The sequence below is a fragment of the Paenibacillus agaridevorans genome (assembly GCF_018604145.1).
GTDB classification, from domain to species: domain Bacteria; phylum Bacillota; class Bacilli; order Paenibacillales; family Paenibacillaceae; genus Pristimantibacillus; species Pristimantibacillus agaridevorans.
Map to the genome: position 1 here is coordinate 3148917 of NZ_CP075889.1, position 115343 is coordinate 3264259.

Here is a 115343-nt window from a genome sequence, read left to right on the forward strand (position 1 = left end):
GTAAATTTTGCGTTTGGCCAAATCGCCGGTTGCCCCGAACAATACGAATGTAGTTGGTTCCATGTTCCTACTCCTCCTAATAAAGGATGATCTATGTTTAGCTTAGCTTTACTATAATACGAAGTTAAGCCATACAAGTAATTAATATATTTCAGAGTAGCTATAAACACAGTGTATACCCGGAGTCACTATCGTTTTGCCAACGTTTTCACCCGGGTAACCTACATTAGTTCCGATAGGCAATTTTAAATCAGATATTCCAGAAAAGCCGTCGCTATACCAAAGTAAATAAGGAGGGACAATATGTCGTTAAGCGTTGTAATGAGCGGACCCGATGCAACGGCCGGATCCACCTTAAGCCTGTACAGAAGGATTGGAATTACCGTTCCGGCAAGCGTGCCGATAACGAGCGTCACGACAAGCGAGCTTCCCACCACCAGTCCCAAGACCGGACTTCCTTGCCAAATGTAGGCGATAACGGAAATGAGCGTGCCGCAAATGCCTCCAATCATCAATCCCACCAGTAATTCTCGCCAAATGAGCCGTTTAATGACGCCGCTAGTCGCTTCCCTGGTGGTCAGCCCCCGTACAACGACCGCCAGGGATTGCGTACCCGTATTGCCGGTCATGCCGGCAATCATGGGCATAAAAAATGCCAAAGCCACTACTTTGTCCAACGTTTCCTCGAATCGGCTAATAATCGTTCCGGATATAATGCCAATCAGCAGCAGCAAGATTAACCATGGCAAGCGCCGCCAAGCGGCAACGATCGCCTTCGTATCGAAGTCGATCGACTTGCCCGACGCGGACAGCTTTGCGATATCCTCGGAAGCCTCGCGAATGACGACGTCGATGATATCGTCGACAGTGACGATTCCGACCAATATTCCGCCATCCTCCACGACGGGTACAGCAATAAAATCATATCTTTCGATCATGCGCGCTACATCCTCTTGGTCCATGTCGGAAGGTACAGAAATAACCCTCTCGTACATAATGTCGGCAATCCGCTCTTCCGCATCCGCCAAAATAAGATCGCGATACGACACGACGCCGAGCAGCCTTTTCACGTCGTCAACAACATACAAATAACTGATCGACTCGGCGATTTCAGCGAATTCCTTCAGTTTCTCCACGGCATTGCGCACCGTAAAATGCAAAGGAATCCAGACATACCGGTTCGTCATGATCCGCCCCGCCGTTTCGGGCGCATAGGTCATGAGATGCCGAACGGCCTGAGACTCCTCTTCCTTCATATAATCCAGAAAGGACTGCTTCCTCTCCTCGGACAACCCGCCTAGCAGCCCAGCCAAATCGTCCTTGTCCATTCGGTCCATAAGTTGAGCCGTCCGCTCTACGCCGAGCAGCTCGAACACCTCGATTTGCGGTTCCCGCTCCATCTCTCCGACCATGGCGGTCAGAAGCTCCATGGTGAGATAGATAACGAATCCGGCACGTTGTTTGCCTGGCAACCGATCGTATACGCCTGCCAGATCATACGGTTGGAGCTCCTCGGCCAGAGCAAGAAACTGTACTTTATCCCCTGCCTCGAGCGCGCGAAGTATATTCATATCAATTTCCGTTACGTTCATGTGCATGACCATCAACCCCTTCCCCGGAGGAACGTTGCCCCTGTTATTTATACCCAAACCTATCAGCGAATAAAACGGGCGGTGAGGAACCGCTTTAGGTATGCAGCGAACATTCGAATTTCCATAGCAATAGAAAAAACGCCGAAATAATCGACGTTTTTTTAATGATCGCGGCAACCTCGGTTCTGGTCATATTTTGCCTAGGAGCAAGCAATGGTCGACCGTCACGTCTTGCGCATATACGCGCGCACCGTCAGAGGAGCGAACACGATCACGATGACTGCGGCTCCTGCCAATGAAATGAATAAATGCTGGCCGACGGTGCCGGCTTGGGTTAGTTCCCTCACGGCAGAGATGAGATGGGATACGGGATTCGCGTTAACGAACCACTGCAGCCACTTCGGCATGGTCTCGACCGGAACAAAGGCGTTAGATAAAAACGTCAAGGGGAATAACGCCAGCATGGAGATGCCTTGCACGCTGGAAGCCGTTCTTGCGATGACGCCGAAGAAGGCGAAGATCCAACTGATCGCCCATGCGCAAAAGATGACCAGCACGCTGGCGAGCGCAACCGTCCCAAACCCCGCTTCGGGACGATATCCCATGATATAACCCATGGCGAAGGTCAAAGTCGTAGCGATGGTATAACGCACCGTGTCGGCCAAGAGCGCCCCTGCAAGCGGAGCAATACGGGCGATCGGGAGCGACTTGAACCGGTCGAACACCCCTTTGTCCATATCCTCCCGGAGCTGGACGCCCGTCACGAGAGAGGTCGTAATGACCGTCTGCACGAGAATGCCGGGAATAATGACCGGCAAGTAGCTCTGCACGTCGCCGGAGATGGCGCCGCCGAAGATGTAAGTAAACATCAAGGTAAAAATGATGGGCTGGAGCGTGACGTCGAAGAGCTGCTCCGGCGTCCGTTTGATTTTGAGCAGCCCCCTGTAAGCCATCGTAAGAGAGTTTCGTATCGTCTGGCCGAGACCGGTGTAATTGCGCAGCTTCCCGTTGACAGAGGTTCCCGTTGTCGAATGGTTCATCCTATTGCCACCTCTTTCTTAGTCGCTCCGGCTCCCTCGGATGTTTTCACGCTGACTTTATCCTGCCCCGTAATCGTCAGGAACACCTCGTCGAGCGTCGGCTTCTGGACGCTGAACTCCGACAGCGGAATCCCGGCCCCCCGAAGGGCAAGGAGAAGATCCGTCACAGCATCCGCATTCGCCATTGGCGCCGTAATCGTACCTGCCTCCGCCGTGTTGCCGGCCTTCGTCCCCAATACCTCTTCGATGATACGCTTGGCTTGCGCCAGATTTCCCGGATCCTCGATGTTTAAGTGCAGCGATGAAGTGCCTACCGACGCCTTGAGCTCGTTGACCGTACCTTCGGCTACGACGCGTCCGTGATCGATTACGGCTACCCGATCCGCCAGCTGATCGGCTTCGTCCAAGTATTGCGTTGTCAGCAAAACCGTAGAACCCGTTTTTACAAGTCGTCTGATCGTATCCCACATCTGGGATCTCGTTCGCGGGTCCAGTCCTGTCGTCGGCTCATCGAGAAAGATGAGCGGAGGCTGCGAGATCAGGCTGGCCGCCAGGTCCAGGCGGCGCCTCATGCCTCCCGAGAACTCCTTGAGCGGCCGCTTCGCCGCCTCCGACAATCCGAATTCCTCCAACAAGTCCACTGCCTTGCGCTTCGCTTCGCCTCTTCCCAAACCTAGCAGCCTAGAGAATATAACAAGATTCTCCGTCGCGCTGAGCGATTCGTCGACCGAGGCGTACTGTCCCGTAACGCCGATCAATTGGCGAACGATCTGAGCTTCCTTGGCTACGTCATGGCCGAAGATCTGTGCAGAACCCGAGTCGGGACGAAGCAGCGTTGCCAGCATCCGGATCGTCGTCGTTTTGCCTGCTCCGTTCGGGCCCAGCACCCCATAGATGCTTCCCGCCTTAACTTGGAGATCCACTCCGTCCACGGCCCGGTTATTTCCGAAGGTCTTGACGAGTCCCTTCGCTTCGACCGCCCACTCCTGCGCCATGCCCTTTGTAGTTTTCGAAAGTATGACCATCGTATTTCCTCCTATCCTGTACTCTGTTGATTGCTTCCATAAGGGCATCATATCGCGGGAATTTAAACGGAATTTAAACGGCCTCCGACTAAAATATGAAACTCTTTCTTCCTATCGACTTATAAAATTCGCCAATTAGCGGAATGGTAATGAGGTGAATTTATATTAGCAAATAACGCCCATGGGGGATTATTGGAATGGAAATGAATCTGGAAAAAATGCGGGAGCTCGCGCACAGGCTTGCTCTGGAGCATGATCCCAGCGGCAAAAGGATTTCTTCGGCAGCGCTGTGGAACCGAATGGAGGAGGATATTCGGGAGCTTCGCGCGTATATTGCCGAATTAAACAACGGAAGCACGGTCTGCGGGCAACCTGCCGATGAGTGGCTGCTCGACCATTCCGAGTTTCTCGAAGCCGAGCTGGGGGAAATTCGCGAAGCGCTGGCGGATTTTCCGGCCAAGCGGCTGCCAACGCTGGAAACCGGCGCCCGAACTCGGGCTGCTTCTCTTTGCGAATCCTACCTGGCCTATGGCGACGGGGTGCTGGACGAAAATATATTCGCCGAATTCCTCGATGCCTATCAGGAGGTGGCCGTTCTTACAGCGGCGGAAGCCTGGTCGCTGCCGCTCTTCCTCAAGATGGAGCTCGTCCGCAAGCTGGCTTCAGTCGTGGAGCCTCTGCAGGAGCGGCGAAACGTCTGCGACCAGGTGGAAAAAATGCTCGCGGGCATACCCGCTTCCGAGCTGACGCCAGAGACGTTCAAGGCCGCCCTTGATGCGGAACGTGTGGAGCTTCCTCTCTCCGGCGCTATGATCGTTCATTTGATCAAACATTTGCGGGATCATGCCGAGGACACCGCCCATGTCGGGGAATGGCTTGTCTGCAAGCTGGAGAACCCGCCGGAAGATCTGGACTCCATCCTCTCATATGAATACCGATTGCAAGCCGAATACCAAGTCAGCGCCGGCAATGTCATAAGCAGCTTAAGGAAGCTCTCCCGCTGGGACTTTAGCGAGCTTTTCGAGCGCATCAGCATCATAGAACGCACGCTTCGGACGGAACAAGCCGGGGATTATGCCCGACTGGACAGCGGGAGCCGCCATACGTTGCGCCATCGCGTAGAGCTTCTCGCCCGCCGAATGGCCGTGCCGGAAAATCTGGTTGCGACCGAAGCCGTAAGACTGGCCGACGAGGCTTATTCGATGCAAGCATTGGGGTCATCCGACGATACCGGGTCGATGCAGCTGCCATCCAGACCTTGCTTTGCCGCATTCTATTTGTTGGATGCGCGCGGCATGCGGCTGCTGCAGGCCGCTCTCAAGCTATGCGGCAAAACCGGGGCTCTGCCGCAGGCCGGCTTCAAACGCCGTGCCTCGGGCTTATATATGCAGCTGCTCGCGTTAGGCACATTAACCGTTCTGGCCGTTTCCCTGACGGTCACCGTCGGCGGCTTACAGGCGCCTGCTTCTGCAGGCAGTCTGGCGCTGGCATTCGCGCTGCTGCTGATTCCCGCCAGCGAATGGGCGGTTACAGCCGTACATTGGCTGATCGAACGCGTCACCAGACCCGATCGTCTGCTTCGCTACGACTTCTCCAAAGGCGTGCCGGAAGATGCGGCCACGATAGTCGTCATTCCCGTCATTTGGAGTCGGGGGGACCATGTTGCCGCAACGCTGGACAGACTGGAGCTGCATTATCTCGCCAATCGGGATCCTCATATCCGCTTCGGCATATTAAGCGATTTCCAGGACGCCGCGGAAGAGAAGCTGCCAGAGGATGAAGAGCTGCTTCGCATCGCCCGATCGGGCATCGATCGGCTCAACCGGAAATATCCGGATACCTCCTTCCATCTCTTCCATCGCAAGCGTCAATGGAATCCCTCCGAACGGACATGGATGGGCTGGGAGCGCAAGCGGGGCAAGCTGGAGGAATTCGTCAAGCTGCTGCAAGGCGATCGCCATACCAGCTTCGATACCGTAATCGGCGACGAATCCCGGCTCGGCGAGATCCGATATGTCATTACTCTCGACGGGGATACGAGACTTCCGCTGGAGAGCGCTCGCCGCATGATCGGCGCGATCCACTTGCCTTACAACCGCGCGCGCCTCGATGAGAGCGGGCGGAAGGTCGTTGAAGGTTACGGCGTGCTCCAGCCGCGCATCGGCATGACATACGAGAGCGCGCACAAGTCGAGACTGACGGCGCTGTTTGCATCCGAGCCCGGACTAGATCCTTACGCCTTTGCGGTATCGGACCCTTACCAGGACGCCATCGGGCAAGGCATATTCACCGGCAAAGGCATCTTGGACGTGGATGTCTTTCACCGCGTGCTGGGCGGACGAATTCCGGAAAACGCCGTGCTCAGCCACGATTTGCTGGAAGGCGGCTTCCTTCGGGCGGGTCTGCTGTCGGATATCGAGCTGATCGACGATCACCCGCCAACCTTTCTGGCGCAGCAGAAAAGGTTGCATCGATGGACGCGCGGCGACTGGCAGCTGCTGCCATGGCTAGCCAACTCGGCGCGCAACGCCCGCGGCGAACGTATTCCGACCGCCTTGTCGCTCATGACGCGCTGGCAGATTGCCGACAATATGCGCCGCAGCTTGCTGCAGCCCGCGCTGATGGCTTTGCTGCTGCTGGCGGGACCGCTGCCCGGCTTTGCCATGGCATGGTATGGCATCGTGCTGCTGACACTGCTGCTTCCGGTGTTCCGCGCGCTGTTGTCCGTCTCGCACTGGATTCGCCGTCCATCCGCTTTGTTGCGATCAGCCGCCCATGCCTGCCTCACTCTTTTGACGCTCCCTTTCCAAAGCGCCATGCTGCTCGACGGAATAATACGAACGCTGTATCGGCTGCTGCTGACCAGACGGCGGCTGCTGGAATGGACGAGCCAAGCCGAAGTCGAGCGGATAGCCGACAGCAAAGGCGCGCCGCCTCTGTCGGCAATGGCTGGCGGTTACGCGCTGACCGCACTTATGGCCGCAAGCGTGCTGATGGCGCCGGGGATATCGTCCGCTGCAACGACGATCGGTCTCGTCTTGGCGCTGTTGTGGTGCACCGCTCCGCTCGTCGTGAAATGGCTCGACGGCTCTCCCGAACGCGCGGAGTCCGGTTTCTCGGAAAAACAACACCAAGAGCTTTTTAAGCTGGCCAGCGATATTTGGTCCTTTTACGAGGATTACGTGACGGAGGGAGACAACTGGCTCCCGCCGGACAATGTCCAGATCGAACCGGACCGAGGCATCGCTCACCGGACCTCCCCTACCAATATCGGGATGTACGCGTTATGCGCGGTCGCGGCCAGAGACTTCGGCTTTATCGATACGGAAGGTCTTATCGTGCGCCTGGAGCGGACGATCGGGACGATGGAACGCATGGAGAAGTGGGACGGCCATCTCTACAACTGGTATGATACGGAGTCCCTTGCTCCTCTGCAGCCCGTGTATGTCTCGACGGTGGATTCCGGTAATCTGGTCGCCTCGCTTATAGCGGTTAAGGAAGGTCTGCTGGAATGGATGCAGGCGGACTGGGGCAGTAACGCCGAGGGGACTCGTCAGCAAGAGTCCGGCCGTTACGGGGGCGGCCGCTTCGAGGTCGCTTTCGCCGGCGAGCTAGGCTCGCGGGGAGGCTCCGAGCTGATGAGCCGCGGCAGTCGTTTGCTTGCGCGAATCGACGCTCTGGCGCGGGATACGGACTTCCGTGCGCTTTACGATCCGCGAAGCAACCTGTTCTCGCTCGGCTACCATGTCACCAGACGCGAGCGCGACGAGGTTTTGTATGACCTGCTGGCTTCGGAAGCGCGGCAGGCAAGCTTCGTCGCAATCGCCATGGGACAGGTTCCCGTCTCGCATTGGAACGCGCTTGGCAGGACGATGACCAAGGTTTCCGGGAAACCTGCATTGCTCTCGTGGTCCGGCACGATGTTCGAATATATGATGCCATGGCTGCTTATGCGCACCTATCGGAATACCGTCTGGGACAGCACCTACAAGGCCGTTGTCAACCGCCAGATCCAATACGCCAAGGAGCGCCGCGTGCCATTTGGCATATCCGAGTCGGGCTACTTCGCCTTCGATCATCAATTGAATTATCAGTACCGTGCATTCGGCGTGCCGGGACTGGGCTTCAAGCGCGGTCTGGAGCAGGATCTCGTCTTGGCGCCATATGCCACGATTATGGCCCTTCCTTACGCTCCCGCCGAAGGGATGCTTGCGCTGGGCCAAATGGATAAGCTCGGGGGACGAGGCCAGTACGGTTATTATGAAGCGCTGGACTTTACTCCACGCCGGCTCAAGCAGGACGGCAAACACGCCGTCATTTTGAGCTTTATGGCGCATCATCAAGGCATGAGCATGCTCACCTTGTCGAACCTGCTGCTGCCGCAATCCATGATCGACCGCTTTCATCGCAACAAGGAGGTTCGCGCCGCCGAGCTGCTGCTGCAGGAACGGATACCGAGCCGTACCAAGCTGATCCGCCATCCCTCCCTGCATCGGCTGCAGGAAGAGCGCGAGACGAAGGAAACGGCGAACGAGCCTGTTCGCGAATTCAAATCGCCGCATACGGCCGCTCCTGAAGCATGCGTATTATCCAACGGACGCTTTAGCACCGTCGTTACGGCAAGCGGCAGCGGATACAGCAGTTATGAAGGCTTGCTCGTATCGCGCTGGAGAGAAGATCCCGTGCGTGATTCATGGGGCACCTTCATCTACATTCGGGATGTCTCGTCAGGGAGCGTGTGGTCCCCCTCCTTTCAGCCTTGCCGTACGGATATGCAGGATCTTCGCGTCCGGTTCGAGCCGGACAAAGCAACGTTCGAGCAAAGCTTCGACGAGGTTTCCGCCCGGATGGAAATATGCGTATCGCCCGAGAGCGACGCCGAGGTCCGGCGCATTACGCTGACGAACAACGGCAGCGAGCCCAAGCTGCTGGAAGTAACCACCTTCGTGGAGCTCGCCCTGGCGAACCCCATCGCGGACGAGGCCCACACCGCATTCAGCAAGCTGTTCATTCGTACCGCCTATGAGGAGAGCAGCGGCTGTCTCGTTGCCAGCCGCCGCAAAAGGGAGGCGAAGGAACAAGCGTTATGGGCCGCCCACTCCCTCAGCGCGGAAGGAACGACGGTCGGCGGGTTGGAGTTCGAAACCGACCGCATGGCGTTTATCGGTCGAGGTTATCAGCTCGAGGAGCCCCAAAGCATTCGGACTCGTCTTAAGGGGAAGACGGGCTCCGTCGCCGATCCAGCCTTCGTTATGCGCAGGCGCGTCGGGATCGAGCCGGGGCGACAAGTCGTTCTTTACGCGGTGACCTCCGTGGCTGCGACTAGAGAAGCCGCCTTGGACGGGGCCTCGAGTCTGACGAAGTCTCACACGGCGGAGCGTGCCTTCCAGCTTGCCTGGACTCGCAGCCGCATCGAGCTGCGCAGTCTCGGCCTGGAGCTTGCGGACGCCTTTGTCTTCCAGCGGCTGGCCGCCCAAGTGCTTTATACGCCGCCCCTCAGCGGCGAGCGGGCCCAGCGGATCGAGGCTAATGTTAAAGGGCAGCCAGGCCTCTGGGCATTCGGCATCTCTGGCGACAGACCTCTCGTCGCCGCGGAGATCGACAGTCGGAGCCGGATGCCCTTTATAATGAAGCTGCTGGCGGGACACGAATATTTGCGCAGACTCGGCATCCGTTTCGATCTCGCTCTCCTCAACGGATCGGAGGAGGGATACGAACAGGAACTGCAGGACGCGCTTAGCCGGGCGGTTGAGCATGGCGTAGACCGATTCGGAGCCGGTCATGGCAGCATAGTCGTACTCCCGGCCAAGCAGCTGTCGGCGGACAATCTGACGCTCATACTTGCCGTTGCACGATTGACCCTGAAGGCGAACGGACCATCCTTGGCCGTGCAGTTAAAGCTGCTTCGCCGCAGCGGCGAGGCCGGCGAAGGCTCCCGAGGCTTAAAGCGAGCCGCGGAACGCGGCCCTGGCAGGAAAGCTCGCGCCGGCGCAATAGCTGCCGAAGATTCCGAATCTGCGATGCTCCAGACTCGCGAAGACTTTTCGCAGAATCCCGAGGAGTCATCCGTCAGCGTCTCCCTCGACCCCAGGGATGTCTTGTTCTACAACGGCTGGGGCGGATTCGCGGCGGACGGCAAGCAATACAAGCTTTTGATCAAAGGCGGCAATCATCTTCCCGCGCCATGGATCAATGTTCTGTCCAATCCCGGGTTCGGAGCCATCGTATCGGAACTTGGCACGGGTTATACATTCTGGCGCAACAGTCGGGAATGCAAGCTGACTCCGTGGTCCAATGACCCTGTTCTCGACACGCCCGGCGAGCTCGGTTTCCTGCGGGACGAAGAGTCGAGTCTGGTTTGGACGCTTACGCCGTCAGCGGGTGCGAACGCAGCGTCGTACCTCGTCACGCACGGCCTTGGAAGCACGTCTTTCGAGCATAAACGCGGGGGTATTCGCCATGAGCTCTCGTTATTCGTGCCGATGGAGGATCCCGTCAAAATTATGCGGCTCAAGCTGCGCAACGACTCCGAAACGCCCAGGAAGCTGTCGGTTACGTATTATGCGGAATGGGTGATCGGCGTGCAGCGGCAGAGCAACGCCTCCTTCATCTCCAGCGAATGGGACGAGGATGCCAAAATCTTGACCGCGCAAAACCGTTATCAGGAAATATTCCGGGAAGCGACGCCTTTCCTCGGCATCTTCCCGGAACGGGCGGAAGGCGAAGATCAGGAAGTATCCTGGACATCCGATCAGCTCGGCTTCATCGGCCGCAACGGCAGCGTGCTCCAGCCAGCCGCACTGTCGCGCGCCAGACTGGACAAGCAAACCGGCGTTCATTACGCCAGCTGCGGAGCCGTTCAGCGCAAGCTGACCCTGCAGCCTGGCGAGGAAACGGAAGTGATCCTGCTGCTTGGATGCGGCACCTCCCGCAAACACGCCGCCGAGCTCGCGGAGCGTTACGCCAGCGCCAGCCGTTGCGACGAAGCCTGGCAGGAAACTTCGAGTTACTGGGCGGAGACGCTGGGCCAAATCGTCGTCGACACGCCTTCGCAGGAGACGAACATTCTGCTCAACGGCTGGCTGCTGTATCAATCGCTGGCTTGCCGGATGTGGGCCCGAACGGCCTTCTATCAAGCGGGCGGCGCATTCGGCTTCCGCGACCAACTGCAGGATTCTCTCGCTATCCTCCATACCAGACCGGAGCTGACGAGAAAACAAATTTTACTTAGCGCCTCCCATCAGTACGAGGAAGGAGACGTACAACACTGGTGGCACGAAGAGACAAGCCGCGGCATCCGCACCTTGTTTTCGGACGATCTGCTCTGGCTTCCGTACACCGTCAGCCGGTACATCGAGCATACGGGGGACGCCACAATTCTGGATGAGCTTGTCCCTTACATTACAAGCGACACGCTGCGGGAAGGCGAACATGAACGGTACGAGGAGACGATCCGTTCGTCTCATAGCGGAACGGTCTACGAGCATTGCGTCAGAGCCGTCGATAAGGCACGATCGCGAATCGGCGAGCATGGCTTGCCGCACATTGGCGTCGGCGACTGGAACGACGGCATGAATCTCGTCGGTGACGAAGGCCGCGGCGAAAGCGTCTGGCTGGGCTGGTTCCTATGCGAAGTACTGCGCAGGCTTGAGCCGTTATGCGTGTCGCGCGGAGAGCGGGATCGGGGCGAGAAGTACCTCCTCGAGCGGGACAAGCTGGCGGACGCGATACATGAGCATGGATGGGATGGTCAATGGTACCGAAGAGCCTTTACGGACGGGGGCACCTGGCTCGGCTCGCTTTACAATGAGGAATGCCGAATCGACGCCATCGCGCAGTCCTGGTCCGTCATCTCCGGCGCCGCGCCGGAGGATCGGGCGCTGCAAGCGATGCAATCGTTCGATCGCGAGCTCGTCGACCGCGAGATGTCGGTCGTGCGCCTGCTGACGCCGCCTTTCGATCGGACCGAGCCGAGCCCCGGCTATATCCAGGGGTATCCGCCGGGCATCCGCGAGAACGGCGCACAGTACACGCACGGCGTCATCTGGAGCATCGTCGCCTGGAGCAAGCTGGGCCGCGGCGACAAGGCGTTCGAGCTGTTCCGCATGCTCAATCCCATCAACCATACGCGGACCGACCGCGAGGTTCGGACCTATTACGGCGAACCTTACGTTATGGCGGCGGATGTGTATACGGCCGAGCCGCATCAGGGCCATGCGGGCTGGACCTGGTATACCGGCGCCTCCAGTTGGATGTACCAAAGCGGCATCGAATGGATTCTCGGCATTCGCAAGTTAGGCGACAAGCTTTACTTAAATCCTTGCGTGCCGTCCGATTGGCCGGGCTTTAAGGTCGCCTACCGATTCGGCGAGACCCGTTATCTGCTGGATTTCAAGCGGGAGCATAACGAAGGCGCCTCGTTCGATCTGGAGGCGGGACCCGAAGCCTATATAGAACTGGAAGATCGGGGCGGTGAACATGCCGTTTCGATTAAGCTGACATAGCGACTGCAACATGAAACAAAGAGCGACTGCAACATGAAACAAAGAGAAACGGCCACACCGTCCTCTGGCGTTTCCATAAAGCTGACATAGCGACTGCAACATGAAACAAGGCGAAACGGTTGCGCCGTCCTCTGACGTTTCCATAAAGCTGACATAAGTGTCTGCAGCATGTAACAAGCGGCTGCACCGTCCTCTGGCAGAGCTGTCCTCCGGCAGCGCAGGTCGTTCCATTCCGGTCATTCCAAGCCCCAATAAGCTGCAAACTTATAAATGGCTAGCGTTTAACAACCGGCGGTATCAGGATTTGGCAATTGCCACCCTGTGCCGCTTTTTTTCGTCAGCGCGTTGCTCAAACTTCCCGTCCCAATGAAATTGTGCAAAGATGAAATTGCGGGCAAGTGTCCGGTAAAAAATGAACGGGAGCAACTGTAACGGAACTGAAAGGCGTTATTTCGGCAAAAAGCAGCACTTCGCAAATCTAAAGGAACTGACAGCTCTTATGATGGGCAAAAGTCCGCAGTTTGCCTGGATTTCTCACGAATAACGTCGCAGAGTTCCGTTTAGATTTAAATATCACGCCAAACGATCCATATAAGGGCCCCCATTTCCGTTAACAGGCGGGCCATGATTGATTGCAGCTTCATTTCCAGTTTTGCACACAATGAATCGACGGCCTCTCATAGGACGTTATTCGCAACTTTCTGCACATTTGTACATTTCTCCCCAATTTCTTTGAACAAATGGGGCCCTGTACAGCAAATTGTACGAAAATACACAAATTCTCGCTTCCTATCGACCTTCGGAAACTCGTTGAATCTTTATTTGTGTATATATGTACAAATGTACGAAAAAATGGCTCTGACTTCATCTTAAATGTGTATTTTCGCTCAATTGTTGTATCGTTTGTTAAAATAGCCAAAGGCGTATGCTTGCACTAGCTCTCCAACACCGGTACTCCAGCGTTCCAGCTCTCCAGCACTCAAAAACTCCTGCAAACCGTGCCCCTTATCCCCAAAAGGATCGGCAACCGACTCGTCGAATAACCATAATACGATCAATGATCAAAAGGGGATGGTCTCGTGGAACACATACTGGATAACGTGATGCAGGAAAAGAACGTCGATCGCTGGAGCAACGCTCCGGGTCACCGATTAGCGATTGGCTTAATCGATAAGGCAGGGACTCGCTACTGGCGCAATGGACAATGGCTGACTGAGCCGGATGCTGATCACGCGGAATCGTTATACGAAGTCGGCTCCATAACCAAAACAATGACCGGCTTCCTGCTCGCCATAGGCGAGCAGGAAGGCATTTGGAGCGTCGACAACAAACTCTCCGATCTCGCGCCTGAATTGACGGGCAGTCCTTTCGCCTCCGCAACGACCTTGCGTCAGCTAGCGACCCATACGGCGGGCCTGCCGAGAATGCCCGGCAACTTCAGGGCCACGATAACGGATAAACAGAATCCATATGCGAGTTACTCGGATCAGCATATAACGGAGGCCGTATTAGCGGAACCTTTGAAATCCGGCAATCGGCATGCCTATTCCAACTATGGCTTCGGCCTTCTGGGCTGGATTCTGGCCAAGCGGTTAAATATGAGCTTGTCTCATGCCTTCAACGAACGATTGTTTCAACCGCTAGGCATGATGCATACGCTGCTCCGTTCCGGCGCGCCTGCCCCGGCTGCGGGAGGACTTGTTCCGGTATACAATGCCAAAGGAATCTCCGTTCCGCATTGGGACTTCCAGGACACGATGGCAGGCGCAGGCGCCGTATGCTCCACCGTGCCGGATATGCTTCATTACCTGAAAACCAACCTGCATCCCGAGAACACACCGTTCCCCGAAGCTATCGCCGAATGCCAAAGGGAACATTATTCGATTTTTGCCAGCAGAGGAATTGGAGTCGGATACAGCTGGATGTTCTACAAAGAGCAGGACGGGTCGACGACGCATTGGCATAACGGAGGCACATATGGCTCCAGCAGCTTCGCGGCCTTTAACCGCGACAAAGGCAAAGGGCTCGTCGTCTTGTCTAATCGGGGCTCCGACGTTTGGAGTCAGATTCCTTTCATTGGCAAGCGCAAACTGAGCGTCGACAAGCTCGCGCGCATGCTACTGGACGGCTTCTACCGAATGTCGGACTGAGTTGGTCCTCATGAACAAAGCGATGCTACAGGAAACGTATTCCTTCCATTGCTTCAAATGTGTGCTACAGCAAAGCGTCACGCTAGCCTCTCCCCGGCTAACAACAAAACTGCCCCAAGATCATATTTGACCTCGGGGCAGCCTCGTCATACGTTAGTTTGCTACTGTCGGCATAAAACTTTTGGAATTTCGCTTATTGAGGTTGTCAGTTTAACTTATAGAGCGTCTATCTTATCAAGCATGCTCTCCTAACGTTGCTCATCCGTCACCTGTTTCTCTCCACCAAATTAATGCCGATGCCCATAAACAGCACGGTGACTAAAAGCAGCTTCGCAATTGGCAAATACAGCTCGGTCCAGCCGAAGTCGTGCATGGAGATGCCAATCATGACATCCATGGCATGCGACAGCGGGAATAGTTGCGCAAAGGCTTGAAGGATCGCGTTATCGAATACGCCCGGCGGCATGTATGCTCCGCTGATAAGGGGAATAACCGGAATGATCGATGGATAGATCATGTTGAATTTCTCCGGCGTGCGCGTAATTCCCGTGAACAGCATGGCCATAGCCACGACCGAAACGACGTAGAGGAGCGATACGGCCAGCAGCTCTCCATAGCGGTCGCCGATGGCGAATCCGAATCCGAAACGAAGGATCGCAAGCACAAGAACGACCTGTATGAAGCCAATAATCGTGCTGTATGACAGATGGCCCATGTACATGGCTGTTTTGCTCAGAGGCGAAAGCACCATCCGATCCCATATGCCCGATGTCTTCTCGGCGTTGATCGCGTTGATCTTGAAGCCGATCGTGAACATGACGACGAACAAGGCGAACGCAAAGGTCAACTGGAGACCCATATTATAGGATTCAACGCTCCCCCCATCGGGGGAGGCGAGCTCCATAGTCAGCGGAGGATTCTCCAGGTAGCGCAAGACGTCTTCGCGAAAACCGCTCGGACTGCCGGCAGCTTCCATGGCGGAGCGAATCTGCAGTTCCTCCTTGTAGACGCTCGCTACTTGGCTCTCCAGAAGCTGGACGTTGTAATCGTTCACGGAAGCCAGGATGCGAAAGTCTTCGGCCATTAAGCGTACGGCTGCCGCCGATCGCCCTTCCTGCACATTCTTTCTGACTTCTTCTTCTTCCAACATGCGGAACACGAACGCTTCGCTTTCGTTCAATCGGGCAACAAGCAGAGAGGCTTGCTCTTCCGGCATTCCGGCATCGGAGAATACGTCGACCTTCAAGCTGCCTCCGTTGCTCGAGCCGAAGAGGAGGACGGCCAAAACGCTAAGCACGATAAATAACATGAGAACGTAGGGCGAGCGTCTTTCCTTCATCCATTGCGATAACATGACGGCCGACATCAGATCCGCCCCTTTCTCGGAAACATGGCGATTCCGATGATGATAGCCGCTACGGAAAAGATCAGCAGCAATGCCGTAGATTTATATAGATCAGGCACGATACCTTGTTGGATCCAGTCCGTGTATGCCGCCAGCGCCATCCCGTTCGGCGTCCATTCGCCGATCCCGCGCATCCAGTCCGGAAGCACGTACACCGGCACGAATCCGCCGCCCAGCGTACCGAACACCATGACGACGATCATCATCAAACCGCTGGCCGAATCCTCTTTCAACCGGAACGTAATCGATGTAAAGATGGTAGCTAAACCCGCCATTCCGATGCAATAAACCGTCAAAAGCGCCGAAACGCCAAGCCAGAATGACAGCGATTCGCCAGGGAATAGGTTCAATACAAAGTGGCAAACAAGAAACGCGATAACAGCCTGCAGCATCGTCATACAGAAGGTAGACATCGCCTTCCCCGCAACATACTGAACGGGCCGTGCTCCTGACAGCAAGATACGCTGGAAAACATGTTCCCTCTTCTCCGTCATCGCCTTGGTCGCCGTCGTCATGGCCATAAACATGGAGAACAGGACGCTCATGGACAACGTAAAATATTGACTGGACGTAATGATGCGGAAACCTTCTACCTGTTCGATTCCGCCTATTGGCGCAAGGGCTGCGTCGACTCCTCCCGTTGGCACGAAACCGGAAGCCTTCATAACGGTATCGATAGCCATGGAGAAATTGAGCGAGCGGTAATAATCACCGAGCACATCGCGAAGAACGTCCAGCTCCATGGAGGTTTCCTCGGCTGTTATCCGAAGCGGCACGGTCTCCTCTTGCCCTAGCAGCATGCCGCCAAGACCCGATTGCGTGTATCCAGCCGGTATCGTCACGATGGCTGTCCATTTTCCGTTCTCAAGCTGACCGAGCGCCGCTGCCGCATCTGTCTCCACGACCTCTGCGATGCCCCGGAACTCCTCGCTGTCCAACAATCCTCTCAGAAGCAAAACCGGATTCAAGTCATCCGCCGCCGCCGCGAGAGCAGCGATCTCCCCTTCCGTCCTGCCTGATCCGCCCAGCGATTCCTTAAACGCCGCAATTCCGCTCGCTGCATCATCCTCTACCACAAAACCGATCTTCATATGAATGGAAGGCGTCTCGTTGCCGAACCAGTTCGGTAACGCAAAGCTCATCACGAAGATGAGAACAAGCGGCATAAGGATGGCGATCAGTAATTCCTTTCGATCTCGCCAGTAGGTCAGAAAATCTTTCCGAAAAAAAATATCCATATCTCTTCCCCCTCAATCCCGGAGCTTCCGGCCCGTGAGGTGGAGGAAAACATCCTCCAAGCTCGGAGAGTGGACATGCAAGTTAAGAATCTGCACCTTATGCCGATCCGCCGTTCCCACTACCTCGGACAAAATATTGGTTTGTTTGGCCACGATCAGCTTTACCCCATCTCCGGTCTCTTCCGCTTGTCTCACCGATTCAAGACTTGTAAGCTCATGGACGAAACCCGGGCTCGGAGCGCTCATCTTTACATAAAGAGTATCCTCACCGGACAGGATGCGTCCCAGTTCATTATGCGTACCGGATGCGATAATCCGTCCATGGTCCATAATGTAGACGCGGCTGCACAGCTGTTCGACCTCTTCCATATAATGGCTCGTATACAGGACGGTCGTTCCTTTCTCGCGGTTCAAGAGGCGTACCGTATCCAAAATATGATTGCGGGACTGCGGGTCGATGCCCACTGTCGGCTCATCCATAATAACGAGCTTGGGATCGTGCAGCAGCGCCGCCGCAATATTAATGCGCCGTTTCATCCCGCCCGAGAACGTCCGGATCAGTTCCTTTTGGCGCTCGCGGAGGCCTACCATCTCCAGCACCTCCTGCATCTTCGTCTCCAGCAGCTTTCCCTTGAGACCGTAGATTCGGCCAAAAAACTTCAAGTTCTCATAGGCGCTTAACTCCGCGTACAATGCGATCTCCTGAGGCACGACGCCAAGCGTCCGGCGGATCATGGCGGGATTTTTCAGCACGCTTTGCCCGTTCAGACGAACATCGCCGAAGGTCGGCTTCAACAAGGAAGCGATCATCGAGATCATCGTCGATTTGCCCGCTCCGTTCGGCCCGAGCAGCCCGACGGCCTCTCCTTCCTCCAGATAAATGCTGGCGCCGTCCACCGCCGTTTTTCCTTTAAACGTTTTGCCAAGCTCCACTGTTTCCAGCATGGGTTGCCCTCCATTTCGATCCACTAAGACTTTCTGTATCGCCTTGGTCTAATTGTAATAGAAAAAAGACAGTACGATCACTGTCTTCAGTCACTCATTGGGAAGGCAACCATGACTTCCGTCATTTTATTTGCAGCGACGCTTACACAATGCCATGACGAATCGCATAGATGGCAAGCTGCGTCCGGTCGCGGAGATCCAGCTTGTCCATGATGCCGCTGATATGGTTCTTGACCGTCCCGACGGATAGTCCGAGCTCCTCGGCAATTTCCTTATTGCTCCTTCCTTCGCCAACCAGCCTAGTGATGGCAAGCTCTCTGGGCGTAATCGACGAATCGACCGAAGGCTCCTTCGCGTCGCCGAGCAGCCTTGGGATCAGCTTCGCCGCCACATTTTCTTGCAGCGACAAACCGCCGGACAAGCAGCTGCGGATAGAGCGAACCAACGCCTCCGGCTCCGCATCCTTCAGCATGTAGCCGTGCGCTCCGCACTTCATCGCCTCAAGCGCGTATTCGTCGTCGTTAAAGGTCGTCAGCATCAGCACCTTGCAGCGAGGCCAGCGGGAACGAATGCTTCGGAGCGCCTCGAGTCCCGACATCTCCGGCATCTGGATATCGAGCACGGCCACATCGAAAACCTGCTTCTCGCACAGGGCTATCGCTTCCTTCCCGTTTCCCGCCTCCCCTGTTACGATCATCTCGGGATCCGTTTCCATCATCATTTTCAGACCTTGACGCACCATCGCTTGATCCTCGGCTATTAAAATACGTATCACTTTATCTCAACCTCCTTATCGACCAAAGTATAGGTGCCTCTAACAATAAACACTTCCGCGAATGAGGAAACCTCGAGCTGCCCGCCGGTCTCCTTGATACGTTCACGCATGCCGCGCAGCCCGAAGCCTTCGAAGAAGGCACCGCCCTGCTTCACGGGATTCGTCACCTCGAAGCGGAATACGCTCCCTCCGCCCGGCGCTTCGAAGCTGATCTTCGCTTCCCTGCCGACCCCATGCCGCATGGCGTTGGTGAGCGCCTCCTGAAGCGCCCGGTAGATCGCGATGGATTGGACCGGAACAAGCGGAGCCGTCAAAGCGCCGTCCTTGACCGTAAATTCGATGCGCATCAGGCTTTCGGCCTCCAATTTGCGCAGCAATCGAAGAATCGCGGCCAAACCTCCGCCCTCCTCTTTATTTAATGTTTTTACAGCGCTTCTCGTCTCCTCCAAACTTTCTTTGGCCAGCACCTTAAGTTCTGCCAGCATCTCCTTCGATTCCGCTTCCGCGGATAACCGGTGCATCTCGATCTGCATCATCAGCGCCGTCAGCTTATGGCCAACGGAATCATGGATTTCACGCGCCACTTGCGTTCGTTCATCCTGCCGCGCTTCCTCCTCGCTAGTCGCCAGCCTGCGCTTCATCAACCTGTATTCGCTTAACAGCGCCTCGCTTCTCGCCGTTGCTTCGTCGCGCTCCCCGATCATCGTACCGGCCAGATAGGCGACTATGCCGAACGCGATGGCGAACAGGAGCAGGAACAGCGGCGGATAACCGGGCTCCCCCACTATGGCAGGCGCGGCAGCTCCCGCCAGAGAGAAGGCCCCGACGATTACGGCATAACCCCCGGGTAACCGATAGGCAGCTTTGCCGGCCAGCAAAGCGAACACTAGAAGCGGGTAAGGATTATGGCCTTGCCCGTCGGATGGCCATAATGCAATGGCTGCAAACACGGCGGCACCGCACAGAAGCGCCGTTAACGCCGCTGGTTTTCCCCGCAATAACGGCGCCGCGAAATAGGCTGCAAGCAGCAGCGCAGAGAACAACATGCGCCTCGCCGACTCATCCCCATCGGCATTTTCCTGAAGCACTGCCAGCAATAATGCCGCGGACAAAAGAACAAACCATAACCAAAACGAACGCATTCGCCAAGTCTCCCCTGCATCTTAGTAATGCCGTTACCAAGTTCCGTTCCACAAGCATCACCAAATTATACCGAATCGAATTACGAGCGTCCAACGATCTAGGGATCGTTCTCGAATTGAACCGTTTACTTCGAAAACGTCCGTTCAACTTATAGTTCTTTAGAACTATTCACGAAATGTCGAATTATGCCGAATAATCGCCTATACATAAGGAAAGAGGTGGCCATCTTGTCAAAACTGCGCAAGCTGTCGCTGGCTATGAAATTCACGTTAGTCGTCTGGGTTATGCTGGTGCTTGTGCTCGGGTCGAATCTGTATATTAATCTGGGCGAGCTTGAGAAACAAAGCATCGAAAATGGTGAACTGGAAGCCAAAACGGCAGGGGTGCAATACGCCACGGATCTTCAAATTACGATGTCGAGCATGAACGCGACGCTGAAGTCGCTGTCCGACCTGCTCGCCATTTCGCGGGAAGACCAGTCGGTATCGCGGGAAGAAACGATCGAGCTTCTCCATCATGTTCTGGAGAGCCGGCCGGAGCTTTTTGCCATCTATACGTTATGGGAGCCGAACGCCTTCGACGGCAACGATGCCCTCAATCGGAACAAAGCGGCATATGACGATGCAACGGGCAGATTCCTTCCTTACCTTGTCAAGAAGAATGATAACATTCACTTGGAGCCGCTTGTCGATTACGACAAGCCTGGCACTGGCGATTATTATTTGATTCCGAAGGCTAGTAAAAAATTGACGTATACAGAGCCTTATGACTACCGGATCGCAGGTGAAGTGGAACAAATCATGTCGATCGTCGAACCTATCCTGGACACTGACGGGAACTTTGCCGGCATAATCGGCATCGATTTATCGCTGGAGCAGCTTCAAGAAAATGCGTTGAAATATACGCCAATGGAAGGCTACGTGTCCCTGCTCACGGACAAAGGCATCTATGCCGCCAATCCCAACGATCCTGCATCCGTAATGAAAGGCTACGGGGATAATCCTCTGAAGGCGGCGCTATGGCAGCAAGTGAAGGAAGGTTTGAGCTTAAAGGGATATACGCCGAATTCGAAGGGAGTCGACGTGTTACGCTTATTCGAGCCCATCACGCTGCCAGGCTCCGAGCAAACTTGGTATGCCGTCTCCTCCATCTCGAAGTCCGTCATTATGTCCCACTATTACGAGTCCCGCACGACAGCTCTGGCAACCGCGCTGACGGGCATACTGGTTTTGGCGCTGATCATGACGATTATGATCCGAATGATGGTAACCCGGCCGCTCAAGACATTATCCGGCAAGCTGCATCTAATGGCGCAAGGCGACCTGACCCAGCGGATGGAGATTAAATCCGGCGACGAGATCGGAGTGATGAGCGGATACTTCAACGATATGACGGAGAAGCTGCGCGACATGTTCCGATTGGTATCCGACTTGTCCATGGCTGTAGGAGCGACCTCGCAGCAGTTGACGGCTAGCGCGGAACAGACCAGCCATGCTGCCCAGAACGTAGCCGAATCGATCGGCCGAATTGCCGACGGCGCGGTCACGCAAAACGAACACGCCATCGAATCCTCGCGAATTATGGAAGAGATGACGATCGCCGCCGAACGCATCGCCGGTTCCTCCTCTTCCGTCTCGACTTCGGCTGACGATGTGACGGCACAGACGCGGACAGGCAGCGTTGCCTTGCAGGACGCCGTCTCGGAGATGGAAATCGTCGTTCGTTCCGCAGAAGAGACAGAGGCGGCTATCCGGAGACTTGAAGAGCGTTCCGTCCAGATTGGCGGCATGATCGACGCCATTACGGCAATCAGCACGCAAACCAATCTGCTCGCGTTAAACGCGGCAATCGAAGCGTCCCGCGTTGGCGAGCATGGTCGAGGCTTCGCCGTCGTCGCCGGCGAAATCCGCAAGCTTGCGGATGGAACCCGCAAGGCCGCGGACGAAGTCACGCAGCTTGTCGCGGCCGTTCGTACCGATACCGATAATGCTTCCAGAATAATGGCCGCAGGAAATGCGAATGTACAAAATAGTCTCGCCAGCATCACAAACAGTCAGCGATTATTCGGTCGTATTCTGACGGAGATGACTTCCGTCAATGTTCAGATTCAGGAAGTATCGGCGGCGGCGGAAGAACTGTCCGCAAGCACCGGGCAGATCGCGGAAAACATGAACGGACTTTCCGCGCTCGCCTCCGAAGCCGCAGCCGGTTCGCAAGGCGTTGCCGCCGCATCCGAGGAGCAACTTGCTTCCATGGAAGAAATATCGGCTTCCTCTGCTCAGCTAAGCAACATGGTCGAAGAATTGCTCGAAAGGTTGTCAAAGTTCAAAATTTAACGATTCGTCAGACCAACAAGGCGCCCGAAGCGATGTATTCGCTCGGACGCCTTGTTTATTTTGCTTTGGTAAATTTGTGTTCGCATATTTACATACATACTGTATGTATGTTAAATTAAAAATATTCCAATACTAAAGGAGACTTAAACAATGAGAGTTGCAAGCTTATATCCCGTTTTACTTACAGTAAATGTAGAGGAAACAGCGAAGTTTTACTGCGAGCACTTCGGATTCGGAATCGTGTTCGAATCCGAATGGTACGTCAGCTTGCGAATCGAGGGAACGGGTCCCGCCTTCGAGCTTGCCATTCTCGAGCCTAGTCACGGCACCATCCCGGAAGGTTTCCGCAAGTCGACGCAAGGCCTTATTTTAAATATCGAAGTCGATGATGTAGACTTGGAATACGAACGTCTCATTCGGCAAGCGGGGCTGCCGGTCGAGCTCGATATTCGGGACGAGACTTTCGGCCAGCGCCACTTTATCACGCGCGACCCCAATGGCGTCCTGATCGACATCATTACCAACATTCCTCCAGCCGAGGATTATGCGGATCACTATAAGAATTGAAGCTTCGATCCGGGAGGCGCAAAATGACAGTTTTGAATATCCCGCAAGGAGGCTTCCTAACCGATGAGAAGAACGAAGGAGCATTCGCAAGAGACGGCGGACAAGCTGCTTGACATCGCCAGAATACGGTTTACGGAAAACGGCTACGCCAAGGCGTCGCTTGAGGAAATCGTCGTCGAGGCTGGCATGACGAGAGGCGCGTTATATCATCATTACGGGAACAAGCTCGGTTTGTTCAAGGCGGTTGTGTCGGCCGTGCAAGCGGAGCTTGGCGAGAAAGTAGAGCGCGAAGCTTCGCGCAGCGATGATCCGCTTGAGCAGCTGATTCTCGGCTGCAAGGCATTTGTGGAGGCGGCTGTTTCTCCTTCCGCCCTGCGCATTCTCCTGCTGGACGGACCTGCCGTGTTAGGGTGGGAAACATGGAGGCGCTTGGACGAAGAGAACGCGATGCGGCATCTTCGCGAGCAGCTCGAGATTTTACAGGAGCACGGGTATTATTCCGGGCTTTCTCCAGCCGCCATGACCCGCTTCCTGTCCGGAGCGCTTAATGAATCCGCGTTATGGATTGCGGAGCGCCCTAACGAGCCGGAAGCGCTGGAAGAAACGATGGCCGTCATTCTGCACATGCTGAAGCGGCGTTAACCTTACGGTCTTTCCGATCGACGACCGGGTTTACCCTGTATGTTAATCTCGATATTCCTGGACGCGATCAATAAGCGATTGCAAATGCTCCAATTGACGAATGCGCGAAATCGCGTCGTACAGATTCCATCTGCTCTCCTCGACCACAATCGCGCGTCCGCGGCGCACTGCCGGAATGCTTAGCCACAGGTCGCTCCGGAGCATCTGCTCCGTTGTTTCGCGAGACGATGAATTCTCCGGCATGGGAATAAACAGTATATCGCCGGCATGTTTGGCGATATCCTGCCGGTCGATCATCAGGTAAGCATCTCCGGCAGCAATCAGCGCCTGGATCCCATCGGTAAGGGACGTCTCATCCACGTTATGCAGCAATTCTGATAAACCTAACCTTCCCATGACGAACCATTTGCGTCCGCGATGGCATATAAATACGGATGCCTTCTCTCCGTTGCTCATACCTTGCTTCCACGCGAACCTCGCATCCTCGAGAACTAGCGAATACCGATCCATAAAGCTGTCCGCTTCCTCCCCTTTTCCCAGCCACTCGCCCAGTCTCCGCAGTCTCTGCAAAAGGGAATCGTAAGAATTGTACACAATGGTAGGAGCGATAGCGCTGATCTCCCCATAGATGCGTTCATCCATATTGGACAGAATAATCAAGTCGGGTTCCAATGCCCTTGCTTTGCTTAAGCGAAAAGGAATTCCTATATCCTCGATTCCTTCCAGGCCGCCGTCCTCTTCCGACAGCCATGAGGTTCCCAGTTCATATAGATTGCTCCCCACCGGTCTGACGCCAAGCGCCAGCAAATCGCCTAATACTTCTCCGAAATACACAATGCGGCGGGGACTCAGCGGTATACGCACCTCGTGACCGGCATCATCGATAATCTTCTTGCTCCCCCTCATGGATTGCGCATATTGCCTTGGGGCAATTCCCGTGCTCAGGCGAAATCGTCTGCTGAAATAATATTCGTCCTCGAAGCCGACCTTTTTCGCAATTACCCGAAGAGGGTCTCCCGTCGTCACAAGCAGCGTCTTCGCGTGTTTTATGCGAAGCTGATTTAAGAAATCCAGCGGGGCAGATCCCGTCAGCTGCTTTATCATGGATACATATTGACTTTGCGGCATGCCGGCTTGCTCGGCCAAATGTTTGATACTTAGAGGCAGCATATAACGCTCTTCCATAAAAGCGATCGAACGTTCCGCGGACGGCAGCGCTCCTCCACTCGTTATATGCTCCGAGTTATGCGCTAGCAGCATTCCGATCAAGGTCTGGAACACGAGACGACGGTTGAGCCAATCCATCCCCGTGTTCGCGAAAAATCCGGATTCCGTCCCGCTATCGGGCTCCTGCCCCTCTTCGGCAGTCAATTGCTTGGTCAATTTGAGCCCGCGAGAATAAGGAAACAGTCTCCAATTATAATGAATCGGCCGCAGCGGCTCGCGAAAGACGCTTTCGGAATCCGCGTCTATCATTTTAAAGGTTATCTCGTAGAGAAGGACTTCCTCCCCCGAATAGTTGCTAATGTACCATCTTTGTCGAGGCGGCAAAATGAAGCAGCTTTGCTCCAGCGCCGGGATCAGACCGTCATCCGCATACAAGCTGCAGTCGCCGGAAGCAACAAGAAGCAGCGTATAGAATGAGCGGCTCCGCTCCTCCGTCACTTGATCCTCGCGAAGCATCCACCGTCGTGCTTCAAGCATATGAAAGAGCAAAGAGCGAAGCCTCTCCCCGTGAGATCTTGCTTGATCCATCCTACGTCCTCCAGACATGACATGACAATAAAATTGTTATCATTGTAGACGATCGAAAGCCGCTTATCAACCCAACGATAAGCGGCTTCGTATCACATAAACGGTTTATTCGGACTTAAGCAGCGCCTTCGGCAATTGCTGGATCAACCATTCCCGCGACAGCGCATCGCTATAGGCTTCCAGCAAACCGAACGTATACACATTGCCCTTCTTGACGGCTTCAAGGCCGCTCCACACCTGGCCCTTCTCCAATTCCTTCAACTCGTTCACGGCTTCGCCATCGACTGGCGTGAGCAAAAAGAGATGATCTCCCGCGTACTCCGGAAGCTTTTCGAAGCTGATCTCGACGAAGCCTTGTCCGCCGTCCAACGCTTCTTGCACGAGAGGCGTCGGCTTAAAGCCGCCTTCCGAGTACAAAATTTGCGACAACCCCGTGTTAGCCATGGCAAACAACCGATTGCCCGGATACATGGTAAATACCGCGGCCGTCTCGTCTTCGCCAATTCCGCCGTCCCTGATCGCTTTCCACATCGCCGCTTCTTGCGTATGGTAGGCTTCAAGCCATTGCTTGGCTTCTTCTTGCTTGCCAAGGAGCTGACCCAGCTTCGTCAGACGTTCGTCCAGCGATCCGAAGGTATCGAAAGTCACGGTAGGCGCAACCTTCGCGATCGTCCCGTATTGGGCTTCATCCGAGTTGCCGACAATGATTAGATCCGGATCCAGTTCCACGGCCTTTTCCACGTTAAACGGGAACCCGACATCCTGGGCATCCTGGAATTGCTTCTCGCTTAAGGTACCCTCGACGGAGCTCAACATCATGCCTACCGGACTAACGCCAAGCGCAGCTAGATCGCCTGTTGTCTCCCCATGGAAGATTACTCGTTGCGGTTGTGTCGGCACTTCGACCGTATGGCCGGTCCAGTCTTCGTACGATTGCGTAGCGTCTTGCGACGATCCGCCGCTCTCCGGCTTAGCGCTCTCTTGCGACGATTCGTTCCCCCCTTTATTCGCTTCTTCTACTTGACCCGTTGCGTTGTTATTGTTTTGTCCTCCGCACGCGGACAGCGCTCCGGTCGTGAGCGCGGCCGCCATCAGGATTGTCAACCATTTTCCTGCCTTTTTCATTTTGTTGCCCTCCATCTGTCTTTTCGTCTGTTTAATGGATAATGATAATCATTATCTATTAATGTATCATACGAAAATCCAAATGCACTCTCAATGGACAAATAAAATCAGGCTTGTTTTTTTGTCCATTTTTCATCTCTGCGGCTTTAAACCCCCAGTACGAGTATAAAATGTTGCCTCCAATAATCGGTAATCATTCTTAATTCAATTATAAATACGGATTATAGCTCCGTAATTTCTTGCTTGGCGTCAACAAGCAGCCTCAGCTTCTGCTCCTCGTCAATCAAGCACCCTAAGTCAATCTCCCACTTCGAAGCCTCTCTATCGAACGAGACGGAATCGATGACGGGTAATCCGTTCTCCCACTTGGTTTTGGCATAATCCAGGCTTGCGATAAGCACGCTCCTCTCCCCTTTGGGCTGCTGCTGCTGCTTTGTTTTCTTCGATAAAGATAACCCGGGATAGGAGTCTGCCTGAGCTCCCAGCTTCACTTGCAACAGGTTGCCAACTTGATTTCTGTGCAGATTGCCAACCCACACAGCGGCTCTGAACGTTCTGTTCGACTCAGGGTCTTCGTTCAACGGTTCGACGACAAGCACTCCCTGCTCGGAATGAGCTACGGCATAACCCACCAACGTTTCGGACACGGAGCCGCCGCAAGCTGCTGTCAACAGCAGTACAACGCCAAGCAGGACGACGCTCATCCAGTTTCTACAATGATTTGGTCTAACCAAATCCGGCACCCCCTCATTTTTTTGTCGCGGTCGTTCTACTACAAAGCCGCTGTATTCTCGAAAGTAATGGAATCGTTTTATCCCTTCAGCCCAACTGCCTCCATGCTCCACTTCCATAAACGTTCGGCCGATTCATCGTCTGCCGCTTTGCCCGCAAGGGCTTGAGCTTGTTTCTTGTAGAAGTATTCTCCGCTCGCATCCTTTACCTCCGGACTTAACGCCAGATGCAGCGCCGTCTCCGATCCCTGCTCCGGCGTGAGGAAAAACGGTTTGAGCAAAACATGCACGCTCTTCCCGAATCCCGTCTCTCTGCTTACTCCGATGTTGGTGGCGACCGCGCCGGGATGAAGCGAATTAACCGTCGTCGTCGTACCGGCCAACCTCTTCGCGAGCGACCTTGCGAACAGGATATTGGCAAGCTTCGATTGTCCGTAGCCCTTGGCGACATTGAATCCTTTCGTCAGATTGAAATCGTCGAAGTTCAGTCGCCCAGCCTTGTACGCGCCAGACGCCACGACGACGATCCTCCCTTGCTTCGCTGCCTTGATTCTGTCTAGCAGAAGCATCGTAAGCAAAAAATGTCCCAGATGATTGATTCCGATCATGGATTCGAAGCCGTCCTTCGTCAGCGTCCGCTTTAGACTGACGACGCCCGCATTGTTGACAAGCACGTCCAGCGCGTCGCCGCGGCTGTTAAATTCCGCGGCAAACCTGCGAATATCGGCGAAGGAACCCAGATCGCACAACATAAGCTCCGCCGCATCGCCGCCCGCCGCATCTCGTACTTTCGCCAGAGCTTCCTTGCCTCTTGCCTCGCTGCGGCATACCATCACGACGCGCATGCCCGCCTTGGCAAGCCCGATTGAAGTAGCCAGACCCATCCCCGAATTCGCGCCCGTCACCATCGCCAGCTTACGACTCATTCCGGCACCTCCGATTCTCTTAATTTCTATCTATTGTAAGCGTATTGACTTACAATCCGCAATAATCAGGACTTTACTATCGAAAATATACTTGATATGATATCGATATTAACTATTGGAGGTGCTTATATGTTCAAACCAGGGGTAACTGTATGGTACAGTGTCAAGAGCTTGGATCAAACGATTGATTTTTACAAGGAGAAGCTTGGCTTCGAAGTAAACTTCCATGATCCCGACACTGGCATGGCGATGGTCAATACGAACACGAAGGATTGTATCATTGGCTTTTCGGAGGCGGAAGAGGTCGTCCCTTCCACGTCTTCCACCGTATTCGAGGTTTATGACATCGTACATACCAGAGAGACGCTGGAGCAGCGCGGCGTCCGATTTATCGGCGATACCGAGACGGTGCCAGGCATGGCCAAGCTCGCGACGTTCGTCGATCCGGACGGGCATAATCTGATGTTATCCGAAGAGTTGGAGTCCGCCTGAACACGGAACAACGTATTCTAGGCCTGGCTCAGGAGCTGTCGGGACAATGGACCGTTCCTTTGCTGCTGGAGGTTGAGCCTAGCGGCGGCAGGTTCACTCCGCTGCAAAATCGGTTGCAGATTACGCCAGCACGGCTTAGCGACAATTTAAAGCGGATGGCTGAGCAAGGGCTGCTCCGGCATTTATCGCCGCTGGAACGACGTCACCCCGCCTTGCCTGAATATGTGTTGACCGAAAAGGGATTGCTGCTGCGGGATGCGGCCAAAGCCGTTCAATCCGCCGAAGGCCTGCTGGGATACGGACGGCTGTCGGCAAAAGCCTGGAATCTTCCGCTTCTGCTCGCTCTTCATTACGAACATACGAGGTTCCAGGACATCCGATTCGCTTTGGGCCAGGTCACGCCTCGCATGCTGTCGGGACGGCTGGACGAGCTGCAGCAGATCGGCGCGGTGGACAAGTCCATTGCGGAGCTGCCCCGTCCGGCGTATATTTACTTGCTCCATCAGGATTCGAAGCCGCCCGTCCGGCGTTTGGCAGCCGATCTATCGTCCCTCTTGTAGCTACACAGGCGACGCTATTTGCAACATCCGAGCCGCATTTCGCTGTATCTAACGAGGCTGCATTGTATCTAACGACGACAAAAAAACCGCGGAAGCTCCGCGGTTTTTCTTCTGCAATTTTATTAAAATGTCATTAAGCTCTCAGAGACTTCAAAGCTCCGCTCCATGCCACGACTTGGTCCAGCATCGCGTTGACATTAGTCAGATGCAGATCAGCCGGTTTAAAGACGGAGTAGTTTTCGAAGTCTGTGAACAGCGACAGTGTCGGATGAACGCGTACGTCAGCGACCGACAGCTCGCCCAGTATGCCGCGAAGGTGCTCTGCAGCACGCGCTCCGCCAGTGGAGCCATAGCTGACGATGCCTGCAGCTTTGTCATTCCATGCCTCGCGAGCAGAATCCACTGCGTTTTTAAGCGAGCCAGTAATGCTATGATTGTATTCCTGTACGATAAATACAAAGCCGTCCAAGCTGCTCAGCTTGGCATTCCAAGCCGCCAAACCCGGCTCTTCGCCTGTACCCTCGCCGAGGAAAGGAAGATTGTATTCTGCGATGTCCACGATTTCGTAAGAAGCGTCGCCGCGTCCATCCGCTATGCCTTTAACCCATTCTCCAACCTGTGGACTTACACGTCCTTGACGCGTGCTGCCCAGAATAATACCGATATTCAAATTCGACATTTCTTTACCTCCTGAATTTAAGTTAGTTAATAACTATATAATACTTAGTTAGTATAACTCTTTTAGTAGCAAAAGGGAAGTGTGTAATTTAAATTATCAGATTCGTAAACATGCCAAGTGTACAGGGTTCAAAAAGACTGCTGTTCCGAAGTTGGAACATCCCGTTCATTACAGTCGGTTGTTCAATCCCCTGAATATTGCCTAAGTCACACAGAAAAAAAGCCAGCCCAATATCTCGACTGACCTTCATTGTTCATAAGCATTTCTTGGCGCGTCTATACAACCGCGCCTGCCCATTAATGCTCCGTACAGCGCCAGGGCTACGGCAAAACGGCTAGCATTTTGGGAGGCAAGGCTCGTTTCGTTCCAAGAATTATAGCGAAAGTTCGGCGAAATCATATACTTTCTCCTACAATTCAAAAAATCGTTGGCACCATGCCGCCGTCCATGCGGATCGGCGAACCCCTGAATGCGGATGCATACGGACTGCAGAGGAATACAGCAAGTCTGCCGATCTCATGTGGACGTATAAATCGTTGCAGCTCGGATTGGGGCAGGCTGGACGCCATAAATTGCCGCTCCTTGGCCGCGAATGTTAAGCCCTGCTCCGAATAGAGGCCATTAACGATGCCTTCCACGTTCTCCGAAAGCGTCGGTCCAGGCAAAATACTGTTTACCGTTACCTCTGTTCCTGCCGACAGTTTCGACAAGCTTCTGGACAAGGACAGAAGCATCGTTTTGGTCATGGCATACTGGGGCATATGACCTGCCGGCATAACGGCCTCCTCGCTTCCGATAAAGATCAGCCGTCCGAAATTGTTAGCAACCATTTTAGGCAAATAAAATTTGGACAAGCCGTTCGCAGCCAAGACATTTGTACGGAAGTACCTCTCCCATACCTCGTCTTGCACGTCGGCGTAGTTCATCATTTCATATATCCCCATGTTGTTGATCAAAATATCCACATGAGGAAAAGCTTCGAACAACCGCTCCCTCTGCCCGCTATCGACCAGATCGGCCGCGGCATTGCGCGGGTTCGTATCCGGGTAACATTCCTTCAGCTCCCGGACGACATCTTCCGTTTCATCCGCATTCCGACCATTCACGTATATATGCACGCCTTCCTTGGCAAGCTCAAACGCGATCGCTTTCCCGATCCCTCTAGTGGATCCCGTTACCAACGCCGTTCTGTTCGCCAGCCCCATCTCCATATCGCATGTCTCCTTTTTTTTCGGTCTATGCAATAGGTTACCTTGTTCGAGGCGAAGGGTAACTAGCATGATGCGTCAATGTTCTTGCGAAACGCGCCAATATGCCGGCGTAACGCCCTCCCAGCCACGGAAAGCGCGATAGAACGAGTTTTGGTCCTCGTATCCGACTAGGAAGGCGACCTCCTTAATATCCAGCATATCATTCGCCAGGTAGTGCAGCGCCTGTTCATGCCTGGACTTCGACAACAGCACTTTGAAACTTGTAGCCTCTCGTACAAGACGCCGCTGGAGCGTTCGTTCGCTCATGCCCAGCTCTTTGGCGACTGTTTTCATCTCGGGTCTTCCACTTGAAAGCATACCCTTTATTATATATTTCACCGCATTGCTGATGGTGCGAACGGTATAACGCTGGTCCAATGCATGCTCCAGCGCGGGAGTCAGGATCTCCAACAACTCTTCGTTGTAAGAAAGGAAGGGACGATCCAGATCGCTCCGCCTAAGAGTCAGACGATTGTGCGCTGCCCCGGTCCGTATTCTACAGCCAAAATAAGCTTCCAACGCTTCCACGTCGCCCATGTCTTCTGTAAACTCAACGCTCTTCGCCGTTAAGTGCCGGCCTGTTCCCCGGCGTCCAAGCTCCATCAGGCATGCCAGCGTAATCCCTGCCAAGACGGGGGGCCCGCTCTTAACGGCTTGCTGCCATCCAAGCTCGATCCTGCATGTATCCCCTTCTTCATGGATAGTCAAGCTTTCGGGAGGACATAGCTGCTTATACTTGGTCATTCGTATTAGAGCATCCCGGAAGTCGCGGGCGTGATAAGTAGCTAAGACGGACGGCGGATACTTCGCCGTCTCGTAGGCTGTTGCCAGCCCAATGATTGCCTGGGCAGTATTGCCGACAAGCTCCGCGAACGCCCGCCAAATCGAATAATAATGCGAAGCGGACACCTCGGCGCCGGCAATTTCGTCCTGAGGAAGTCCCGCTTGCCGGGCAATATCCCCAAGCTGTATCCCCATTTGGCGAAGGCCTTCCCATAATCCATGCGGCACCTTCACGCGGTCAGAGGTAAACGTCATGTTCCTGGAGCGCCTCCTTTTGCAGCTGCGTGCTGATGTTTGATTTGCGCCTCCTCCGCTCCTACTGGCAGTCGCACCTGGAATTTTGTACGAATGACGTTGCTGTCCGCCGTAATCGCCCCCTGATGTTGCTTCACGATATTGCGCGCGATGAACAGGCCGAGCCCCGTGCTGCCCTCATGATAGGTTCGAGCCTTGTCGCTCGTATAGAACATGTCGAAAATATGGGGCAGATCCTCCGGCGCAATAAAGTCGCCGTAGTTCGTAATCTCGACGACAGCCTCTTCGCCGTCCAGTCGGCCATGGATGTCGATAAATTGGCCGCCGCCGCCATAATGGACGGCGTTGCTGATCAGATTCTCGAATACCCGGGCCAGAAGCTCTCCATCGCCTTGAATGACAAGCGAAGGAGCCACATCCATTCTTGCGGTCAATCCGCGGTTCTCCAGCTGTGGATAAAATTCTTCGCTCATCTGATGCAGCAGCTCGCTCAGATCCATGGGATTGCGAACGATATCGAGCTTTCCGTAGTTCATGCGCGTCACTTCGAACAATTCATCGATCAGATGCTCCAGACGCTGAGACTTCGAGTAGGCAATCATCGCATAATGTTGAATCTGCTCCTGCGGCAAGTCCCCGTTTTTTAAAATAAAGTCCAAATAACCGATCACCGAAGTGAGCGGCGTGCGAAGATCATGCGCCAAATTCAATACTAGCTGCTCCTTGCTGCTCTCGGCGGCATCCCCCCGCTCCTGCGCTTCCATCAGCTTCTCTCCTGCCAGATTAATATCACGCGCGATATCGCCGAATTCATCCGTCGAAGCAATATGGACCTTCGCATCGAACTGCCCCGCCGCAAGAGAACGAATGCCTCCGGATATGTCGTGGAAGTAACGAGCGTACCGCTTCGTCAGCAAGAAAAAAAACCAGACAGCCAGCGGGATAAAGAAGATCAGGAAGAAGTTGACGTCACCAACCTGGCGGATGAAATACCGGATCTTGGTCGACGGGTCTTCTAGCTTGGTCGTATAGTAATAAAGCTGGGAGACTCTGTAGATCGCGAAGGTGATCGCGGCCGCGAATCCCATGCTGAGTCCGAATAACAGCAGCATTCTGAACCTGAAACTTCGGAATACGTTACCCATGGAAGGAATACCCGACTCCCCATATTGTTTTGATCAGCTTGTTCTTGCTGGTATCCTCGCCCAGCTTCTTGCGCAGGGTGCGAATATGAACCATAACGGTATTATTGCCTTCGTAATAAACCTCGCCCCATACATGCCGGAAAATATGCTCCGAGCTGAACACCTTCTTGGGATGGCTGGCCAATAGATGAAGAATGTCGAATTCCTTTGGCGTTAAGTTGACGGGACATCCGTCCACGACAACCCTTCTTTCGTCCGGATGGATGACGACGCCTCCGGCCCCGACAACGGGCTTCTCGGCTGCGTCGGCCTTGCTGAACTGAAGCGATCTTCTCAAATGAGCGTTTACGCGGGCAACAAGCTCCATGGGGTTAAACGGCTTCGTCATATAATCGTCGGCCCCTTGAACGAGGCCTGTTATTTTATCGAGATCGGAGCTCTTTGCGCTCAGAAAGATGATGGGCATATGATGACGATCCCGAATATGCTTGGTTACCTCATAGCCGTCCAGCTTCGGCATCATAATATCCAGAATCGCCAGATCGATCCGATGCTTGACGACTGCCTCCACGGCAGCCTGTCCATCCGCCGCTTTGATGCAGCTGTATCCTTCCTTCGACAGATGCATCTCCACCAGATCCGCGATCTCCGTGTCGTCGTCCGCGATCAATATCGTAATGGCTTTCAATTTCTTGCCCTCCTATGGCTGCCGTTATCCATTTATTGTATCAGATTGTCCCAATCCGCGCAGCCCGCGGCTTCTCTTTATCGGTCCCCCGTCCCCTGAGCCATCCTCGGCATTGAACATACAGTCGATAGACCAAGTATCCGATCACGCCTCCGCAGGTGTTCAACAGCATATCGTCCACATCGAAAGCGCCGATGGCGAACGTCGCCTGCAGTAGCTCCAGGAACAAGCTCAGGATAAACGCATTCTTCGCCGTTGCCGCCAGGGTTCCCCCACTTCGAATCCCCAACAAGCCATGCAGCAAGCCGAACGGGGCGAAGATGGCGATATTCCCGTATACGTTAAGGAATCCATGGTTCGTTCCCGCTTCTAACGCACGCTTAATCTCATGCAAAGGAACAAGATTCCCATGCCCTATCCGATCCGCGATTCGGAAGGGATCCTGCACGCTGATCCGGAGCTGCTCTCCCAGGTACATGAGATCGATGCTGTAGCCCTTGAAGAGGACAATTTTAAATAGGGCATAGATATAGAAAGCAAAGATCACATACAGCAAGGCGATTCTTAGCTTCATCATGGATAAAACTCCTTTCCAAATAAAACGCTATAATGATAAGGGTATCGGAGAAAATTTAAATAATTGAACGGTTAGTTCTAAAAGTTTTATTAAATTGCCGTACCGCATCGTAAAGCCCTACACTGTAAAAGTTTGAAATCTTGCGTGGCTTTCTATGGAAGCAAAAAAGCAGCCCCAAAGGGCTGCTTTGCCGAGCTAATCGCGTTTGGCAGGCTTTATGCTTTGCGGATTGCGGAAGACGTTGCGGGGATCGTATTTCGCCTTGATTTGTCGCAATCTGGAATAGTTCGCCCCGTAATAGACGGGACCGGAATCCTTGATGCCCTGGTCCGGCACGTTGATGTAGGAGCCGACGATATAAGGCTGCAGCTTCCTGCGCGTCTTGCGCACGACCTCGATATTCCTAGCCGCCTCCGAAGGAACCGTCCACGAGCTGTTCCATTCCACGTAAAATGACGCGTCGCGCCAATAAAAAGCCGTCGCTTCAGGCGCTACCCGACTGACCGCCCCTCCCCAATTAAGGAAAAAGAAACCCGCGTCTTCGCCCTCCACTTGCTCAAGAAACTCCCGCATGGGTTTCAAAGCCTGGCGAGGGAACGGCTCTCTGCCGAATCCTGACGAGAATTGATTGCTATAACGCTGGGTAAGCACGGGATCCGGCGGCAGCAGGAAATTAACGGCTTGCCTGTACGGCAGAGATCGGATGAGTCTTTCCGTCGGGGTGCCTATACTCGTTATTGGACGCAGCAAACGCACCGCTTCGCATCGGGAGCCCAGGAACAGCCCCTCCATCATGACGTTGCCACCCCGCTTGGGACCGATCGTCAGCTCGCTGCCCAGTCTGGTATTGACGGACGGCGCCCAGCGCTGCCAAGCCATGAGCACCTCTTCGAACTGCTCCCATGGCCATGCGATGCGATAGACCGTTGCTCTGACCGGGGCACGGCGTACGCTGAACTTGTAACGGGTATAGATCCCGAAGTTGCCGCCGCCGCCGCCGCGGGACGCCCAGAGGAGATCGGAGTGCTGGCGTTCGTTGGCAATAATGATATCGCCGTTGGCATCGACCATCTCCAGCTCGATCAGATTGTCGCTGATGAGTCCAATCGTTCGTTGAAGCGGCCCGATGCCTCCTCCGAGCGTAATGCCGCCGATCCCCACGGTCGGACTATCGCCGAAAGGCGCGATGAAGCCTTGACGCGCAAGCGCGTTCGCGATGCGCCCCACGCGGTTGCCCGTCCCGACGACAACGGTGCCGTTCTTCTTGTCGAGCCTAATACTGTTCATATCGCTGACATCGATGACAATGCCGCCGTTGACCTGCGATAAGTTCCCTTCAAGCGCATGCCGTCCGCTTCTTGCGCGAATGGGTATATCATTTTCGCGTGCCCACCTGATTCCATTTGCTACGTCTTGCGTCCTGCGTGCAAACACAAACACCTTGGGGTATCTGTCCGTATGGGGATCCCAGTTCTTTCGCGCTTCCTCATATCCCGGCTCCCCTTGGAAAATAACGCGGCCGGTAAGCTCCGTTCTCGCCCTCACCCTTCCACTCCCTCTACAATGTAATCCATCGTGATGAACGTTACATAGTATGTAGGACAACCGTACAAGGGAATGGACAAAGTGACGGGGAACATTCGCCAATTGTTTTCGTCGGTTACAGAGACTTAAGCAGTTGCTCCGAAATCCGTGTCGCCTGCTTGCGCGCAACTGCCGGATCCCCAGGCTTCGGCAATGCCGATCGCAGCCTCAGTAATGGCACCGAACAGGATATTCGCCGGCATGTGAACGGGCTGCTTCCGAATTAAGCCAGTTTCCATGAGTTCATTCAGTAATGTCGTTACGAGACCCATGACGCTGTGTTTCTCCTTTTCTCTCCAGCTTTTCCAACCCAGTATAACCGGCGCTTCCTGCAGCATGTTTACCCGATAAGAGGGCTGCAAACAACCTTCCAAGTAGACCTCCAATGCGGTAAGCGCACGTTCCCTTGGGCCGGATACTGCTGCAATCTCCGCTCCTATCTTCTCCACCATTCTGTTCAGGCCACGCCGTTGCCATGAACCCTGTACTTCCTCACGCTTCCCTGCGAATTGTCGAGAATTCGCTCACTTACATACAAGAGGATCGACCGAAGGTTTTTGCGAAGGAGCTGGATGCGTTTCTACAGCATGCGGAACGCCAATGAGGCCGTAATAAAACGGCAGTCCGAATACGCTCATTCGGACTGCCGTTTGTTGTTTTCTACACTTTGATCTTAAGCAAAGCATGCTGCAAATGCTGCGCCATTTCGCTCATCGCTTGCGACGAACGGGTCATCCCCTGCACGGCCTCCAGCTGGGAAGCGGCCAATATCGCCACCTCTTCGGAACGATGGGCAGCCATCGCGGCAATGTCGGCGATCGTATGGGCTGCGGATGCAGCTTCCTCCGTGCTCGCGGACATCTCCTCGGAAGCTGCCGAGAGCTCCTGCGATTCTTCCGCGACGAATTGGAAGCGGTCCACAAGCGCCCTCATCGTCTCTTCCGCGTCCTGAGACAACCGCACCCCTTCCCGGATCTCGTCATTCCCGGCTGTCATACGCTCCGCAATCGTCGAAGATTCCTCTTGGATGCTAGTCAGGAGCGAAGCGATATCCGCCACGGCCGTAGCCGACGAATCCGCCAGCTTGCGGACCTCGGCCGCGACGACCGCGAATCCCATTCCGTGCTCGCCGGCTCTGGCCGCTTCTATGGACGCGTTTAAGGCCAGCAGCTTCGTCTGTTCGGCGATATCCCTAATGGATAAGAGTGCATTGACGATGGCATCGGAATGGCTCTCCAGCATATGGACGGAATCATGGGTCCCCCGAGACACCTCCTCGATTCTGGCCATCTGTCCTCTGATGCCGGCGATGGTGGACAAACCTGCCGAAGCTTTTTCCAGCGCGGAACGCGAGGCATCTGCAACAAGCAGCGACGAGCGGGATACACGCTCAACGCCGGATGTAATATCCTCCATCGAGCGGGATGTCTCCACCGTGCTTACTTGCTGGGCACGAGCGCCATCCTTCATCTGCCCCATCGCTTCATCGATCGTACGATTCATGTCCAGCAGTCCGGCGGACTGGTCGGCGAACTGCCCGCTCGTCTCCACAAGCTGCCGGGAAGTCCGATTCGCCTGGGATACGATGTCCCGGAAGATAACGTTCAGCTTGCCGGACATGTCCGCCATCGCGCGATAGGCCGCTCCGATCTCGTTTCGGGATCGGAAGTTGCTGCCTTGCAGCAGCTTCTCCGCCTCTGCCAGCCTGCCTGAAGCCATATCCTCTGCCGCCGTGACGATCACCTTAAGCGGACGCAGCGCCCGCGACAGCAGGAAGAGAATGGCCAGGATCGCGATTAGCGTCAATCCTGCAATCGCTATGAAGACAGGCACGCTGTCCCCGATAACGGAGTCCGCGATTTCCTTAACATCCGCTGCTGCCGTATCGATGCCGATTACGCCGATCACCTCTCCCGCCTCGTTCCTGACGGGAGAATAGGTTGAGATATAATCTCCGTATTCCGGATTGCTGATCATAGGAGAGGCCGCATTCTTGCCCTGCTGCAAGTTCGCTATTGCGGCGGGAGGTATATCCGTCACCTCTCCGATTGGCGAAGCGAGCTCGGAGCCCTTGGGCTGACCGTCGATTAATATGATAGGGTTGTTCTGTTCGTCAATAACGACGAAATATACATATAAAGCGCCGATCTGGGATCTGTACCGATCCAGCTCGGCCCGAAGCGTCCAATATTGTTCGTTCTCCTTCGGCTGCTGCAGGAATTGTTCATACGCAGGCGCATTCATTCCGGCGGCATAACTTTCCGCAAGCTTCATTCCGTAGCTCTGTATGGCCGACTCGCTTGCTTGTTTGGCATTGCCGATCTGGGTTACGGCCGCGGCTGTCAACAACAACAGCATGATGGCCACAATCGCCGATGCCAACCTTACGACCAATCTCCCTTTTTTTCTGTCTGCAGATTCCATGAGCGCGCATTCTCCTCAATTTCACGTTTGTTAAGATTGCATTTGACAAAGTTCGACCTAAAGACCCTGTTTTCCTGCTAGTTCGCTATACCTAGTCCTACGAAATTCAGCATCATTATCGTCCTCCTCACCTCAGTGAAAGCACAAATGGGTGAAGATTAAATGAAAGTTTGATTTCTTCATTGATATCGGACAGGAATCGTTTTATAAAGAGAGTAGAGCAATGATTCATTTGCTACTTCATGAAGAGATGAGGAGATGAACGCATGGACGGAACAGTTACTACCAGCGGAGGCAAATGTCCGGTAATGCACGGCGGCGCGACCAGTCATCAATCTAGCGGAACAACGAACAGACATTGGTGGCCGGGACAATTGAATTTGAACATCCTGCACCAGCACGATCGCAAGTCCAACCCGCTAGGCGAGGACTTTGATTATGCCGAGCAATTCAAGAGTCTGGATTTCTACGCGCTTAAGCAGGACCTTCGCGATCTGATGACGGACAGCCAGGATTGGTGGCCCGCCGACTACGGACATTATGGCCCCTTCTTTATCCGCATGGCATGGCACTCCGCAGGTACCTATCGTACAGGCGATGGCCGAGGCGGAGCTGGCTCCGGCACACAGCGTTTCGCTCCGCTTAACAGTTGGCCCGACAACGGCAACCTTGATAAAGCACGAAGGCTGTTATGGCCAATCAAACAGAAGTATGGCAATAAAATTTCTTGGGCGGACTTGTTCGCGCTGACCGGCAATGTCGCCATTGAATCCATGGGCGGAAAAACGTTCGGCTTCGGCGGCGGACGTCCCGACGTCTGGCATCCGGAAGAAGACATCTATTGGGGAGCCGAAAAGGAGTGGCTTGGCGATAACCGCTACACGGGCGACCGTGAACTCGAGAACCCGCTCGCCGCGGTACAGATGGGCCTCATCTACGTTAATCCGGAAGGCCCAAACGGCAACCCTGATCCTCTAGCGAGCGCTCGCGACATTCGCGAAACGTTTGCTCGGATGGGAATGAACGACGAAGAAACCGTCGCGTTGGTTGCGGGCGGCCATACTTTTGGCAAAGCGCATGGCGCCGGCGATGCGGCGCTGGTGGGACCGGCTCCCGAAGCGGCGCCGCTCGAAGATCAAGGACTGGGATGGATCAGCGCACATGGCAGCGGCAAAGGCCGCGACACCATTACTAGCGGCGTGGAAGGCGCCTGGACCGCTAATCCGACGCAATGGGACAACGGCTTCTTCGAGTTGTTGTTCGGCTACGAATGGGAGTTGACCAAGAGCCCGGCAGGCGCCCACCAATGGGCACCGGTAGATCCCGCCGATGAGCATCTGGCACCGGATGCCGAGGACGCCTCCATCCGCGTGAAAACGATGATGACGACGGCGGATATGGCACTCCGCATGGATCCCGCTTACGAGGCGATCTCGCGCCGTTTCTACGAGAATCCCGAGGAATTCGCGGACACCTTCGCTCGCGCATGGTTCAAGCTCATGCATCGCGACATGGGGCCACGCTCCAGATATCTGGGTCCCGAAGTGCCGGACGAGGTGCTGATTTGGCAAGATCCCGTGCCGACTGTCGATTATGTATTAACGGATGCGGATGCCGCGGAATTAAAAACCCTGATACTGGATTCCGGCTTGACCGTAGGCGAACTGGTCACGACCGCCTGGGCTTCCGCCAGCACCTACCGCGGTTCGGATATGCGCGGCGGCGCCAATGGCGCTCGCATCCGGTTATCCCCTCAGAAGGATTGGGAGGTCAACCAGCCGCTCCAGCTTGACAAGGTGCTCACGATTCTGCAAGGCATTAAGGACGACTGGGAGAAGGAGGTCAGTCTGGCCGATCTTATCGTACTGGGAGGCAGCGCAGCCGTCGAGAAGGCAGCGCGAGATGCAGGTTACGATGTATCGGTGCCATTTACTCCCGGCAGGGGCGATGCTTCGCAGGAGGAGACCGACGTTGAAGGCTTCGCCGTGCTGGAGCCCGTATCCGACGGATTCCGCAACTACCAGCAGAAACACTATGCCGTTACGGCGGAAGAATTGCTGCTTGATAAAGCGCAGCTGCTGGGCCTGACGGCGCCGGAATTGACCGTTCTCGTTGGCGGCATGCGCGTGCTTGGCACCAACTACGGAGGTACGAGGCATGGCGTGTTCACGGATACCGTAGGAACGTTGACGAACGACTTCTTCGTAAACCTGCTGGATATGAACGTCGCTTGGAAGCCCGTCGGAAGCAACACGTACGAAGGCAGAGACCGTAAGTCGGGCGAGGTCATCCGTACGGCGACACGGGCCGATCTTGTATTCGGCTCCAATTCCGTTCTGCGCGCCATAGCCGAATTGTACGCGCAAAACGACAATCGCGAGAAATTCGTGCGGGACTTTATTGCCGCTTGGGTAAAAGTGATGAACGCGGATCGATTCGATCTGGCGCAGTAATATACAAGGCTAAACGGCTGACTCCAAAGTGTACGTATGACGCTAGAATATCCACAGATACAAGCGAAAGGACCTCGGTTCCACACTTCAAAGTGGAGACCGAGGTCCTTTTTCTTGAAGAAAGGCGTTTCCAATGAGGCGGATAAAAACGCAAATTGGCTTTTAGGTGGGCAGCACCGTTAGAAAAGGCCGCAAAACTTTTCCATTGGCGTTTATAACGACTATGGAGCATGAAAAGGCTGCAAAAACATCCCATAAGCGTTTATAACGACTATGGAGCATGAAAAGGCTGCAAAACTATTCCATAGGCGTTAATAACGACTATGGAGCCTGAAGTGGCTGCAAAAACATCCCATTGGCGTTTATAACGGCTATGGAGCCTGAAAAGGCTGCAAAACTATTCCATAGGCGTTTATAACGACTATAAAATTTTCAAGAGTCTCCAGCGGGCTGCCACTTTTAAGACTCAGAGTGCGACCAGCCAATAAAGTAAAGGCCTGTGACGCTATTTGTTCCAGCATGGAATAAATAGCGTCACAGGCCAAGTTCATTTTCATTCATGGGGGTCGCCGAAAGGACATAACAGCAGTTTGAGATAGCCCCCTGTCCACGCGTACGCTTATTTGTTCCCCGTCTCTCCCGTTTTCGCTACCTTAAAGCGGTGAGCGGCTTCCTTCAATTCTGTTGCCATGACATGAAGCGCCTGCGAAGATTGCGATATGCTTTCCATCGATGCGATCTGCTCCTCCGTCGAGGCGGAGATCATCTCCGAGCTTTCGGCCGACTGGCCTGCCACGCGCTCCAGCTCCTGCAACGATGCGTAGATTTGCTCCGTGCTGGCGGACATCTCTTCGGCGGAAGCCGAGGCTTCCTGAATTTGCGCAACCACTTCCTGGGTCGCCTCCACGATCCGGGAGAAGGAGTCGCCCGTCTCCTCGATCTCAACCATGCCCTGCCGGAACTGATTGCTTCCCGTCTCCGTCGAGCTAAACGCTGCCGATATGTCGGCCTGGACATCGTTTACGAGCGTATTGATTTGCTCCGCCGAGAGACTTGACATCTCCGCCAGCTTTTTCACCTCCGCCGCCACGACCGCGAAACCTCTCCCCTGCTCTCCCGCTCTCGCCGCTTCGATAGAAGCATTTAACGATAACAGGCTTGTCTGCGAAGCAATCTCGGACATCGTCGTCACAATGCCGCTAATCTCCCTTGAACGTTCGCTTAACACGGCCATAATGCCGGAGATATCGTCTATCGCCCGTCCAGCCGTCGCCATCTTGTCGATGGAGAGATGGATGTGCCGGAATCCTTGCTCCGCCGCTTCCTTGGAACGAACCGACGTTTCGTAAGCCAAGGTTGAAGTATCCGCGATTCGCGCGATGCCAAGCGCCATCTCTTCCATGGCCTTCGAGCTTTGTTCCGTGCTGATGGCTTGCGATTCGATCCCCGTGACAATCCCTTGCGTAGATTCCGCGATTTGCCTGGATGCTTGAGTCGTCTCCGCGATAGAGGTCTGCAGCCCGTGTGACGACGCAGAGACGTTGTCCGAGCTTTGGATCACTTGTTTGACCAGCTTGCTTATGGATTGTTTCATCGTATTGAAGTCATCCGCCAATTGCCCGATCTCATCCTTGTTCCGAATGGCAAGCGGCTCCGAGGTTAAATCGCCCCCTGCAACCTTGCGCGCCTCCGCCGCTACTTTTTTGACAGGTCCCGCAATATGGTTGGAAAATAAGATGACCAGGATCGTGCCGACAATGATGCATAATACGAGAGTCGTCAACGTAGAATACAAGATTCGTGTCTGGCCTTCATTGTAATCATGGTAGTAGGACCCCGCGACGATATTCCAGTCCCACTCCGGCATGTTTATGGCGTATGTAATCTTAAGCGCTTCATGACCGTCGCCCCCAAGCGGCCAATCGTAATACGTAAATCCGCCGCCGCTTTGACCTTGCCGAATCACATCCTGTATATAATAGAAGCCGTTCGAGGTTTTTTTGTCCCATAGATTTTCGCCCTCTTGCTTGGGATGCGCGATAAGATCGCCCTTGGAGTTGACGACGTAATAATATCCGTTTTCGCCGAGGTCGATATTCTCGTTGATAGGCCTGGTGCCGTCCTCGTTTCTGCTCCCGAGCATGATGCTTTTCACTTCTTCTTGCGCCTCTTCCAGCGACAATTGTCCGTTCTCCACCATATCATTGAAGGCGGCAACGTTCTGCACCATCAGTTTCACGCTATTCGCCAGATTGTTTCGAATTAATAAATCCGTTTCGGACTTCGCATCCCTATAGGTATCGAATGCAATGATTGAACTTGGAATGATCAGCAGCAATATGCAGAATAACAACATCTTTTTGCGGATCGTCCAATTAAATTTTGTAACGTAAGCACCGCCTGTCTTGCCCATTTGTTCCAGCTCCCCCAGAGATAAATGATGTCGATCAACCCGACTTTTTTTGTATGATCGCCAATATAGTACTATATTCCTATTATTATAAGATAGTTTTCTGCCAGTGCGGTGTGACATATGTCACGAATTTTCAAACGATTAACGATTAAAATTGACCATATGATTGCCAGATGATAGCGTTAATCATGCAGTTATTCATTCGATATTGCAGGAGGGAATGAACATGTCGGAAATCAAGCTTAAAGTTGAATACGACGAATACGAGGACGGCAAACGAATCGAGACGGAACTGGAAAAGCTCGCGGCAAGTCCCGAGGGCGCGGCCCTCGAAAGTTTGATCATCGGAGACTGGGGACAGGCTTACGAGAACAGCTCCGAAGACATTGTAAAGGCTCTGGTAGAGCACAAGGTTCGTTTTCCTGCCTTGCGCAAGCTGTTCATCGGCGATATGAGCTTCGAGGAATGCGAGATTTCGTGGATCGTGCAGAGCGATCTCTCCCCTTTGCTCGGCGCGTTCCCTGAACTGCAATCGCTCAAAATTCAAGGCGGCAACGAGCTCGTCCTGAGCAGCCTGAAGCACGACAAGCTGGAAGAGCTGATTATTATAAGCGGAGGGCTGGGCAAAGACGTGCTCGCCTCCATCGCAAGCGCCCAGCTCCCGAACCTGCGCAAGCTGGAGCTCTATCTCGGCGTCGACGATTACGGCTTCGACGGCGGCTTGGAAGACGTGCTTCCGTTGATCGAGCCGGATAAATTCCCCAAATTGACCTATTTGGGTCTCAAAAATAGCGAAATCCAAGACGAAATCGCGCTGGCTGTCGCCAATGCGCCAATTCTGGACCGGCTCGAAACGCTCGACCTGTCGCTCGGCACCTTGACGGACGAAGGCGCGGAAGTTCTGCTCGCCAGCGAGCGGATCAAAGGCTTGAAGGGAATCGATCTGCACTATCATTACATGTCCGAAGAGATGGTGAAACGCTGGCAGCAGAGCGGACTGCCCGCAGATGTCAGCGACAGGCAGCAGTCCGACGACGACGAGGATTGGCGTTATCCTTCCATTACAGAGTAAATCGGCGGAGAGGCCGCTCATCGTCATAGGCATGCCGGGCGACAAACGAACCGGCGGCATCGCGCTCGCGCGGGAGAGGCTTGGACTGCCCCCGGCGCTGATTATCCCGTTAGCGGGGCTGCTTGGCGATCGCTCCCTCACTTTGGTTGAGATGGCGGAGCCATGGCTAAAAGCACAGCGGAACGAGGACGCTCCGCTGCTGCGTCTGGAATCGCCCGGCGGCAGCTTCGAGATAGAGCGTGCGATTATCGCGCTCGGCGCTCCCGATGGGAGCGCCGGCGAGGAGGATGACTCGCTGCACCCGTACAGCGGGCGCCCGGACCCGCAGCCCATGAGCGCCGATGCCGCGCTGCGGCTGAAGGAATCGCCCGGCCGGCTATACCACCCGGCTCAATGGTATCGCGGCTACTGCCGCTTGCTGGCGAGGCTTCGGCGGCAAGGGGCGAAGCTGTATGGAGCGGAATGGCAGAACGATCCCGCGGATATTGCGGCGATGACGGATAAACGACGAACCCAGGAGCTGCTGGCGGCTGCCGGCATCGCGATACCGAGACCGGTCGTCGGCGACGAGCCCATCACAGGCTATGAGTCGTTGCGCAACGCGATGCTGAAGGCGCGCATGCACCGCGTCTTCGTGAAGCTGGCAAGCGGCTCCGCCGCTTCCGGCGTTATCGCTTACCAGCTCCACCCCGTAACGGGAGCCGAGATCGCCATGACGACGATCGGCATGGAACGTTACAACGCCCGTCCGCCTATCTTTTACAACTCTGGCAAGTTGAAACGATATACGGACTCCGCCGACATAGCCGCTATTATGAACTGGCTCTACCGACATGGCGCTTACGCTGAGCAGTGGATTGCCAAGCGAGGACATGACGGCCGCGCGTTCGACATCCGGCAGCTCGTCGTAGGCGGCAAGCCTTGCCACGCCATCGCTCGCGTCAGCCGGACGCCGATCACGAACCTTCACCTGCGCAGCGAACGAATGTCGCTGGAGAAGGCGGGCTTGGCGGAGGAAGCGATTCGACGTGTCGGAAGCACTGCGGCGGCCGCGGCGACCGTCTTTCCCCGCAGCGCGGTCGCGGGTATCGACGTCCTCGTGGCGGAAGGCTCGGACCGCTGCTACGTGGCCGACGTCAATCCGTTCGGCGACCTCCTTTATGGAGCCCTGCACGAGGGTTTGGATCCCTACGAATGGGAGATGCGCGGACTGTTCGGACATCAGGATAAGCTGGCGCAAAGGATGAATGAAACATGATCACAGATATGAATACCATTGTCGGCACGCACGATATTTTGATGATTACGCTGGATACGCTTCGTTACGATGCGGCCGTGCTGGAGGAGAAAAACTGCCCGAATCTGTGCGGCAGCGGCTCCTGGGAGAAACGCCATACGCCCGGCAGCTTTACGTATGCCGCGCATCACGCTTTTTTCGGCGGGTTCCTGCCGACTCCCTCTACGACGGACAAGTCGTCGCACGTCCGACTCTTCCATTCCAGCCGCACCGGGATGAAGACGGATCCCCGAACGTGGCTGTTCGATACCCCGGATATCGTATCGGGACTAGCGGCCGAAGGGTATAAGACGGTTTGCATCGGCGGGGTTATTTTTTTTAGCAAAAAAGTGCCGTTGGCCCGCGTGCTGCCCGGTTACTTCCAGCACAGCTATTGGCGCATGAACTTCGGCGTAACCAATCCCAGGTCCACGGAGCATCAAGTGAACCATGCTCTGGGGCTGCTTGACGGAACGCCGCTAGACCAGCGGCTGTTTCTGTTTATGAACGTGTCCGCGATTCATGGACCGTCCCATCATTATGTCGAGGGAGCGCGCCGGGATTCCGTCGACACCCAGCGCGCCGCCCTTCGTTACGCGGACGGCGAATTAGGCCGGCTTTTCCAAAGGCTCCGGGAGCGCGGCAAGCCCGTCTTCTGCCTCGTCTTCTCCGATCACGGCGAAGCGTTCGGCGAAGACGGTTACCATGGGCACCGCCTTGCGCATGAAACCGTATGGGACGTGCCTTACCGGGAATTTTTGCTATAAATTCAAGTTCAAAAAATTCGGTTTTCAGTGCGGACTTTTTGAACAACCTTTAACGAAAGGAGGAATGCGGTATGTCTGGGTCGATCCAGCGTGCTTCGGCGGACCGGCAAACATTGGGCCGTCCTTGCTCCGATTCCGAAGTTGATCAGTGGGCAGAGCGGATCAAAGCCAATCCTTACCGCTCCTACCTCTATTCCTATCCGCACAAGATGGCGTACCGCGAGCTCTCCCCCGCATTGCCTCTGAAAGATCTGTGGCGGCTGGAGCCGGCGGAATCGTATTTCCTTTATATGCACATCCCGTTCTGCGGCGCCCGCTGCGGGTTCTGCAACCTGTTCACGCTGCCGGACAAACGCGATGACGTCCATATCCGGTACGTGGACGCGCTGGAGCGGCAAGCGCGCCAGTGGTCAAGCATCATCACCGGCAAGCCCTATGCCCGCTTCGCCATCGGCGGAGGCACCCCGACGTTGTTGTCCGCAGAGCTGCTTAGCCGATTATTCTACATTGCCTATGACGTGATGGGCGTGGATAAAAACTCCGTCTCCGTTTCGGTAGAAGCGTCGCCGGAGACGATTACACCGGAGAAGCTGAATGTCCTGAAAGCTGCGGGCGTCGACCGTGTCAGCATGGGCATCCAGAGCTTTGTCGACGCGGAGGCGTCGGCCATCTACCGGCCTCAGCCGCCGAAGGTCGTGCATCAAGCGCTTGCGCTGCTGACTTCGTACGATTTTCCCATTCTCAATCTGGACTTGATCTATGGGCTGCCCGGTCAGACGGTCGAAAGCTGGCTGTATTCGCTGGAGGAAGCTCTGCAATACGATCCGGAGGAAATTTTCCTGTATCCCTTGTACACTCGCGATCATACGATCGTAAAGCCGGAGCGGATCGAACGGGAGCCCGATCTCCGTTTGGCTTGTTATACGGCTGCCAGGGACTTGCTCTCGAAACGAGGTTATGAGCAATCCTCCATGAGGAGATTCGCCAAAACTTCCGCAGCTTCCACGGTCGGCGGCGACAAGAAGCTATTGGACTATAGCTGCCAGGAGGAAGGCATGGTCGGACTCGGCTGCGGGGCAAGATCCTACACGCGGGATGTCCACTACGCTTCCCGTTACGGGGTAAGCCGCAAAGCGACGGAGAGCATCATTGCCGACTATGTAGCCGCCGAACGGTACGATACGGCGGATTACGGCATTGTCCTGAGCAAGGAGGAGCAGCGGCGCCGTTTCGTGCTTAAGGCGATCCTGCATAGCGAAGGCTTGCGTCCTGCCGACTACGCTTCCCGCTTCGGCACGGATCTGTGGAGCGACCTGCCGGAGCTGTCGCTGCTGCCTAGGTCCGGACTCGCCTCCCTGGAGGACGGCTTGCTTCGTATGACTCCGGAAGGCTTCTCCTATTCCGACTCCATCGGCGACTGGCTCATCTCCGGAGAGATCCGCGAACGAATGGAAAGGTTCGTGGTATTATGAACGCCGTGCTTTATTACCGCGGCAGCCTCTCCTCTTGCAACTACGACTGTCCGTATTGCCCCTTCGGCAAAACGAAGGACAACGCCGAGACGCTGGCGAAGGATCGCAAGCAGCTGCGCGTCTTCGTAGATTGGGTACGGGAGCAAGGACAAGCCGGCCATCGGCTGTCCATCTTCTTCAACCCTTACGGGGAGGCGCTGATCCACCGCTGGTATCGCGAAGCCATGGTGGAGCTGTCCCATATGCCGTATGTGGCCAAAATCGCCATTCAGACCAATTTGTCCGCGCGGCTCGACTTCGCTCGCGAGCTAAACCCCGGCAAAGCCGCGTTTTGGGCGACCTATCATCCCGGCCAAGTAACGGAGGAACGTTTTTTGTCCCAATGCATGCAGGCCCGGGAGCATGGCGTTCCTTTTAGCGTAGGCAGCGTCGGGCTTCGCAGCGCGATCCCCGCGATCGCCTCGCTCCGCGCCATGCTGCCGGAGGACGTCTATCTCTGGGTCAACGCCTACAAGGATCAGCCCGATTATTACGGGGACGAGGACATTGCCGCCTTGCAGGCGATCGATCCCTACTTCGGCATTAACGCAATGGATTACGAAAGCCTGGGCAAAGAGTGCCATGCGGGGAGCAGCGTGTTCTACGTGCAAGGCGCGGGTCTCGTCAAACGCTGCTACAAGGACCGCGGATTGATCGGCAATCTCTACAGAGACGGCCTGGAAGGACTCTCCGCCAAGCGGGCATGCCGGATGAAGGTGTGCGATTGCTACATCGGCTATATTCATATGCCGCATCTGGAGCTGGCCGGCATCTATGGGGATGGACTGCTGGAGCGAAATCCCCGACGTGTTGGCGGCAGGCTGGGCGGCCTGCCCGCCGGTGCGAGGGTGTCCGTTTCCGGAGGGGGGATATAAGAATGACCTATCGAAGTACGTTCGAGATGTCCAGGAAATACGTCGTGAACGAGAAAACGGCAGCGGCTATTGTTAGCCCGAATCATGGCTCTTGCTCTGACGGTAACCGTATTGACCGCGCCGTTCGCAGCCAGGACTTGGTTGCGGCAAGGGCCGTCGCTGACCTTTCGCGCCAAGATCTCAGCCCCCGAAGCGCCGGGAGCGAAAGCACCGGCACCACCCTTTGGCTCACCGGTTTGTCCGGCGCCGGGAAAAGCACGATCGCGGCCGGCGTCGTGGGGCAGCTTCGAGAACGGGGGCTTCGCGCGGAGTGGCTGGACGGCGACGAGCTTCGGCGCGTATTCGGCCAGTCGCTGGGCTTCAGCCGCGAGGACAGGTTCCAGAACATCAGCCGTGCGGTCTACATCGCCGGTTTGCTTAACCGGCACGGCGTCAACGTCGTCGTTTCCATGATCACTCCCTATGCGGAGATGCGAGATTATGCACGTTCGGAGCTTCCCCGTTTTGCGGAGATCTATGTGGATTGCCCGCTTGCCGTCTGCGAAGCCAGAGATGTGAAGGGACTATACGGGAAGGCCCGGCGCGGCGAAATTCAAGCGTTCACCGGCATCTCCGACCCGTACGAGGCGCCGGCGCAGCCCGACCTTGTCCTGCGCACGGCAGAGAACGACGTAGATGACTGCGTTCGATTGGTGCTGGAGACTTTCATCACCTTACGCGCGGGGCTAGAGCGGTGATGGAGCTTGAACACATTCTCTCTTGGCGATGAGCGGTTTCGTAATTTTGCGTAACAGGAACAGGGAAACAATGCCGCAACGGACGGCGCGTCGGCACGGTGCAACGGTAAGTGGGAAACGTGAAGGATTGCTGCGAAAAGATAATCGTAAAAAGGCTGCGACGTGTTGAAGAGCGCAGTGGGTAGAGGTAATAGGTAAGTAAGGGTAGCTAAAAGGAGGCGCACTGGCTAACGGACACAAAAGCCGCTATTTCGTCGATTTATCGGGTTTTAGGAATCTAACGGACAACACAGCCACTATTTGCCCACTATCGGCGATTTCTCGCTTCATTTTGGCTAAATAAGGTTTCTGGTGTCCGTTAAATTTTTAAAGTGTGCTCATTCCGCATTTTAGTGTTGCTGATGTCCGTTAGCCGCTCGTACTCGTGCTCGTGGCCAGTCTCCGTCTCCCCCCTGTCCGCTTGGCGACTGCTTTATTCCCCTTTTTTATCCAACAGCTCTTCCAACGCGTCAAGCCGATCGGACCAGAATTCCCTATAGTTCTCGATCCAGGAATCGACCTCTCGAAGCGGCTCGGGACGCAAGTAATAGATTCGCTTCTGCGCTTCCTGCCTGATCCCCACCAAAGCGGCATTTTTCAGGATGCCCAGATGTTTGGATACAGCCGGTTGACTGATGGCCAAATGGCCGACCAACTCGTTGACCGATCGCTCTCGTACGCGCAGCAATTCGATCATCGTTCGTCGATTCGGTTCGGCGATGACCTCGAAAATGCTCAGCTTAGCGGCTCCCATGAATCAGCTTGTCCTTATAGATTTCCCGCAGCTCTTTCTGTCTGTCCCAAGGGAACTCCCCGCTTTTGCCTTGCAGCACGAGTTCGACTACGTCTAGATGTACATGCCAGCCCGACAAGAAATTCGATAGATCGTCCGTCTTGTAGAACACATGTTTTAGCGTCAACAACGTGCCCTGTCCGCTGCTTTGCAGCGCGAAGCTCAGCTCTGAATTGCCGGACGAATTTTCCTCCCACGTATAGGCCAGCAAAAAAGGAGGTTGATATGTCGTCACCCGCCCCGTCACGATGTCGCCATTTTCCCATTGGAGCTTCACCTTCCCGCCTTCGGCGAGCTCCATCGTTGCTTCGGCCGTTAACCATTGCTTAATCATGGCAGGTTCCGTTACCGCCTTCCAAACGTCTTCCGTCGAATGCTTCAAATAACGCTCGAACACAATGGCTTTCCCTCCGGGTACATCCGCGACCCGTCCTTCCATTATCATGCCTTATGCCTCCATCCCGGTAATTTGTATTTTTTGCTTTGTATTTCGTTTGCGATGTCTTTATATTACCACACAGCTATATAACCTTCAAATTATATTTATTTATTACGCGGATGAACTTCGAATAAACAGGAAAAGAGCCGTCATGATCATAACGGCTCTACCCTATCGAAACAGCTCTGCCTCTACCGGCTACTCTACTTCTCTACCCTACAAATCGAATAACTCTTGCCCTCTTCGGCCTCAAAAGCAATGACGCCTTCTTCTATCTGTTCCCAATCCCGACCTTCTGCCTTAACAGGCACGGAGGTCCGCACCTGGCAACGGCCTGTTCGGGCGGCACGGATAACCGCGTGCGTAAGCTTACCGTCGCTCCATTCGAGGTCGAGCTCGTAGCCGCCGCGGGCGCGGATGCCGCCGATCCGTCCGGATGGCCATGCCTTCGGCAGCGCCGGCAGCAGATGCAGCTCGCCTGCATGGCTCTGCAGGAGGAGCTCGGCAATACCCGCGGAAGCCGCAAAATTCGCCTCGATGGTCAGCGGATAAAACGTGATTTTCGGATGCCGGTGCGCATTAAAGAGGTTAGGGAACGGGTTGCCGAGCAGCTTCGTCAAATAACGATGCGCCGTCTCCGCATCCTCCAGACGCGCGTACAGGCTAATATTCCAAGAATAACACCATCCGATCGTATCCTCGCCTTCGTAGACCCGGCGCCGATCGAGGCTGGCGCGGGCAGCCTTGGCTAATTCCGGCGTGCCGCGCACCGTGATCAAGTTCCCGGGATGCAGCGGGTACAAATGGGCCGTATGGCGATGCCCGGGCTCGGCTTCCTCGAAGTCGCGGTACCATTCCTGCAATTGCCCATGCCGCCCGATTTGGAACGGCAGAAGGCGCTCCAGCGCGTCCTGCAGCGTTACGCGGAAGTCCGCATCGGCATTTAGAATGCGGGCGGCCTCCGCGCAGTTCCCGAACAGCTCCCTCATCAGCGCGATATCCATCGTGGAGCTCATGCTGACCGCCGAACGTTGCCCGTCCGGCGCGATAAAGGTGTTCTCCGGCGACGTCGACGGCACGGATACGAGATTGCCTTGACCGTCTTCGACGAGATAGTCGAGGCAGAACAACGCCGCTTCCTTCATGATGGGATAAGCCGTGTCGCGAAGAAACTCCTCATCGCAACCGTAGGCATAATGCTCCCACAAATGCTGGCACAGCCACACGCCGCCCATCGGCCAGAACGCCCAGCTCGCGGAGCCTTGCGACGGGCTCGTATTCCGCCACAAGTCGACGTTATGATGAGAGGCCCAGCCCCTGCATCCGTAGTAGGCCTCGGCCATCCGCGCTCCCGCGACTCGCAGATCGCCGAGCAGATCGAACAGCGGCACGTGAAATTCCGCGAGATTGCATACCTCGGCCGGCCAATAGTTCATCTGCGTATTAATGTTGACGGTATAGTTGCAAGACCAGGGCGGCTTCGTCATGTTGTTCCAGATGCCCTGCAGCGTCGTCGCCTGCGTGCCGGGACGCGACGAGCTGATCATCAGATAGCGGCCGAACTGGAAAAACAGCTCGGCAAGCCGTTCGTCGGTTTGGCCGCCGCTCACCGCCGCAATACGCTCGTCCGTCGGGACGCCGTCCCGATCCGGCGCGTCAAGCTCCAGCGTCACGCGATCGAAATAGGACGAGAAATCCGCGATATGACGATTCCGCAGTTCGGCATAACCCGCGCTTTCAGCTTTTTGCAGCCATTGATCGCAGCGAGGTCGCGGATCCAGACCGTCCAGAACAGGGTCGCGGTCGAAGCCGTTAAAGCCGGTGGCCGCGGTCAGCAGCAACGTTACCGCATCCGCCCGCTTTACTTCCAACCTTCCGCCATGCGCCTCGACAACTCCCCCCTCGGGTATGGCCTTAAGATGAATCTGGAACCGGATGCCTTTATCCTCTTCGTAAACGACCGTATCCTCCGAACGTTCTTGCTCGTGATCCAGAAGGCTCGGTGCCGCTCCCGACAGGATAAGGCGGTCCACTCCCGATTTCTCGACGCGATATTGGAGTCTGCTCGTGAGCGCCGCCTCCAATCCGATGGCTCCCGGACGGTCGGCTTCCAGCCGCACGACCATGACCTGATCCACCGCCGATACGAAAACCTCCCTCGTTATCCGCGCGTCGCCCGACATATATTCCGTCCGGCATAACCCGGTACGAAGATCAAGCTCGCGCCGATACTCTTTTGCCAAGGAGGGATGGCTCATGATCAGCTCGAGATCGCCCATAGCCTGGAAAGCATTCCCTGCAGGTCCCAGCATATGCTCCTCGATAACCGCCTGAGCTTCGTTATACCGCTCCTCGAATATGAGCCTGCGGCTCTCCTCCAAATAACGCAGAGGCTCCTCCCGCTCCGCCCCGCGTTTGGTGCCGGACCACAGCGTCTCCTCGTTGAGCGCGATCGTCTCGCGCTTGACGCCGCCATGGACCATGCCGCCCAAACGCCCGTTTCCGACCGGCAGCGCCTCGACCCATTCGTCGGCCGGCTGCCGGTACCACAGCTTCATGGAATTGCCGCCTGTATTGTCTCTCACGGGTTCAGCCCCTTGCCATTATGTGTTTGATGAACCAATCCCGCCTTATGCTTCCGCAAACGAAAAAATCCGGACATCCAGAGCGGCCAGCGGGAGCTTTCCTTTGTGCCGCGTACCTGTTAACAAATCGACATAGAGGTCCGTTCCCAATTCGACTTCCGTTGCCGCATCGTTGTGATTAAGCAAAAACAAGAAGGTTCTTCCGTCTTTAACCCGGACGGAAGCTTCTACGCCGGGCGGCGTATCCATCAAAGGCTTAATGCCCCGAGTTTCGCATACATGCGAGATTAATCCGTCCAGCATGGACAGCTCAGGCGAAGTCGCGACATACCAGGCTTCGCCCGACCCGAAGCTGTTGCGCGTAAGCGCAGGGAATCCCCGATAAAAGTTTCGTTCGAATACGGCCATCGTCTCGGCTCCTTCGGCATGCACGACATCGCAAAGCACGCCGCAATCATAGGAGCCTTCCAGTTCGCCAAGCCTTGCGGTCATAACGACGCGGTTCTGCTGATGAGCCATCGGCGCATCGATCTCCTCCACCCATACGCCCAGAAGCTTCCGAAGCTCTCCGGGATAACCTCCCGTCGTAACCAGGTCGGTTTCGTTGACAATGCCGCTAAAGGTTGTCATGACCAGCGTGCCGCCCTGCGCCACGAATTGCTCCAAACGTTCGGCATAACCGGGATGAATTAAATAGAGCACCGGCGCCACGACGATATCGTAAGAGGTCAAATCCGCCTCCACGCCTACCATGGCTACCGGTATATTGCGGCCGTAGAAGGCAGCGTAATACTTCTCGATTTCTTGGACATAACGCAGATCCACGGTAAGCCCGCTGGAGTGCTCCAGCGCCCACCAGTTGTCCCAATCGAACACAATGGCCGCGCGGGCTTCTGAACGCGCCCCAAGCAGCGTATCGTCCAGCTGTCCCAGTTCGCTCCCGATGTCGGCGCATTCCCGAAATACGCGGGTATTCTCGTGTCCGGCATGATCGATCAAGGCTCCATGGAATTTCTCGAATGCCCCGCGCGAACGCCTCAGCTGGAAATACATAATGGCGTCCGCGCCGCGGGCGACGGCATGATAACTCCATAAACGGTTGACGCCGGGCTGCTTAAGCGAATTGCGGGGGCGCCAGTTCAGTTGCGACGGGCACGATTCCATCAGCAGGAACGGATCTCCCCCCTTTAAGCCGCGCATCAAATCATAGCGCATCGCCATCTGGCCGGGGGTCATGTCATCGGCGGGATACATGTCAAGCGCTATGATATCCAGTTCCTTCGCCCACTTGAAATAATCAAGAGGCTTGTACGTGCCGTTGCCTTGGAAATTCGTCGTCACGACCGCATCCGGAATAACGCGTTTAATAGCATCCCGCTCCAGCTTGTAGCAAGCCAGAATGGCATCCGAATTAAATCGGTCATAATCGAGCGAGATGCCTTGGAACGCCGTCTCGTCCGAATGGGTTGGACTCAGATGCTCGCTGAGTCCGCTCGGCAGCACAATCTCGTTCCAGTCGTAGAAGGTATGACCCCAGAATCTCGTATACCAGGCCCGGTTCAACTCCTCGAGCGTGCCATAGCGGTCCCGCAGCCATACGCGAAAGGCCTTCTCGCAATTGTCGCAGTAACAGCGTAATCCATATTCGTTATTAACATGCCACAGCAGCAAGGCGGGATGATCCTTGTAACGCTCAGCCAGCTTACGCGCCATCCGCTCCGAATAAAGCCGATAGGTCGGACTGTTCGGACAGGAATTATGCCGGCGGCCGAACTTGCGACGGCGGCCGTCATGCTCGACGAGCAGCACATCGGGGTAACGCGTCGCCATCCATGCGGGATGAGCCGCCGTCGATGTGCCCAGGCACACCTTGATCCCATGCGCATGGAGCTTATCCATCATCTCGTCCAGCCAATCGAAGCGGTAGGTGTTCTCGTCCGGCTGATTAAGCGCCCAAGAGAACACGTTGAGCGTCGCGATATCAACGCCCGCGAGCCGGAACAGCCGCATGTCCTCGTCCCGGATTTCATTTGGCCACTGCTCGGGATTGTAGTCTCCGCCATACAATATTTTGGACAGCCTCTCCGTAAACATTAGCGTACCGTCCTTTCCGCTTCCAGTAGCCTCTTGATCGCCAACACGCTGCGGCGCGGACTGGATAACACGGGTTTGCCGACGCGTTCCGCCAGCTGCGCCTCCATACGCGCCATGGAGCCTTGCGCAAGCACCAGCGCATCGGCTTGTTCCGCGACCTTGACGGCTGTCTCCATCAGAATGCGGTCATGCTCATCGGGCCGTCCGCCGACAAGAGCGTCATAGGCGCCGGCTGCAAGACCGTCGATCAATTGCACCGGCTTGCCGCGCTGCTCGGCTTGCTGCCGCAACAGCCGCATGGTCGGCCGAAGCGTAGTGGGAAGCGTCGCCACAACGCCGATCGTACGATAAGACTCAACCGCTTCTACGGCCATGCTTTCATCGATTTTGACAAGCGGTATGTCGAAGAACGGACGCGCGTCGCTGGCCACTTCGCCCACAGAAGAGCATGTATTGAGAATAATGGAAGCGCCCAGATCGGCTCCATGCTGATAATATTGCATAAGACGCCGTTTCACGCCCGGCGTGACTCCTCCCTCTCGCACAACCTCGGCAATCAAGCTGTCATCGATAATGTTGACAAGACGCACGCCGGGCAGCAGCTCATCGAATTGTTTTTTGAGCGGCTCCGCCAGCCCCTGGCCCGTATATACCGCAACTACCGTATCCATTTCCGGTTCCTCCTTATAGAAAGCGCTGTCTTTCTTTCCATTGTAGTCCCGGAGCAGCCGCATTACAGCGTTCAATCTTAAGGACTTTGCTTTGAATCGCGGACTACCGCGAAATTAACGACTCTCCGTCAGTCCCGGTGCGGCGAAACCTTTTTCGGCATCATCAAGCACCAATACCCAGTCGTTGCCCGGAGCTCTTCCGCCCGGAGGAACGAACTCATGGATTCCCTCGTTGGCCATCTCGCCCAGAAATTCGTTTTCGCCTGATCGCGGATTGTACCACCAGGCAGCCGCCCGCAAACCTGAGAACTGTCCCAGCTGCAAAGTAAAGGGCCGTCCCGAGTAGATATAGGCCATCATATGGCTGCTGCCCAGATTAACGAATAACCGGTCATACCGGTAGCCCGGATCGCCGCAGATGGCCGTCTCATTAGGCATCCGCTCTTCGAACGGCCTGGAGAGAATGAGTTTCTTGAGATGTACCATCTGCGCCGCGCCGTCATCATCAAGCGCATCGTTCCAGCTTCGCGTGCAGTCGTATGCTCCGACGCCCCGCTCCTCCGTATGGAACTGCATGACCGCATTGTGTCCATAGGTATGACCAAATGCGCCGGCAAAAACGGCCCAATACGCATAACGTCTCACATCGTCCGCCGTCCATCTCGGAGCGTCCGGGAAATGCAAGCCGTGCGGAATATCCTCGTAGGACGGTTCGCCGTCAATCGTGGGTTTCGCCGGCATGATGGCCCAATCCGCCTGCACGAAACGCCAATTGTCTTCGCCGATCAACGTGTCGGGGTTGCTCTCCTCCATCTGCGCATAGCTGCGGTGCCCCGATTGAAACATATTAAAGTCGAGCCACTTCTCGTCGTGGAACCACCTCGAAGAGTCCGTTCTGCCGTAGGGATGGAACGTCATCAGGTGATCCGGAGCAGCTTCCCTAATCGCGCTCCCCATCCGAAGCCATACTTGCGTATTGTCGCTGCCTCGAATATCTCCCCCGTTTAGCCAAATTACATTCGGACGGTTCTTATAGCGGTTGCCAAGCCATGTCCCGTAACGCCCAGCCGTCTCGGCATCGGTGGAATAATGCTCCACTACGCTGCCCCACACGGGGACAAGCGCAACATACAGCCCTTCGCGCTCCGCCATGCCGATCACTTCGTCTGCAAAGGACCAATAGCTGACACACGTATCCGACTCCTCCGCATCGGGCTGATCCAGGTCCAGCTCCCGAAACGGCACTCTCCCGTAAGCATTTTCGGTAACCAGATCATGCGCAAGCATAATCTGGATGACGTTAAACCCCTTCGTTCTCCGATCGCGAAAATAGGCTAGCGCCTGTTCTCTCGTCGTTCGCTTTAACAGCAGCCATGCCGTATCCCCCAGCCAAAAAAACGGGGTGCCGTCGGCATGCCGCAAATATCGTCCATTGTCCGTGACCGTCAGTTTCCCATGATTCCAAGGCATTGTGTTGAGCAAGGTTAGTCCTCCCGTATTCGGTTTGCGAGTTATTTGCGAGATGATAGAGATTCGTTCATTTTATAGTGCTGCCGGTATTCGCTCGGCGTAACGCCGCAATACTTTTTGAAAACGCTGAAAAAGTGCCGGACGCTCTCGTACCCCACTTGCTCCGATATGCGATGCAAGGAATCCTCCGAATCGCCCAGCATCAGCGTCTTGGCCTTCTTAATCCGAAATAGATGCAAATAATGAATCAGCGTCAATCCCGTCTCCTTGCGGAAGAGCGAGCTGATGTAATTGGGATGCAAATATACATGCTCGGCAATATGATCGAGCGAAATGTTTTCCTTATAATGCGACTCGATATGCCGGATGATTTTTTTGACGTTTCTCGACATCTGATCGTAATCGACGCCGGGAACGTTGTGATCCTGATCGGCTTGGCTTGGCGAACCTGCCTCGTCTTCGGCAGCCAGCAGTTCAAGCGATAAATTGCTCATGACGTCATAAAGCTCCGCTTTGTTAATGGGCTTCAGCAAATAATCGATCACCTTGCAGCGTATCGCCTGGTGCAGATAGGCCGGGTCATCGTATCCCGTCAGAATGATGAAGCGGTTGCATAACCCTCGCTCGCGAGCTTTTCGAATCAGCTCCAGACCATTCATCTCCGGCATCTGAATATCCGTAATCAGCAAATCAGGACGGTAGTTCTCCAGCTTCTCAAGGGCATCGAACCCATCATTCGCGCTAACGATCTCGGAGCATGGCGTTTGCCCTTTCTCAATGATATTAATCAACCCTTTCAGCATAAAGGGCTCGTCATCTACGATCATCAGATTAAGCATGTTCTATCCCTCCCGGATCTCCTATCCATCCCATCATATCATTTCACTGAAAATTCTATCAATCGCTTCTATTAAGTGGCGGCATATAAGCGGACGGGACCGTATAGACCTCCAGCCGCAAACGCCTTCTCCCAATGCTCCGGCATGGAATCAGGCTGCCAGTAGGACACCTTCGGATTAACGGAGCCTCCAACGTTGCTCGAAGGACGGCCGATTTCGTAATGGGTGCCCAACGTGTTCGTTACCCGAATACGTATATGATATTCTCCGCGTCCGGCATCCAGCTTGAATCGGTACGGTCCCCATGCGCGCACGCCAAGCGGGTTGCCGTTAAGCCATACTTCGGCCGTGCCCCGCACATGCCCCAGCTCAAGGATCGCGCCATTCTCTTGCTGCCAATCAACCGTAGTCTCGTACTCGACGACGCCGCTGTGATGGGGCAAGCCCAGCGCCGTCCGCCAATCGCCCAGTTCTCCCCGAATCGGCGCAACATCGAATCTGATCGGAGCAAGCAGCACATCGGCCTCCGTGCTTGTATCGGTAGGAACAATGCGAAGCGCGGCCATCGTTCCGGCAAGCTGCGGCTCGAACAGGGCGATGTCGCCTTGCAGCGGCACCCGCCTTCCCGCTATCCAGCATTGGCATTCGCCCGCGCAAGCAATGCGGAGCTCCCTGGCTCCGGCCGGGAGCGGAAAACGAAACCAGATCGGCCTCCCGGGCTGAGCCGCGTCGCGAACAAAAGGCAGCGGATGAGACGCCGGCTCCGCATCCGGCATCAGCCAGCCGACATTCGGCAGCGGATGAGCGCGGCCGGGAAGCCACATCGTCTCCGTCTCGGCAAACTGCAGAACCGCTTCATGGAGAATTTCGGAGTGCTGACCTTGTTCATTTAACCACGAAGGGCCTGTGCAGAACATGTGCCTGGTTCCATCCGCCCGCTCGATGACGCCGTCCACCATGGCCACGCCTTTGCCTTCCGGCATCACAAGCTCAATCACATTGTCGCCGTCACGCCAATAGGGCGTTAGATCGAGCTCTTCTTGCCCTTGCCGGATATACGGATTAAAGTCGCCGTGCTCGCTTACAGGTTGGCCGTTGACATAAAGCGCCACTCGTTCCTTGGCGCAAAAGATGACGCGCACTCGGCTGATGCCAGCGTTATCCGACTCGGTTATCGTATACGATAACCGGGTTTTCGAATGCGGACTGGGCGAATAAATCCATTTGGGCAGCGGGTCTTGCTCTTCCAAGCATAGGGTAACTCCTGCCCTGACGTATCCTTCGGCCAACGCCTCCGCGCACAGCGACAACGAATTGGCTCCGGCTTTCAGCTTCACGGTCGACGTTTGCTCTTCAGGCCCGCCTTTCCATTGCATCTCTCCGCCGTTCGCCCAAAGGGCGATTGCCGCGTTGCTCTCCGTACGAACCCAATACATACCGTCTTCCGGAGCAACCACATGGGTCCGCGCCCATATCTTATCTCCGGCTTTCGCCATTCCCAAATTCAAAAATTTGCGCGGAATCCGCCCCATTCTGCCCGCCCATGTCCGGAACGATAAGTCTCCCGTCGTATTGCTGTAGACGACCGGCCATACGGCGCCTTCCCGAAAGCGCTCGTCGCTTGATGCTTCCCAATAAGCGGCCTCGCTCCACAAACGTTTCATCCAACCCGAATCATCCAGCTCGCTCCTGTGCCAGCCCGCGGCTTCGCCGTCCGCGTCGCTTTCTTCGCGCGCGACGAGCAATTCGCGGCGCTCGATCGGCGCCAAAGCCGACCTGCCGCCATGCAAATCAAAATCGCCGTAACGGTTATCCAGCGTAGGCACGACCGCTACCTGCCAGTCTTCGAGCTCTGCCGCCGGCTTCTGACTCGCGCCTAGCGCGGGAACTTCGGCTGGCTGAGACGGATTATCCAACTCGCGCGAGGAATTGGCGGGTACTTCTCCCGCCTCCGTTTGATCCCATCGGCATACGACAAATGCCGCCGGCCAACTGTCGAACGAAACTTCGAGCTCGATCCAATCGCCGTCCCTGTCGTATAAAAGCTCGGAAACTCGCCCGGTCACCGGATTCCATAGCTGAGGATATCCTGCCGTGCGAAGACGATAACGGGCGCTCTTCGGAGGCGTCGCACGTTCACCCGACGGCTCGTGCATCGGCAGCAGCTCTCCCGCTTCCGGCAGCAGCAAGAACAGGTCAGCATCCTCTACCCTTCGCATCAACGGCATATCCGGTCCTTTGGCACGCCCCGGCAACCTGGCTTCGAGAAGCTCTATCGCTTCGCCGGCAGAGTCGACGTACACGGCGCCTTCCAATACCGGATCGTCATCCTCGCATTGCACGGCGATCACCAAACCGCCGGCTGCCGTCCATTTCTCTACCTTGGCGCGGGCAGCATCATCCATAATGGCGGTGCCGCACAAGAGCAGCGCCGAAAACGTCTCTTCTCCGATTCGCATCTTGCCGCCGGACAACTCCGCCCTCTCCAACGCGGAATCGTCGGTTACGTCAAAGTCTATGCATGCGGTACGAAGCGCTCCCGGTTTGTTGCGTTCCTTGCGATTCCAGCGCCCCGTCAACGTCCGATACACGTTTTCGATATGACCGAGCCGCTCATGAGGCATTTTGTTGGCAACGACCATGGGATGCTCAAGCGGGCCTCCGTCGGACAGCGACATCCAGCCGCATGCCGCATGCGAAGGATAATGGACCGCGACGTCGGCGATATGCGTGCCTTGCGTCAACAGCCAGCACGCGCGGCTCACCGTATCGGCAAACACGCCGTAATGCTCATAATACGGCTGCCGCCATCCCGTGTCGGGCGGCGCCCACTCCCACCAGCCCCCGCGCGTACTGTAGTAGACGGAGTGGGGACTGTACAGCGTTACGCCGGCTTGCAGCCAAGGCACCAGCCAGTGCATCGTCTCTTCCAGCGTCCCGCCCCAGCCGCTCGTATGGAACGACTCCAGAAACACGCGTTTGCCCCCGTGCAAATGAACCATCGAAGCATGCGGCTTAATCTCTCCGTCCATGTCGCAGCCGGCTGCATTATACCAGCGATGCGTCCGCATATAGTCCAGGTAAAGCCGTTGCGCCCCATGCAAGTCGACTCGGCGCGCAGGCCCGGCCTGATCGCAGCATTGCAGCATATGATGGCGCTTATGCCACTCGTATTGCAGCTTGAACACCGACTCCTCCGCCAGTTCCGCAGCCAGCTCGTACACGCGCCTGCGAACAAGCTCCGCTTCTTCGACATCCTCGAACAAGGCAGGCAAAGCGGCAATCAGATCCCCGTCATAACGGTCGGCATACAGCTCGGGAAGCCCTTTCGTCCATAGCGGCATCGAAGGCAGCTCATCCTGGAAGCTGCCGCCGATCGTCCGGCCCAAATCATGAGGGAAACGCCGTTCGAACTCGCCGTAAATCCGGTCATACAACAGCGCTGTCGCTCGCTTGTCAAGCCAGTTAAATCCCTGGCGAACCGTTAAGTAGCGGTATCCCCCGATTTCCGTCAGAAGCTCGGCTCCCTCCGGCAGCTCCTCGCCGCAGGCTATTCTGCGAAGCTGGTAACCGGCCAATTCCGGTTGTTCCGCCACAAGATGCGCCGGCAGGTTTGTTCCCGAGAAGCCGATCTGGTCGTAGAAGAAAAGGCGCATCCCCAGCTTCTCGGCTTCGCGCAAAGCCACCTCGAACATGGACCACCAGCGTTCGCTGAAATAGGGCGGATCGTCGGCTACGCTACCGTATTGAGGTCCCGTCGGCGCAATATTGAGGATCCCGATATTGCGCAAGCCGCCGGCGCGAAATTTTTGCAATTGCCAGCGCACGCGTTCCGCCGTTATTTCTTCCCCGCTCCACCACCAGAACGGCAAGGGACCGAAGTCCGGATCCGGAGAAGCAAAACCCTCTTGCAGTTTTTTGACATTCATGTGAGGTTCCTCCCGAAATTCCAGCATGATGACTGAAGTGGCCGAAATGCTGGAGCATTCCGGCCACTATGTCGTTCATTCGCTTTTGTTAGAAGTTTTGCTGATATTCTTTATACTTTGCCGTAGCCCATTCTTCCAGCTTCGCCAGTCCAAGGCTTTCGGCCTTCTCGAGCAACGCTTCGTATGCCGCCTTGGCCTCTTCCTCGGAATTAGCCATATAAATTTTTACTTCTTCGGTCGTAACCATATTCATGATTTGAGCTTCGATCGTCTGCTCTTCCGTATCCGGCTCCGTAGAGACCAGCCCCAGCGCCGGGTTGAACTCAAGCGCTTCCCTTGCGGCCAGCCCCCATTGCGTCGCTTGCGTATCCGGGCTGTAGCGCTGCAGCGCTTCGTTAACGCCGCTGCTTCCGATCAGCCCCCACCAAACGACGCCATTTTGTTTTTGAATATCCGTGTTATTGTAGTCATAATTCATGACGGGATATTTTTCGGCTTCGTTCCATTCCCAATCTTCGCCTTCAATACCGTAAAGTCCGAGCTTTTGACCTTCTTCGCTGTACATGTACTGCAGGAACTTAATTGCGGCTTCCGGATTTTTGTTGTTTTTCGTAATGTACATGCCCGCCCAGCCGGATCCGCCCATCGGAATCCCCGCTTTGTCGCTAAGCAGCTTCGTGATTTGCTTCATTTTAAACGGTTTACCAAGCTCCTCTAGTTGAGGGTTGCTTGTTTCGGCTACGCCGCTGCCATGGGCGAAGGCTTGGCCGTTTAATACGTATTGATCGTCTTGCTGCGCATCCTTGAATGTAAAGTTCTCGGCGATCATGTAGCCTTCGCGATACAGACGGTTCATGTACAAGTAGTAGTCCAGATAGTTCTCGTCTTTCAGGTAGTAACGAGCTGCGCCGTCGATGTCGACAAACCCTTTGCTTTTTTTGAGACCGAAGTTGATGCGCAAATGCTGGCCGATTTGATCTTTATCCCATACGAGCGGGACCATATCCGGGTACTTCTCTTTGACCGAAGCAAGAATGGCCAGGAGATCGTCCAGGTTGTCCAGCTTGGGATTGCCCAGCTCGGTCATAATATCTTCGCGCAGCGTCATGCCGTTTGCGCCTGGTATAGCCTTCGGATTATCCTTCCATTCTTGCTCGGTGGAGAATGCGTTGCGCACGGTATAGAAATTGCCGTCCGGCATCGTATTGACGCCGATACGTTCTTGACTGATTTCGAAATCTGGCGCATATTTATTAATCAGCTCGCCGAACGGATAAGAAACTTCGGGATCCGCCATACGCGTCAGATCGGTAGCCGTATAGACCAAATCGGGCAAGTCTCCCGATGCGATCAACAGCGGAAGCTGCTTATCGTCGGCAGCAACCTGGATGTTGAGCTTGACGCCGGTTTTCTTTGTAATCTCTTCCGGCACCTTGCCGCTCCAATCCTTCAGCGGCCACCACGACATATTGACGAACAGGTCCAGCTCCACGATTTCTTGTTCAGCGCCTTCGCCGCCGCTTCCGTTGTCCGCCTTTTCGTTACCCGTGTTGACCGGCTTGTTTCCATTGCCGCCGCTATTGCCGCCGGAGCAGGCAGTCAGCATTAACGTCATTGCAAGCGCTATCAAGCTCGTCGATTTAAAAAACTTGCTCATTGATATTGCCTCCTTTTTTTTCTCTGCATCGAATTTATGTGAAATCGGAATAAACCTTTTATATGCGGTTGATTCCGTTCTCAACCCTTGTCATGCGAGCTCGGCCCAATTGCCTGCCCTACCCTTTAACCGAACCGATCATAATGCCTTGCACGAAATACTTTTGCAGGAAAGGATAGACGATTAGAATCGGTATAACCGCGATAACCATTGCCGTTACCTGAATCGAGAAGGTTGTCACGCCGGTTATCGCCGCAGCCCGCTCCGCGGAAGCCAGGTCGGACGGAATCATGCCTTGGTTGATGACTTCCATCATACGATAAGTTAACGTTCTTAACGAATCCTTGTTGACGAAGTAGGCCGAGTCCATCCAGGAGTTCCACTGACCTACGCCTATAAACAATCCCATTGCCGCAATCAGCGGCTTGGAGACCGGCAATATCATTCTAAAGAAGATGGTCAGATCCGATGCTCCGTCTATGCGTGCCGACTCCTCCATCTCCGCAGGTATTTCCCGGAAAAACGAAACCGCGATAATGAGGAAGAAGATCGTCACGGCGCCTGGAACGATGTAGACCCAGAACGTATTCAGCAAACCCAGGCTGCGCAGTACTACGTAATAGGGGATAAGTCCGCCCGATGTGTACATGGCCACGATAAAAAACGAAAAATAAAATTTCTGAAACACCAGATTGCGATAAGCCAAACCATACGCCGTCAGACAGGTAAACAATATCGTGACTGCCGCTCCGATAACCGTCCTTAGCGCCGAGACGCCAAAGGACATAATCCACTTCGGGTCGCTTAAAAACTTCGTGTAATTGTTAAACGTAAAGTCCCTCGGCCAAAAATAAATGCCGCCCAGCGAAGTGTCGAGCCCGTTATTAAACGAAATAATGATCAAATAGTAGAAGGGATACATCGTAACCAGCGAGATGATAACCAGCAAACTGATATTCACCGTATCCACGACGCGGTCTTCGACGGTTCTGCGATGCATAATAAACTCCTCTCCGCCTTCAGAACAAGCTGTTTTTGGTTATTTTTTTGGACAAAAAGTTGCTGCCGAATACGAGAATGATGGCAATAATCGACTGCATCAAATCTATTGCGGTCGCGTAAGCGTATCGTCCTTGAGCCAGGCCCATCTTAAACGCGTACGTCTGCAAAATCTCGGAGCGTTCGTTATTCATCGCATTGCCGAGCAAATACGATTGTTCGAAGTTGGAGCCGACAAGACCGCCGCCGAGGAGGCTTCCCACTGCCAGTATAAGCACGACCACGATCGTCCCGCGTATGCCCGGCAGCGTAATATGCCAGATGCGGCGAAGCCTGCCTGCCCCATCCATCTCGGCCGCATCATACAGCGACGGATTGAGGCCGCTGATCGCAGCGAGAAAGATGATCGCCCACCAGCCCGCTTCCTTCCACATGGCCGTCGTGACGGCCAGTCCCCAGAAGTAATTCGGACTGGACAGAAACGGGAGCGGCTTGTCGATCAAACCTAATCCCTTCAAGAAATCGTTGACAATCCCGGAGTTCGACGACAAGAAGATAACGAGCAGCCCGGAAACAACAATCCATGAGATAAAGTGCGGAAAGTAGCTGACCGTCTGCGCGAACCGTTTGAAAAAATGAACCCTTACTTCGTTGAACATGATGGCCAACAAGATTGGCATCGGAAAGGTAAAAAACAATTTCAAAAGACTGATTGCCAGCGTATTGGTTACAATGAGCTTAAAATTGTAAGCGCCGACAAATTCTTTGAAATATTTGAGCCCTACCCAATCGCTCGTAAAAATCCCTTTAATGCCGCTTGAGATGGAATAGTCCTTGAATGCCATCAATACGCCGAACATCGGCAAGTAATTGAAGACGAAGACGATCAGCATTCCCGTTAACACGAATACATGAGCATATTTCTGTTTCGCGATTTCACGCCAGATGGATCGTTTTACTGCCGGGAGCTGCCGCGTCCGCTGAGCTGTCTCCATTTTCGTTAGCTGCTCCAACCTATCCTCACTCCTCCCTTTTCCCCCGATTCAAGCTGCTGATTGGAGAATATGACTAAATTGTATAGTCGAATGAATACGATGAATAGTGTTCAAAACTTAAAATACAGCGATCATTTTTAAGATATTTGTAAGCGTAATCATTCTTGTAATTGAGAAGTGATTATTTTTAAGAGGATTGCTTAAGAATGAGGATTAAAACGTTTTCATATATTGCGGAACTCTATTACGGCCACAACCGAAGGGGCTGTCCGAGAAGTGAACTTTTAAGGTAGCCCCGTTGTCTTTATGGCTCGATTGTATGGGTAGGCTTGTACCTGGCCAAACGTGTATGAAAATTCATACACAATCCACCAGACAGGCCGGCTCCTGCCCAAACGTGTATGAAAATTCATACACAATTCACCAAACAGGTCGGCACCGTAAGCGTCAAATAGCCCCCACCTTGAAATCAAGATGAGGGCTATTGTTTTGGCAAGTTTACTCTTGTTTAAATATGCGGCAAGTTAGCGGTAGCGATGATGACCACGGAAGAAGCCTGTCCAGTGCATACGGATCTTTAGGATCGGCTAACTGAGGTAGCTGTTCAAAAAGATACTGAAGGTACTTGAACGGATTTAATCCATTCTCCTTCGCTGTTTCGATAACGCTGTAGATCGTCGCACTTGCCTTTGCACCTCGCGGTGTATTGGCAAACAACCAATTCTTCCGTCCAATGACGAATGGTTTAATCGCGCGTTCACTCCGATTGTTGTCGATCTCCAGCCGTCCGTCTTTCAAGAACACCGTCAGCTTCTCCCACTGATTGATACTGTAGGTGATCGCCTCTCCGAGCTTGCTCTTTGGCAATGCCCGCGAGCGCTGCTGCTTCAGCCACACCAAATAAGCATCCAAAAGGGGGAGACTCCACTCCTGACGGATGGTGTAGCGTTCTTCGGCTGCCGCCTTGACCAGCTCGCGCTCGATCGCAAATAGCTGGTTACAGAAGGCAAGTCCTTGCTGGGCTGCGGTCGTTGTCTTATCTTGCGTAGGCGGCAACGCTTTTAATGCCTCGTCGAACTTCCGGCGTGCATGGGCCCAGCATCCAACAAGTGTCACGTCCTTGACCTTGTGATAGCCGGAATAGCCGTCCACATGCAGGTAGCCGCTGAAACCTTCGAGGAAGTTCCTCGGGTGCTCGCCGCCGCGCGTCGACCGGTAGTCGTAGAGGACGATTGGCGCATCGGTACGGCCCGTACGATACAGCCACATGTACGAACTGGATGACGCGGACTTGCCGGGCTCCTGCAGAACTTGCAGTGTCGTCTCGTCGGCATGCAGAATGTCCTTGCTCAGCAAGTGCGCACGCATGCGGTCCGTGAGAAGCGACAGCCACTGCTCCGATCCGTAGATCATCCAGTTTGCCAGTGTTTGGCGCGATAGCGTAAGTCCGAGCCTTGCGAATTGCTGCTCTTGACGATAGAGCGGCTGGCTGTCCACATACTTCTGGCTCATGACATGCGCCACAATGGACGGGGACGCCAGACTGCCCGGCTGAATCGGTTTAGGCATGGGCGCCGTAACGACGGGCGTGCGAATCTCTTTCCGCTCACAGTGGCGGCACGCATAGACCTGCCGCACATGACGGATGACCTTCACCTCCGCCGGGATAACAGCAATCTCATTACGCGTTTCGGTGCTCATCTCATGGAGTCCACCGCCACAGCACGAGCAGAATTGCTCAGACTCCGGCAAGGCATAGTGGATCGTCTCGACAGGGAACTGATCCAGCTTGGCTTCCCGGTTGCCAGAGGTCTTCTTCCGGCTGTACGTGACCGTCTCGACGTCTGGCTCTTGAGGAGCGGACGCAGCAAGCACTTCAGCTTCGTTAAACAGATTCATCTCCAGTTGGTCGGGATGCGTCTTCTCGCTGGAAGCGCCGAAGCGCTTCTGCTGAGCCAAGCGAAACTGCTCTTCATACCATTTGAGCTTCGCAGAGAGCTCGGCAATTTGCTGTTCCTGCTTTGAAATTTGCTGCTGGAGTATTTCGGGGTTAGGGGTTTCCGTTCGCTTTTCCATACCGTATGATTTCGATAACGCGCAGGCAAGTACCTGCTGCCAGGTATGACAATTTGCGTAAGAAATGATTTGTTAAATGACTACTTCGGCCCGTACTTTCGGATGCGCCTGCCGTTGACTTAGCGATAGCCCGTCAAGCAGCCAGCGAAGCTCGCGGTTTGTGATCGCAACAGGCTCCCCATTTGCCTGCGGCCACTGGAACGTACCGCGTTCGAGCCTGCGGTAGTACAACCAGAATCCGTTATGCTCCCAGTACAATATTTTAAGTTTGTTACGTTCACGGTTGCAGAAAACGAACAGCGCCGGAGAAAAGGGACTCATCCCGAGTCCTTCTTGGACGAGTGCGGCAAGGCCGTCGATGGATTTACGTAGATCCGTGCTGCCACAAGCTAGATAGACGGGCTTTGACGTGATTTCGTTTAACATACTGGATCGGCCCCCAGTGCTCGAACAACTTCGCGGAGCAAGGCGGGCTCAAATCCCGCATCGACTTCGATGACGACTGCACCGATCTGAATGCGAAGTGAACGGCACGGCGCCGGTTTCACTTCAGGAGTCACCTGAACAGGAATGAAGGTCGTCTGTTTAACGGAAGAAGATGGGGGTGACTCATCCAGCTTCTTCATCCATGTGTAAAGTTGACGGCGGTCGATTTGATTGGCTTTGCACCAATGTGTTGTCTTTTCGCCACTTGCACGAAATGCCTCGACACGAGCTTCCCATTTCATTCGAATCTCTTCTCTGCTCATAGAAAAATCCTCCTCAGAATGGCTATTGAGGAGGATTATCTCATAACGATCGCTCGATTCGAAGGTGGGGACAGTTTGACGCTTACTCGGCACCTGGCCAATCGTGTATGAAAATTCATACACAATCCACCAAACAGGCCGACATCTGGCCAAACGTGTATGATAATTCATACACAATTCACCAAACAGGCCGGAACCTGGCCAAACGTGTATGAAAATTCATACAGCTGGACGCCCCGTTTAGGTTGAATGTTAAGTGGCAGGCATCCACCTCGCCACTTCCTGAAAAAGCAGGTACACATAAAAGTTGGACGGAAGACATTTCCGCCCAACTTTTTATTTTTGAGACTTATTGGACAGCCCCGTATCTTAACAATAATGAGCCTGACAGCGTTAATTGCCCGCCGTTACTTCTTGCGCGGAAAACGTATAGCTTCCGGACACCGTCTCGTATATCGTTTGCTCCGCCTCATCCCTCAGCTTCTTGACGCCTTCCGGCAATACCGTTTCTTCCCCATGACCGCAGATGTTCTTAGGGGCATAGACGATTCCCTTCGAATTGGGCGGAATCGTGACGCGGAGAGACGGTTGATTGTTCTCGTCCCTCTCCCAGCGCACGCTGGCATATCCCGGGCGCAGCCGTTGCCAGGCTTCCGCCCACTTCATATCCTCCGGCATATAAGGTTTGATCAAGATGGTGTAACGTTCGGTTGCCGTATCATAACGGTAATCCATGCCGGCCAGACCTTGATACAGCCACTCCTCCAGATGACCCAGCATAAAATGGTTCTGCGACTTGCCGACCACAGGTCCGTCCCACGCCTCGGTAAGCGTCGTCGCGCCATGTTTGATTTGAAAACCGTAACCCGGCTTATCCGTTACTTGGGACATCCGGTAGATGACATCCGATCTGCCGGCCCTGCCAAGCGCAAGCAGCACATAACGGTAGCCCACGTCGCCGGCCGTCGTCTGGTAGCCGCGTTCGGCAATTTGCCGCGCAAGCTTCTCGGTCAACAAAACACGATGCTGCTCCGGGGCAATCCCGATCGCTATCGGCATGGCAAGCGCGGTATCGCTGCCCGTTGCGTAGCTGGCCGTCTCCTCGTCCCAATATTCCCGTTGAAACGCAGATTGGATGGAGGCGGCCAATTGCCCGTACTCCTGAACATCCCCTTGCTCATTCAGCATGGCGGCCATTTTCTGCATAACGACGGACAGACCATAGTAGATCACCGTCTCCGCCAATGGAACAGGCGTATTTTGCGAAAATCCAGGCCCTGCCGGACCGATGTCATACCAATCGCCAAGTCCCACGGTTATGATGTACCCTTCCGACTTCCCGGTCAGATAAGCGATATAACGTTTCATGCCGGCATAGTGCTTCTCGATCAGACCGATATTGCCATACCGCTGCAGCACTTCCCAGGCAGTCAGAATATAAGTTCCGCCCCAAGCGGTCGCATCGCGGAACAGGCTTAGCGAATCGTCGAACACGACATACTCTGGAGCGGTCGTCGGCACCAGGCCATTAGGCAATTGGGCATCGGCGATATCCTGCAGCACCTTCTTCAGCATCGCTTCCACGTCGTAGTTGAACATAATCGACGGCCCCATTAAATGAACCTGCTCCAGCCATCCGAGCTTCTCCCGATGCGGGCAGTCGGTAAATACGCTTTTGGTGTTGCTGAGAATCGCCCAATTAATGATGTCATGAATCTCGTTAAGCAGCGGATCGGAGCATTGAAATCCTCCTGCGGATTCCAGCTCGGGATACAGCATTTCTCCCGTGATGGCATGCAACACCGGCAGGGATGACGGGGATGAATCGGCGAAAGCTTCGGGCACCGCTCCTTCAATCATCACGTAACGGAAGCCGGTATAAGAAAACTTGGGACGCCATTCCTCCACGCCATTGCCGCTTAGCGTATAACAAAACTCGCTCGGGGCTCCCGTCCACTTCTGGTTGACCAAGCCCTCCTCCGTCAGCAGCTCCGCGCAAGTCATTACGACTTTCGATCCCGCTGCGCCGCTCACCTTTATTTTTGGCCAACCCGAGAAATTCCCGCCCAGATCCGCCACGTAAATGCCGGGCTTGGGATTGCTTATACGCTTGGGCTCGAGGATGCGCATCACCTTGACAGGCGGAGCCGCTCCCGCCGCAAGCTTGCCGGCAGGTCCCGTAATCTCCAGAGCAGGCCTCCACGAAGCGGCACTCTCGTCTTCTCTGCTCGCATCGTACTCCTCGCCGCCATATATACATGTAAAGATTAGCGGACTTTCCCCGGCTTGCCAGCCGCCGTCCGTCCGAATCGTCTCGCTTGTACCGTCGTCATACTCGATGACGATATCCGCCAGACAAGTCGGAGTGCCATAAGAGTCCTTAAACTTCGCATACTTGCCGCCAGGCACATGGTAGAAGCCGTTCCCCAGCTCGATGGTTATCGTATTTCCTCCCGTTTCCAGCATGGACGTGATGTCATAAGTCGCATACAAAACGGTTTGGTCGTAGTCCGTCCAACCGGGATCCAGCTCGCGATCTCCTGCCTTGCGGCCGTTTAACCGAAGCTCGTAGTGGCCGAGCCCGCTAATGTATATCCTCGCGCGCGCAACCTTCCGGGCGACATCGAAGTCACGACGAAAGCGGAACGCTCCCTTCGATGCGGCTGTCGCATCCGGATGCGTAATCCACTTGCCCTGCCAGCTGCCCAGTTGTCCCGTCTCCCACCAGGCTGTCGGGCTTGTATAACGCGACCCTCGCTCGTCTTCTATCGTCACTCTCCAGTAATAACGCTGCCTGGGCTGCAGAGGACTGCCGTCAAAGCTAATCGCCGTATGAGCGCCTCCGCTGACGAAGCCGCTGTCCCAGACATTGGCAGTTCCGCTCTGCAGTCTATCGAAGCTTGAAGCCACCTCGATTCGGTAAGCGCTCTGCCGGAAGCCCGCCGGCAATTGCTCCAGAAAGGACCAGCCCAGCCGGGGATGCCGCTCGTCCAGGCCTAACGGATTGGGCATCCCCTCCGTACGCAAAGCGCCGACCGCGATTGGCGCGGATGTCGCCACCGCGATCGTTCGGAATTCCGGGAAAACGTTGCATGTCGCATCGCCGTCCATAGGCCGCCTGCTAGCGGTGTAAAAATGGTACAATACTCCGTTATGCGTAATAATCGACGGTTTATGGGCGAATACGGAATCGATCTCGTTCCCTTCTCCGACCGTGATTATGGGTTCTGCGTGCTTGCGCCAGTCCAGCAGATTATCCGACAATGCCAGCCCTTCCTGGGCGGCCTTAAAATCAAAGCCAAAATAAAACATCGCCCAGCGCGATCCGTCCCGCAGCACGCAGGGATCGCTGGCGAAGCCGCTGTCCCAAGCATCCGCCGTGACCTGGACGACGGGATTGCCGTCATGGCGCGTCCACTGCGCGAGATCTTTGGAGGTCGCGAGGCCGATCTGCTCGGTCCAGCGGCCCTCATCTTTGTCCTTGGCGTTGTAGAACAAATAAAACGTGCCTTCGTGCTCCACCAGACATTCCTTGTATAATCCGCCTCTCTCCCATTCTCCTCCGTCCTCCGGCACAAGAATGGGTTCCTTCAGACGGTGCCAGTTCATCAGGCTTTCGTCTTCAGTCCAGGCAAGCCCGATCTTGGCCGAACCCGCCTCGTAGCCGTCGCCGGGATAGGAGTGATAGGCCAGCCAGTACTTTCCGTCCCACTTTTTCAGATGGCCCGGACCGTGCATATCGTTGTCCCTAAGAATCCAGGTGCCCGCTATATTGCGCGAATCCCAGGCATCCCCTTCCTCCTCCCGGGTCAGTATGGTCGACAGATGCTCCCAATGAAGCAGATCGTCGCTTGCGGCCAGCGCCGTTTGATAGCCCGTTCCGTCGAAGCCGACGTACATCATGTAGAATCGGTCCCGATGCCGGAATACGAAGGGGCAGTCTACCGCCCGGCTGTCGAAGGCTCCGTCCGTTCCGGAGCCGACGAGCACGGGCTTCTTCCATTTGTGCGGGGTCAAACAAGCTGCTATGTTCATCATGAACGACCTGCCTTTCCGAATTTGTCCATAGCCCTCCGCACGACGGGATGCCGATTCGCGCATTGCTCCAGCGTAACGCCGTTCACGGCCGCTTCCCATGCCAGCTTCATGCTCTCGAAGCCGGCGGCCGCGCCGTCCGGATGAGCCAGCATGCCGCCTCCGGCCAAATGCATGACGTCTGCCGTTTTTGCGGCGTTATAGGTTGCGTGCGCCGTGCCTGCCCATTGACCCGAGGAAACGACCGGCATCGCCTTATAGCCGCCAAACAGCGGCTCCATGCAAGCTTTGATGGACGCCGTGACGGATTCGTTGCTTTCGTAGAACTTCCCGTCCAGGCCGTTAACGTGCAGATGATCCGCGCCCGCGAGACGGCAAAGCTTCTGGTAAGCCGTAAATGACATACCAAGATGGGGCGAGCGAGTCATCATTCCCCATTGGTTGCGATGGCCATGGATGGGCACCTCGCTGTAGCCGTTTAGATGCGCAAGCCCGGGGAGCCCCACGCTCAATATGCTGACCATCACGCAATTGCCCCCCGCGCCGACGACAAGGTCGTGATTGCGGCGAAGCTCATCCCAATCGCCGGTAATATTGAAGGCATACATCAGCTTTTTGCCCGTCGCGTCCGCCGCGCGTTCGATCGCGGCGGTTACGGCCGCAACCTTCCGGTCCAGCGGGGCATAAGGCGGATTGGCGTTCAGTTCGTCGTCTTTGATGAAATCCAGCCCCGCCCTGGCAAGTTTCTCGACCATGACCGCCAGCTCCTCGACAGACAAACCGATGCTGGGCTTCACGATCGTGCCCAGAAGGGGACGATCGTACACTTGAAGCAGCCGACGCGTCCCTTCAATGCCGAATTTAGGCCCTGCGTAACGCTGGGCGAACGCCTCCGGCAATTGAAGATCGAGCAGCCGCAATCCCGATATTTGCTGCAGTTCGTATAAGTTGCCGGCGATCGCCGACATGAGGTTCGGGATCGACGGGCCGAAATTATGAAGCGGGAAGGAGATGACGACGCGGCCGCGATGATAACGACCCTCGTGACCAGGGGGCGCAACCGTCCCCGGCAAGCTGGGAGCGTCATGGTCCTCCAGCCGTTCGATCCCCTCGACGACGGCCCCGTGCTCCCTCTTCAAAGCATCGCTCTCTCCCGGCACCTTGGTGAAGGTGCCCGTCGACTGTTCGCCCGCAATAATCTCGGCGGCCTGCTCCAGCGGGTACGGCGTTTCAACCCAATAAGTAGCGGCAACGCGTTGTGAATCCATACGGCTACACTCCCTTCGTGCTCAATGCCGATCCGCCGCTGTTTCTGCGATCGGCAGTTATGGTCAATCGATAAGCGCCTTGCTATACGCTTGCTGTAACGGGAACATGCTCGCTCGTGAACGCGTAGCGGCCGGATCCGACGCGGAACGCCGAGCCTTCCTCCTGCACATCCAGCTTGGCAATAACTTCCGGCGATTCGGTAATTTCCTTGCCGTCCAACCGCACTCCGCTGCCTGGAACATGAACGGTCGCCGTCGTATTTGGAGGCACTTGTACGTCAAGCCGAAGTTCTCCGCCTGCCGCCAGTTCCCAATCGACGGAGATGGCTCCGTATAACGACTCGTACGAAGCCTTGACGCGCGTCAGCCTGCCGCCCGGCCTTGGCCGAATCACGACATGGCTGAACCCCGGTTCGGCCGGATCGGCCTCGATGCCCGCCATGTAACGGAACATCCACTCCCCTACGGAGCCTAGCGAATAATGGTTGAACGAATTCATGGAAGGCGTCTGGAACCCGTTTTCCTCCGTCCAGCCGTCCCAGCGCTCCCAGATCGTCGTCGCGCCGTGTTTGATGGAGTACATCCAGGAAGGGAACGCCTCCTGGGTCAGCAGCTTGTAGGCAACGTCGAGCTCCCCGGAGTCGCTTAGCGCCGGCAACAGGTAACCTACGCCGAGGAAACCCGTGGACAAGCGGTCGCCCCGCTCCCGGATATTGTCGGTCAGGCGGCGGATCGCTTTATCCTTCAGCTCTTTCGGCAATAATCCGAATTGAAGCGCAAGCACGTATACCGTCTGCGTCTCGCCATGGATGGCGCCGTCCTGCGATACAAAGGCCCGGCAGAACGCCTCCGAGATATCGCGGAACAACGTTTCGTACCGGCGCCGATCCTCTGTCTTGCCAAGCGCACCGGCAATGTATCCCATCAGCTTCGTACTGTACGCGAAATAAGCGGTCGCCAGCACTTCGTTTGGCGTGTCGGCCTCGATCGACAACCAATCTCCGTAGTTGGCGTAATTCGGCCGGATCAGCTCCACGCTATTATCCTTTAAGTAATCCACCCAGCGCGCCATCGCGCCGTAATGCGTCTCCAGAATGCGGGTATCCCCGTACATCAGGTACAGCGTCCAGGGGATGACGACCCCGGCGTCGCCCCAGCCCGCGTTGTCCGGCGCGAACCAGTTCAGCCTGGTGCTCCACATTTTGTAGCGCATCCAGCCGGCATCGGGAGCCACGTCCGTGAATGCGCCCGACGGCTGCTGGCAGTCGATCATGTCCCCCATATATTTCGCGAAGAAACGCGACACGTCCATGTTGTAGGAAGCCGTCCGCGCAAAGATCTGGGCGTCCCCCGTCCAGCCGAGCCGCTCGTCGCGCTGCGGGCAATCCGTCGGCACGGACAGGAAGTTGCCTCGCTGCCCCCAGGTAATATTGGCGTACAGCCGGTTGACCATGTCGTCCGAGGTCTCCAAACTTCCTGTCACAGGCGTGTCGGAATGAATGACCTTCCCCGTTAGGGTCGTCAGATCCGGCTCTCCGGGGTAGCCGATCAGCTCCACGTACCGGAAGCCGTGAAACGTAAAGTGCGGCTCGTACCGCTCCTCCCCGCCGCCTTTCAACACGTAATGATCCTGTTGCACGGCCACCCTGAGATTATCCAGGTACAAGGTGCCGTCCGGATTAAGCATCTCCGCGTGGCTCAGCGTAATTTTCGCGCCTCTCGCCCCGGTTGCCCGGAGCTCCGTCCAACCGACCATGTTCTGGCCCATATCGTAAATATAGGAGCCCGACGCCGTGCGGGTCACCGCAACCGGCGTGATGCTCTCCGTTATCCGGATGGGCGGCTCCATCGTCGCCGTCAGATCCCCGTTATAGCCCGAACGGATATCGGGCGCCTCCCAAGAGGACGAATCGAAGCCGGGCAGCTCCCATCCCTCCAGCTCCAGCCGGGCATCGTAGCTTTCGCCCATGATCATGTCGGAGTAGCGGATCGGTCCCTCCGCGACCCGCCAGGAGCCGTCCGATACGACAAGCTGTCTGCTGCCGTCCTCGTATTCGATCGCCGCCTGCAACATCAGGAATGGACGCTCGCCGTACACCCGGCTGCCCAGGAAGCCGACGGTTCCGGCATACCAGCCGTCGCCTAGCATAACGCCGAACACGTTCTCCCCCTGCTTCAGGAGTTCCGTAATCTCGTAGGCGTGCACCTGCACGCGCTTGTCGTAATCCGTCCATCCCGGCGCGAAGAGATGTCCCGCCTCTTTGCCGTTAACCTTTAGCCGGAACAGCCCCAGCGCCGTGACGTACACGACGGCGCGCCGGACGGCGGAAGGGACGGCGAAGGTTTGGCGCATATATGGGGCGGGCTGCAGGTCGTGAGTCGTTCCCGGGCCAAGCCGCGGCTTGCGCCCGATCCACTTCGCCTTCCACTCCCCGCGGGACAGCAGCCCCATCGACCAGTTGGATGGCTCGCTCCATTCGGAAACTTGGCCCCGTTCATCCCAGACCCGGACCTTCCACCAATATTGCCGCTCCGATTGAAGCTCCTGTCCCGCGTAGACGACATGAACGGAGCTGCGGGATTCTACCTTGCCGCTGTCCCAGCAATCACCTTCGCCGCGGGCGAGCTTGTCGCGCGAAGAAGACACCAGCACTTGATAGGCCGCTTGCCTCGCGCCTCGTTCATGGGACTCCAGCTTCCAAAAAAGGCGGGGAGCCCGGACGTCGATTCCGACGGGATTGACTTCGTATTCCGTCTTGCAAGTTAAGATTCGCATAGGCCTGTTAGCCCTCCTTGTGTGATGAATGGGCGCGCCGGATCGCGGCCGCCCGCGATTCGTCGTTCCAGAACGGTTTGAGCCGAACGGTATATGTCATGCTTTCGGCGGATATCAAATAGGACGGCATGGTCGGCGCGTAGCCGCAGCTATGGTTGCCGAGTCCCGATTGTCTCCAATCCGCCAGAACTTCGATTTCGTCCGACGGGACAAGGTCGGCATGATGGCTTGTTTCGCCGAGCGCCTTCGTCCCGTATCGGTTGACGCCCAATTGTCCCAGCATTCCCTCCGCGGCCCCCGCCACGAGCAAACCTGCGCCACCGGCTTCGGCGATCGTCGCCCAGCGCACGTCCGCCTTGCTTCCGCTCTCTTGAGGCTTGATATACGGCACGAATTGTTCCGAAACCTTGCCTTCGTAGACGCCGAGCTTGCCGCTCGCCTTGCGGTCGGGGTAACATTCGTGCGGGCCTCTGCCGAACCAGGCGAAACGGTCGAACGACTTCGCCATCGCGAACCGCATGCCCGCTCTGGGCAGCGGCGGCAGATCCTCCTTCAGGGGGATGATCCGGTTCTCCAGTCTTACGTCGCCGTTGCCGCCAATCGTATACAGCTGCTCCGTCCGGAACAACATGCGGGCCCCTTTGACGCCCAGCATGGATTTCACTTCGATCCGAACGGCCGAACCGCCTTCGGCGATCTCCGAATCGACGCGGCGAGCATAGGCGGTTAATTCGTGATAACCCGCCTCTCGCCACCGCTTCGCCAGATGGACGTCGTTGTCCACCGGCGCGCGCCATAGATGGATCGCGGGACCCTTCGCCAGCAAGGACGTGCCCCTGCATTCCCAGGTGACGATCTCCCCGGCCAGCTTGTCGAAAACCAAGGCGAAGCCGTCTCCGGAAACTGATAGAACGGCATCGTTCTCCGTCAGCGACAATTCGTTCTCCGTACGCGACCATTCGCTCTCCTGCTTCGCGACAATGGCATTCGCCGCCTCTTTCCTGGCTGCCGCGGCTTCCGTGCTTCCGGAACGGGTCAGCGGCACGTCGGCCCATGCGACCTCGTGTCCCGCTTCCGCCCATGCCGCGCGCTCGCGAAGAACGAAGCTGACATGGAGCCAATATTCTCCCCCGCCTGTCGGCACGGAGCGATAAGGAATCGCGACAAGCTCTCCGTCCCCCGGTGAAATCGGCAAAGGCGGAAGCTCGCCCTCCTCTATGACGTCGCCGTTGCGATAAACCCGCCAACGAGGCAGGAGATGCTCCAACGTGACCGAATCATAGCGATTGCTTATCTGCAATATCCCTGTTTCCGGTTCGACCGGCCGCACGACGACGGGTTCGATCGCCTTTTTGAATTCGGTTAAAGCCGGCTTGGGCGACCGGTCGGGGAACAACAGCCCGTCGATGCAGAAGTGGCCGCTATGCGGTTCGTCGCCGAAGTCGCCTCCGTACGCGTATCTGAGACTGCCTTCGTCCATCTTGCGGCGAATCGCAAGATCGGACCATTCCCAGATCAGTCCTCCGCAGAGCCGGGGATACCGGTAGACCGCGTCCCAATACTCCTGCTGATTGCCCAGCGCGTTGCCCATCGCATGACCGAATTCCACCATCAGATACGGGCGCGGATCCTCCTTCTCCCCTTCGGCGATCAACATGTCCACGGAAGGATACATGGAGCTGACGATATCGACAACGGGAGACTCTCCCGCCCGCTCGTAATGAATAAGGCGCGTGGGATCCGCCGCCCTGGTCCAAGCAGCCATGGCATCGTGATTGGCGCCGTAACCCGATTCGTTGCCAAGCGACCAGACGATGACGGAAGGATGGTTTTTGTCTCTTTCCACCAATCGCGCCATCCGGTCCAGGAACGCTTCCCGCCAAGCGGGATCCTCGGCCAGCGCGCTTTCGTAAGCGGTTTTCTCGTCGGGATTGTTTATCCAACGGCTGATCTCTCCCAGAAACACGCAGCCGTGCGTCTCCAGATCCGCTTCGTCGATGACGTACAGCCCATAACGATCGCATAGGTCGAGCCAACGTTCGTCGTTGGGATAATGCGAGCAGCGCACGGTATTGATATTATGCTGCTTCATTAACGCAATGTCCCGGACCATGTCCTCCATCGTCGTCACGTGGCCGAGATCGGGGTGAAATTCATTGCGGTTCACCCCGCGAATAATGATGGGGTTTCCGTTGACGAGCATCTTTCCGTCCTTCACCTGAACGTCGCGGAAGCCGACGGAGAAGCGCTGTACCTCGGTTGCTTCGCCCTGTCCATTCTTCAAAGTCAGCAGGAGCGTATAGAGAGCCGGCCGCTCCGCCGACCAAAGCTCGGGAGCGGCAACGGGTAGCTCGGCGCAGATGACGGTTTCTTCGCCTGGGTCCGGACCGGCTGCGGCAATTGCCGCGCTTGCAATGGCAGCCATAGCCGGACTCAGGAGCTTCGCCTCAATAGAGCAGGTCTCCTCGCTTCCTGCTGCGCCGCCTTGCGACCGGTTGCGTATCGTGACGGCAACCTCCAGGGCGCCTTCTCGGTACGAGTCGCGGAGCTTGGTGACCAACTTGGCGTCGAATAGATGAGTACCCGACACGGACAATAGATGCACATCCCTGAATATGCCGCTGAGGCGCCACTTGTCCTGATCCTCGAGATAACTGCCCGTCGACCATTGATAGACGCGGACCGCTAGCTTATTCTCGCCCTTGCGGACAAGCGACGTAATATCGAATTCCATGCGATTGTGGCTGCCTTGGCCGAAGCCGGCCTCCTCTCCGTTCACCCACAGATGGAACGCCGCGTCGACGCCGTCGAAAGCCAGAACGAGACATCGCTCCAGCCATTCTTCTCCCAAGGAGAATGTGGTGACATAACAGCCTGTGGGATTCCGCTTCGGAATATGCGGGGGATCCACCGGGAACGGATATTTGCTGCTGCTGTACAGGGGCACGCCGTAGCCGTGCAGCTGCCAATTGCTCGGAACCGGCAGCGTCGCCCAGTCTTCGCAGCCATATGAAAGCTCGTGAAATCCAGCCGGAGCTTCAACGGGACTTTCCGCGAAATGAAATTTCCAATCGCCGCTCAGGCAGCGATAATAGGGGGAAGCCGAACCATCGGTTTCGAGCGCCGACCGTTCATCCGCGAACGGAACGGCAGCGGCTCTGGGCCGTTCGGTCCCCCGCTGAAGCACGTTTAAATTCTCATAATCGGGCAAGCTTGCGGCCTCCCGTCTTGTTCGTTTCATCGTCTCCCGCCTCCTGACCATTAACCTCTCGCCCCCGATGCCGTTCCCAGTCGCACTCGCTCCAGGAAGTCGTCGCTTCCCACCTGTCCCCCTTTGAGCACCAGCTCCAGCCCGTCGATGGACGGATCATGACAATGGGCTCGGCATAACGGTCCTCCCGGCTCGATCGCGGCTTTGCATTCCAGAGCGTAAATGCCGATCGTCCGCGAGACGTACCCCGACGTATCCCCGCCGGCGATGACGATGCGGGAAATGCCGGCTTCTGCAACGACCTGCCGGCAAATAGCGCCAAGCGCCTCGCCGAGCAGGCGGCTGCTTGCCTCCGCGCGTTGCCCTTGCGCCGCCAGCGCGTGCCGCAGCGGGCCGATGCCCTCGTCGTGGGGACCCAGCGCCGAATACAGAATGACGCTGCGCCCCTCGGCAAGCTGCTCCAGCGTCTGCTGCTTCAGGTTCGCGATCGCGTCCTCCCGGCGTTCGGGACTCAGCAGCTCTTCTCCGGCGACCCGGATGCCGGCATAACCGGCATCGAGCGCATAACGAATCTGCCGCTCGGTAACCGGCGAGCAGCTGCCCGACACGACTAACAGCCTGTCGACCGCGCTCACCGGTTCTACCGCCGGGCCCTCCGCCGGCGCCAGCCCTTCCGCGCGCCAAGCGGATCCCAGCGCGTATTCCACGCCGGAGGAACCCGCCACGAAGAGGCCTTCGCCCTCCGCCGCCTCCTCCCAGATGAGCCTGCCCGCCGTGGCCAGCCGCTTCTCGTCGATCACGTCGAAGAGCACGATATCCGGCTCCTCCTCCGACACAAGACCATTGAGACGCATGCGCACGGCCTCATGCTCGCCGTCCAGCGCCGCGATGTCCAGCAGGGAGATGGTCAAGTCGGTCTGCTTTCCCAAGTGCAGACGCAGATCCGATTCCGCCATGGGAGTAACGGGATGCCTCTTCATCGTCGGGTGGCGGTCCAGCCGATGCACCTCGCCCCCCGCTCCCGCAAAGTGATGCCCGAACACCGTATACCGGCGCAAATAGGGGACGCCTACCAACAGCGGCACGAACTTGCCTCGCTTGCGGCTATCGAACACGTCGCTGCCGATCTCGATCGCCCGTCCGATGCTGCCCGTGTCCGGAGATGAATCGAACGTGGAGCAAATCTTGTAATGGACGATCGCCGCGTTCGCCGACCTCAGCGTAGCCAAAACGGGACGAAGCTCCCGCTCCATCTCTTCCGGCGGCAAGGAACGGCTAACTCCAGCCACGCCGAAGCAATCCGCGTCCCGGAATTTCCCCTGGAGCAGCTCCGGTTCCGGCGGTTCCAGGAACAAGATCGTGCGCAGGCCCGTACGATACAGCGCCTCCAACACGTCCGTCGACCCCGTAAAGTCGTCGCCGTAATAACAAAGCAGCCGTTTTACCATACGAATTCGCGATCCAGCCGGCGATAATCGCCCCCGCGCATCGGGGCCCGATCGAAAACTTGCCGCCCGCTGTACAGCGGCTTTTTCGTGCCTTTCGGGGTAATCCCCACCACGTCGTCTCCGCGCCATTCCGCCTCGAACGTTTGGCCGACGGCGTTCTCCAGCGTCTTGCGGAAGCTTAACGGGAAGGTCACCGTAATTCGTTCCCCGGCGGTCGCCTTGCCGAGCGAGAGGAAGTGGCGGTTGACCCAGCTGCTCTCCTCGCTGCCTTTGCTTTCGGTCAAGATACCCTCCCGCTCGCGGGTGTACTTGATCTTCGTAAAACCGGCCCACTCCGGTATGCGGATCAGAAGCCTTGCGATGTCCGAGCGCACGTCCAGCACGATCTTGCCTTCGTGAGGCAGATGGCTGCTGACGTCAAGCCACTTCGAACCCCGGTTCAGCAAAAAATTGACGCTGACGGTCCCGTTTTTCTCCGTGATCGTGTTGCTCCAGCCCATGAACAAGCCGCGCGTGCCCGATCCCAGGCAGCAAATTTGCAAATCGCTCGTATGGCCTCGCCCTTCGTTGACGTCGCACACGAAATCGTTCGGCGCCGAATAACCCGCGAAGGAACCCCGGGTGCGCTCCGCCACCTTGTAGAAGGTTGTGTGGGCCTGTATATCGTTCGACTTGTCGTCCGTCTGCTCCACCCAGTCGAGATCCAGCAGCTGCGATTCCGCCAGATGGTTGCGCAGAAACCGCTCGACGACGCCCCAATATTCCACGTAACCGCTCTTGGCCAGCGTAATGCCGCAGGCGATCAGGTCCACGAGCGAGCACGTCTCGTGCTCATAGGCCTGCTCGTGCAGATCGCCCGGCGTCCAACCGAACGCCGTGCATTTGGTCAGCGCCCAATCGTAGCTTTTCTTGACCCAGGCGATCATCGCCGCGTTGCCGGAGTGCATGCCGAAGCGGGCGATGGCGTCGAGCGTCCCCAGACGGGTATGGAAGTGGCCGCTGCGGTAAGCCAGCGAATCGTTGAAGCTGCCGTCTTTGTTGAAGACGCCGCTCCGCTCCATGATTAGCGCGGTGAAAAACTGGCATAGCTCGTAAGCGTCTTCATTGCCGGTCAGCTCGTGGTACTTCAGCAGCGGCATGACCAGCCTGCCGCAAAATGCCGCGGGGTCCGGCGCCAGTCTCAGCTGCACGCCGTTCGCCGATGGCCAGCCCGTCTCCTTGTATTCAGACGCCGGATAATACCAAACGTCCCGTTCCTTGACGGCGATTCGCTTTAGGGCGGCCACATGCCGATCCGCCGCTTCCTTCACCTTGGGATCCCCGGACTCCATGTACCAGGTCGTCAAGGACAGGATGACGGCGCGCTGGTCGATCAGGTTGGCGTTCGGCTCCCAGTCGCGGGTCGGGTTGATTTGGCGATAGCTCATCCCGTCCTCCTTGAAGAACGACAGCAGATTCTCGCGGTACCGCTCCTCGACTTCCTTGCCGAACGTCTCGCCGGACATATGTCTGGCCAGAATCAAGCCGTCGATCATCCTCCCGTGGGAGGATCCGTAATCCCAATCGCCATGCTGCATGTAGGCGGGCTTGTGCATCAAGTCCGCGCTGAAGAACGGGATGTAGCCATGATCGCGGTCGGCCAGCCCGATCATCGCGTTGATGGCGTGGGCCGCCCTCTCCTCCAGCATAAGCGTATCCGGAATCTCGCTCATTCGTTGTTGCTCCATTCGATCTTCACTCCTTTTATCGTTATCCTCCACGCGCGGCGGATCCGCCTAAGGGGGAAACCGTCAGCCTCAGAATATACTTCGTGCCCTCCCCTTCGCGGCTCTCGATCAGAAGCCGCGTATGTCCGCCGTAGAACGCGCGAATGCGTTCGCTGACATTGTAAAGCCCGTGACCGGAATTTTCGTTCTGCAGCTCCTCGCGGTCCCGTTCGTTGCTCAGCACGCCCCGGATCAGCTCCAGCCGTTCCGCGGGGATGCCGGGACCGTTATCGGCAATCACGATCTGGAGCTCTTCGCCTTCTCTTCGCACGACGATATCGATCTCTCCGCGCTTGCGGCTCTGTCCGATGCCATGCTGGATGCAGTTCTCCACAAGCGGCTGCAGAATAAAGCGTGGACAGCGGATATCTTCAATCTCCGTCAGCACCTGGATGGAGAAGCTTAACCGATCCAGCATGCGCAGCTTATGCATGTCCAAATAATGCTTCACGTTATCGATCTCATGCTGCAGCCTCGTCTCGTTGTCGCCGGAATTCAGCGTGTACCTGAGCAGCCGCCCGAACGTGTAGGTCGCGTCCACGACTTCCTGATCGTTGTTGATTTCGGCGAGCATCCTTATGGATTCCAGCGTATTGTACAGAAAATGGGGCTTGATCTGCGCTTGCAGCACCAGATAATCCGCTTCCTTCTTCATGAGCTCGGCTTTGTGCACGGTATTTAGCAACTCGTCAATTCGCTGGACCAGCGAGTTGTAGGATCGGGTCAACAAATCGATTTCATCGTTGGATTTGCCTTCTTTGTAGAAGGTCAGATTGCTTTCGTCTCCCCGTCTCATGTGCTTGGCCAGTCCGAGAATGCGGCGAACGATCGAGGAAGCCGTCGCGTAATAGATGCCCGTCAGCACCGCAAGCGATACTAACAGGATCAGAGCAAGGACAAGCGTCTTGGTCCGAATATCGACGAACACCTCGTCCATCTGGCTAAAGAAGTAGAACGTCGTGGACAGCTCCGGAATCGTCAGCGAATTCACAAGCGCCCTCTGCTTGCTGGAGTAGGCATAACCTTGATCGCTCTCATCCGCCATGGCAATCAAGCTTGCCGTCAATTCGTCGTCCTGTCCGGCACCCTCGCTGCTGTATGCCGTTGCTCCGCCCTGCATGATCCGCACTTGCATGTTGTGATTGACATCTACCGCCTTAAAGAAATTGCTAATCAACGATTCATTCGTTTTGATCTCCAGCACGGCCAGCGGCTTCGTATAGCTGTTGTTATAGATGCGCTGGTAGTAGGTTAGGCTCGGAAGCTCGGCAATATCGGAGCTTGCGCTCCGCAACCACACGCCTTCGTCCACTTTGACCCCTTCCAGCAACGCCAGAGGCTCTTCATTTATCCGATCCAGATCTTCGAGCTCTCCGTCCACGGAGTGGACCTTGGGCAGCGTCTTGTACAACTTAAGAGAAGAGATCCCGTTATCGCGCGATTGCGCGTATATAAATAGCGGACGTATGTCTTTGAGATAGTTGTATACATGCTGCAGCTCCGAACTGTAGTTTCCGTTTAAATAATCGATCAGTTGCTGGTTGTTCATGAACAAGGCATGAATGGATTCCACCTGCTTCAAGCTGGACCGGAAGCCGTCGCCGGCTTGCACCACCAGCTTCTGCTTGCCTTCGGAATATTCGGACATGACGTCCATGTAGAACTGATTGTACAAGTAACCGCCGAAAACGATAATCGGCAACAACACGAGAAGCAGGTAACCTAGCGCCATTTTCTGAACGATCCTCATATTTTTCACTGCAACAGCCTTCTTTCGCATTCGGAGGCTTCGCTTGAAGCGCTTCCATTCTAGTTGCAATTATTATACGAAGGAACTTTGGCGGTAGACAACTTCCCTTTTGCAGCCCGCCCGCCGCGCGCGAGTTCATTTGGTTCCGGCCGCATGCTCCAATTCCGCCTCCATCCTCCTTCTCCTTAGCTGATAGCGGCTGCTTTGGGGGACTTAACTTCATTGTATAGACGAGCGCTTGGCATGAATAGTGATGAAAACTTAGAAACGAGCGAACATTTTTAAGAACTATGTAAGCGCACGCACCGACAAAAAAAACGTGCTGTCCCAAAAGATATAAAAATGATAGCGAGACAGCTAATGCACACAGTTAGACACAAAAATGGTCGGTCAGGATACCTACCCTTGACCGACCACTGCAACAACAACATCCCATAGGCGTTATTAACGACTATGGAGCGCTTAACAGCAACAAATACTTCCCATAGGCGTTATTAACGACTATGGAGCTCGTAACAGCAACAAATACTTCCCATAGGCGTTATTAACGACTATGGGGCTCTTAACCGCAACAAATACATCCCATAGGCGTTATTAACGACTATGGAGCTCGTAACAGCAACGAATCCATCCCATAGGCGTTATTAACGACTATGGAGCTCGTAACCGCAACAACAACATCCCATAGGCGTTATTAACGACTATGAAGCGCTTAACAGCAACAAATACTTCCCATAGGCGTTATTAACGACTATGAAGCGCTTAACAGCAACAAATACATCCCATAGGCGTTATTAACGACTATGGAGCTCGTAACAGCAACGAATCCATCCCATAGGCGTTATTAACGACTATGGAGCTCGTAACAGCAACAAATCCATCCCATAGGCGTTATTAACGACGCTCCTGCTTCGAGGCCTGCCGAAGGTAAGCCTTGAGGTCGGGTGGCTTTCGCTCGCCACAATTTGCTCAATAAGGCGGCAATAGACCAAAAGCCAGAAATGGCGGTGCAGGGGTAACGCCCTAGCACCGCCATTTCTTTTTGACGTTTCATTCTACAAGTGAGCTATTTCATCAAGCGAGCGTCATACTTTTGAGACAGCTCGTCCTTATACGGCCCGCGTGGATTGCCTTACGACAAGCTGCGTATCCACCGATATTTTGTTGCGAATGGTGCTGCCGGTCTCGATTTCCTGCACGAGCGCGTTGACCGCCCATTTGGCCATGCTTTCCTTCTCGACATGCACCGTAGTCAGCTCCGGCGTTACGATCCGAGCTTCCTTGATGTTGTCGAAGCCGATCACGGACACATCATCCGGAACGCGCAACCCCATTTCCGCAAGCGTCTTGACCGTACTGATGGCGATATAGTCGCATTCGCAAAAAAATGCGCTGGGCATCGGCTTCCCTGCGCCCAAATAGTCGGCCAGCTTGTTCTTAAGCGTTTCCTGGGCAACAAGAATGGTCGGCTCCACGGTGAACAGGCAATCCGGGTTCAGCTCGACTCCCCGTTCCCGCATCGCATACGCAAAACCGCGCCTGCGCTCCTCGAAATTATGGATGCGGTCGCTGGACGAGATATAGCCGATATGGCGATGCCCCAGTCCGATCAGATGCGAAGCGGCTTCGTATGCCCCCATCATATTATTAATCTCGACGAAGTGAATGGGCAGCGTTTCGTAGCAGTTATCGACAACGACCATCGGCAAGGCTAGTTTGCCCGAGATATCCGATATCTGTATTCGGTCCAAATTCGTCCCCAGTAAGATAACGCCTTGGCTATTCCCGCTTTCGGCAATCGACGTTATTCCTTCGTCGAGCTTGTCCAGCGAGATCGTGCTGAACATCAGCGAATACCCAAGCGCCCTGCAGCGCTCCTCCGTAAAGTGGATCAATTCCCGAAAGAAAGGCTGCTGGTAATACGAGTCGACCACGAGTCCGGAATTGGCGAACACCAGGAACGTAATTGCTTTGGAGGCCGCATCGGCCCCCGATTTCCGGGGTTTGAATTCGTAATTATGCGCCTGGGCGATTTGGAGAATGCGTTCGCGCGTCTCTGGCGCCACGCCCGGCTTTCCGCTAAACGCAAGCGACACCGCTGCTTTGGACACGCCCGCCATTCGGGCGATGTCTTCCATTTTCATCGAGATGCCTCCTACTCTTTCAAATCCTAAACTCTAGTGTACAGTCGAACTAAACATTATGCAATCAACTACACAACTCAACTTAACAATTAGTTTAGTTAAATATAAATTTAGTTTTGTTTATATAAATTTCAGTTGACCCTCATCATATTTCATGCTAATTTAGGTGTGACCTTGTTGTCATATTAAATTGTTCAGAAAAAAAGTGACATATGTTTAGCTAAACAAAATCGTCAATTTAGGAGGACTCTCACTTGAAAAAGCTTAAGCTCGGCTACGCCCCTACACGCCGATTCGTGTTCAGCGCGGAAGATGCTTTCCGGTACAAAGTGATGATTAAGGAAAAGATGGAGAGCTTCGGACTCGATATCGACATCGTCGATCTGGAGGGCATCAACCAGGAGGGATTGTTGTACGACGACCACATTGGCGCGGATCTCATAGCCGATCGGTTCCGTCAGGAAAAAGTGGATGCCGTGTTTTTTCCTCATTGCAATTTCGGCACCGAAGACACGGTCGCGCGGGTGGGCAAAGCGCTCGGAAAGCCCGTTCTGTTGTGGGGGCCCCGCGACGAAGCTCCGCTCGAGGACGGGATGAGGCTGCGGGATACGCAATGCGGGTTGTTTGCAACGGGTAAAGTATTGCGGCGGTTCAACGTTCCGTTTACCTATGTGACTAACAGCAGACTGGACGATCCCGTATTCGAACGCGGATTTACGAATTTTATCGCGGCAGCCAACGTCGTGAGGCAATTCCGCAGCCTGCGAATTTTGCAGATCGGTCCGCGTCCCTCCTCCTTCTGGACGATGATGTGCAACGAAGGGGAACTGCTGGAGAGGTTCGGCATTGAGCTCCATCCTATTACGATCGTGGATATCCAGCGCGCGGCGAAACGGATCGAAAGCGGCTTCGGCTCCGAGCTCGCCGAAGCCGTGGATTACATCAAAGCCAAGCTGGACTGGTCGGAGGTGACGGAGACGGATGTCAAACGGATTGCGTCGTTAAAAGTTGCAATGAAACAATACGCCGTTCAGACGGGAAGCACCGCGATCGCGATTCAATGCTGGTCGTCGCTGCAGGATGCCATGGGCATTATGCCTTGTCTGGCCAACGCGATTCTCACCGATGAGCAAATCCCCGTCACTTGCGAGACGGACATTCATGGCGCCATCACCTCGGTCATGACGCAAGCGGCCACGTTGAATCAGCACCCGACCTTTTTCGCCGATCTTACGGTCCGTCACCCGGACAATCCTAACGGCGAGCTGCTGTTTCATTGCGGCAATTTCCCGGTATCCCTGTCAGTCGAGGACAAACCCAAGCTGCGAAAACATTTTCTGTTCGACGATCATTCCCCCGGCACTCATGAAGGCGAAATTAAAGGCGGCGGCATGACGCTTGCCCGTTTCGATGGCGATCACGGAGAATACAGCCTGTTCCTTGGCAAAGCCAAAGGGATACAGGGACCTTACACGCGCGGTTCTTATGTGTGGGTGGAAGTCAACGATTGGCCTTTATGGGAAGAGAAGCTCGTCAAAGGACCCTACGTCCATCATGCCGTCGGCATTCATGCCAATGCGATTCCCGCTTTATACGAAGCATGCCAGTACATTCCCGGACTTGCGCCCGATCCCGTCGATCCGACGGAAGCGGAGATTAAGGCTTGGCTCCGAGGATCGGGCCTGTAGAAGGAGGATTACGCATGGATATTCATCACCTGCAATTAAAAGCCGTTCAAATCCGAATGGACCTGCTTCGCATGATCCATAAGGCAAAGAGCGGACATACCGGCGGCTCGCTCAGCAATACCGATATTGTTACCGCGCTTTATTATCGCGTCATGAACATCGCACCAAGGCGGCCGAAGGATCCCGACCGCGACCGTTTTATCGCCAGCAAGGGCCATGCCGTCGAATCGTTATGGTGCATTCTCGCCGACCTCGGCTTCTTCCCCAAAGAAGAACTGGATACGTTCGGACAATTCGGAACAAGGTTAATCGGTCACCCCAACAATAAGGTGCCCGGCATCGAGATGAACACGGGAGCGCTGGGGCATGGTCTCGCGATCTCGGTTGGCATGGCGCTTGCGGCCAAGAGGGACAACAAACGTTATCGCGTCTACTGCCTGATGGGCGACGGAGAGCAAGCCGAGGGCTCCGTATGGGAAGCAGCGATGGCCGGCGCGCACTATAAGCTCGACAATTTGATCGGCATCGTCGACCGCAATCGCTTGCAAATAAGCGGCACAACGGAAAACGTCATGGGACTTGACCCGCTGGACGAGAAGTGGGCCGCCTTCGGCTGGAACGTCGTTGCCTTGGACGGCAACGATATGGGCGCTCTCGTAGAGGCGTTGGAAGCCGCGCCTGCCGCTCCCGGCAAACCGACGCTCATACTTGCCGATACCGTTAAAGGCAAAGGAATCTCCTTCGCCGAAAACGTCCCGCATTGGCATCACCATGTACCGAGCACCGAAGAACTGGACCGGGCTCTGGCCGAATTGTCGGCCGAACAGGCCAGGTTGACGAAGAGAGGAGCTGAGCAACATGGCTAACACGATCGCCAATCGGCAGATCATCTGCGAAACCTTGCTCGACATCGCCCAAGAAGACAAAACCGTAATGGTGCTCGCAAGCGACTCCCGGGGCTCCGCGGCTATGGGGCCGTTCGCGGATGCCTATCCGGAGCAATTCGTCGAGGTCGGCATCGCGGAGCAGAACATCGTCGGCATTGCCGCCGGACTTGCCCATAGCGGCAAGAAACCTTTTGTCGCCTCGCCCGCCTGTTTTCTCAGCATGAGAAGCATCGAGCAGATCAAAGTCGACGTCGCCTATTCAGGCACCAACGTCAAGCTTGTCGGCATTAGCGGCGGCATTAGCTACGGCGCGCTTGGCATGTCGCATCATTCGGTTCAGGATCTGGCCGTCATGCGCGCCATTCCGGGCATAACCGTTCTTATGCCTGCGGATCGACATGAGACCAAACGGATGACGGAAGCGCTCGTCGCCCATGAGGGCGGCGCTTATATCCGAATCGGACGCAATCCCGTCGAGGATGTCTATGCATCCGGGGATTACGAGTTCGAAATCGGCAAAGCCGTTACTCTGCTGGAGGGCTCCGACTTGACGATGATCGCCTCCGGCGAAACGGTAAGGATAGCGCTGGATTCCGCCAATGTCTTGCGGGAGGAGGGAATTTCCTGTCGGGTACTCAACATGCATACGATCAAACCGCTGGACAACGAGGCTGTTCTGCGGGCCGCTCGCGAGACCGGACGTATAATTACCGCCGAAGAGCATAGCGTCCACGGAGGTCTCGGAGCAGCGGTCGCGGAGCTTGTCGGGCAGCATTGTCCAGTTCCGCTCAAAATTATCGGCATTCCCGACGAACCTGCGATCGCGGGCAAAACGGCCGAAGTATTCTCGCATTACGGCATCAGCGTCAAGGGACTGCGACGATCGGCTTTACAATTGCTGGGGCGGCAGGAGTCATGAGCGAGGCTTATCTTTTAACAATCGACCAGAGCACTTCGGGAACGAAAGCGCTCGTCGTATCGGGCAGCGGACAAATTCTGTCCTCCAGTTCGATGCCGCATCAGCAATTTTATCCCTCGCCCGGATGGGTAGAGCATGATGCGGCCGAAATTTACGGAAATGTGCTCTTGTGCGCTGGAGCTGCCATCGACAAAGCGGGGATCGGCTCGGAGCAGCTCTCCGCATTAACCATAACGAATCAGCGGGAGACCGCCCTGATCTGGGATAAAACGACGGGGGAACCCGTCGGACCGGCGATCGTATGGCAATGCCAGCGAACCTATGAGATGTGCGAGAAGCTAAAAGACTCTGGCTTCGAGCCAACCGTTCAAGCCAAATCCGGCTTGTTGCTCGATCCTTATTTCTCGGCAGCCAAATGGCGGTGGCTATTGGATCATACCCCCTGCGCGGACGGTAAGCTGGCGAAAGGCGATTGGCTTGCCGGCACGATGGACAGCTGGCTGCTCTGGAAGCTCTCGGGCGGAAAGGTTCACGCGACCGATTATACCAACGCCAGCCGAACCTCCCTGTTTAATATCCATACCTTTCAATGGGATCAAGAGCTCTGCCGCTTATTCGGCATTCCTCGCGAGCTCCTTCCCGAGACAAAGCCCTCCGACATGATATACGGGTATACCCGCGGGGCAACGCCGCTCGTCGACGGCATTCCGATCGCCGGCGTCATCGGCGACTCGCAGGCCGCTTTGTTCGGGCATTTATGCCTCGAAGAAGGATCGGCCAAAGCAACCTACGGTACGGGCACGTCCGTCCTGATGAATACCGGCTTCAAGCCGTCGGCTTCGAAGCAGGGGTTGGTCCAAGCCATCGCCTGGGGGCAAGGCGGTAAGGTCACTTACGCGGCGGAGGCGATTATCCGAACATCGGGCGACAGCATGAACTGGCTGCGGGATAACCTCGGCTTGTTTCAATCGATTTCCGAGCTTGATGCACTGCTAATGCAGGCTCCCGATAATGAAGGCGTCTACCTCGTTCCGGCCTTCGTCGGTCTTGGCGCTCCTTATTGGCAGCCGGATGCGCGCGCGGCGATTGTAGGGATGAGCCGGGGAACGGGCAAAGCCCATATCGCAAGAGCCGCGCTGGAAAGCATCGCCTATCAAGTCAAAGATGCCATTGACTTGTTGCAGCATGCTACAGCTATCCAACTACGCGAGCTTCGGGTGGATGGCGGGGCATCAAGCAACGGTATCCTTATGCAATTCCAGTCGGATCTCTTGCATATTGAAGTCAAACGAGCAGGCGCAGCCGAATTGTCCGCCCTGGGCTCGGCCTATATGGGCGGGCTCGCGGTGGGCATTTGGTCCTCGCTGGATGACTTGCGCCGTATAGCCGAGCAAGGGACGTCCTTCCTTCCCGCCATGGATCCCGCCGATCGGCAACGGCATTATTCCGGCTGGAAGAAGGCCGTGGAATCCGTTATCGGCAGCCAGCTTTGACGAAAAGGAGCATCAACGCAACATGCGGTGACGCTCCTTTCAGGATCAGAACGACTTACAGAATCGCACGAGTGCGTTATAGATTGGCGCCAAAAAAGGCTAAAAACATTATTCTTGTCTGTTCGATCACCCTTCTTTCGAATAAGAGGAAAAACGCCCTCTATTGGCCCCGTCTGCGCACTTGCATGCCCTTTAGTGGGAAATCCTACCTCTAATCCAGGTCGAATCGCTGGATTCGGTCGGAATCTCCCCCATTAAATGGCGTTTTTCCCTCTAAATCGAGCGGATATCCCGTTTTATCCAGATTAAAGGGAGCTTTTCCCTCTATTTTCTGATGCGGTATACGCTTGGTCTCTCCGCGCACTTGCTGCTACAGGGAGGATACCACGATCTTGAAGTCTCTCGAGGAGGAGCAATCGCGCTTTTTTCAAGAAAAAGGACCTCATCTCCCACTTTACAGTGGAATTTGAGGTCCTTTCACGTATAAATTGGGACGTTCCCATATCCTGCGAACACTTTTGGGACCGCCTCAGCTTTCTCTATTGCGTCTAGTCGTGCTTAGCTCACCGGCGGAATACTGCGTTCGGGATGAAAGGCTCCGATTTCATGGTTTTCCAAGGAGAAAGGGAACTTTCCTCCTTCGTACGCGGATTCGGGGTTAGGACGGCTGACGGGCTCAGGGCCCGAGACGCTAAGAATCCAGGCTGCATACAACCGGCCAAGCCCTCGCATCAGGGGCGGCAATAGCAGCATAAATACCAAGCCGACTCCGCCGGCAACCCACGAGCGCTGGGCGGAGTTCATCTCCCACCCAAACAATTCGTCGAATCTCCAATCGCTTGCGAACAAGTTAAAATCAAACAATCGCATGCTTATTTCGTAAGCTGCCGGCGAGAGCATGACCGCCAGAGCCGTAACGGGCAACACGATGGCGAAGGTGAATGCCGTTATGCCGATTGGCAGCTGCAGGATCCCGAACAGAATACCGCGATACGATCTGCCATCCTTCAGGACGGACAACAGCCATGCCCGCCATCCCTGCTGTTCGCCGGCTGTCGCTTCCGAAGGAGCCGAGGCTTCGGGATATTCCTTTCCTTGCAGCCAGGCAGTCGCGTATCTCATCTCGCCAAGCATGATTGACCGGCAGAAGACCAGCGTTGCCGCCAGCAAAGGCAATCCGATCAAAAATACCGACAACGGCAGGCTTGCGGATAATCCCGCTACGATGATGACAAATGCCGCGATTCCTTTGGGGAGCGACAGGACAAGCATTTTCCACGCTATTAAGGCGCTAGGTTTTCTCATAATGGCAACCACGCTTTCTCGTTTTGTTGCTCTCATTGTAGCCCTTTTCTCTTAATAGAATCCTCCTCCTGACGAACGGAATGTTTGCCGGACTTAGGTCTAGTTCGAGAATCCGAATCGTCGTGCCGTCGCCGATAGCATTTTATTTGCCTTTCATCTCAGTCTACGCCAGATATTCGCTCATGATCTCTTCGATATCGAATGGGGTGACTCCTCCATCGACCGCGAAGATCGACTCCGCCTGCTCCCTGTCATCCACGATTTCGCCTCTAGCCACCGCATGGAGCCGGAACAGATCGTGCAAGTCCGGCTTTCTAAGCCTGCTCATTGCTTGACCCATTAGCGACATCCCCCGTTTGTTTCCCTCTACGTTATTGTTGTAGTCTGGGTGTCTCGTAAGAGCAAGGTCGCTCCAGATAATTACCCGCTCCGCCAAATCCAGAATGACGGGAATCGCAATCGTTGTATTCGCAGTCAAATCGATCTTGTCGACCACCGTAGACGGTTCGAAGATTTCTCCGGAACCCGGCTTCCTGCGTATCATCCACCCCGCAAAACATTCCGGCAAATCGCAAAACGGCTGCGCGGTGAAGGCTTGCAAAGCAGCGACCACGTACCGTCCGCCGTATTCGACGATCGATGGGATATGGAGATCGATAAATTCGCATGCGCCACTAGGAGCAGACACGATATCTCCGCTGTGAACGGCCAGATACTTCGAGGAACGCAGGTTCGTGTAGGAGATATGCTCGATATAGTTCCAATTGCGATCATATAGGACGGCAGACAAATCAATATCGACTCGTCCCGTCGGCTGTCCATCCACTACCCCTTCTTTCCACCAGTTAAAGAAGCGAACGGTATCCCCCTTGGGCATCGGGACACGGCTCCCGCGAACGATCGTACGCAAAGCCTTGCTAGCCGAACGTTGGGAAAACGGAACGAGATACGTGCTTAATCGCTGATCAATGAACGTCTTACCCAGCGGGGGCAGTGCAGAGAAGCGGCTGATCAGTTCATGCTCGCATACGTCTACGATCGACTTGCATACCTCGCCAGGGATCTCGGGGAGCGCGTTAGGGATGACGAACGCTTTGGCTACATTACCTTTCGGAAAAAAAGTTCGCAGTCCGCGGAATTCCGTGCGATGTACGAAATGGCACTTCACCTGCAGCAATACCGGCGTCGAAATCTCATGGACGACTTCCTCAAAGGCGAGTATCACGTAATCCGCGTGTTCCGTCATACGCGTGAGTTGATCCAGCCTTCTGGCGAATTCGCCCGGACGTTGCATCAACAGATCGATCAACGACCAAACTTGCTTCCATTGGAATGCGAGCTCGACGCTGCCGCCATAAGTAGGGAACGGCTTATGATTACGCAGTATATCAAAAGCTTCATGGCACCGAGAGTAACGGTTCTTATATTCGGAAGGATGAAGAATTTCCCCAAGGCGAATCCAGCGTTGCTTAAATCTCAGCATATCTTCCGTAATGGGGTAACATTGTTCCAGCAGGGCGAGCAGCAGCTTTCTTTCCGGGCGCGTGAATTTACGGAATCGGGTTGCTTCGGCCAAGCTTAAATCCCCGTCCGACCAAGCGACGGCCAGCCGTAAAACATCGGTCGCCGTATTTATGTATCGGCCGATCACCTTCGGATCCGCTTTGCGATGCTTGAGAAGCGATCCTGCTACAAATGCGGCATTTTCCTTAAATGGAATTTCGGCAGGTAGAAACTCGCTTAACTCCTCTGCTCCGGCCTGTTGGATCGTTTTGTCGATATCCGTTTTGTCAGTCTCGGAAATCGAGCCCTTGGCTTGCATAAGCTGATGAATCAAAACATAGAATTCTGCCTTCGTTCCCAGATCAATGACTTTAAGGGGGCTCTCCTCCGCTAGCGGTTGCCTGCTCTTACTATCGTACAGGGGAAGATCTAGCGTAAAGTAATGATACAGGGCGTTTAAATACAGGTCCGCCTCGGACTCCTCCATCATTTGCGTGGGAAACCCCGGGTACATCGGCCGATATTCGACTTGGGCTCCAACCATCACCTTCAGTTGAACAATTAACTCGTTATAAAATACGCCAAATGCTTCCGACGGCATTTTGCTCACTTCACTGATTAAGCGGGGCGAGAAGCGATATCCTAGGCTTTCGATATTTTTCGAAGCGGTAGCCAACCACGCCTTGGAGACGGGATCTCCGCTTAGCCTTTCCACCACTACCTTGTTTTTCCGGCGCAAATACATACCATGGATCATCGTTAGCTCACCCCAATTAAAAAATCTTCAGGAAAGCTGCGCCCTAATTCGCCAATTTGAGTTAGAAGGAAGGATCGCAATAGCCTGAAGATCAGAGCCCTTGGCCGAAACGTCTGAGCCCTGATGAATGCATCATCTCATTTTTCCATGGACCCGAACAGGGCAAAAGTATTACGATCCGCTTGATCACCGTTATTTACACCGCAACCCTTTCAAAGCTATACTTACAAAACGATGTATAGAGGGGAAGGAACAGAGACAATGAGTGCACGGGAACAACTGGAGAAAAATCAAGTATGGCTCTATGCGATTATTCTCTTGATTGCAGCTGGAGCAGGTTTGATATGGCCGCAAGCAAGCGGTTATTTAGACCGTTCCATTTCGCTTGTGCTTGCCATCTTAATGTTCGGCATGTTTGCGCAAATACCGTTCCTTCGTCTAAAAGAATCCTTAACGAATCGACAGTTTATTTACGCTCTTTTAATCATGAATTACATAGCCGTTCCCCTCATTGTTTGGGGGTTAACCCGGTTTCTTCCGGCCGACCCGGCCCTTTTATTAGGCGTATTTCTAGTTTTGCTTACACCCTGCATAGATTACGTCATCGTTTTTACGCATCTTGGCCGCGGGGACGAAAAACTTATTCTGGTTGCAACGCCATTGCTTTTTGTTTCTCAAATGATATTGCTGCCCTTTTACCTCTGGGTATTCATGGGAAATCAAACAGCTGAAGTTGTGAGCGTGCAGCCCTTTCTGGAGGCTTTTTTGGGCCTCATCGCGGTCCCTCTGCTCCTTGCTCTTCTAACGCAGCTATGGGCGAAAAGGCAGCCGCGCGGCATCGTATTTCTTGACGCCGCAGCATGGCTGCCGGTTCCTTTTATGGCGCTGACGCTGTTCGTCGTCGTAGCTTCGCAAATCAGCAAACTATACGAATCCATCGATTATATCAGTCAAGCCATTCCCGTCTACGTTGCTTATATGATCATTGTCCCGCTAGTCGCCCGCTTCGTTGCGCGCATCTTCCGGCTGGATGTCGGAGCAGGGAGAGCGCTGATCTTTAGTAGCGGGACACGCAACTCCCTGGTCGTCCTGCCTTTTGCGCTTGCATTGCCCGAACCATTAAACGGGTTGGCGTCGGCCGTAATCGTCACTCAAACCATTGTAGAGCTTGTAGGGGAACTTATTTACATCCGCGTTGTTCCCGGGATTCTGCTCAGAGACAGACACTAGAGCATCTACTTCGTTAAAAACCGTTCAGCCGCTTCGACCGTATGTTTGAGCAATGCAGCAATAGTGACGGGTCCAACGCCAGCCGGAACGGGAGTTATCGCGGAGGCGTTCTCCAGACAAGCTTCGTAATCGACATCTCCGATATTGCCTTTGTTGTAGCCGGCATCGACGACTACGGCTCCCGGCTTGATCCAGTCTCCCTGAACAAAATTCGGCTTGCCGACAGCAGCAACTACGATATCGCCTAAACGAACCAGCCCTGCCAGATTGGCCGTTTTGGAATGACATATTGTCACTGTCGCATTTCTGTTTAGGAGCATAACGGATACCGGTTTCCCAAGGATCGGACTTCTTCCGATTACAACGGCATGTTTTCCTTCAATCGGAATATTGTAGTATTCCAAAATGGCGATGATCGCGGCTGGCGTACACGAAGGAAAATCGGCGAAACCAAAGGCGTTCTGAGCGAATCCTTGCGTGGTTACCCCGTCTACATCTTTCTCTATTCGGATTGCCTCGAATGCAGCCCTTTCGTCAATATGAGGAGGAACGGGATGCTGCAACAAGATGCCATGAACATGGGGATCATCGTTAAGCTTGTTTATTTCCGCAATCAGCTCTTCTGTCGTGGTAGTCGAAGGAAGTTCAACACGGATGGAGCGTATACCAAGTCTGGCGCATGCATTTCCTTTCATTCGGACATAAGTGGCTGACGACGGATCGTCGCCAACCAGAATGGTTGCCAGACACGGGACGATTTCTTTCTCGGAGAGACGTTTGATTTGTTCGACTACTCCCTCCTTCATAGCGGTCGCAACGCGATTACCGTCCAAGATCAACTTTTCTTCTTTCATTTCATCAGCCCTTTCTGCTCCTGTTCAAACATAAAGAGGCAAGGGGATAGTCCCCTTACCTCTGCCCAGGCGTTCGGCCGTATAAAATATGTGCTCCCTCGTGGTACCCCACGTTACGCCAGTCACACATACCCTTCATCTAGCTCCATTATAGTCCGAACTTTCAAACAACTTCAAGCCTTTTGTTTCCTTTATTGCCGGCCGCCAGGACCGGCTGCTGATTCATCTATTGTCTCCCCAGGTTTCGCATAAGAAGGCGCGCTTGCTCCATCGTCTGTTCCACGATTTCTGCTGCCCCGAATTCTTTGGCTAACCGGAGTCCCTGCCCGGCCCAGAGAGACATAAGCTCTGGATTATTGGCTTTGGAAGCCGCCTGGCGAATTTCTCTCGTCATTGCATGCTGAATCGGATAGTCGGGGATTTCCCCTTGATAGGTACGCATATCCTTTATGTAATCCGTCAAAATGCCGCGCGCCGCTTTACCCGAATAAGCGGATGTGACCTCGGTGGCATCTTCGCTGGATGTAAGAATCCTACCTTTGTAGGCGGTATGTGCGCCGCTCTCATGGCTTGCCAAAAAAGCGGTTCCCATCTGCACGGCGGAAGCTCCTAAAACGAGGCTTGCTGCAAGCCCGCGACCATCCATAATGCCTCCCGATGCGATAATCGGAACCGAAACATGATCCGCGATCTGAGGCACCAAAGCCATAGTACCTACCAGAGCGTCGGTCTTACTCGGCAGAAACGTCCCTCGATGTCCTCCCGCTTCGCTTCCTTGCGCCACAATCGCGTCTACTCCGGCGGATTCCAGCTTAATAGCTTCTTCGACTGTCGTTGCCGTGCCGATGACATGAATCCCATGCTGCTTCATGGCTTCCATGATGTCCTGGGACGGTATGCCAAACGTGAAACTAAACACGGGTACATTTTCTCCGATCACGGCTTGCGCTTGCTCCTCGAACGACTCCGAGTACTTGGGGATTGACGGATTGGTCGCAATACCTGCCTCTATGCGATATTTATCAAGATGATGGTTCATTCGAGCAATGGCGTCTGCAGCAGTAGTCGGCTGCGTGGGGACAAACAAGTTGACGCCGAAGGGCCGATCCGTCCTTTGTTTGACTTCCCGAATCGTTTGCCTGATTTGTTCTGGCGAAAGATAACCTGCCCCGATGCTCCCAAGTCCTCCGGCGTTTGATACTGCAGCAACCAAATCCGGGGTCGAGGGACCACCGGCCATTGGCGCTTGCAATATAGGGTATTGAATGGCGAGTCGGCGTGTCAGTTCGGTTTCCATGCTCTTCCTCCCCTACTATTTGCGCCAAAATGTCGTGCAGTCCGCCTTATCATGGATATTAAACTCGATCATTTTCTCTAATAAGTCGTAGTCAAACGGACGGTTCCACTTAAAGCGAACCAGCTCTTTGGTATGATCGTGTCCAGCTTGTACAATTTCATCTGCAAAATAGTTCATGCCTGCCCGCTCAGGCGCAACAGCCATATGCTGTTTGGATACGCTGAAGCCTATAATAAAAGTGTCGTGGTCGGTGAACATCGGCTGATTCCAAGCCAGCTTAGGCACCAGCTCCGGGAACTTCTCCTTCACCCAGGCAAATACCTCTTCCACCCGTGCCCGGTGCTCCGGGTTTCCGATGCCATCCAAATATTCCGCAAATGCTTCCATTTGATGATCCGCTCCTTCAAAAAAGATAAGATACGCTCCTGCGCTTCGAGTCTTCAATCGTATACTGACATATAACTTTGCCGAATTCAACCTCCTATACATGCTTATGTGGTTAAATAAAAGGAAAAACTCCCTTTATTTGAGTGACTTTCCGTTTCTTCGACACGCCAGAGGGAAATTCTCCCTCTAATCCAAGTAGAAAGGAGGACGGACAGCGATTCGGCCTAAATTAGTGGTAGGATTTCCCTCTAAATCCGCAAAATCCGGTATAGAAGCGAGATTAAATGGCGATTTTCCCTCTATTTTATTCATGGCTGACTAGCGCGGTGCGGCACGGCGCGGGCAGCAGCAGCGGCGCAGCACCCACGCTCATCTCACAAAGAATGTCACTCCCACACGCTGCACAAGAGGCGGCGCTGTTACACGTTTCCCACACGCCCTCCACCCATTATCCGTCTCTCCCGCATCTCCCCGCCCGCTCCTTTTTAAAGAAAGAGCGGCCGCGTTGTAAAAGGGACGGAATACAAAAAACACTGACAACGAAGGTCAGTGTTTTCATGGTTGTGCCTAGTGAATGTCCTTTTTCTTAAAGCTGCCGCCTTTAACTTCAGCCACTTCATACACCATGATAAAAGCATTCTCGTCGATTTCGCGAATAATTTCTTTCATCTTCCGTTCTTCCAAGCGGTTGATTACGCAAGTAATTTCTTTGAAATGTTCATTTGTATAGCCGCCTTGCACCATCTTGTACGTAGCCCCCCGGCCCAGTCGATCGCGAATCGCCTCGACCATCATCTCTGGCTGTTTAGTAATGATGGTAAACGTTTTGGCGCCGCTCAAGCCTTCCTCGACGATATGTATGACTTTCGAAGCGATAAAATAGGCAATTCCCGATAGGATAGCCCCTTTTAAACCAAATACTGTCGATACAACGATAAATACGAATACGTTAAGGAACAGGATCATATCGCTTGTTCCGAAAGGCAGCTTACGCGAGAGCAGTACCGCCAGCATATCAATGCCGTCCAGCGCGCCGCCGTTCCTTAGCGCAAGACCCATTCCCAGACCGATGATAATACCGCCGACAACGGTAACAAGCAGCGTATCGCCTTCAACGATCGGCGTAATATGATGCATAAAGAAGGTGCCGGCTGCCAGCGAAGCGATGCCGAGCACGGAATAAATCGCGAAGCTTCTGCCAATCTGCTTATAGCCCAAATAGACAAAAGGTATATTTAGAATCGCAATGAGAAGACCTAAAGGCAGATCGAAGAGCCTTGACCCTACGATACTGAGACCAGTCACGCCTCCATCGGATACGTTGTTCGGAATTAATACGGCTTCAAGGCCGTAGGCTGTAATTAAGGCACCAATTACAACAATAACGCCTCGTAATATAATGTTCCCTACTGCAGTTGTCTTGTTCTCCGTCTTCATTTTTGACCTCATTTCCTATTTTCATATCCTGGCACCATTAAATGTGAATATTTTTACTGTTAAAATTTTAGACATGTACGGAGCTAAAGTCAATTTTTTTATTTTTCAACCGTAATAGAACCACATCCAATGGACGTGGTTCTGGCGGTTAATCTAATTTTTTAATTGCTTTTTTATCTCCTCTATCTCCTGCTGCCTCTCTTGTTTGATCGCTTCTCTGAAATCATCGCGTACGCTTCCCTTCCACAAAGCTACGCCTGATCGGTAAGCAGCCCGCGCGTTAAGATGGCCCGCAACAGGCGAAGTGATAAAAACAAACAAAATACCCAGGAGAAGCTTGATGCTGAAAAAATCATGAATGAACCAAGTGTAAAAAAAGGTGCCGAGCAGAATAAGAAGCACGCCAAGCGTGGCGCTCTTGGTAGCGGCGTGGGAGCGCAAATACACATCCGGCAATCGTATGAGTCCGAACACGCTAATGACCGCGATGACCGCCCCCAAAAGGATCAGGATTCCAAACACAACTTCAATTATTTGTTCCATCATCTCCAGACTCAAGGACAACCCCCCTCTCGATATATCTCGCCATTGCGGTCGTCCCGATAAAGGTTAATATGCCGATAACCAATATGATGTCGAAATACGCGCGAGTCCCCGTCGTTATGCCGAGGACGGCAATCATGGACAGCAATAAAATGCCTATCGTATCCAGCGCCGCAATCCGATCGGCAATAGACGGCCCCTTTAGCAATCGGTACAAGGCTCCCAACATGGCAAGCGATAACAAAATAAGGGAAACCCACAGCAGTGTTGTCGTCATCTCGTTACCTCCATGATGGCGCGTTCGAAAGAACCTTTGATCTGCGCCGCAAGCTCGTCGGGGTCGTTAATGTCCATGGCATGAATGTACAATGTTTTCCCGTCGCCGGATACATCAAGCGTAAGCGTCCCCGGCGTCAAACAGATCAGGATAGACAATAAGGTAATTTCAAAATCGGTCCTTAGCTCCGTATCCAGCTTGATGATACCTGGACGAATGTTGAGCCTGGGGCGCAGCACTTCTCGAAGAACCGTCGCGCTAGACAACAACAGTTCCTTGTTAAACATGGCTATCAACCTTAAGACAGCCCCTGTTTTCCTTATCATTCTCATCATGCTCTACTCCTTCAACACCGCTTGTACATAGCCGGACGGGTCCAGAAGGGTCCGCCCTGCCTCGCTAGCGAATTCATATATCCATTCCGACCCGAAGCCCATCGCAACAACAATAAGCATTAATCCCGCGGTCGGCAGCAACAGACCGGCCTTTCTTGTGTCGGTCGCAGAAGCCGTCGCACGCTCATCGCCCCAGAAAGCCATCATGAATATTCGCATCAAGGAATACAGAACAACAAAGCTTGTCGCCAGCGAAACCGCGGTCAGCAGATAATGCTCGCCTTCCAGACCGCCGCGCACAATGAGCAGCTTCCCTGCGAAGCCGCTAAGAGGCGGAATGCCCGCAACAGCTAATATAGTCGCGAAGAACATCCATCCGAGCAGCGCGTTGCGCCGCATCAGTCCGCCCATCTCGGAGAGCTTGCCCGTCCCCGCCGCACGAATAATTAACCCGCCGAGCAACAACAGCAGCGCTTTGGCTATCATATCGTGCAGCAGATAGACAACAACGCCTTCCAATGAGTCGCGGTTCGCCGCGGCAAGCCCGAAAGCGATAAAGCCCACGCTTATAACAATATTGTAATTCAAGATGCGCGGGATATCCTTGTAAGCCAGCGCCCCGAACGCCCCTAGAACCATCGTTGCGCCCGCCATCCAGCCGATCCAGACATGCGTCACCTCCGGCATGCCGCCGAAGACCAAAGTAAAGGTGCGCACGAGCGCATACAACCCCACCTTGGTCAACAACGCGCCGAACAGAGCCGTAACCGCAGTCGGCGGCGCGCTGTAGGCGCCCGGCAGCCAAAAATAAAGGAGAAGGCCCGCCTTCAGCGAGAACACGATCAGGAACAACAGCGCTATGACGTTGAGGATGCCTCCTTGTCCGGCTTCCGCCACCTTAAGGAACAGGTCGGCCATATTAAGCGCCCCTGTCACGCCGTACAAATAAGCTACGGCTGCCACGAACAGGGCCGAGGATACGACATTAATGATGACATACTTGAGCGTCTCCCGGAGTTGTAGCCTCGTCCCTCCTAACACGATAAGCGCATAAGAGGAGATTAACATCACTTCGAAGCAAACAAAAAGGTTAAAGATGTCGCCCGTCAGGAATGATCCGTTGACGCCAACGAGCAGAAATTGCAAAAGCGGATAATAAAAATAGCTCTCTCTCTCTTCTCCTATGCTGCCCATTGAGAAAAATACGATAAACGAGCCGACGACCGTCGTTGCCAGCACAAGCAGCGCGGCCAGCATATCTCCGACAAAAGCAATGCCATAAGGCGGTGCCCAGCCGCTCATATACAGGATTTGAACGCCGTCCTTTTTGACATGAATGACGATTGATACGGCGATAGCGACGCCCGCGAGGCTGCTTGCCCCGCTTAACCAACGCTGCAACAAAATACTTCGCCGCATAAAGACAAGCAGAACCGAAGTAAACAGCGGGACGAGCAGCGGCAGTACAAGCAAGTTATTCATTCTCGTTCCCCCTTAGCTCTTCCATGTCATCCGTACCCAGCTTTTTGTATGCCTTATACGCAAGGACTAGCAGGAACGAAGTGACTCCGAAGCTGATGACGATTGACGTTAGGATCAACGCCTGCGGCAAGGGATCTACGTAAGCTTCCGCTTTCTCGTCAAGCAGCGGCGGCGCCCCGGTCTTAAGACGCGACATCGTCAGCAGCAGCAGATGTACGCCATGCGACAGGAAGGAAGACCCCAGCACGATACGGAGCAGACTCTTGGACAGGATAAGATAAATGCCGACCGTAAATAACACGCCGATCGCGAGTGACATATACAATTCCATCGCTACTTATCCCTCCCGATCGTAAACAAGATGGTCGACGCTACGCCAATAACGGTCAGATAGACGCCCAGATCGAACAGCGTTGCCGTCGCCAGCTCCAGCTCTCCAAGGAGCGGGATGTCGAAATAGCCGAATGTATGGCTTAGAAACGGCACATTTGCCAGGAAGCTGCCGGTTCCGGTTAATAATGCAATCAGAATGCCGATTGCCGTAAGTCGTTTGAAGTCCACGCGAACGATGCGCGCGATCTTATCCACGCCATTGGTAATAGCCAACAGCAGAAGCGCTGCCGAAGCCATCAAACCTCCGATAAATCCGCCTCCCGAATGATGATGCCCCATATAAAACAGATACATGGAGTAGATCAGGACGAGGACTACCACCAGCTTGGCAACCGTGCGCAGGATAACGTCATTGCTTCGAATACCGGCATACACATCGTATTTCATACCGTCATGCCCAAGCGGTCTATCGTTCTCGTCTTCCTTCACCTTTAGCCTGATCAGCGCATAGATGCCGTAGGACGCAATGCCAAGCACGACAATTTCCAGCATCGTGTCAAAGCCCCGAAAGTCGACGAGTATCACATTGACGATATTTTTCCCGCCGGCAAGCTTATAGCTGTTCTCGATAAAATAATCGGAGATCGATTCGAACTTTCGGCTGCCGCTTGCGCTTAGCGCAATTAGCGTCATGACCGCGCCAACGCTGACGGCGATCAACAGATTCCATAATTTAAACGGCAGTCTGACAAGCTCCTTCTTGAGCTTCGGCAGGTGATAGAAACATAACAGGAAGAGAGCCACGGATACCGTCTCCACGATTAACTGGGTCAACGCCAGATCCGGCGCCCGAAAGATGACGAAAAATAACGTTACCATATACCCTGCCATCCCCGTCAGAATGATAGCCATCAGCCTTGAGTTCGCGAACGGAACGGCTATAGCGGACAGAACAAGCGCTCCAATGACGACCGCTTCATAGAAGGAGGTTGTCGCCATTCCTTCCGTGTTCAGCGCAAATGCTCCCTCGAGCCACATGGTCAATCCCAAAGACAGCACAAGGAACAAGAAGATATAGATTAAATAATGACGAACGGAGCCCGTCATATACAGACGGGTCAATCGCCCGGCAACATTGTCCAGCAGGCGTTGCCCGTCATCGTAAGCGCCGCTCAGCGAGACCCGATTGGTGAGTGGCTTGCTTACCCATGCGGCTCGTCGCTGCAGAATAAATATTGCAGTACCGACGATAGCGACGCCAATGGTCATATACAACTCCGTATTCCAGCCATGCCACATATCAATGGAAACCATAAACTGTTCCTGCGGCTGAAGACCGGTGAAATGAATCGCCGCCATTGCGGGTTCAATCAGCGTATGGGATAACAGATTCGGGAACAGGCCGAACACAACGACAAGCGATGCCAGGACGAGCGGCGGTATCAGCATGCCGAGCGGAGCTTCATGGGGCTTCTTCTCGAGCTTCTCGAACTGCGCTTTCCCGCTAAACGTTCGGAACACAAGCAGCAGGCTGTAGGCAAACGTGAATACGCTGGCGACCCATGCCACGATCGGAAACAGGGAACCCCACAATTGCATGCTGGCGAACGACAGCTCGCGGATTTGCAGCAGCGCCGTAAAGAACATCTCCTTGCTGAGGAAGCCGCCGAATGGCGGTATGCCTGCCATCGAGAAGGCGCCAAGCAGCGTGATCGTGAAGGTAATCGGCATAACCGCCATCAGTCCGCCAAGCTTCCGGATGTCGCGCGTACCCGTCTCGTGATCGACGATGCCTACCGCCATAAACAGCGCGCCTTTGAAGACCGCGTGGTTGATAAGGTGGAAAATCGCGGCCGTCGTCGCTTTGGCGAAGAACAGGTATTGGCTGGTGCCCGGATAAAATGCCGCGGCCGAGCCCATCCCGAGCAAACTCATAATGAGACCAAGCTGGCTAATCGTCGAGAAGGCAAGCAATGCCTTCAGATCCGTTTGCTTGATCGCCCGATAGGAACCATATATCAACGTAAGAAGCCCTACGCCGGATACCATCCATAGCCAGACGGCATGTCCGGAGAAAACCGGGCTAAGGCGGGCAACCAAATAGATGCCGGCCTTGACCATGGTCGCGGAATGCAAGTAGGCGCTGACAGGCGTCGGCGCTTCCATGGCATCCGGCAGCCAAATATGGAACGGGAACTGGGCCGACTTCGTAAATGCGCCTGCCAGAACGAGCAGCATGGCCGTTACGAACAACTTGTGTTCCGCCAATTGCGGTATGGTCTCCAGCAATTCCCGAATACTGAACGTACCCGACATCACATACAGAAGCGCGAAACCTGCAAACATCGCAAGACCGCCGCAAACGGTAACGACCATGGACTTAAGCGCGCCGTACCGCGAACGCTCCCGTCGATCCCAGAAGGCGATCAGGAGAAATGAAGAGATGCTCGTCAACTCCCAGAAGGCGTAGAGCACCATCAGGTTATCGGACAACACAAGTCCGAACATCGCTCCCATAAACAACATCAGATAAACATAAAAGTACGATAATTTCTCCTTGCTCTTATCCAGATAATAAATGGAATACAACAGAACCAATGAACCGATTCCTGCTATTAATAAGCCGAACAGCAAGCTAAGTCCATCCACATAAACGTCGAATCCAATGCCGAGCGAAGGAATCCATGGAAGGGAGCCGCTTATCTCGCTGCCGTTTTCTATGCTTGGGATCATAGACAACAGGAGAACGAATATCGCAATCGGCAGGGGCAGCACGAACCAGCCCGTATGAACTTTCGGTAGTATCTTGTTCGCGATTGGCACAATCAGAGCGAACAAAAAAGGCAAAATAATGACGAAATGAATGACTGACACAATCTATCCCCCTTAATCCTTCTATCTCTAAAGTATGACCATTTCCACCCAGCATCATATCCTCTATTATGGTTGCGAGTATCATGGTTGCCCGCGTATGCCTGAAAAAGCGCAAAAAGAGCCCGCGTTTGGCAGGCTCCTCCGGGTGTTGCATCATATGAAATTTGACCATAAATCTGCCGTTATTATATCCCAGCCCCATCCTTTTTGTCAAAAGCGGAATGAGATTCATGTAGGCAGGGGATTACTGTTATGAGAAACCCTCTATCGAGGTATTTCAGAGATGAGCGACCGCGTTTAGAGGTAGGATTTATCGCCAAATAGAATTTCGGTTTCGAATGCTCGAAAACTTATAAATTCTATTGTGGTGAGAAAGGAGCGATCCCGTTGTCACTGCATGCGAAATGGATGATTTGTTTGCTCATTTTTATTTTTATAGCAGGGGTAGCAGCCTGGTCCAATTATTTGATACAGACGGACCGTCCAAACACGGTGAACCAATCCCCCAAAACCGAAGGTACCTATAGGGAACTAACCACGCCGGAAAACGATATTAGCCTGGTCAACTATAAGCCTCGCGAGTATGTAAAAATTGTTCGGAAAGCTCGGTAAAAGACAAACTTTTATATGACAGGACAAACACGCGAAACGATCGCGTGTCTGCTTGATGCCAATATGGGAATTTACGGCTCATTTCAGCTTCAGCTGTTGGCCGATCTCCTTGGTGTATTCGGTCATTCTCATAATGATCTCGGACCGCAAGGATTCCCTGACCACGCCGAATTTCTCCTCATAGCCCCTGCAGAAATAACGGAAGTAGAGGATCCCGTCATTCATCTCCTCCTCGATCACTTTGATATTTTTCAGCCTGAGCTCCTTCTTGAGGGCATAGTAGTCGGCGGTAACTCTCTGCATCAGGTATTCCATGCAGCGAGCGAGGACTCCCTTGAGAGAAACCTGCATGAAGGACAGATCCTGAATGCTCTTCTGAATCATGGTGAGCATGTGCGGATACATAAGATAATCCCGTATTTGGTCTAACTCGTCGGCTGTTGGTCTGCCCACTTGCTTCGATTCGTGTCGCTTCTCGTACTGCTCCTTGTGCTCCGTAAGCAGCATCTTGGATTTCCACCGTTCATTGCCATCCAGCTTGCTCATTTAAAGTGACCCCCGATCTGTCCCGCCCTCTCGCGAGCTACTCCGGCCTCGAGAAGCGAGGATGCCCTCATGATTGCCATGTCGCCGAACCGATCCTTGATCGCGTCCGTTGTTTTCTCCAGCTCGAATGTTTTATAGCGGTCCTCAAAGAGGTCAAGCTGCTGCACCTGGTCGCTGGAGAGCTGATTAAGAGCGATCATAATATGGGTAGCGGGCATGCCCTGCCAATATTCTTCGAATAAGCGAAGAACGGCAGCCGACAACTCATGGGTAAGCGATGTCGGATGCAGCAGAGTAAGCTGCCGGTTGAACCTGTTGCCCCTCTTCCCATCGGTCTCCCCCATGCCAAGGGAGATCACCCTGCCCTGCACCCCGAGCCTGCGCGCACGACGGCAGACCTCGATGCAAAGCTCCAGCAGGACAACCTCGATATCCTCCCTTCGCGTATACAACGAAGCTCTAAGCGTCTTGCCATGACTGACGGACTTTAGCGGGGCGCTTATAGAAGCAACGACCGGACTGGGATCAATGCCGCGAGCCGTCTGCCAATAATATTCGGCCTGAATGTCCGATTGCTTGCCCATCATCCGGCGCATCTGCTTTTTGAACATCGGGAGCTCCATCCGGGCGATATGTCCGATGGTATCCAGCCCCCACATCGTGAACCGCCGGGTCATGCGCGAAGCCACCATAAACATTTTGTGGACTGGCAGCGGCCACAGGTCTTTCTCGATATCGGAATGGTCAAGCCGATAGATCCCGGACGGCTGTTTCTTCGCGAAATTATCCGTAGCCGTCTTGGCCAACACCTTTGTCGGTCCTATGCCTACCCGGGACCATACGCCGGTAGCCAGCTTGACCTTATGTTGTATTTGGACCGCGATCTCCTCCGCCGATCCGAATAAGCCAAGCGATCCCGTCACATCCAGAAACTGCTCGTCGATGGAATACGGCTCCACCAATGGGGTAAAGGTTTCGAAAATCTCCGTAATTAACAACGAGTACGTAATGTACCTTTGCATGCGAGGTTTAATGATGACGAGATCCTTGCAGAGAGCCTTCGCCTCAAACACTCTGCTCGCCGTTGTAACTCCCTGCGCCTTGGCGAGCGGGCAGGCCGCCAATATAATCCCGCTTCGCCGCTCCGGATCGGCCACGGCTACAGGCTTATCCCGGTATTCCGGATGCGCGGCCTTCTCGACGCTTGCATAGAAGGACTGACCATCCACAAGCAATATGGAACGTTCAGAGGGCATGACATCTCACCACCCTCGCAGACAGAGTATCATCGGCACGAAGCAATCGGGGTAATGCGATACGAAGTCCCACGCCATTGTTCATCTTGCATCCGACCTTTCGAACATTTGTTCTTATTATCATCTTAATACGAACAATTGTTCCCGCGCAAGGACTAAAATATGTATGCTTATCCAACGACATGCCTTAAATACCCTATACATCATATTTTTTTAAAAGAAGGCAAAGCTAAACAAGGCGTTTACTAATCTAAAGGAGTGTTATAAATGGGTATTTTGAGCGGTAATCCGAAGGATGAACCCATGCATTATGGCGAGATTTACACCGCTTGGCAGGGTTCTATGGTGGCGAAGGGGATGATTTCCTGTTATCAGGCTTATCAGAACCATGCCGGGGACAAAGAACTGAAGAAAATTTTGGAAGCACTCCTCGACCAATCCAAGTTGGAAGCGAAAGAGCTTGACCAACTGCTTACAAACAACGGAATCGCGCCTATTCCTGCTCCTGCCGAAAGACCGCCAGTCAAGCTGGAGGATATTCCGGTCGGCGCAAGATTTACGGATATGGAAATCGCGGCTGCGATCGCTGCCGATACGGCGGCAGGGATTGTGGGATGCAGCCAAGCTATGATCCAATGCATCAGGGAAGACATTGCAGCCCTGTACGCCAAGTATCATTTGGCCAAAACAGCCCTCGCCGTTCGCATCCTGGAGATGAATAAGGAAAAAGGCTGGCTCATCCCTCCCCCGCTTCAGGTAAAACGGCCAGAATTAGTCGAAGCCTGATGGGACGAAGCCGTGAGTCATAGCCGACTCTTAAAGATATCCTGATTGCAAACAAACCCTTCCTCGTTGCATGGCGGCTGACGCCGCCGCCAACGAAGGAACGGTTGTTTGGCTTAACCCTTATTCTAGAACAACAATCGGTACACGACTCCCGCCGTAACCGCAAAAGCAAATCGCCCTTCGATGGAGGACGTCCACAAAACTTCCTTGTCTCCTCCAATCATTCGGGAAGGCGCTTGCTGTGCGCTTATCTCGCATAGCTGATCCCGGCCGGAGAGCAAAGTTGCTTCTCTCAGGACGCCGCCTTCCCACTTAAGACCGACCTCGTATCCGCCCCTGGCGCGAAGTCCGCCGACCTCTCCCGAAGGCCACTTATCAGGCAGCGCGGGCAGAAGCTCGAGGATGCCTTCATGCGATTGCAGCAGCATCTCCGCGATTCCGGCCGTCGCGGCAAAGTTGCCGTCGATCTGGAACGGCGGATGCGCGTCGAACAGATTAGCGTAGACGCCGCCCCCTTTGTAGTCGCCAGGCTCATCGTTCCTCACGAGCGTCAGCAGATTGGAGATCAGCCGCTCCGCCCGGTTGCCGTCCTTAAATCGAGCCCAGAGACCGATTTTCCAGCCCAGGCTCCAGCCGGTCCCGCCGTCTCCCCGCCGCTTCAGCGAGGTCCGCGCCGCGCCGAACAGCTCAGGCGACGTCCGCTCCGTGATGAGCTTGCCGGGATAGATGCCGACAAGATGCGAGACATGACGATGATAAACGTCCTCATCGTCGAAGTCGCTGGACCACTCCTGCAATTGCCCATGCTTCCCGATCTGCAGCGGCAGCATTTTGGCCTTCGCCGCAGCCAGCTCTTTCGCGAACGTTTCCTCCCCGCCCAAAACCTTCCCCGCTTCCATGCAGTTGTCGAACAACTCGGCGATTAACGACAGATCCATCGTCGCGGCCGCACTGACCGCATGCAATCCTTCGCCGGCCACGAAATGATGCTCCGGCGATGTCGACGGTCCCGTCACAAGGAAACCGTTCGCATCCTCGTACAACCAGTCCAGGCAGAACAACGCCGCTTCCTTCATGACGGGGTATGCGCGCTGTCGCAGGAACTCGACGTCCCCGCTGAACGCATAGTGCTCCCATAGATGCTGGGTCAGCCAGACCCCGCCCATGGTCCAGAGCGCCCAAACGGGATCCCCTTCGCCGTAATTGCCGACCGGCGCAGTCTGCGCCCACAGATCGGAGTTATGATGAGCCACCCAGCCCCTTGCTCCGTAATTGACGGTGGCCGTCTCCTTCCCGTTCTTCGCGAGCCGTTCGATATAAGCCAGCAACGGCTCGTGGAGATCGGCCATATTGCAGCTTTCGGCTGCCCAATAATTCATCTGCGCGTTAATATTAAGCGTGTAATTGCTGCTCCAGGGCGCGCGCGTCTCTTCGTTCCAGATGCCTTGCAGGTTGGCAGGCTGGGTTCCCTGCCTGGAGCTTCCCATCATCAGGTAACGGCCGTAATGGAACAGCAGCTCCACCAGCCCCGGATCGTCGCTGCCGTATTCCATAATACGGCGATCCATGCTCATGTTCGCCGGCGCCTTGGCCTCGCCGAGACGAAGCGCAACCCTACCGAACAGCTCCCTATGATCGGCGATATGCGCCTCCCGAATAACGGCATAGGATTGATCTGCGATTTCCTCAATAGCGGCAAGCGTCACGCGAGAAGGCACGCGGTCCTTGCTTGCCTCGCCAAGCATGGCATCGAAGGAAGTCGCCGCGGAGAAATACAAGGTTGCCGCCGTCGCCTCTTCTACTTGTACGCCGTCATGACCGACGCTCAGTCGCCCCCCTTCGAGTACGACCCTTAAACGGCCGTGGAAACGCAGCGCGTTCGACGTCTCGGGATTGCCATACTGGATAGGATTAGCCGAGTTGTAATAGTTCGGCCATACCTGCTCGGGCGCAACGCCTTCTATCGTATAATCTCCCTCTTCGCCGCTGGTTCGCGCACGCAGCAAGCTTGTTAATCTGACACGAAAGCTCAACATGCCGTGCTCGCTTGACTCCAGTCTCACAATGACAGCCTGGGCGGGATGAGAGACGAACGTGTCGCGGTTGTATTGAATTCCCCCGATCGTATACGTGACGGACGCAATGCCCGAGGTCAAATCCAGCGTTCGCGAATAACCGCGACAGTTATTGCCGTGATCCATCGTCAGCAACAGATCCGCAAGCGGCAGATAGGACTGCGTGTAGGGCCCCATCATCTCCTTGCCGAGACGATCCGCTTCGATATAATCCTCCCGCGCGATGCTGTCCCGAATCGCGGGAAGCACCTCCTTCGCCCTCGGATTGTTCCAATCTCTCGCCTCGCCGGACCACAATGTATCTTCGTTCAGTTGGATGCGTTCCGACTCTACTCCGCCAAAGACCATCGCTCCTAGGCGTCCGTTGCCGACCGGCAGCGCTTCCGTCCAGTAGGTAGCCGGTCTGTCGAACATCATGCGCGGCTCGTTATTATGCATGCAAGCACCTCTTTCATTCTTCTGCTCTTGTCTACCGAATTCCATCTATGAATGGTAGAATCGTAGTGAAGCCCGACTTTATCGGGCCTCCATTCTTATTTTCGGATTCGATTCCATCCTAGCAGACTTGGACTGCCGCAATGAATGTCTAATGTTAACTTCCTGTTGTATAAAACTATCTATCGATTACGGAACGGAGAGTGTGGATGTGAGCAGCCTGCCGCTAACCCGATTATACATGGAGAACCTGGACGTGCGCGTAACCGCGGTAGGCTACAATCAGGTATGGACCGATTGGCGGGAACTCGACTATACGCCGGACTATAACAAGTTTTATTTGATATGCGACGGGGAGGGCTGGTTAAAGATCGGCGACTCGGAATACCATCCCGCGCCAGGACAATGGTTCTTGATGCCGCAGGGCGTCAAACAATCCTTCTCGTACACGTCGGGAACAAGATTCACCAAGTATTGGTGCCACTTCACGGCCCGGGTAGGAGAACGCAATCTGTTCGACTTGCTGCAAGTGCCGGATTTCATCGAAGCAAAAAACGACGGGGAAGCCGCGCGTCTCTTCCGGGCTTTGTTCGAATACCGTTCGTTGTCCTCCATCAGCGCTCCGCTGCTCGTGAAATCCGCCATGCTCCAACTGATCGCCTACTACCTGGAGCATGCCGTTGCAGCCCAGCCAACTCTGAGGCCTGCCGCATTGGCGGAGCCTCTCCAGCAAGTGATCGCGCACATTCAGAGCAACTATCATCGGAATTTGACCATAGAAGAGCTGGCGGAGCAGGCCCATCTGCATCCCAACTATTTCATTCGCGTATTCAAGCGTCAATTCGGCACATCGCCGATTCAGTACGTCAATAAGAAGAGGCTCGAAGAAACCAAGCTGCTGCTTGTCACTTCAAACCTCTTGTTATCCGAGATTGGAGACCGGGTCGGAATATCCGACATCTCCTACTTATCCCGCCTCTTCAAGGCGTCGACCGGCTTCTCTCCGACCGCTTATCGGGTGACGTTCGGGTCTCGCTAGAACACCCTATTTCTTCTATAATATAACGGGGCATGGCCCGTGACTTCCTTAAATACCCGGCCGAAATGCGTCACGCTGCCGAAGCCCACCTTCCTCGCAATGGCATTGACCTTGAGCGAGGAAAGCTCAAGCAGCTTCTTCGCTTCCTTGATCCGCACGCTATTGACGTATTCTACGAACGCGAAACCCGTCGCCTCCTTAAAGGAGCGGCTCAAATAATAGGGGCTGATATAAAACTGGTCCGCCATAAGCGACAGCGACAGCTCCTCCTGGTAACGATCGTTAATATGGCGGACGATCTCCGATATGCGATCATGCATCGGACTTGGCGATAAAGGAAGCTCCTCCTCATGCTGCCGATAGTGACGGCAGCAGGCAATCAGCAGCTGCACGGCGAGCGATCGGGCCAACAATTCAAATCCGCTGCCCCGCTCCTTCATCTCTTGAATAATCGTTCCGGCAAGCATATCCAAGGATAGCCTATTGCGCAGGGAACCGCTTAAGACCAAATAATCCTTCTCCAACAGAGGACGAAGCGCCTCCTTATGGGCGCCGTCGGACGAGAATAGGCGCTCATGCATATTGATGATAAATCTTTCGTGCATCGGCTGCTCCGCATTGGTCGTGCGATGCAAAATATTAGGAGCAATAATGACGACATCGCCTTCGTGGATCGTTATCGTCCGGTCTTGTATAAAAAACTCCCGCTTGCCCGCCATCAGATAGTAGATCTCGTAGGTGCTGTGAAAGTGGCTCGCCGGCATATGGTGGCGAAGCGCTTTCCGGTGGGAGACCAGAAAGGTTGCCTCTCCGTTTTCAAAATATAGATCGTGCATGCTGCTATCCCTCCTTCGGCATCTGTTACCCATTATAGCGCAAGAAATAAGAAGAAAGCACAACTATTCGCAAAACATGTACATTTCCTGATGCTAGAATGAGAGTACAAACCACAGGGAGGAAGGATACGCATGACAACCGCATCATCCCTTACGACGCCGATCGGCTGGGCGCACAAAGCCTGCGAGGCGATCATGGCCAAATTCGAACCGGAGCATCTTCCGCCCGACCGATTCCACTATCATCAAGGCGTTTTTCTGTCCGGCATGGAGAAAACTTGGCGGCAGACCGGCGAGCAGAAGCTCTACGACTACATGAAAGGCTGGGTCGACAGCCAAATTCTCGAGGACGGCAGCATTAAAAAGTTCAAATCCGACGAATTGGACGATATCCAGCCCGGCGTGCTTCTCTTTACCCTCTACGAGCAGACGGGCGACGAACGTTACAAGAAGGCGCTGCATACTTTGGTGCCGCTGCTCAAGTCGTGGCCGACGAACGCCTCCGGCGGCTTCTGGCACAAGGGCCATTATCCCAACCAAATGTGGCTGGACGGATTATACATGGCTGGGCCGATCGCCGCGCAATTCGCCAATACGTTCGGCGATAGCGACTATTTCGACATGATGGCCTTCCAGGCGCTGCTCATGGAAAAACATACGAAGGATCCCGTTACCGGCCTTCTGTACCATGGCTGGGACGAAACCAAAGAAGCCGACTGGGCCGATCCCGACACGGGCCTTGCTCCGGAATTTTGGGGCCGCGCCATCGGCTGGTATCCCGTCGCCTTGCTGGAGATGTTCGAGCATTTCCCGGCCGACCATCCGGACAAAGCCAAGCTCGTCGCGATCCTTCAAGATCTGCTGATCGCCCTGACGAACTTCCAGGATCCCGCTACCGGCCTGTGGTATCAAGTCATCGACAAAGGAGAACGCCCGGATAACTGGCTGGAGAACTCCTGTACGTCGTTGTTCGTACATGCCATT

The 115343-nt window shown here is 54.9% G+C and carries 83 protein-coding genes, 2 pseudogenes and 1 riboswitch (2 of these 86 cut by a window edge); of the genes and pseudogenes, 24 read left to right on the forward strand and 61 right to left on the reverse strand.

Translation table 11 applies throughout. The annotated features are described in order from the left end of the window. The 4 genes from zwf to KJW29_RS13555 all read right to left on the reverse strand — a co-directional run. A protein-coding gene (gene zwf / locus KJW29_RS13540; protein WP_214630154.1) for a glucose-6-phosphate dehydrogenase crosses the window boundary here: on the reverse strand, window positions 1-63 show its start. Its footprint begins 1443 nt before the window's first position; 63 of the gene's 1506 nt are visible here — the first part of the coding sequence; it begins with the start codon at window positions 61-63; its stop codon lies off the left edge, out of view. A 182-nt stretch (window positions 64-245) separates the two neighbouring features. Then, a complete protein-coding gene (mgtE, locus tag KJW29_RS13545) occupies window positions 246-1604 on the reverse strand; it encodes a magnesium transporter (RefSeq protein WP_214630155.1) in 1359 nt (452 codons plus the stop codon). 212 nt (window positions 1605-1816) lie between these two features. Next, window positions 1817-2632, reverse strand: a complete 816-nt coding sequence (locus tag KJW29_RS13550) for an ABC transporter permease (RefSeq protein ID WP_214630156.1) — start codon at window positions 2630-2632, stop codon at window positions 1817-1819. Continuing rightward, on the reverse strand, window positions 2629-3657 hold the full coding sequence (locus tag KJW29_RS13555) for an ATP-binding cassette domain-containing protein (RefSeq protein WP_246608713.1): 1029 nt from the start codon (window positions 3655-3657) through the stop codon (window positions 2629-2631). The genes KJW29_RS13550 and KJW29_RS13555 overlap by 4 nt, the downstream gene beginning before the upstream one ends. A 197-nt stretch (window positions 3658-3854) precedes the next feature. On the opposite strand from KJW29_RS13555, the gene KJW29_RS13560 reads away from it, so the two are divergent. Then, window positions 3855-12161, forward strand: coding sequence for a glycoside hydrolase family 94 protein (locus KJW29_RS13560; protein ID WP_214630157.1), 8307 nt, complete (start codon window positions 3855-3857; stop codon window positions 12159-12161). A 1079-nt stretch (window positions 12162-13240) separates the two neighbouring features. Continuing rightward, entirely contained in the window at window positions 13241-14311 is a 1071-nt protein-coding gene (locus tag KJW29_RS13565) for a serine hydrolase domain-containing protein (protein ID WP_214630158.1), read from the forward strand. Window positions 14312-14576: 265 nt separating this feature from the next. On the opposite strand, the gene KJW29_RS13570 is transcribed toward KJW29_RS13565, so the two are convergent. The 5 genes from KJW29_RS13570 to KJW29_RS13590 form a co-directional block, all read right to left on the reverse strand. After that, a complete protein-coding gene (locus tag KJW29_RS13570; RefSeq protein WP_214630159.1) occupies window positions 14577-15677 on the reverse strand; it encodes an ABC transporter permease in 1101 nt (366 codons plus the stop codon). Continuing rightward, window positions 15677-16954 (reverse strand): ABC transporter permease, encoded by a 1278-nt coding sequence (locus KJW29_RS13575; RefSeq protein WP_214630160.1) that lies wholly within the window; start codon window positions 16952-16954, stop codon window positions 15677-15679. The genes KJW29_RS13570 and KJW29_RS13575 overlap by 1 nt, the downstream gene beginning before the upstream one ends. Window positions 16955-16966: 12 nt before the next feature. Then, complete coding sequence (locus tag KJW29_RS13580; RefSeq protein WP_214630161.1) at window positions 16967-17899, reverse strand: ABC transporter ATP-binding protein; 933 nt, start codon at window positions 17897-17899, stop codon at window positions 16967-16969. A 142-nt stretch (window positions 17900-18041) separates the two neighbouring features. After that, entirely contained in the window at window positions 18042-18674 is a 633-nt protein-coding gene (locus KJW29_RS13585) for a response regulator (RefSeq protein ID WP_214630162.1), read from the reverse strand. Continuing rightward, window positions 18671-19816: a sensor histidine kinase gene (locus KJW29_RS13590; RefSeq protein WP_214630163.1), complete on the reverse strand. Its 1146-nt coding sequence runs from the start codon at window positions 19814-19816 to the stop codon at window positions 18671-18673. Before KJW29_RS13590 ends, KJW29_RS13585 begins: the two co-directional genes overlap by 4 nt. Before the next feature lie 228 nt (window positions 19817-20044). Between KJW29_RS13590 and KJW29_RS13595 the strand changes: the two genes are divergently transcribed. The 3 genes from KJW29_RS13595 to KJW29_RS13605 all read left to right on the forward strand — a co-directional run bounded on the left by KJW29_RS13595 (window position 20045) and on the right by KJW29_RS13605 (window position 23362). Beyond that, window positions 20045-22153: a methyl-accepting chemotaxis protein gene (locus KJW29_RS13595; protein ID WP_214630164.1), complete on the forward strand. Its 2109-nt coding sequence runs from the start codon at window positions 20045-20047 to the stop codon at window positions 22151-22153. A gap of 150 nt (window positions 22154-22303) precedes the next feature. Continuing rightward, a complete protein-coding gene (locus tag KJW29_RS13600; RefSeq protein WP_214630165.1) occupies window positions 22304-22720 on the forward strand; it encodes a VOC family protein in 417 nt (138 codons plus the stop codon). A 63-nt stretch (window positions 22721-22783) separates the two neighbouring features. Beyond that, entirely contained in the window at window positions 22784-23362 is a 579-nt protein-coding gene (locus KJW29_RS13605) for a TetR/AcrR family transcriptional regulator (protein WP_214630166.1), read from the forward strand. Between the two features lie 42 nt (window positions 23363-23404). Here KJW29_RS13605 and KJW29_RS13610 read toward each other — a convergent pair whose 3' ends face one another. The 4 genes from KJW29_RS13610 to KJW29_RS13625 all read right to left on the reverse strand — a co-directional run bounded on the left by KJW29_RS13610 (window position 23405) and on the right by KJW29_RS13625 (window position 27899). Next, the gene (locus KJW29_RS13610) at window positions 23405-25117 is read right to left on the reverse strand and encodes an AraC family transcriptional regulator (protein WP_214630167.1); all 1713 of its coding nucleotides are present in this window, start codon (window positions 25115-25117) and stop codon (window positions 23405-23407) included. 105 nt (window positions 25118-25222) lie between these two features. Next, window positions 25223-26242: an ABC transporter substrate-binding protein gene (locus KJW29_RS13615; protein WP_214630168.1), complete on the reverse strand. Its 1020-nt coding sequence runs from the start codon at window positions 26240-26242 to the stop codon at window positions 25223-25225. A gap of 221 nt (window positions 26243-26463) precedes the next feature. Then, window positions 26464-26976 carry a hypothetical protein gene (locus tag KJW29_RS13620; RefSeq protein ID WP_214630169.1) on the reverse strand — a complete coding sequence of 171 codons (513 nt, stop codon included), beginning with the start codon at window positions 26974-26976 and terminating at the stop codon, window positions 26464-26466. Between the two features lie 77 nt (window positions 26977-27053). Further along, complete coding sequence (locus KJW29_RS13625; protein WP_214630170.1) at window positions 27054-27899, reverse strand: SDR family oxidoreductase; 846 nt, start codon at window positions 27897-27899, stop codon at window positions 27054-27056. A 129-nt stretch (window positions 27900-28028) separates the two neighbouring features. Here KJW29_RS13625 and KJW29_RS13630 point away from each other — a divergent pair, with 129 nt between their 5' ends. Continuing rightward, window positions 28029-28391, forward strand: coding sequence for a VOC family protein (locus KJW29_RS13630; RefSeq protein WP_214630171.1), 363 nt, complete (start codon window positions 28029-28031; stop codon window positions 28389-28391). Window positions 28392-28426: 35 nt separating this feature from the next. Continuing rightward, on the forward strand, window positions 28427-28951 hold the full coding sequence (locus KJW29_RS13635) for a winged helix-turn-helix transcriptional regulator (RefSeq protein WP_281426379.1): 525 nt from the start codon (window positions 28427-28429) through the stop codon (window positions 28949-28951). A gap of 133 nt (window positions 28952-29084) precedes the next feature. Here the strand turns inward: KJW29_RS13635 and KJW29_RS13640 are convergent, their stop codons facing one another. The 9 genes from KJW29_RS13640 to KJW29_RS13680 form a co-directional block, all read right to left on the reverse strand. After that, entirely contained in the window at window positions 29085-29630 is a 546-nt protein-coding gene (locus tag KJW29_RS13640; RefSeq protein ID WP_108993245.1) for an NADPH-dependent FMN reductase, read from the reverse strand. Between the two features lie 416 nt (window positions 29631-30046). Beyond that, a complete protein-coding gene (locus KJW29_RS13645) occupies window positions 30047-30841 on the reverse strand; it encodes an SDR family NAD(P)-dependent oxidoreductase (protein ID WP_214630173.1) in 795 nt (264 codons plus the stop codon). Window positions 30842-30916: 75 nt separating this feature from the next. Further along, complete coding sequence (locus KJW29_RS13650) at window positions 30917-31918, reverse strand: AraC family transcriptional regulator (RefSeq protein WP_214630174.1); 1002 nt, start codon at window positions 31916-31918, stop codon at window positions 30917-30919. Further along, window positions 31915-33063, reverse strand: coding sequence for a HAMP domain-containing sensor histidine kinase (locus tag KJW29_RS13655; RefSeq protein WP_214630175.1), 1149 nt, complete (start codon window positions 33061-33063; stop codon window positions 31915-31917). Before KJW29_RS13655 ends, KJW29_RS13650 begins: the two co-directional genes overlap by 4 nt. Beyond that, window positions 33056-33751 (reverse strand): response regulator transcription factor, encoded by a 696-nt coding sequence (locus KJW29_RS13660; RefSeq protein ID WP_214630176.1) that lies wholly within the window; start codon window positions 33749-33751, stop codon window positions 33056-33058. The genes KJW29_RS13655 and KJW29_RS13660 overlap by 8 nt, the downstream gene beginning before the upstream one ends. Before the next feature lie 40 nt (window positions 33752-33791). Beyond that, window positions 33792-34328, reverse strand: a complete 537-nt coding sequence (locus tag KJW29_RS13665) for a VanZ family protein (protein WP_214630177.1) — start codon at window positions 34326-34328, stop codon at window positions 33792-33794. 195 nt (window positions 34329-34523) lie between these two features. Then, window positions 34524-35873, reverse strand: a complete 1350-nt coding sequence (locus KJW29_RS13670) for an FAD-binding oxidoreductase (RefSeq protein WP_214630178.1) — start codon at window positions 35871-35873, stop codon at window positions 34524-34526. 125 nt (window positions 35874-35998) lie between these two features. Next, window positions 35999-36364 carry a hypothetical protein gene (locus KJW29_RS13675; RefSeq protein ID WP_214630179.1) on the reverse strand — a complete coding sequence of 122 codons (366 nt, stop codon included), beginning with the start codon at window positions 36362-36364 and terminating at the stop codon, window positions 35999-36001. A 208-nt stretch (window positions 36365-36572) separates the two neighbouring features. After that, on the reverse strand, window positions 36573-38336 hold the full coding sequence (locus KJW29_RS13680) for a methyl-accepting chemotaxis protein (RefSeq protein WP_214630180.1): 1764 nt from the start codon (window positions 38334-38336) through the stop codon (window positions 36573-36575). 266 nt (window positions 38337-38602) lie between these two features. Here KJW29_RS13680 and katG point away from each other — a divergent pair, with 266 nt between their 5' ends. Beyond that, entirely contained in the window at window positions 38603-40789 is a 2187-nt protein-coding gene (gene katG / locus KJW29_RS13685; RefSeq protein WP_214630181.1) for a catalase/peroxidase HPI, read from the forward strand. Between the two features lie 619 nt (window positions 40790-41408). Here the strand turns inward: katG and KJW29_RS13690 are convergent. Beyond that, window positions 41409-43202, reverse strand: coding sequence for a methyl-accepting chemotaxis protein (locus tag KJW29_RS13690; protein WP_214630182.1), 1794 nt, complete (start codon window positions 43200-43202; stop codon window positions 41409-41411). A 226-nt stretch (window positions 43203-43428) separates the two neighbouring features. Here KJW29_RS13690 and KJW29_RS13695 point away from each other — a divergent pair, with 226 nt between their 5' ends. From KJW29_RS13695 to cysC, 6 genes are all read left to right on the forward strand, one after another. Next, entirely contained in the window at window positions 43429-44274 is an 846-nt protein-coding gene (locus KJW29_RS13695) for an STM4015 family protein (protein ID WP_214630183.1), read from the forward strand. Further along, window positions 44210-45532, forward strand: a complete 1323-nt coding sequence (locus KJW29_RS13700) for an STM4014 family protein (RefSeq protein WP_214630184.1) — start codon at window positions 44210-44212, stop codon at window positions 45530-45532. The genes KJW29_RS13695 and KJW29_RS13700 overlap by 65 nt, the downstream gene beginning before the upstream one ends. Beyond that, window positions 45532-46317 (forward strand): STM4013/SEN3800 family hydrolase, encoded by a 786-nt coding sequence (locus KJW29_RS13705; protein ID WP_214631127.1) that lies wholly within the window; start codon window positions 45532-45534, stop codon window positions 46315-46317. Before KJW29_RS13700 ends, KJW29_RS13705 begins: the two co-directional genes overlap by 1 nt. Before the next feature lie 71 nt (window positions 46318-46388). Next, window positions 46389-47789, forward strand: a complete 1401-nt coding sequence (locus KJW29_RS13710) for an STM4012 family radical SAM protein (RefSeq protein ID WP_214630185.1) — start codon at window positions 46389-46391, stop codon at window positions 47787-47789. Continuing rightward, window positions 47786-48703, forward strand: coding sequence for an STM4011 family radical SAM protein (locus tag KJW29_RS13715; RefSeq protein WP_214630186.1), 918 nt, complete (start codon window positions 47786-47788; stop codon window positions 48701-48703). Before KJW29_RS13710 ends, KJW29_RS13715 begins: the two co-directional genes overlap by 4 nt. A 2-nt stretch (window positions 48704-48705) precedes the next feature. After that, window positions 48706-49440, forward strand: a complete 735-nt coding sequence (cysC, locus tag KJW29_RS13720; protein ID WP_246608714.1) for an adenylyl-sulfate kinase — start codon at window positions 48706-48708, stop codon at window positions 49438-49440. A gap of 472 nt (window positions 49441-49912) precedes the next feature. Here the strand turns inward: cysC and KJW29_RS13725 are convergent, their stop codons facing one another. The 21 genes from KJW29_RS13725 to KJW29_RS13825 form a co-directional block, all read right to left on the reverse strand. Next, window positions 49913-50233: an ArsR/SmtB family transcription factor gene (locus KJW29_RS13725; RefSeq protein ID WP_214630187.1), complete on the reverse strand. Its 321-nt coding sequence runs from the start codon at window positions 50231-50233 to the stop codon at window positions 49913-49915. After that, window positions 50220-50717, reverse strand: a complete 498-nt coding sequence (locus KJW29_RS13730; protein WP_214630188.1) for an SRPBCC family protein — start codon at window positions 50715-50717, stop codon at window positions 50220-50222. The genes KJW29_RS13725 and KJW29_RS13730 overlap by 14 nt, the downstream gene beginning before the upstream one ends. Window positions 50718-50914: 197 nt before the next feature. Then, complete coding sequence (locus tag KJW29_RS13735) at window positions 50915-53296, reverse strand: glycoside hydrolase family 95 protein (RefSeq protein WP_246608715.1); 2382 nt, start codon at window positions 53294-53296, stop codon at window positions 50915-50917. A gap of 45 nt (window positions 53297-53341) precedes the next feature. Beyond that, complete coding sequence (locus KJW29_RS13740; protein ID WP_214630189.1) at window positions 53342-55390, reverse strand: beta-galactosidase; 2049 nt, start codon at window positions 55388-55390, stop codon at window positions 53342-53344. Continuing rightward, a complete protein-coding gene (locus tag KJW29_RS13745; protein ID WP_214630190.1) occupies window positions 55390-56061 on the reverse strand; it encodes an aspartate/glutamate racemase family protein in 672 nt (223 codons plus the stop codon). The genes KJW29_RS13740 and KJW29_RS13745 overlap by 1 nt, the downstream gene beginning before the upstream one ends. 114 nt (window positions 56062-56175) lie before the next feature. Beyond that, the gene (locus tag KJW29_RS13750) at window positions 56176-57543 is read right to left on the reverse strand and encodes a glycoside hydrolase family 140 protein (protein WP_214630191.1); all 1368 of its coding nucleotides are present in this window, start codon (window positions 57541-57543) and stop codon (window positions 56176-56178) included. Window positions 57544-57572: 29 nt separating this feature from the next. Continuing rightward, window positions 57573-58370: a response regulator transcription factor gene (locus KJW29_RS13755; protein WP_214630192.1), complete on the reverse strand. Its 798-nt coding sequence runs from the start codon at window positions 58368-58370 to the stop codon at window positions 57573-57575. Between the two features lie 71 nt (window positions 58371-58441). Then, complete coding sequence (locus tag KJW29_RS13760) at window positions 58442-62299, reverse strand: hypothetical protein (protein ID WP_214630193.1); 3858 nt, start codon at window positions 62297-62299, stop codon at window positions 58442-58444. An 88-nt stretch (window positions 62300-62387) separates the two neighbouring features. Then, window positions 62388-63956 carry an extracellular solute-binding protein gene (locus tag KJW29_RS13765; RefSeq protein ID WP_214630194.1) on the reverse strand — a complete coding sequence of 523 codons (1569 nt, stop codon included), beginning with the start codon at window positions 63954-63956 and terminating at the stop codon, window positions 62388-62390. 118 nt (window positions 63957-64074) lie between these two features. After that, window positions 64075-64956, reverse strand: a complete 882-nt coding sequence (locus KJW29_RS13770; RefSeq protein ID WP_087570148.1) for a carbohydrate ABC transporter permease — start codon at window positions 64954-64956, stop codon at window positions 64075-64077. Between the two features lie 19 nt (window positions 64957-64975). Then, a complete protein-coding gene (locus tag KJW29_RS13775; RefSeq protein ID WP_343222803.1) occupies window positions 64976-65968 on the reverse strand; it encodes an ABC transporter permease in 993 nt (330 codons plus the stop codon). Window positions 65969-66448: 480 nt separating this feature from the next. After that, on the reverse strand, window positions 66449-68026 hold the full coding sequence (gene tnpC, locus KJW29_RS13780; protein ID WP_214626438.1) for an IS66 family transposase: 1578 nt from the start codon (window positions 68024-68026) through the stop codon (window positions 66449-66451). Window positions 68027-68098: 72 nt separating this feature from the next. Further along, window positions 68099-68452: an IS66 family insertion sequence element accessory protein TnpB gene (tnpB, locus tag KJW29_RS13785; RefSeq protein WP_087567547.1), complete on the reverse strand. Its 354-nt coding sequence runs from the start codon at window positions 68450-68452 to the stop codon at window positions 68099-68101. Continuing rightward, window positions 68446-68775 carry an IS66 family insertion sequence element accessory protein TnpA gene (tnpA, locus tag KJW29_RS13790; protein ID WP_214626437.1) on the reverse strand — a complete coding sequence of 110 codons (330 nt, stop codon included), beginning with the start codon at window positions 68773-68775 and terminating at the stop codon, window positions 68446-68448. Before tnpA ends, tnpB begins: the two co-directional genes overlap by 7 nt. 393 nt (window positions 68776-69168) lie before the next feature. After that, window positions 69169-72813 carry a family 78 glycoside hydrolase catalytic domain gene (locus KJW29_RS13795; protein ID WP_246608716.1) on the reverse strand — a complete coding sequence of 1215 codons (3645 nt, stop codon included), beginning with the start codon at window positions 72811-72813 and terminating at the stop codon, window positions 69169-69171. Then, entirely contained in the window at window positions 72810-74078 is a 1269-nt protein-coding gene (locus KJW29_RS13800; protein WP_214630195.1) for a ribulose-bisphosphate carboxylase large subunit family protein, read from the reverse strand. Before KJW29_RS13800 ends, KJW29_RS13795 begins: the two co-directional genes overlap by 4 nt. An 82-nt stretch (window positions 74079-74160) precedes the next feature. Next, window positions 74161-76854 (reverse strand): glycoside hydrolase family 78 protein, encoded by a 2694-nt coding sequence (locus KJW29_RS13805; RefSeq protein WP_214630196.1) that lies wholly within the window; start codon window positions 76852-76854, stop codon window positions 74161-74163. Window positions 76855-76861: 7 nt separating this feature from the next. Beyond that, a complete protein-coding gene (locus tag KJW29_RS13810; protein ID WP_214630197.1) occupies window positions 76862-80095 on the reverse strand; it encodes a glycoside hydrolase family 2 TIM barrel-domain containing protein in 3234 nt (1077 codons plus the stop codon). A gap of 20 nt (window positions 80096-80115) precedes the next feature. Beyond that, window positions 80116-81513, reverse strand: a complete 1398-nt coding sequence (locus tag KJW29_RS13815; protein ID WP_214630198.1) for a four-carbon acid sugar kinase family protein — start codon at window positions 81511-81513, stop codon at window positions 80116-80118. Then, on the reverse strand, window positions 81507-83240 hold the full coding sequence (locus KJW29_RS13820; RefSeq protein ID WP_246608717.1) for a glycoside hydrolase family protein: 1734 nt from the start codon (window positions 83238-83240) through the stop codon (window positions 81507-81509). The genes KJW29_RS13815 and KJW29_RS13820 overlap by 7 nt, the downstream gene beginning before the upstream one ends. Window positions 83241-83262: 22 nt before the next feature. Next, a complete protein-coding gene (locus KJW29_RS13825) occupies window positions 83263-85029 on the reverse strand; it encodes a sensor histidine kinase (RefSeq protein ID WP_246608842.1) in 1767 nt (588 codons plus the stop codon). Between the two features lie 906 nt (window positions 85030-85935). On the opposite strand from KJW29_RS13825, the pseudogene KJW29_RS36765 reads away from it, so the two are divergent. Next, a pseudogene (locus KJW29_RS36765) lies at window positions 85936-86048 on the forward strand (transposase); the annotation flags it as partial. Window positions 86049-86138: 90 nt separating this feature from the next. Here KJW29_RS36765 and KJW29_RS13830 read toward each other — a convergent pair. Next, window positions 86139-87173, reverse strand: a complete 1035-nt coding sequence (locus tag KJW29_RS13830; protein ID WP_214630200.1) for a LacI family DNA-binding transcriptional regulator — start codon at window positions 87171-87173, stop codon at window positions 86139-86141. 254 nt (window positions 87174-87427) lie between these two features. On the opposite strand from KJW29_RS13830, the gene KJW29_RS13835 reads away from it, so the two are divergent. Genes KJW29_RS13835 through glpK form a run of 4 tightly spaced genes read left to right on the forward strand, consistent with a single transcriptional unit; the run spans window position 87428 to window position 92160 of the window. Beyond that, entirely contained in the window at window positions 87428-88861 is a 1434-nt protein-coding gene (locus KJW29_RS13835; protein ID WP_214630201.1) for an L-fucose/L-arabinose isomerase family protein, read from the forward strand. 14 nt (window positions 88862-88875) lie between these two features. Beyond that, window positions 88876-89727 (forward strand): transketolase, encoded by an 852-nt coding sequence (locus KJW29_RS13840; RefSeq protein ID WP_214630202.1) that lies wholly within the window; start codon window positions 88876-88878, stop codon window positions 89725-89727. After that, window positions 89720-90667 (forward strand): transketolase family protein, encoded by a 948-nt coding sequence (locus tag KJW29_RS13845; protein WP_214630203.1) that lies wholly within the window; start codon window positions 89720-89722, stop codon window positions 90665-90667. The genes KJW29_RS13840 and KJW29_RS13845 overlap by 8 nt, the downstream gene beginning before the upstream one ends. After that, window positions 90664-92160, forward strand: a complete 1497-nt coding sequence (gene glpK, locus KJW29_RS13850; protein ID WP_214630204.1) for a glycerol kinase GlpK — start codon at window positions 90664-90666, stop codon at window positions 92158-92160. The genes KJW29_RS13845 and glpK overlap by 4 nt, the downstream gene beginning before the upstream one ends. Window positions 92161-92718: 558 nt before the next feature. Here the strand turns inward: glpK and KJW29_RS13855 are convergent. Further along, the gene (locus KJW29_RS13855; RefSeq protein WP_214630205.1) at window positions 92719-93501 is read right to left on the reverse strand and encodes a sensor domain-containing protein; all 783 of its coding nucleotides are present in this window, start codon (window positions 93499-93501) and stop codon (window positions 92719-92721) included. Between the two features lie 127 nt (window positions 93502-93628). After that, window positions 93629-95725 carry a TerD family protein gene (locus tag KJW29_RS13860; RefSeq protein ID WP_214630206.1) on the reverse strand — a complete coding sequence of 699 codons (2097 nt, stop codon included), beginning with the start codon at window positions 95723-95725 and terminating at the stop codon, window positions 93629-93631. Between the two features lie 261 nt (window positions 95726-95986). Between KJW29_RS13860 and KJW29_RS13865 the strand changes: the two genes are divergently transcribed. Further along, window positions 95987-96955, forward strand: a complete 969-nt coding sequence (locus tag KJW29_RS13865) for an arsenic resistance protein (protein ID WP_214630207.1) — start codon at window positions 95987-95989, stop codon at window positions 96953-96955. A 5-nt stretch (window positions 96956-96960) separates the two neighbouring features. Here the strand turns inward: KJW29_RS13865 and KJW29_RS13870 are convergent, their stop codons facing one another. The 10 genes and pseudogenes from KJW29_RS13870 to KJW29_RS13915 all read right to left on the reverse strand — a co-directional run bounded on the left by KJW29_RS13870 (window position 96961) and on the right by KJW29_RS13915 (window position 106774). Next, window positions 96961-97809 (reverse strand): bifunctional 5,10-methylenetetrahydrofolate dehydrogenase/5,10-methenyltetrahydrofolate cyclohydrolase, encoded by an 849-nt coding sequence (locus tag KJW29_RS13870; protein ID WP_214630208.1) that lies wholly within the window; start codon window positions 97807-97809, stop codon window positions 96961-96963. A 56-nt stretch (window positions 97810-97865) separates the two neighbouring features. Further along, a riboswitch (ZMP/ZTP riboswitch) is annotated at window positions 97866-97945 on the reverse strand. Between the two features lie 90 nt (window positions 97946-98035). Next, entirely contained in the window at window positions 98036-99106 is a 1071-nt protein-coding gene (locus tag KJW29_RS13875) for an NAD(P)H-dependent flavin oxidoreductase (protein WP_214630209.1), read from the reverse strand. Between the two features lie 15 nt (window positions 99107-99121). Next, complete coding sequence (locus tag KJW29_RS13880) at window positions 99122-99493, reverse strand: iron chaperone (RefSeq protein ID WP_214630210.1); 372 nt, start codon at window positions 99491-99493, stop codon at window positions 99122-99124. 567 nt (window positions 99494-100060) lie between these two features. Then, window positions 100061-100930 carry a YitT family protein gene (locus KJW29_RS13885; RefSeq protein ID WP_108993284.1) on the reverse strand — a complete coding sequence of 290 codons (870 nt, stop codon included), beginning with the start codon at window positions 100928-100930 and terminating at the stop codon, window positions 100061-100063. Window positions 100931-101083: 153 nt separating this feature from the next. Then, the gene (gene mnhG, locus KJW29_RS13890; protein ID WP_214631133.1) at window positions 101084-101473 is read right to left on the reverse strand and encodes a monovalent cation/H(+) antiporter subunit G; all 390 of its coding nucleotides are present in this window, start codon (window positions 101471-101473) and stop codon (window positions 101084-101086) included. Continuing rightward, entirely contained in the window at window positions 101457-101750 is a 294-nt protein-coding gene (locus KJW29_RS13895) for a Na(+)/H(+) antiporter subunit F1 (RefSeq protein WP_214630211.1), read from the reverse strand. The genes mnhG and KJW29_RS13895 overlap by 17 nt, the downstream gene beginning before the upstream one ends. Beyond that, a pseudogene (locus KJW29_RS13900) lies at window positions 101747-102067 on the reverse strand (Na+/H+ antiporter subunit E); the annotation flags it as partial. The pseudogene KJW29_RS13900 and the gene KJW29_RS13895, both read right to left, overlap by 4 nt. Before the next feature lie 21 nt (window positions 102068-102088). Beyond that, window positions 102089-103567, reverse strand: a complete 1479-nt coding sequence (locus tag KJW29_RS13905) for a Na+/H+ antiporter subunit D (RefSeq protein ID WP_214630213.1) — start codon at window positions 103565-103567, stop codon at window positions 102089-102091. Then, complete coding sequence (locus tag KJW29_RS13910) at window positions 103560-103898, reverse strand: Na(+)/H(+) antiporter subunit C (RefSeq protein WP_087572781.1); 339 nt, start codon at window positions 103896-103898, stop codon at window positions 103560-103562. Before KJW29_RS13910 ends, KJW29_RS13905 begins: the two co-directional genes overlap by 8 nt. Before the next feature lie 2 nt (window positions 103899-103900). Next, window positions 103901-106774, reverse strand: coding sequence for a Na+/H+ antiporter subunit A (locus KJW29_RS13915; protein WP_214630214.1), 2874 nt, complete (start codon window positions 106772-106774; stop codon window positions 103901-103903). Window positions 106775-107161: 387 nt separating this feature from the next. Here KJW29_RS13915 and KJW29_RS13920 point away from each other — a divergent pair, with 387 nt between their 5' ends. Beyond that, window positions 107162-107386 (forward strand): hypothetical protein, encoded by a 225-nt coding sequence (locus tag KJW29_RS13920; protein ID WP_214630215.1) that lies wholly within the window; start codon window positions 107162-107164, stop codon window positions 107384-107386. A gap of 78 nt (window positions 107387-107464) precedes the next feature. Here the strand turns inward: KJW29_RS13920 and KJW29_RS13925 are convergent, their stop codons facing one another. Next, entirely contained in the window at window positions 107465-107932 is a 468-nt protein-coding gene (locus KJW29_RS13925) for a YhjD family protein (RefSeq protein WP_214630216.1), read from the reverse strand. Further along, window positions 107929-109188 carry a DNA polymerase IV gene (locus tag KJW29_RS13930; protein ID WP_214630217.1) on the reverse strand — a complete coding sequence of 420 codons (1260 nt, stop codon included), beginning with the start codon at window positions 109186-109188 and terminating at the stop codon, window positions 107929-107931. Before KJW29_RS13930 ends, KJW29_RS13925 begins: the two co-directional genes overlap by 4 nt. Window positions 109189-109455: 267 nt before the next feature. On the opposite strand from KJW29_RS13930, the gene KJW29_RS13935 reads away from it, so the two are divergent. After that, complete coding sequence (locus KJW29_RS13935) at window positions 109456-109974, forward strand: DUF3231 family protein (protein ID WP_087572521.1); 519 nt, start codon at window positions 109456-109458, stop codon at window positions 109972-109974. A gap of 125 nt (window positions 109975-110099) precedes the next feature. Here KJW29_RS13935 and KJW29_RS13940 read toward each other — a convergent pair whose 3' ends face one another. Further along, complete coding sequence (locus tag KJW29_RS13940) at window positions 110100-112487, reverse strand: glycosyl hydrolase family 95 catalytic domain-containing protein (protein WP_214630218.1); 2388 nt, start codon at window positions 112485-112487, stop codon at window positions 110100-110102. Between the two features lie 208 nt (window positions 112488-112695). Here KJW29_RS13940 and KJW29_RS13945 point away from each other — a divergent pair, with 208 nt between their 5' ends. Beyond that, window positions 112696-113523: an AraC family transcriptional regulator gene (locus tag KJW29_RS13945; protein WP_214630219.1), complete on the forward strand. Its 828-nt coding sequence runs from the start codon at window positions 112696-112698 to the stop codon at window positions 113521-113523. On the opposite strand, the gene KJW29_RS13950 is transcribed toward KJW29_RS13945, so the two are convergent. Next, window positions 113520-114359 (reverse strand): AraC family transcriptional regulator, encoded by an 840-nt coding sequence (locus KJW29_RS13950; RefSeq protein ID WP_214630220.1) that lies wholly within the window; start codon window positions 114357-114359, stop codon window positions 113520-113522. The two genes, KJW29_RS13945 and KJW29_RS13950, sit on opposite strands and share 4 nt — an antisense overlap. A gap of 132 nt (window positions 114360-114491) precedes the next feature. Here KJW29_RS13950 and KJW29_RS13955 point away from each other — a divergent pair, with 132 nt between their 5' ends. Then, window positions 114492-115343, forward strand: partial view of a glycoside hydrolase family 88/105 protein gene (locus KJW29_RS13955; protein ID WP_214630221.1) — the 5' portion only. The gene runs 246 nt beyond the window's last position; only the first 852 of its 1098 coding nucleotides appear in the window; the start codon lies at window positions 114492-114494; its stop codon lies beyond the right edge, outside the window.

Excerpts from the sequence above, each read along its gene's own strand:
- mgtE (WP_214630155.1), bottom strand. The coding sequence starts at position 1,604 with ATGGTCATGCACATGAACGTAACGGAAATTGATATGAATATACTTCGC.
- KJW29_RS13550 (WP_214630156.1), bottom strand. The coding sequence starts at position 2,632 with ATGAACCATTCGACAACGGGAACCTCTGTCAACGGGAAGCTGCGCAAT.
- KJW29_RS13555 (WP_246608713.1), bottom strand. The coding sequence starts at position 3,657 with ATGGTCATACTTTCGAAAACTACAAAGGGCATGGCGCAGGAGTGGGCG.
- KJW29_RS13560 (WP_214630157.1), top strand. The coding sequence starts at position 3,855 with ATGGAAATGAATCTGGAAAAAATGCGGGAGCTCGCGCACAGGCTTGCT.
- KJW29_RS13570 (WP_214630159.1), bottom strand. The coding sequence starts at position 15,677 with ATGTCGGCCGTCATGTTATCGCAATGGATGAAGGAAAGACGCTCGCCC.
- KJW29_RS13575 (WP_214630160.1), bottom strand. The coding sequence starts at position 16,954 with ATGGATATTTTTTTTCGGAAAGATTTTCTGACCTACTGGCGAGATCGA.
- KJW29_RS13580 (WP_214630161.1), bottom strand. The coding sequence starts at position 17,899 with ATGCTGGAAACAGTGGAGCTTGGCAAAACGTTTAAAGGAAAAACGGCG.
- KJW29_RS13590 (WP_214630163.1), bottom strand. The coding sequence starts at position 19,816 with ATGCGTTCGTTTTGGTTATGGTTTGTTCTTTTGTCCGCGGCATTATTG.
- KJW29_RS13600 (WP_214630165.1), top strand. The coding sequence starts at position 22,304 with ATGAGAGTTGCAAGCTTATATCCCGTTTTACTTACAGTAAATGTAGAG.
- KJW29_RS13605 (WP_214630166.1), top strand. The coding sequence starts at position 22,784 with ATGAGAAGAACGAAGGAGCATTCGCAAGAGACGGCGGACAAGCTGCTT.
- KJW29_RS13610 (WP_214630167.1), bottom strand. The coding sequence starts at position 25,117 with ATGGATCAAGCAAGATCTCACGGGGAGAGGCTTCGCTCTTTGCTCTTT.
- KJW29_RS13615 (WP_214630168.1), bottom strand. The coding sequence starts at position 26,242 with ATGAAAAAGGCAGGAAAATGGTTGACAATCCTGATGGCGGCCGCGCTC.
- KJW29_RS13625 (WP_214630170.1), bottom strand. The coding sequence starts at position 27,899 with ATGAGTCGTAAGCTGGCGATGGTGACGGGCGCGAATTCGGGGATGGGT.
- KJW29_RS13630 (WP_214630171.1), top strand. The coding sequence starts at position 28,029 with ATGTTCAAACCAGGGGTAACTGTATGGTACAGTGTCAAGAGCTTGGAT.
- KJW29_RS13640 (WP_108993245.1), bottom strand. The coding sequence starts at position 29,630 with ATGTCGAATTTGAATATCGGTATTATTCTGGGCAGCACGCGTCAAGGA.
- KJW29_RS13645 (WP_214630173.1), bottom strand. The coding sequence starts at position 30,841 with ATGGAGATGGGGCTGGCGAACAGAACGGCGTTGGTAACGGGATCCACT.
- KJW29_RS13650 (WP_214630174.1), bottom strand. The coding sequence starts at position 31,918 with ATGACGTTTACCTCTGACCGCGTGAAGGTGCCGCATGGATTATGGGAA.
- KJW29_RS13655 (WP_214630175.1), bottom strand. The coding sequence starts at position 33,063 with ATGGGTAACGTATTCCGAAGTTTCAGGTTCAGAATGCTGCTGTTATTC.
- KJW29_RS13665 (WP_214630177.1), bottom strand. The coding sequence starts at position 34,328 with ATGATGAAGCTAAGAATCGCCTTGCTGTATGTGATCTTTGCTTTCTAT.
- KJW29_RS13675 (WP_214630179.1), bottom strand. The coding sequence starts at position 36,364 with ATGGTGGAGAAGATAGGAGCGGAGATTGCAGCAGTATCCGGCCCAAGG.
- KJW29_RS13680 (WP_214630180.1), bottom strand. The coding sequence starts at position 38,336 with ATGGAATCTGCAGACAGAAAAAAAGGGAGATTGGTCGTAAGGTTGGCA.
- katG (WP_214630181.1), top strand. The coding sequence starts at position 38,603 with ATGGACGGAACAGTTACTACCAGCGGAGGCAAATGTCCGGTAATGCAC.
- KJW29_RS13690 (WP_214630182.1), bottom strand. The coding sequence starts at position 43,202 with ATGGGCAAGACAGGCGGTGCTTACGTTACAAAATTTAATTGGACGATC.
- KJW29_RS13695 (WP_214630183.1), top strand. The coding sequence starts at position 43,429 with ATGTCGGAAATCAAGCTTAAAGTTGAATACGACGAATACGAGGACGGC.
- KJW29_RS13700 (WP_214630184.1), top strand. The coding sequence starts at position 44,210 with ATGTCAGCGACAGGCAGCAGTCCGACGACGACGAGGATTGGCGTTATC.
- KJW29_RS13710 (WP_214630185.1), top strand. The coding sequence starts at position 46,389 with ATGTCTGGGTCGATCCAGCGTGCTTCGGCGGACCGGCAAACATTGGGC.
- KJW29_RS13715 (WP_214630186.1), top strand. The coding sequence starts at position 47,786 with ATGAACGCCGTGCTTTATTACCGCGGCAGCCTCTCCTCTTGCAACTAC.
- cysC (WP_246608714.1), top strand. The coding sequence starts at position 48,706 with ATGACCTATCGAAGTACGTTCGAGATGTCCAGGAAATACGTCGTGAAC.
- KJW29_RS13725 (WP_214630187.1), bottom strand. The coding sequence starts at position 50,233 with ATGGGAGCCGCTAAGCTGAGCATTTTCGAGGTCATCGCCGAACCGAAT.
- KJW29_RS13730 (WP_214630188.1), bottom strand. The coding sequence starts at position 50,717 with ATGATAATGGAAGGACGGGTCGCGGATGTACCCGGAGGGAAAGCCATT.
- KJW29_RS13740 (WP_214630189.1), bottom strand. The coding sequence starts at position 55,390 with ATGTTTACGGAGAGGCTGTCCAAAATATTGTATGGCGGAGACTACAAT.
- KJW29_RS13745 (WP_214630190.1), bottom strand. The coding sequence starts at position 56,061 with ATGGATACGGTAGTTGCGGTATATACGGGCCAGGGGCTGGCGGAGCCG.
- KJW29_RS13755 (WP_214630192.1), bottom strand. The coding sequence starts at position 58,370 with ATGCTTAATCTGATGATCGTAGATGACGAGCCCTTTATGCTGAAAGGG.
- KJW29_RS13760 (WP_214630193.1), bottom strand. The coding sequence starts at position 62,299 with ATGAATGTCAAAAAACTGCAAGAGGGTTTTGCTTCTCCGGATCCGGAC.
- KJW29_RS13765 (WP_214630194.1), bottom strand. The coding sequence starts at position 63,956 with ATGAGCAAGTTTTTTAAATCGACGAGCTTGATAGCGCTTGCAATGACG.
- KJW29_RS13770 (WP_087570148.1), bottom strand. The coding sequence starts at position 64,956 with ATGCATCGCAGAACCGTCGAAGACCGCGTCGTGGATACGGTGAATATC.
- tnpC (WP_214626438.1), bottom strand. The coding sequence starts at position 68,026 with ATGGAAAAGCGAACGGAAACCCCTAACCCCGAAATACTCCAGCAGCAA.
- tnpB (WP_087567547.1), bottom strand. The coding sequence starts at position 68,452 with ATGTTAAACGAAATCACGTCAAAGCCCGTCTATCTAGCTTGTGGCAGC.
- tnpA (WP_214626437.1), bottom strand. The coding sequence starts at position 68,775 with ATGAGCAGAGAAGAGATTCGAATGAAATGGGAAGCTCGTGTCGAGGCA.
- KJW29_RS13795 (WP_246608716.1), bottom strand. The coding sequence starts at position 72,813 with ATGATGAACATAGCAGCTTGTTTGACCCCGCACAAATGGAAGAAGCCC.
- KJW29_RS13800 (WP_214630195.1), bottom strand. The coding sequence starts at position 74,078 with ATGGATTCACAACGCGTTGCCGCTACTTATTGGGTTGAAACGCCGTAC.
- KJW29_RS13805 (WP_214630196.1), bottom strand. The coding sequence starts at position 76,854 with ATGCGAATCTTAACTTGCAAGACGGAATACGAAGTCAATCCCGTCGGA.
- KJW29_RS13810 (WP_214630197.1), bottom strand. The coding sequence starts at position 80,095 with ATGAAACGAACAAGACGGGAGGCCGCAAGCTTGCCCGATTATGAGAAT.
- KJW29_RS13815 (WP_214630198.1), bottom strand. The coding sequence starts at position 81,513 with ATGGTAAAACGGCTGCTTTGTTATTACGGCGACGACTTTACGGGGTCG.
- KJW29_RS13820 (WP_246608717.1), bottom strand. The coding sequence starts at position 83,240 with ATGGAGCAACAACGAATGAGCGAGATTCCGGATACGCTTATGCTGGAG.
- KJW29_RS13825 (WP_246608842.1), bottom strand. The coding sequence starts at position 85,029 with ATGAGGATCGTTCAGAAAATGGCGCTAGGTTACCTGCTTCTCGTGTTG.
- KJW29_RS13830 (WP_214630200.1), bottom strand. The coding sequence starts at position 87,173 with ATGAAAATGGAAGACATCGCCCGAATGGCGGGCGTGTCCAAAGCAGCG.
- KJW29_RS13840 (WP_214630202.1), top strand. The coding sequence starts at position 88,876 with ATGGATATTCATCACCTGCAATTAAAAGCCGTTCAAATCCGAATGGAC.
- KJW29_RS13845 (WP_214630203.1), top strand. The coding sequence starts at position 89,720 with ATGGCTAACACGATCGCCAATCGGCAGATCATCTGCGAAACCTTGCTC.
- glpK (WP_214630204.1), top strand. The coding sequence starts at position 90,664 with ATGAGCGAGGCTTATCTTTTAACAATCGACCAGAGCACTTCGGGAACG.
- KJW29_RS13855 (WP_214630205.1), bottom strand. The coding sequence starts at position 93,501 with ATGAGAGCAACAAAACGAGAAAGCGTGGTTGCCATTATGAGAAAACCT.
- KJW29_RS13860 (WP_214630206.1), bottom strand. The coding sequence starts at position 95,725 with ATGATCCATGGTATGTATTTGCGCCGGAAAAACAAGGTAGTGGTGGAA.
- KJW29_RS13865 (WP_214630207.1), top strand. The coding sequence starts at position 95,987 with ATGAGTGCACGGGAACAACTGGAGAAAAATCAAGTATGGCTCTATGCG.
- KJW29_RS13870 (WP_214630208.1), bottom strand. The coding sequence starts at position 97,809 with ATGAAAGAAGAAAAGTTGATCTTGGACGGTAATCGCGTTGCGACCGCT.
- KJW29_RS13875 (WP_214630209.1), bottom strand. The coding sequence starts at position 99,106 with ATGGAAACCGAACTGACACGCCGACTCGCCATTCAATACCCTATATTG.
- KJW29_RS13880 (WP_214630210.1), bottom strand. The coding sequence starts at position 99,493 with ATGGAAGCATTTGCGGAATATTTGGATGGCATCGGAAACCCGGAGCAC.
- KJW29_RS13885 (WP_108993284.1), bottom strand. The coding sequence starts at position 100,930 with ATGAAGACGGAGAACAAGACAACTGCAGTAGGGAACATTATATTACGA.
- mnhG (WP_214631133.1), bottom strand. The coding sequence starts at position 101,473 with ATGGAACAAATAATTGAAGTTGTGTTTGGAATCCTGATCCTTTTGGGG.
- KJW29_RS13895 (WP_214630211.1), bottom strand. The coding sequence starts at position 101,750 with ATGACGACAACACTGCTGTGGGTTTCCCTTATTTTGTTATCGCTTGCC.
- KJW29_RS13905 (WP_214630213.1), bottom strand. The coding sequence starts at position 103,567 with ATGAATAACTTGCTTGTACTGCCGCTGCTCGTCCCGCTGTTTACTTCG.
- KJW29_RS13910 (WP_087572781.1), bottom strand. The coding sequence starts at position 103,898 with ATGGAATTGTATATGTCACTCGCGATCGGCGTGTTATTTACGGTCGGC.
- KJW29_RS13925 (WP_214630216.1), bottom strand. The coding sequence starts at position 107,932 with ATGAGCAAGCTGGATGGCAATGAACGGTGGAAATCCAAGATGCTGCTT.
- KJW29_RS13930 (WP_214630217.1), bottom strand. The coding sequence starts at position 109,188 with ATGCCCTCTGAACGTTCCATATTGCTTGTGGATGGTCAGTCCTTCTAT.
- KJW29_RS13935 (WP_087572521.1), top strand. The coding sequence starts at position 109,456 with ATGGGTATTTTGAGCGGTAATCCGAAGGATGAACCCATGCATTATGGC.
- KJW29_RS13940 (WP_214630218.1), bottom strand. The coding sequence starts at position 112,487 with ATGCATAATAACGAGCCGCGCATGATGTTCGACAGACCGGCTACCTAC.
- KJW29_RS13950 (WP_214630220.1), bottom strand. The coding sequence starts at position 114,359 with ATGCACGATCTATATTTTGAAAACGGAGAGGCAACCTTTCTGGTCTCC.